Consider the following 87,439-nt stretch of genomic DNA (forward strand, 5'->3'; position numbering starts at 1 on the left):
GTAATGAATACACGCAATATAGTGTCATGGGCGGCATAGAGGCGCAGCAAGGTTTTTTTGGCGACAAGGTGTACCAGAACAAAGGCGGCGTATCAGACTCTATTCAGACAGACGACGAGATTCATAATTTTACAGCCAATGTATTCCTGCAAGGGGATGTAACCTTTACCCACGGCTGGAGTATCACCGCCGGGGCCAGCCTGAATTACGGGCATTTATTCATCACCCGCCATACGCCCGCGCCGGTGTTCAATTTTAAAAGCAGCTACCATGGCGTGTTAGCACCCCGTATTGCCATTGCCAAACAATGGCTAGGCGACAGGCTGGTGGTGTACGGCAATGTGTCCAAAGGCTTTTCGCCACCCGCCACCCAGGAAGTACTGCCCTCCACTTCCGTGATCAATACTAACCTGCAACCAGAAGAGGGGGTAGATTATGAACTGGGTACCCGTGGCCGTTGGTTACATGGAAAATTGTATTACGATGTGAATGCTTTTATCTTCAATCTATCGCAAAGTATTTCCCAGCGCCGCGATAGCAGTGGGGCGGATTATTACGTGAATGCTGGCGGTACACGCCAGCATGGCCTGGAAGCGTACCTGTCCTACGACATTTACGATAAACCCATGACGGCGTTTTCCTACGCCGGCGTATGGGGTAGTTTTACCGGCAGCCGTTTTTTCTATAGAGGTTATAAAGTAATTGGCAGCGATTTCACCGGCAACCGCCTGCCGGGCGTACCCAATGAAAGCTGGAGCGCCGGGCTGGACGCACGTTTGCGGGCAGGTGTACAATTACATCTTACCTACACCAGCAATAGCAAAATACCGGTGAACGATGCAAATAGTGAGTATGCGAAAGCCTACCACCTGCTGGGGCTTCGCCTGCAATACACTATTCCGGTGGGCCAGCATCTGCAATTTGCGGTGAATGCCGGCGCAGATAACCTGCTGGATGAGACGTATAGTTTGGGGAATGATATTAATGCCACGGGGGGCCGTTATTACAATGCGGCACCGGGTAGGAATTATTATGCGGGGCTGGTGGTGAAGGGGAGCGGGAAAAAGAAAGATCGATAGTAATTCCTCCATTACCGGGAGATAACGTTCCTTACCGGAAACGGGAATTTCCATGCGGCCACACGCGCTTTTGTAAAGGGTACGGTTTCTCCAGGAAGCCTTTCATGACGGTCGCTGCTTCCTGGTGGAAATTACCGGCGGCAGGCCGCAGGTGCCCGGTGTACACCATGGGGCCGGCGTTACGCATTTGCAATACCTGCGGCTGCGTAAGCGCGTCAGGAAACAGGTTTTTTAAGTAACAGGGCGATCATATCCTGTAGTAGGAGTTCTGCATCATGGTCCTGTATCATAAAATTCTTAAAAACAATACGGCCTTGCTGGTCTATCAGGTAGTTGGTAGGCGCGCCATTCACCGGAAGATTATGCCGGTTTGCCTCTTCATCTTTTAGTGGGGTGAAACTATATCCGCTCGATTTTATGAACGGTATCACATAGGCATCTTGTGTGGATTCTATGTTTATACCGACATAGGATACGGGCGCTCCCTTAAAATTACCCAGCACATTTTCGAAATGAGGAAATTCTCCTCTGCAGGGGCCACATCCCGGAAACCAAAAAGTGAGCAGCACCACTTTCCCCTGATAATCTTTCAGCGATACTTTCTCAGGGGATAAATAAGCGTTGAGTGTAAAGTTGGCTTCTTGTGAAGTGGCAGACAGTTGTTTTAGAATATCGTTATCTACTGCCCCTGCATTTTTGCCTGTTTGCGCTCCATAACTGATCAGGGCCGTTTTCATCCTGACGGCCGGCGTCTTTATATAATATGCCAGCAGGCTATCGTATGCGGGTGCCGGGCCGCCGGCACTGGCTATTACCCTGGTTTTTGCCAACGCCAGTATAGCTGGTTCTTTTCCCCATCTTGTTATTCTTGCGGTGCTGAGTAGGGCACCGGCCTCCGATGTTTTGTTAGCCGCCAGCAGTTCGTTTACTTTTATCAGTAGGTTAGCCAGGGCCGACTTGCGGTCAAACTCATGCTGGCTTTCCTTATCAACGCCTGGCATATGGAGGATATCCGTGGCCAGTTTCAAAGCGGCTTCCGCATTGTCTTCCAGCAACAGGTCGAAGTAATCGGACATGGCGTAACCCGACCACCTGAATTTTGTAAGTGGGTAATCATTGCGCAGCCGTTCGTACAGGGCTATTTTCTTTTGCAGGTCATTCTCCCTGGAAGCAGACCAATATAATGACTGGGCGCTCTGTTGGCTTTCCGGAAACTTTTGGATGAGTTCTTCATTTAATGCATGGTATTTTTCCGGGTCGCTGGTCTTGAATGCATTTGCATAAGAAAATAAAAATTCCGGGTTGTTGGGTGCTGCCGCCACGGCTTTGGCCATGTATTCCCTGCTTTCACGGAAGTTGCCCCAGCGCTCCGCATCTATGGCCAGTTCTGACCAGGCCATTGCCAGTTTGGGGTCCAGTTGTACCGCTTTCAGCAAAAAAGGTCTTGCGGCAGGGCTTTCCTGATAGGCATAAATGAGTGCGTAAGCATATGGCACAGCGGCGGTATTGGGAAATTGTTTCATCCACTGCTGATATTGTTTTACAAGGGTAGTGGTGTCTTTCATCATACCATCAATGTACATTTCATGGGCTGCTATGTTAGCCGGTTCTTTGGATATTACTGCCCGGAGACTGTCGGCGTTTATTTTTTTCTGTGCCTTCGGGCTGGCGGGTAATGCCAGGAGGGCTACTACCAGGAAAGCAGGGGAGATGAGTTGATGAAAATTTATCATAATGATTTAAGATTGATGAATAAATAAGTGCATGAAATAATTGGTTATTGCCAGCCGGGATTTTGTTCCAGCACTTTACCCGCTGGATATTTTTGTAATTCTGTCTGTGGAATGGGGAAGTAATATATTTTGGGATCGAAGTAGCGTTGTTCTAACGACACCCGGGTATAGGTCCTGGCCCCGTTATTTACCGCAATATTTATGGCAGTAATTTGGGCGCCGATCATGGTGGCCCCTGTGCCCCATCTGCGGATATCGTTCCATCGCTGTCCTTCAAATGCCAGTTCTACCGTACGTTCCCGTACATAGGTATCCCAGTCCATTTGTCCGGCGGGTACTTCCGGCATCTGTACCCTTTTGCGGAGCAGGTTAATATAAGTCCTGGCTTCTTCCGCATTGCCTAGTTTTAATTGGCACTCCGCATAGTTGAGATAAATTTCTGCCAGGCGCAACATAATGCAGTTCTGATAATTGGAATTGTTGCCGTAAAAGATATAATTCGGGTTCAAGAATTTACGCAGCATATAACCGGTAGGGGTATTGGAACTGGTAGAAGGGTTGATCGCAGAGCCTAATTTCATATCCATTGATATGTTCATCCAGGTGCAGCCGTCATACATTATGCTGGCCTGGAAACGTGGATCACGGTTTATATACGGATGGGCCGGGTCATATAGGGTGGAGTGGTCCCAGGGCTTGCCATCGGTCAAGAGGTACTGGTCTACCAGATTTTGGGTAGGGCATTCTATTACGCTGCCAAAACCGGTGAAGAAGCGGGAATTGTCATATACATCCAGGTTATGGATCTGGCCACTTTGATCGCCTGCAAATTCCTTGTTAAAAATAACTTCTACGTTATCATCATTTTCCGGGTAAAACATGGCCTCATAATCCGGGAACAGGTGGTACAGATCGCGATCTATAATAGTTTTGGCGGCGGCGGCGGCCCCGTTGTAGTCCTTATGATTAAGCAGCAGCCTGCATTTCATGCCTATCGCGGCATATTTGGTGGCACGGCCCAGCGAGGCGGCAGGGTAGGTTTCGGGCAGTAGGGCGGTAGCATCGTCCAGGTCTTTCTGCATAAAAGTAATGCAATCTTCATCCGAGCCACGGGCAATGGCCAATTCATCGTCCAGCGATAATACTTTGTCCACGATGGGAAAACGGCCAAAGATGTAATACAAGTCCAGGTAATGCAATGCCCGTAGAAACAACATTTCCCCTTTGATCTGCTGCTTACCGGCATCGCTCAGCGGCATTTCATCCAGGTGGGAGAGAACCGTATTACATCCTCTTACATTGACATAGGTATTCTGCCAGATGTTATTGTAAATGCCCGTAGAAGAGGTGTACTGGCCGGTATTGATCAAATTGGCGGCGTGGTAGGAGCGCCTATCTTTGGCCTCGTCTGTGATGTCGCAGGGCATCCAGTTACCGGCATCGTCGTAAATGCTGTGAATGCTGCTGTACGCCTGTAATACTACACGGCTTATCAGGGCGCTGTCTTTCCAGATGGTATTGTCGCTGTAAAGGTTCAGCGGGCCTTTGTTGAGCGCATCTTTATTACAGGCAATGGTGGTAGCCAGAAGTACGAATATTATATAACGGATCATTTTTTTCATGGGAAGCATATTTGAATACAATAATTCATTTTACGGATCAGAATTGCAGGCTGGCACCTGCGGTAAAGGATTTCATGAGGGGATCTCTCACCTGGCCCGCGCCCTCCGGATCGAATAGTTTAAAGTGGGTGAAGGTGAGGAGGTTATTGGTGCTAACCGCGAACCGCAGCCCTTTGGCGTGGATGTGTTGCAGTATGGCCGACGGTAAATTATAGGCCAGTTCCATATTTTTCAGCCGCATATAAGCGGTATTGCGTACCCAGTAATCACTGTATACCGTGTTATTCTGGTTATTATACCAGAGCCGTGGATAAGTGGCATTTGTATGGGTGGGGGTCCACCGATCCAGTAACTGCGTAGACGCAGGCAGGTCTACATACCCATATCCAACAACGTTACCCGTGCCTTGTAGCTGTATGTTCAGGTCCAGGCCGCTGTAACTGGCGCTTAGCCGGATGCCGTACTGGATCTGCGGGAAAAAATTGGCGTTGCTTACCGTGGCATCGTTGTGGGTGAGCACGCCATCGCCATCCAGGTCTTTATACCGGATGTCCCCGGCCGCTACGCTAGGATAGAGAGGAGTGGGACCTTTGGTTACGTCGTCCTGGGTTTGGTACAGCCCGCTCGATCTGTAAAGAGTAGGGGCATTTCCCACAGTATTATTCCAAAAACGAATGTTCTTGCCGCTTACTTTCTGCCATTCGGGAATACTTTTGGATTCCGGATAGTTTACAATCCTGTTCCGGCTAAAACTGATATTGGGAGCGATAGAATAAGTGAAGCGGCCCAGGTGGTTGGTATGACCCAGGGTAATTTCAAATCCACTTGTTTGTACAACACCATTGTTTTCATCCGACAAAGATATACCCAGTACGGAGGGCACCTGTGCCGTAGGCGGTGTCAGTATGTCTTTCGTTCTTTTTATGAAATAATCTGCTTCCACGGTCAGCAAGTCTTGCTTTACATGGGCTTCTATACCGACATTGGCAATCACGGCCCGTTCCCAGGTAAAGGAGGGGTTGGGTAATATATTGGGCGTAAGTGTCTGGTAAAAGGTGGGAGTAGGTCCCCCCAGTGAATACCCGCTGGACGTACCGAGGGCATAAGTGGTCAGGAACTGGTACGGGTTTACGCGATCGTTGCCCAACTGGCCCCAAGAGGCCCGCAGCTTCAGGAAATCCAGGACCCCGGATGCATGTTTCATAAAAGGCTCTTCGGATATCACCCAGCCGGCAGAGAAGGAGGGGAAAAAGCCATACCGGTGTCCGGGGGGGAAAATATCAGAACCATCATACCGGAAATTAAACTGGAACAGGTAGCGCTCATCATAATTATACTGAAAACGGCCTACAATGCCCCTGCGGGCACTTTGGCTGCCCGATCCATTGTTGGTGGCTCTGGTAGGATCTCCCAGGTTTAGTTGCGATAAGCTGGAGGATACAAAACCCTCCCGCCGCGTGGAGAAATTATCGCTTGAGCCATTGGTTTGCGTATATAGCAGCATTCCCGTTACATTGTGTTGCTTAAAGGCGCCATCATATTGCATGCCGCCTTCCAGTGTGAGCCTTTGGTCCTGGGTGAAATACTCTGTCAGGAATGGAGCAGTAGGGTAGGCGGGTACCTGAGTGTACTGATCATCATCATCCAGGGTGTACATGTCGAAAGGGGTGGCAAAACGTTTGGAAAAAGAATAGGACTTATCATAGGCGCCATTCCCTTTTATCGACAAACCCTTTATCCAGGGCAGGTCGTATTGCAAGGTTACAAGTGAATTAAAGATATTATTGTTCGTTCGCCAATAACCGGAATTACCGCGTGACTGCAAGTAGCTATTGCCCCGCTGTTCCGGCACGCTGGCATATAATCCGTTGGTAAATTGCAATACACGGGTAGGGGGCGTTTCGTATAGATTGTTGATAATATATTCAGAACCATACACGGCTTCCGAATTGTCTTTGCTGAAAGACCCACTGAGGTTCATGGAAACCTTTAGTCCTTTCGCGATCTGCGCGTCCACGTTGCTGCGCAGGTTATAGCGGGAATAATTTTCTACGGGTATCAGGCCTTCATTTTTGGTATAACCACCGGAAAGATAGAAGTGGGTGGTTTCGCTGCCACCGGCAGCGGCCAGGTTGTAACTCTTCTGCCAGATAGAAGGGGCCAGGACATCTTTTATCCAATTGGTATTTGGATAACGGTTAGGATCGGTACCATTTTTATACAACTGCACCTGTTCGTCGGTAAATCCTATCCCCTGGCCCGGCTGGTAGAGGCCTTCATTTTGCAGCGATTCATTGAATAACTGCGCGTACTGGTAGGAGTTCACCTGTTTGTAATATTGCGTAGGCCGCTGGTTGATCGCGTTGGCTGTGAAGGTAATGCTGGTTTTATTACTGCGTCCTTTTTTGGTAGTCACCAATATCACCCCATTTGCGGCGCGGGCACCATACACTGAAATCGCAGCGGCGTCTTTTAAGATGGAGATGGTTTCTACATCGTTCGCATTCAGGTCGTCGAGACTTCTGTCGGGAATACCGTCTATCACCACCAGGGGATCGCTATTGTTAAAGGTACTGAGGCCGCGGATGTAGAGGGTAGAACCTGCGCCCGGCGCGCCGCCTGATTTCAGCGCGTACAGGCCAGGTAGTTTACCCGACAACATATCGGAAACGGATATACTGGAATGATCTTCCAGTAGTTGTTTGGAGCTGATTGAGGCAATGGCTTCTGTTTTAGTACGCTGTGTAGTAACCCCGTAACCAATGACCACGGAGTCCAGCATTTTGACATCTGGTTTAAGGAAGATCTTTAGTTGCACCGCATCACTGCCCACCTTAATGCTCCTTTCTAATGCAACATATCCCACCGAGGATACCACGAGTATATAATCGCCTGGCGAAACGCCCCGAATGATAAATTCCCCTTTTTCGCTGGTAATGGTGCCTTTGTTGAAAGGGCGAAGAACGACTGTGGCGCCGGGTACAGGATGTTGCTGGTCGTCCAGCACTGTACCGGATACGCTGACTGTTGCTCCGGGTTCGTTAGTAAAAGATGCAGGTGGTTTTTTGCCGATCACCACCAGTTTATTTTCTTCATCCACATGCCATGAAAAAGGCTGCCCTGCCATACATTGTTGCAGGGCTTCCTGTAGCGAAACATTTTTTAATTGCACGGTTACCGGTGCGGCTTCCTTTAGCAGTTGCGCATCGTAGAAAAAATGATAATTGCTTTGTTGTTTAATAACAGTCAATGCTTTTTCCAGGGAGGCCGCTTTCAGAGTAAGGCTGATTTGCTGGGATATCCCTTTTGCGCTTACCTGCATGCAAAAAGCAAGGATCAGGAAAAAATTCATTTTCATAATACGGACTGCTTTTTCGGAAAGGGAAGGGACAAAAAAGCCCCTATAGCAATTGTTTAATTGCATACATTTGTAATGTTTGGGTGAATTGATAATACTTTCTTTAGTCGGATGGTTGTCGGTACGCCTGAATTAGCGAGAGGCTGTTTCATAAATAACTTTTTCTTGATTTTACTCAAGACTTGATGGAGAAAAAATCGTTTCAGCGATTCTTAATCCATCTAGATGGTTATTATGCAGCCTCTTTTTTGTTTCAACAAATGTTCTTTCGCATTGTAGGGGATTTTTTTGGTTGATAAGAAATAATATAAAATGGTTGGCTGATTAGTCGGTGATACGGACGGTCTTGCCTGTTACCGTGTAGCGTATATCGCTTAATTTGAGTATCTGCATTGCCTTTTCCAGGCTTACATTCCTCGGAATTTCTCCTATAAATGCCTGTTGGGTATTTTTCGTTTCAAAGATTACATTCACATCATACCAGCGGGCCAGTTGTCGCATTACGGTGGTGATATCGGCTCTGTCAAAAGAGAAGTATCCGTTCTTCCAGGCTATTACCTGGTCCAGGTCCGCTGCTTTTAGCAACTGCCAGTTACCGCCCTGTAGCCTGGCCTGCTCACCTGGTTGCAAGATGCCGGAAAATCCTGTCCCATCCACTTTAACTTTTCCGCTGATCAGGGTAGTTGTGGCCGCCGGTTCGTCTGCGTAGGTATTAATATTAAAATGGGTACCCAGGACCAGTACTTCCTGATCTTTTGATCTTACCCGGAATGGCCGCTTTGCATCTGGCGCCACTTCGAAATAGGCTTCACCCGTAAGCTCCACTACGCGGTCGTTCCCGATAAATGAAGACGGGTACCGAAGTGAACTGGCCGCATTCAGCCACACGGCAGAGCCATCGGGCAGCAATACTTTAAACTGCCCGCCACGGGGAGTGATTAGCGTATTGTAAACAACCACCGTCTCATTGCCGGCTGGCTCCTGCTGGTAGGCCAGTCGCCCGCTATCCAGCTTTATCACTTGCACATTGCCCTGCCGGCCTATAACACCGTTCTGCGCGTCCGAAAGGACAATACGGTTGCCGTTAGACAATTGCAGGATGGCCTTGTTCGTGCCGGGGGGCATATCTAACGCCGCTACCTGGTGATGGGTGCCGGGGCCCTTTATTTTTTGCCGGAGCAATAGGCCAGATACTACTATCAATATCAATACCGCTGCTGCCATCCGCCACCATACTGGCAGTATGAATATCCGTTTTGCGCCGCGTTTTTCGGCAGTTTTGTCTGCCGATAATATATCGACGAGCAATGGCTCCCATTCGGTCTGATCGATAGGGAGGACACTGCTGTTGGTCGTGGTGTGCAGCGCCGCCACCCGGTTAAATATTTCCCGGTTACGCTCTTCTGCAAAGAACAGGTCCAGTTCCGCTTCTTCTGCTGGCATTAATGCTCCTTCCCGGAGCTTGTTCAGCAGGTATGCAATTCTTTGTTCCATAATATTTTTTCAACAACTGGTACTACAGCTGCTTGCCATACATATACCCTATAATGAATGTTTAAAATGGAAATAGTACTCACCAGTACGCAAGTATTTTTATAAAAAATAAAAGGCAAACCGTAATCCGCTCGTTTTCAGTAAATTGGTAAGATAAGCAGTAACAGGGGAATTATTTTCCCGGCACGGATGAGATATCCCCGTATAAAATGGAGGGAGCTGCTGAGGGCATTTTTTACATAACTCGGAGAGCAATGAAGCTGGTCGGCTATTTCCTGTATTTTAAGGCCGTTTTCCCTGCTTAATTGATAGATCTTTTTCCGTTGGCGTGGTAGATTGTTTACGGCTTCCCCGATGAGCCGCTGTGTTTCTCTCGCCTGAAGCCGGTCTTCCGCCCCGTGGGAGGCAATGAAGGTATACTGCTCTGTTAGTGTTATTGTTTTTCGGAAGCGGGCCTGTTTATTAAAATAGGTAAAACATTCGTTGGTAGCCACTCGTGTTATCCAGGCGCGGGGTTCCAGTAAATCCGGTAGTTTATCGCGGCTTATCCAGATGCGGATAAAAGTTTCCTGGACAATTTCATGCGTGTCGTCTACAGACCGGGTAAGATTGTTTAAAAAGGCGGTAAGCCATGGTAGTTCGCTATAAAAAAGTGCTCTAAAGGCAATTTCATCTCCCATCGCTATCCTAGCCAGTAATGTTCTATCAATATTATGCAGGACGCCGTTCAAAGTCACTATGATTTGGTACAAGCAAGTTAATCATTCTATAGCACTCCAGGAACTTCCGCCACCTTTGATCGGAGTAGTCAGTCATCCTTTCTGAAAATGGGAAGCTACCCCTCCTCATTCTCCAAAAACACCTCTTGCGCCACTGCATCTCCCTTCCGCACATAAGGCCGGATAATAAGCCGGTTGGCCTTGTCGAAAGTGAAATAATTCCACATCCAGTTTACAAATACCAGTAATTTATTACGGAAGCTGATCAGGAATGAAATGTGTACAAAAAGCCAGATGTACCAGGCAATGCGCCCGCCAAAATGCAGCTTACCCGGAAGGTCTGCCACCGCCTTTCCCCGGCCTACAGTGGCCAGGGATCCCTTATCAAAATATTTAAACGGCTTCACGTTTTCTCCCAGGTGTAGTGCCTGCATGTTTTTGCCCAGGTAGGTTCCCATTTGCATGGCCGGCTGGGCCAGGCCTGGATGGCCTTTGGGATAGGCGGTGGTTTTCATCGCGGCAATATCGCCGATGGCAAATATGTTTTTACTGCCAATGATGCGGCAATTTTCATCGGTCAGCAACCGGCCTTTTTCGGCCCATTCGGGCGGAAGACCCTGGAGAATGTCGCCGGTTACGCCGGCAGACCAGATCACGGAATAACTTTGTATTTCTTCCCCCGATTTTAGTTTCACCACCGCTCCATCATAGGAATCCACCAGGGTATTGGTGCGGATTATAACGCCCATTTTTTCCAGGTAGCGGTGTGCTTTTTCACTGGCTTTCACAGACATGGGTGGTAATACACGGTCCAATCCGTCCAGCAGGTATATCTTCATCTGGCTGAAATCGATGGTAGGATAATCTTTGGGTAATACATATTTGCGTAATTCTGCCAGGGCACCGGCCGTTTCCACCCCGGTGGGACCGGCCCCCACCAGCACGATCGTAAGTATACGAGCGCGTTCTGCCAGGTCGCTGGTCAATACGGCCCGTTCAAATGCCTGGATAAGCTGGCTACGCAGGTTCAGCGCATCGGGGATAGACTTTAGCCCGAAGGCGTATTGCTGCATGGATTTATTGCCAAAATAATTAGACTTACTTCCATTGGCAATGATCAGGTAGTCATAAGATAGATCGCCGGCCTGGGTGTGGAGGGTGTTGGCCTGAACATCCACACTTTGTACTTTTAGCGGGCGGAAGTGGAAATCCTTCTTCTGGTTAAATTCTCTGCGCAGCGGGCCTGCAATTGCTTCTGCTTGCAAACCGGCGGTGGCCACCTGGTACAGCAGGGGCCAGAAGCTGTTATAATTATGTTTGTCGAACAATACCACTTGGAACAAACGACTGTCTAAATGCTTTACAGCGGCCACGCCGCCAAATCCACCACCGATCACAACTACACGTAGTTTCACCGTATCGGGGACGTTGAGGGAAAGTTGTTGCATGGAGTCCATTATGCAGAAATTTAAATAGGAAGATGCAGTATTTGTGCCAACAAGGAAGTAAACAGCTACCTGCCGGTCCATTTTTCCTTGATTTTTAAAATATAATCAAGTAACTTTACAAAGTAAATTTATAAACTTACTTAATCAAATGTCCTCCAAAGCAGAAGACCTGGCCCTGGCCACCGAGATCCGCATTGCGGTGTCGCGCATGCACCGGCAGTTCCGCAAGCAGATCACCCGTTTTGCGGTGTCTATGCCGGAACAATCCGTGATGGCTATCCTGGACCGTCGTGGTAAGATGCTGCCTTCCGAACTGGCGGGCATAGAAAAGGTATCGGCCCAGTCGATGTCGCAAACGCTGAACCACTTGCATGCGCTGGATTTTATTCATAAAAAATCCGATCCGGATGATAAGCGGAAGGTGGTGGTGTCGCTCAGTAAAAAGGGCAAAGACACCTTGGCCCAAATGCGCCATGTGCGGTCGGAATGGCTCAGCAACGTGATGGCAGGGCTTTCTGCCGAAGAAAAGAAACTATTACAGCAAAGCGCCGCTTTGTTGCAGCAGTTGGCCAATTGTGAATAGCGGTTTTTGTGCAGACGCTGGTGCTACGCAACGATCGCCCGCCTGAAATGGGTGAAAAGATGAAAGCCACCAGCATACGCATTTACCTTTATAACGATTTCCGAAACCATGAATCCTGCGCTACTTTTTCGCTCTTTGCGCGCCCGGAATTTCAGATTATACTTCACCGGACAATTTATTTCCCTCATCGGCACCTGGATGCAACGTGTGGCCATAGCCTGGCTGGTGTACCGCCTTACCAACAGTGAATTAATGCTGGGTATCGTTAGCTTTGCCAGTCTTATTCCTTCCCTTATTCTTTCGCCCTACGCTGGTGCACTGGCAGACCGGCATAACCGTTACAATATTCTTTTCATCAGCCAGGTGGCGTCTATGTTACAATCTGGCGCTATGGCCGCTATGGTATTGTGTGGCTGGTACAGCATGACGGGCATTATTATACTTAGCATTGCCCAGGGTGTAATTAATTCTTTTGATACTACTTCCCGCCAGTCTTTAATGGTATCGCTCATTGACCATAAAGAAGACTTGCCCAATGCCATTGCACTCAACTCTTCGATGGTAAACCTGGCCCGCCTGCTGGGTCCTGTGGTGGCCGGGGTGCTGCTCACGGCCTGGGGAGAGGGCGTGTGTTTTTTCGTAGACTTCCTGAGCTTTGTGGCGGTACTGATATCGCTGCTCATGATGCGCCTGCAATTACCGCCCCGCAAAGCTTCCAAAGGCAGTGTATGGGAAGGGCTGCGGTTGGGTTATCAATACCTGAATGAAGCACGCGACATCAAAGCGAGCATTTTATTACTCGCGGTGATCAGTATGTGTGTAACACCTTACAATACATTGATGCCGGTATTCGCCAAAGCTACCTTCCATGGCGGCAAGGCGGTATATAGTTCCCTGCAAACTTTTGTAGGTGCAGGCGCACTCATCATGGCGATCTATATGGCATCGCTAAAACCCGGGCGCGATGTACTGCGCATTGAGAACATCATGAGCGCAGTATTTGCCTGTGCAGTGCTGCTTTTTGCTTTCTGCCACTGGCTGCCGCTGGGCCTTGTGCTGATGATCTTTTCCGGCGCTGGCATGATGGGAACCATTTCCTGTACCAACACTTACGTACAGACGCACGTGGCGGAAAATATGCGCAGCCGCGTAATCAGTTATTATGTAATGGCTTTCCAAGGCACCATTCCCATCGGTGCGTTGTTAGTTGGTTGGTCGGCGGAGTATTTTGGAACGGCCATTACTTTGGGCATACAAGGCGCCATAGGTCTTACCGCCGCTGCCCTTTTTGCTTTACATGTCAAAAAATTAAAAGCAATGCCCGCTGCCACTGCGGCCTCCATCCGGGCCTGAACGAACGGCTATTATCCTTGTTTCCGGACACGGCTGCTTATTACTTAATGCAATTCTATTACTATCTTTAGCGTTTACATACAACCCCCCTTTTGCCGCCCGTGAAAGGCCTATCCGCGAACGCCCGTAAGCTGCCGCTTAAAACTATGTAAATGACGGATTTAGTATTTCTGAAAGCACTAAGAGACAAACTGAAAGGAGGGAACAGCCGGTCCATACACCTGAACGCACTGCCGGGAAAATTTGCCACCCGCCTGGACCTGGCCGATCTGAATGTTGTAAAACCCCACCTGGCCGACGCTTTTTTACAGCAGTTGTTTACCAATGCCAAATTTGAATTTCCAATAGATTTTCATGAGGATCCGGCCCATATCCGGCCGGCAGATGAACAGAAAAAACTTAATATCCTGGCCCGCCGCCTCAATGCCATTTGTATTGAGAACGATGATAACTTCAAAGAACACGGCATCCGCACCTTCGGATTTGGTTATCCTATCCTCGTGAAACGTACCCGGCAAGATCCGGATAAGGTGATCAAGGCCCCCCTGTTTATCTGGCCGCTGGAAATTTTAAAAGCCCACGATAAGGTGAATAGTTGGTCCATACTGCGCAACAAAACCCTTAACGAAAACAATCGCATTGTAGACGAGGAAATACATTCTGTATCTATTAATGAAGTGCTGCTTTCTTTCCTGCGCACCGATGAAAATATTGTGTTGCCACAGATCAATGAAGAACTGTTGGAAGACGCGGTGATAGACCAAGAGGAACTACTGTCACTGCTGCTCGGCGTACTAAAAGCCTTTCACGCGACAGATACCGTGAGCCAGGCTGTGCTGGCCGCCAAGCTGGCATCGCCGGTGGCGCTGATCCCAGATGCCGGCGAACTGGAAGCCAGCACCGGGGCTCAACCCTGGATTCAGTTCAGCGGCGTGTTTGGCCTGTTCCGTACCCAAAAGGAAAGCATCATTTCCGACATGGACAAACTGATCGACCACCACGACCTGTTTGGCAAACCGCCGGTTATACAGGTTACGCAGCCACTATCGCCCTACGCCATCGTAGACACAGATCCCAGCCAGCAGGAAATTCTGCATACCCTGCTAGATGCGCCCCACAAAATTATTCAAGGCCCTCCCGGTACCGGTAAAAGCCAGTCGCTCACAGCGCTGATCACCAATGCGCTCTCCAATGGGATGAAGTGCCTCGTAGTATGCGAAAAGAAAACGGCCATGGATGTGATCAAAAGCAACCTGGAAAGAACAGGGGAGGCGCTGGGCGCCCTGTCTGTTGTTGTGGAAGACATTATTAAAGACCGCGACAAGATCATTAACGCCGTGCGCGACCGCATTGCACAACAACATACAAATGGCCATGTGTCGAACGAGCATCCTTACCTGCAATCGAAGGCCGATATAGATAACACGATTAAAGAAATCAATACCCAGCATAGCGCCTTGTATGCGCCGCTGTACAATGGGAAGAACTGGACCACCCTGGTGGGCGAGTTCCTGACGATGAAGGCGCATACAGACTTAACGCCCCTAAAAGAAAAGTTGGATCACCGCAAATTTAAGTTTGAAGACGACCCGCAGGAACTGCATACTTTCCAGCAGCACCTGCAGGAAGCGCAGCGACTGTACGCGGAGGTAAATAGCCTGGAACACCCATTGGATTTATTACACAGTCGCTTGTTTACCGGCGAAAATCCACGCCTGGTACAGCAGGAATTAGAACTCTTCCTGCAAAAATATTTACTGGAAACCAATACCCTGAGCGATTCGTTGAAAGCCTTGAAAGCCGCGTATGAACAGGCTATGCAGGATTACTATACTACGCTTACCACGAATACCCAATCGCTGTACAACAAGCTTTCGGAAGAAGTTGTGCAATACGGGCAAGCATTAACGCAGCACTACACCGCCTACTACAACGCCGTGAAAACCGCTGCCGGCAACTATCTCCATGATGCAGACAACGCCTATCGCACGTATGGCGACTTGTTTTATAAGAACAGCGGGTTCGCTAGATTCCTGCTTAAATTCGGAAGCATTTTTTCCGGGAAATATAAACGGATGATCGCTGCGCGGGCGGAATTGCTTGCACAATACAGCCGTGTGCAGCAAGCCCACCAGCAGTTCGATTATTTTCCCCATGCTTATTTGCCATTGGACGTGATGCCCTCCCTACAGGTATTGCCGAATGATATCCGTAGCCTGGATGAGGAACTTGAACAGTGGAGTACCGGTATAGATGGCCTGAAAGATGGTTGGGTAGCTAATTATAGCCCTTCGCATTATCACCCGGTGTATTCGCCTCATGCTTTGCAGCAATGTTGGAAAGCGTATGTATCATTGCGTTCCCGCATCGCTATTGATCCTGTGCTGCAATCCCGTTATGGTGTGCAGGCTACCCATGCACAGGAATTGCTTACACTTTTGAAAGGATTGTTGGCAGATACCGGTGCGGCGGACAGCTTAATCGCCCATTACATAGACCACTGTACCAGTGCGTATCTGCATGGCACATTCAAGAACAGCCAGCCGCAGGTATTGCAATTAGAAAATGCTACTAGTGCTTTCTGGAACATGTTTCAACAGTCGCAGCTCTTCCAGCGCAATGTAGTGCCACCGGAACCTGTGACGCTGCCGGTAAGGATGTCCACCATCAGCCGTCTGTGGCTGGAAATGGACGTGGTGTGCCAGCAGTTGCCTAACTTTCGTACTTACTTTGCCTGGCGCCGCTTCTTTGAGCCGCTGCCTGCTATAGCGCAGGAAGTTATTTGTACCCTGGCGGTAAGTGGCTACCCAAATTGGGCGGAAGGTTTTTCGGCATGGTATTATAACTGGCTACTCTCTCACCTTGAAAATCTTTCCCTGCCCACCAACGACGCCGCTATTCAGCGACTGCGTTATTTGCAGGAAGGCCTTAAGCAACTACAACAAGAGCAACTTTTAGTCCAATGGCAGCAACGCCAAACGGAGGCCGTACAAGAGTTCACCAACCGGGGAATGAGTGTGGCGGGTCTTTATAACAAACGTGGCAACAAAGGCCAGCGACGCAACTCCCTGCGTAAAATAGTAGCCAGCGACGTAGCCCTTTTTACAAATTTCTTTCCCGTACTCATGGTAAGCCCCAGCGTGTGCAGTTCCATCCTGCCACTGGAGGAAGGCTTGTTCGATATTGTAATTTTCGATGAAGCCTCGCAATTGCGGCTGGAGGATACTTTTCCCTCACTGGTGCGTGGCCGCATCAAAATTATTTCCGGGGATAGCCAGCAAATGCCGCCCACGGCGTATTTCCAGGGAGGCAACGCTTTGCTGTATCCTGTGGAGGAGGAAGAAGAAGACGTAATGCCAGCATTGCCCCATACCGCCCAAAGCCTGGACCTGGCAGAAAGCGAATCGTTGCTGATGTATGCGGAAAACAGTCATTATAAACCCTCTTACCTGAAAGTACACTACCGATCACAACATCCTTACCTGATCGATTTTTCTAATCATGCCTTTTACGGTAAGCGCCTCATCCCTATGCCGGCACGTACGCCCTATAAGCCGCTACGTTATTTCGAAGTAGCTGGCGTGTATGATGAGCAGATGAACATAGCCGAGGCCAGGCAGGTGGTACAAATGCTACTTACCGAAATAGCGCCATTGGCCGATGGCCGTTTTCCTTCTGTGGGTATCGCCACTTTCAATATTTATCAGCGTAATCTCATCCTGGAGGAGATCATCAAGGCCCGCCAGGAAAGCCCGGCCTACGATCAACGCATCCGCGACCTGGGTCCAGACTTGTTTGTGAAAAACCTGGAAAACATACAAGGTGATGAGCGGGACATTCTCATTATTTCTACCACCTATGGGCCCCGCAAGGATGGCGTGTTTCGCCAGTCTTTTGGCCCTATACAACAGCAGAATGGGTATAAATTGCTAAACGTAATCATCACCCGCGCAAGGCAGGCGGTGTATGTAGTAAGCTCAATACCAGAGCGGGTAATACAGCAATACCCCTTGCTACTACAGCAAATGAAGAATAATGGCCGCGCGGTATTCTACGCCTACCTGGCCTACGCCAAAGCCGTGGAAACCGGCGATGAAAATACCCGCCAGCTTATTCTTGGCCTGCTGGCGGAGAATTGCGAAAATGTTTTTCAGCAGGGCAATAACCAACTACAGGAATCTTCTGCTGTATTTACCAAAGAAGTAGTGCGCCGCCTTAAAGAACGCATTTCACCAGCGCGCATTATCCAACATTATACGGTGGGTGGCTTTCGCATAGACATTACTATTCTTACCGCAGACGGTAAGCCTTTCATTGCCATTGAGTGCGATGGCAGTAAACATTCCCAGCGGCAGGAAGCCTACGCCTGGGACTTGTTCCGCCAGCAACAACTGGAGCAGCAGGGGCTTAGATTTCACCGTATCTGGTCTGCCAATTGGTGGTACGATCCGGCCTCAGCCCTGGAGCAACTGATCAACTATATTCAAACTGCGGAACAGCCCGTTAATACCATAATTTGATTGTTTTTATTAATACATAAATGCTTTACTGATAATGGCTGACGTGTTAATAAGCTCCGCCTATTTTTAATGCCCTGAATTATAGGTAATCCCAGTGTAATTGCTTAATTTAAGGTTACTTAATTCCACCACGTTATGGCTATTTCTATGCTTTCCACGGACAGCCAGCATGCTGATTTTCAGCAACTCACTTCCCTGATGGACAAAGAATTGAGCAGACGCTACCCCACTTTGCAGGGCAAATACAATACGCATAATCAAATCCCCGCAGGCACACCCGTATGGATTGCATACGACGATACGATGGCGGTGGCTTGTGGATGTTTTGTGCCCATGGATCTTGGAGTGGCGGAGATCAAAAGATTGTTTGTAATACCGGGCTACCGGGGCCTTGGCATTGTAGCCCAACTGCTGGATGTGATAGAATTGAAAGTATTAAATGCCGGATTTAATAGTGTAGTACTGGAAACAGGTGTAAAACAAATTGAAGGCATTAAAATGCTGCATGAACGCGGTTACCAGACGATTGAAAATTATGGTCCCTATGCAGGATGTGAGAACAGCGTGTGCTTAGGCAAGGAACTACAGGTGGAAACAATGAAAGCTTATAAATAGCTTATAAATAAGGTCTGCTTTATCGCAAATAACAAGGCACGCATGCTCATAAGCTGCGTGCCTCGTTGTAAGTAGTAAATTATTACAGTAATTCCTGCAGCTGTGAAACGATCTGTTTCTCCGCATCTAGTGCAGACACTTGTTGTTTCTCGAACTTGCGGCCAGTGATTTTTTCGAATAGCTCTATATAACGTTCACTTACACTGTGCACAAATTCGTCGGACATTTCCGGAACGGTTTGGCCTTCTTTGCCCTGGAAACCATTTTCCATCAGCCATTCGCGCACGAACTCCTTACTTAACTGCTTCTGTGGTTTGCCAGCCGCTTGGTTGGCCTCAAAGCCATCGGCGTAGAAGTAGCGGGAAGAATCGGGGGTATGAATTTCATCGATCACATAAATGGTGTCGCCCACTTTGCCGAATTCATATTTAGTGTCCACCAGGATCAGTCCTTGTTTGGCCGCTAATTCTTTGCCCCGGTTAAACAGCGCCAGGGTAAGCTTTTCCAGTTGCGCATATTCCTTTTCGCTCACCAGTCCGGTGGCAATGATCTGCTCACGGGAAATGTCTTCGTCGTGGCCTTCGTGTGCCTTGGTGGTAGGGGTGATGATAGGCGTGGGGAAGAAGTCGTTTTCTTTCAACCCTTCTGGCAAAGCTACGCCGCACAATTCACGTAAGCCGCTTTTGTACGTTCTCCAGGCATGGCCGGTAAGATTTCCGCGAACCACCATTTCCACAGGATAAGTTTCACATTTCAGGCCAATGGTGACATTCGGCAGCGGAACGCTTTTCACCCAGTTGGGCGCAATATCTTTCGTGGCATCCAGCATAATGGCCGCCACCTGGTTCAGCACCTGCCCTTTGTAGGGAATAGGCCGGGGCAGCACCACATCGAATGCGGAAATGCGGTCGCTTACTACCATCACCATCAATTTATCTTCGATGGTGTACACATCCCGCACCTTGCCTTTGTAAAAAGCGGTTTGCTTTGGAAAATGAAAATTAGACTCCAGCATTACTTATGATTAATTATGTTAATGTGTTGTAGATGATGAAGCAAAAGTAGGAAATAAATAAACAAATTGGGTTACACAAGGTGTAATGAATAGGGGTAAGTGCATGTAAAAATGATGTTGCCAGACAGCCTGCACACGTATTCAGCAGCGAATTACCGAACCCATATTATTTTCTGCATACTGTTTCACCAGGTTAATGATATATTCATTTTCTGGGTAGGGCGTCAGCAGATCCCGCAGGGCGGCGGGATCGCTAATACCTGCATCTATCGGCACATATCCCATACCATAAAAGCGGCCACTTTCCATGAGGATGGCGCTTTGTTCTGTTACATTGCGGCCACTGCCCAGGATAATAAAGGATGGTTGGGCGGCCCGGAGGCTTTGAATGGCTTTCAATACGCGATGATTATAGGTGAGGGCTGCTTCTTTTTTTTCGCAGGCCCCAAGGCAGGTTTCATCTTCCAGACCAGTGCAGGGGTCATGGTCGGTTTGCAAAAAACAAAGCTTGGGGCAAAGGTGAAATTCGCGGATGAGGCGGCGCAGCCACTGCTGGCCTTGCGCCAGCAAATCAAAAGATAGCAAGGGTTGCGTGTACTTGCGTTTTTTTTCGATGGCCAGGCGCAGGTAGCCCTGCTGGTCTTCGAAGGTGTAAAAACCATATCGCAATTCCGCCCTTTTCTGGGATTGGTTGTAAACAGGCCACAGCCGCTTAATCTCTACCGATTCTAGGATGCAGGCCATGAGCTCTGTGCCCGTGGTTTCATAACTCACGGAGTAAATATTACGCAAAAATTCCTGGCGTTTCTGGCTGCTGTTATTACCTGTAAAGTGGCTGTTCACCCGCTTTTTCAGGTCTTTGGCCTTGCCTACATATAACACCTTTCCCTTCTGGTCGTGGAAATAGTACACCCCCGGACGGCCGGGTAATTCGGTTACATATTCCGGGGCCAGGTTAGGTGGCAGGAAGTGTTCTTTACTGCCGCGTTTAAGCATGGCTGGAATATGTTGTTGGTTGTCGCTGGCCAGCAGGCGCTCAAAAAGGCGTACGGTGGCTTCCGCATCGCCAGCGGCGCGGTGGCGGTCGTGAAGGCTTATATTCAGCGAGCGGCACAGTTTACCTAGGCTATAGGAGGGCAACCCGGGAATTACTTTGCGGCTCATGCGTACGGTGCAAAGTTTTTTGCTATGCAAGTCGTACCCGCATCCCTGGAGATGATGATGTATAAAAGAATAATCGAAGTTTACATTGTGGGCAATAAAGATATTATTACGCAGCAGCTCATACACACGGGGAGCTACCTCTTCAAAGAAAGGCGCATCTTCCACCATTTCATTGGTAATGCCGGTAAGCGATTGTATGTAATAGGGAATAGGTTTGCCGGGATTTACCAATGTTTCATACCGCTCAATCACCTGGTGCCCGTCGTGAACGAAAATGGCTATTTCGGTAATGCCATTGGCCCTGGCATGACCGCCGGTGGTTTCTATATCTACAATTGCATACATGACATAAAGCTAACAAATTTAGCAATTATACCATAAATTTTAGTTAAAACCGGGTTTAATATTTATTCCAGTCTTATCTGTATACATATTCGCCCGGGATTTGGTAGATAGATCTGCATGCGGAGCTTTGGGCGGTGTTAAATTTATAAGTAAACCGTTGAGTAGGATGTTGTAATGCTAATAATACTTACATTTAAAACATTCATTCCAAAATAAAATTTTTATGGCCAAGTACAAATGGGCACTCGATCCCCTGCACAGTGAACTTCAATTTAAGGTAAAACACCTTGCTATTACCAGCATTACCGGTAGTTTTCATCACTATACCACGGAGGTGGAGACAGAGGAGGAAGATTTTAAAAATGCCTCCGTGCATTTCACTGCCCAAGTAGATTCTATCAGCACCAACAACGCGCAGCGCGATGAGCACCTGCGCAGCCCTGACTTTTTCGACGTTAATAAATTCCCGGAAATTAATTTCACCGCTACCAAAGTGGAATCTGTGGATAATGATGGTTCTTACGAACTGTATGGAGATCTAACCATTCACGGCGTTACCAAACCGGTGAAACTGGATGTTGAATTTGGCGGCGTTATCAAAGATCTTTATGGCCAAACCAAAGCAGGATTTACCATTCACGGTAAGATAAACCGTAAGGACTATGGCCTCACTTACAACGCTCTCACAGAAGCCGGTGGACTGGTGATCAGCGATGAGGTGAAACTGGCAGCAGAGGTACAACTGGTAAAACAACCGGCATAGGTGGAACAAAATAACCTGGGTATAATAAAAAGGGTCGCCAGCAATATTGCCGGCGACCCTTTTAAATAGTTTACATACTTACCCTTATTTATGCGTTTTAACATTCTTCAGGTAATCTTTAATCGCTTCTGCACTATCCAAGTGTGCCTTTAATGTAGGCAGGGTGTTAGTGGCAAAGGCTTTGATATCTGCATCTTCTAAATTCTTGGAGGCCTTGTCAAAATCATCGATGGCAGACTTGTGGCCATCAATCATATGATCTATGAAAGCCTTATCCCAGTCTAATCCTTTCTTATCATTCAATTTTTCCATAGCGCTTTGGTGTTCGGGGCTGAAGGCCGTAGGCAGGGTAATACCTTTACGATCTGCGATGGCTTTCAATTCATCACCAGCTTTGGTATGATCGGTTATCAACAGGTTGCCAAAGTCTTTTACGCGCTGCTGGGATGCTTTATCCTGGGCTAATTTACCCATGGCTACTTCTGTAAAACCAATATCAGCGGCCTTTACGGAAAAGTCTGCACTTTCTTTGTCAACTGGTTTGGTTTCCTTATTAGTTGAATCGGCTACGGCTTTGCTGTCAGTTACTTCTGTGCCGGTGCTATCTTTGGTGGTGGTGCTGTGTCCATCCCCGCAGGAACTTAAGGCCCAGGCGGATGACAGGATGAGCGCGAATAAACTAATTCTTTTCATAATTATGGTTTTTTAGTGAAATGATTTTTAGCATACAGTCATTTATAGGCTGTGTTATCACTACAGACCAAAAACGATACCATATGAGCTTATGGGCACATTTGCAGCCCAGATGACCAGGCTAAGGGTTAAATTGTTGATTGCCAGCAATACATATGTAGATGCTTTTCCCCGGAAGGGGTAGTAGTGAGATTCTATGATCAAAATGAACAAAGTGGTATGGTGGTTTAATTTTTCTTTTAAAACATTCTTCTTAAACCCATAATAATCATCTCTTCATAAATCCAATGTATACCATTGCAGCGTACATTTTCCTGGTTGCTGTTCCGGTCTTTTAGTGGCAACTACCTGTCATAAACTTTATTAAAGCTATCCCTAAAAGCTGTTAAAACAATGTCATTAATAGGCGGTATACTGAACATTGGTTTAACCGATCAGGAAACAGACGAAGCGTCCGCAGAGCGGATCAGGGTAGTTAATGCCATCAGTGCGCTTACGGCGGTACTTGTAATAGTCTATGGCATTGTATTTTACACGATTTCGGGTGCGCTGGGCATCCTCCTGCCTGCTATTTGCATGGGGGTAGGTTTTTGTGCCGTGTTGTATGCTAATTATCTGCATCATTACCGATGGGCTAAAGTAGGGTTACAATGCATCTTTGCCACGGTTATCCTGTACTATGGCATTTTCCTGGGCCGGTTGGCCAATGCCCAATTGCTGGCCGTTTTTATGATTAGTTTGTCATTGCTCATCTTCACCCGCCAGGAAAAAATAATACGGGCTGTATGTGTCATGCTACCACTCTTGGGGCTGGTAGTAGTAGAGCTCAATGATTTATTTCACTGGTATGCGCCGCTGCGCCTCACCGATATGCAGCAGTATATTTTCCGGTGGCTGATCATGGCGGTGGTGCTGACACTGAATTTTCTGGTGATTTACTTTTACCAGCGCCACTTTACGCGTTTACTCACTGCCATAAAATTGCAAACAGCCACCTTGTCTTACACGGTAGAGCAACGAACGGCCGAATTGCAGCAAACCGTAATCCAGTTGGATAAATCTAACGTATCAAAAACAATTTTTCTCCAGGAAACCAGTCATGAGATCCGCAATGCGCTGCATGCCATATCGGGTATTACGCAGTTGCTGCGCCACGAGCAGCAATTACGGCCGGCTGGCGGAGAAGCATACCAGCTAATTGAAAATTTGTCTTCTATTAGTAACGCTTTATCGGAAATTATTAATAATGTGTTGGAGCTGTCACGCATAGAGGCCGGGCATACCAGTGATTTGCATGAAGTGTGTTTTTCGCTGCACGAATGGCTGCATAGTATTATAAATATTTACCAATATACCACCCGGCTAAAAAAAATAACCCTGTTATTGAGCATAGCCCCCACGGTACCTCCTTATATTATTATAGATCGTATACGTCTCCGGCAAGTGGTGAACAATCTCCTTACCAATGCTATTAAATATACTGCTACTTACAAAAACATTACCCTGTTATGTTTTATAAATGAAGGCCGGCTCTGCCTGCAGGTAAAAGATGAAGGCATCGGCATCCCACGCGAAAAACTGGAGGCTATTTTCAACCCCTTTGAGCAGGCGCATACGCCCGTATATGGTAGTTCTGGCCTGGGCCTCACTATTGCAATGCGCATGAGTAAAATGTTAGGTGGTCACATCCAAATAAATAGCCAGTTGGGGGAGGGAACCACTATCACCGTAAGCCTGCCCCTGAAAGAAGGCACCGCTGCTATGGTGGAAGAGGCCAGTACCGATATGCTTTTCCAACCCGTGTTGCAGGATGCACGCATCTTGCTCATGGAAGACGATCCGCTGAACCAGGTCATTATGCAGCGCATGTTACAACAGATGGGTGTTAGCGACATTGTATTGGTAGATAATGGGGAAGAGGGTCTTTCACTGGCCCAGACCATGTTGCCCGATCTTATTATCATGGATATGCAAATGCCCCAATTATCTGGCTGGAAAGTAATATACCAAATCCGTCAAGACCCTTTCCTGAAGCACATTCCGGTACTGGCCACTTCTGCCAATGCTTTCAAGGAACAAAAAGATGAGGCGCTGGCCGCCGGCATCGACGAATACCTCACCAAGCCTATTGCCTACGATGTGCTGTACAAGTTGCTTAAAAAGCATTTGTTACAAACCGCATTTTTTTAGCGCCTGCGGCTCTTGGGGATTCCTATTCCTACCTTTGGAAACCTACACTTCTTCCAGCAGCGAGGCACTGAACTCCACTGCATAGCGTTTAGTATCATGGAAGCTCCAGTCGTAATTAGCTGTAATCCATGATTGCAGTACATCAATATAACGGTCTACTTCCCGTTGTAACGTTGGCTCATATACCGGTAACTTTTTTTTCAGGCTTTCGAACAATTCCACTTCCATATTATGCATACGGGCGGTTTCCTGCATGGCATCCATAAAACCGTAGTGATGTTCGTGTTTTAGTACCAGCACCAGGTTGTGTACATCGCCCTGCTGCAATTCCTTAAAGCAGGAAAACAGGTCGTTAGCCCAACACACAATATTGTTGCAGGCCAGCACCATACGGGTTATCACGGGGTGTTGCAATACTGCGTCAGGCAGATAAATCTTTTCAATGATCTCAATAGCTTCTACATCGGCAAACAGTGCTCCGGTATAGGGGCGCATTTTCACATAATCCTCCACCGTGGGGGTACGGTGTTGGGCGCGGTTATTAGCCTCCCATAAACAGGATTCAAAATATGCTTCAATGCTGCGGATGAAGCGGGGACGCCATTCCAGGCGGCTAATGCGCAGCATGCGCTGCCAGATGTCGCTGAGTGAGGCAGCCAGGTTACCATCGTTCTCCAGGGTGGCTACTTTATTTTCGTAGAGAATGGTCATGAGCTGGGCGGTAATGCTTTGCAAGTATTCGGCTTGCTGCCCTAAATCGGCTTCGTCACATTGGTCGTCCAGCATAAACAACCAGGTATTAAAGTCGGCGATCACGCACAGCTCAAACAGGTCGGCATGTGGAAAGGCGCGGGCTGCCAGCCAGGGAAAACGGGCGCGTTCAAAGCGGGCCGCCGCCTTTGGGGTGGAAAGCAGATCGAACTGCTGTACCCATGCAGTGGTGTGCGCATTGGCCTCGTGCACAAAATTATTGATCAGGGAAGGAAATGGATAAGAGATCTTTGGGAAATTGAGAACGTTCATGTTGTGTATTTTTAAAGGTTACATTAAAGGGAATAAACAAAATTGCAGCGTGCTAAGGGATACTTCGGGTTATTGATTTTAGTAATATGCAAGCAGGAAGAGACAACGACTTACGTTTAAGTTTAATGGTGTAGTGTAACAATTAATGGCATGCGAATGTGTTAATTATGATGGTGAAATAGAAAAAAGAACCTACTGGTTAGTCCTGCAGGAAAATAATGATGGTCGTGTAATATGCTGCAGACCGGCAGGGTAGGAGTATGGAGTTAAGCCACACGTTATTTTTATTGGTTGTGTGTTGTAAATGGTAAGTTTTTAATTTGATGGAACTTGCACTGGTATTTGAGTATTTAGGTAACTTTTTAACATGGGATAAGCCAGGTGAAACCAACTGGTAAATGTCTGTGGCATCGTATCCAGCAAATAATCTATCTCGGGCATGGATAAGAAGCGGCAATCGGCTACCTCACCGGCGTCGGGCTGCAAAGGGCCACTATAATGGCCCAGCAATACATGATCAAATTCATGCTCTGTAAGCCCATTATCGAAAACCGTGCGATATTGGAAAGAAAAAAGAGGCGTAAGGTAGCAGTCAATGCCCAATTCTTCCACCAGCCGGCGGTGTGCAGCAGCTTCTACGGCTTCGCCGGGTAGTGGATGGCTGCAACAGGCATTGGTCCACAAGCCACCAGAATGGTATTTATGCAGGGCGCGCTGTTGCAATAACATTTCATGATGCTCGTTTAGAATAAATATAGAAAATGCCCGGTGCAGCAATCCCCGCTGGTGCGCTTCCAATTTTTCCATGGTTCCAATCTGGCGGTCCTGCTCATCTACCAGGATGACGTGTGGCAGGTATATCATGTGTTAAGTGATTTAAGTCGGTGTTGCAAACGAGCCGCCATCTTTGCATGTTAGGCGTATCGGGCTACTGTAAATAGTTGAAAATAACAAAATTGTCTGGCATCGGATGTACAACGTTCCTTCGTTTTTCGTCTCTATATTCGGATAAAAGTGCTCCATACAATGCACCTAACCCTGGTTTAATAACAAACATTTGAATATTGCGGGCATGTTATGTGTCTCTTTAATAAATATACGAATTATGAAATTATTTTTTTTGCTAAAAAATGTTCTGTTCTAGCTGATTTATTTCATGAGAATTTTATCTTGAGCAGCAGCGCTGCAATTCCATTGCCGCAGCTATTTTGCGGTTATACCCATTTTAGTAAAGAATTGCTAAGGGGAATGAATGGGCTTAAAAAAAGCTTATTCAACTTGTAGGCATGTCAACAAAGCGGCATTTTCTAAATATAATTATGACGTTTTCACGGGAGGCTGGTTTTAGGGAAGCGTGCTACGTTGCTGTACTTTTCTATTCCTTTCACGCTCAACATCTTCTCAAATTAGATGTTATAACATTTGTTTGTTTATATCTTCCCTATCCTGTAATTTTGCTAACGGTGTTAGGTAAATTGACCCGCTATAAAAATGGGTATAACAGGTCGAAAAAAGCGACAAAAAACAGCCGTTCGTGCAGCCATCCTGCAATAGGCCTGGGAGCTGGTCCGGAAAGAGGGCTGGTAGTCTTTATCCATTCGTAAAATTGCCGTTGCCATTGAATACATTGTACCTGTCATTTACGATCACTTTAAAAATAAAAATGATATTCTGCTGGAATTTGTGAAAGAAGGTGTTCAGGGCTTGCTGGACGCGCTGTGTCATGTGCAGCAGCAACATGCCGACCCGAAGCGTAAATTGAAACCATGGTGTATGCTTATTGGGAGTATGCATTGGCCAATAAGGCGCATTATCAGTTAATGTTTAGTGTAGGCATGAATACTTGTGATGCCTTCCAGAAAGTATCACAGCTTTGCGAAACAGGCCAGCTCATAGAAAGCACTATCGAGGGCGTAGTGGCCCGGAGCAGTCACCCGGCAGACACGGTTATAAAGTTCCAAGTGTTTGGGTCTCTCCTGCACGGTATTGCCGCTGCCAGTATTATGGATCATTTGTTTGCGCCTTATGGCAAAAATGGCGATCAGGTTTTTGCAGACATTGTGCAGCATTTTATTCGGGGTTTCAAAGATTAGCTGTGACGCTTATAGCATATTTTTTGGGCGCACGCTATTCGTTGCACGTCATCATCTTAAATTGGATGCGAACGGTATTAGTTAGGATATCTAAACTATGTAATTGTATAAAAGGATCTAATTGTTAGCTGTAACCATGGTGAATGCTTTGGTTACGCAACACACAAACCAATATAAAACGTTTAAAAAAGTTAAATTAGCATGAGCATTATTAATTCCCTCCAGTGGCGTTACGCTGTGAAAAGAATGACCGGCCAGAAAGTAGAACAGGAAAAGGTGAACGTTGTACTGGAAGCTGCCCGTCAGGCGGCTAGCTCTATTGGGCTTCAGCCTTTCAGTGTGATCGTGGTTAAAAACGAAGAATTGCGTAAGCAGATTGCTCCCTTAGCTTACAATCAACCGCAGATTACCGAATGTTCTCACTTGCTGATTTTCGCAGCCTGGACCGATATGTCCGAAGCACAGGTAGAGGAATATATCCAGCAGATAGCTGTTGAGCGCGGCGTTCCCCGGGAAGCCCTGCAAGGTTTTAAAGACACCGCATGGGGTGCAGTAGCTGGTAAAACACCCGAGCAACGATTCGAGTGGTTTGCCCGCCAGGCCTACATTTCCTTTGGTACCGCTATTGCCGCCGCTGCTTACGAAAAAATAGACTCCTGCCCTATGGAAGGTTTTAATGGCCCCGCTCTGGATACCCTGCTGGGCCTGGATAAGAAAAATTTGCGCTCGGTAACATTACTGGCGCTCGGTCATCGCGACGAAGTGAACGACAAGCTGGCTGGTGCTGCAAAAGTGCGCCGTGCGAAGGAGAAATTTATCATTGAATTGTAGTAGGGAAGGAGTGGTTATTGCACAAGCATTTATTCGTCAAACAGGCAGCAGCCCGGACTAGCCATCACAAGAAAGCTAGATGTAGCATTAACGCAGTGGCATATACGAAACGTGAAATAGAAGTGCAAGACGGATACTCTTAACGGTTACTATAAAAACGAAAACGCCCGGAAAGAATTCCGGGCGTTTTTCATTTTCATTTACCAATTTCAACATAAAGCGTTTACTGGTTCAGTACAATACTTCTGCTTTAGTGGCTTTTGGAAAAGGAACACCTTGCAGGTGATACATGATGCTGAGGTATTTATGTGTAAGGTATTTCAAATTGTGTTGCTCAAAGGCGAATTGATAGGCTATGCGCACCTGTTCTTCGCTTATCCGGGGCTTGGTGAGTAAGGTATGGATGCCTGCGGCGAGTGCCTTGGGCGATTTAACAGGACATAAGATGCCGCGTCCTTCGCCCAGCAGGTCTGGTAGTCCACCAGCATTTGTGCCCACTACGGGAACTTTGTACAAGAAGGCATCAAGCACGCTGCTTCCCAGGCCTTCCTGTTCAGAGCTCATCACAAATACATCCAAAAGGGTAAACACATCTTCCACATTATCATGGAAGCCCATCAACTTGTAATGGTCCTGTAGGCCCAGTGCGGCAATGCGCTCCCGCACGGGAATTTCTAATGCGCCTTTACCAAAGTGAAGGAAAACAAAATCCTTTCGTTTAGCAGCTAATTCAGCAATGGCGTCCACCATGGTAAAAGGATCTTTATGATCTACCAGGGCTGCCGTGGTACCTAATATTTTAGTGGTGGGTGCCAGCGGAAGGTTTGCCAGCAGTTGAATAGCCCGGGAGGCATTCAATTCTTTTTTGACAATAGCGCTGGAAATAACGGTGACGTTTTCCACGCCAAAGTCTTCCAAAATGCGCTTTATGGCAGTGCTGATAGCAATCACCTTATCCGTAAGCCGGTACTTGAGACGTGTAAACCGGCCATGGGGTACAAAATCTACCCGCCGCGTGAACACGATCTTTGCCCGGTGAAAAGGTTTGGCCAATACAGCATAGGTTAGTATATGAGAAGTCTGCACATGCAGGATGTTGTAGTGACGTCCATAGCGCATTAAAAAGTACAAAATGCCAAAAATATTTGCAAACGCATAAGTAGTAAAACCGGCCTCCCTGGCCTTTTCTTCAAGGGCGCAATTTTTGCGGCAAAGAAGCGAAACGCCTATGCCGGCATCTGCAAAGCCGGTCATATTATAAAGTGTCTGACGTTCTCCTCCTCGCCATCCACGTTCGAAGTTCAGCTCAAGAATACGTAAAGGTTTAATTCGCATGTAACAATATTTTAGGCGCTCGACAGGTTGAAAGAATATAGATTAGACGCATAAATTATGCGAAGTTTAATAGGTTTTCTGCATGCTTAACAGTAAATAACATTAAATAACAGTACTACTGCAATTTACGGTATTAAAGTCTATTGCTTACCTTTATGTTCATAAATAGACCGGCATATTGAAACACCTGGCAGCACTTAATAAATATTTTATAACCTACAAATGGCGGTTCCTTCTGGGGCTCCTGTTCACGGCCATTTCCATCGTATTCAGCATATTTCAGCCCATCATGGTCCGGCAGATCTTTGACCTGCTGGAACAAAACCTTAACACCTATGGCCTGGTGAGTGATACCAAGCTGCGCGGCGCGTTCCGGAACGACTTTACCGCAGTGCTGGCTTTTTATGGGATTATCATCCTGGTCTTTGCCTTGCTCAGTGGCTTTTTTATGTTTCTGCAGCGGCAAACCCTGGTGGTGATGTCGCGCTTTATTGAATATGACCTCAAAAATGATGTTTATGAACATTACCAGCGTTTGGACCTTAACTTTTTCAAAATGCATCGCACGGGCGATCTGATGAGCCGCATTACAGAAGACGTATCACGGGTACGTATGTACGTGGGGCCAGCGGTAATGTATACCACGCGTACTTTAATTATGCTTGTGATCATCGTGTATCTCATGCTGGAAGTAAATCCCATGCTTACATTGTATACTTTGTTTCCTTTACCCATCCTGGCTATTACTATTTATTATGTAAACCATATCATTCACCAGAAAAGCGAGCGCATTCAAGCGCAGTTGTCCGGTATTACCAGCATCGCACAGGAATCCTATTCAGGTATCCGGGTAATTAAATCCTATGTACAGGAGGATAATACCGTCAATTTTTTTGATAAGGCAAGTGAAGATTATAAGCAAAGCTCCATTAGCCTGGCCAAAACCGATGCCATGTACCAGCCTGCCATGGCTTTAATGATTGGGTTGAGTGTTATCCTGACCATCTTTACCGGAGGCCTCCAGGTTATGAATGGTACTATTACGGTAGGCAATCTCGCCGAATTCGTGATATATGTGAACATGCTAACTTTCCCCATTTTCTCCATTGGTTGGGTGGCATCTATGGTGCAGCGTGCCGCAGCTTCACAACAACGGCTAAACGAATTTCTTCAAATACGACCGGATATTAAAGACAGTCCCGATGCACAAGCTGTAATAATAAAAGGAGGTATAAGGCTGGAAAATGTATCTTTTACCTACCCACATACTGGCATTACAGCCCTGAAGCACTTTAACCTATCGATTCAGCCCGGCCAGAAAGTGGCAGTGATAGGGCGTACCGGCGCTGGCAAATCTACCCTGGCCCAATTGCTGATACGCATGTACGACCCGCAGGAAGGACGTGTGGAAATAGATGGGCTAGATATCCGGGGTATTAAGCTGGAAAGCCTCCGGGAGCAAATCAGTTATGTGCCGCAGGATGTTTTCTTATTTTCCGATAGTATCACCAATAACATTCGCTTTGCCCGCCCCGATGCAGACATGGAAACGGTAAAACGTGCTGCCCGGCAAGCTTCCATTGAAAAAGACATTACCCAGTTCCGGGAAGGTTTTGATACGATGATCGGAGAACGGGGGGTAACGCTCAGCGGTGGGCAAAAACAGCGTATCTCAATTGCCCGAGGCTTATTGAAAGATCCGAATGTAATGGTTTTCGACGACTGCCTGTCTGCCGTAGACGCCAAAACCGAAAAAGAAATTATTAGCAATCTGTATGATTATCTCCAGCATAAAACGGCTATCATCATCACCCACCGCATCTTTACATTGTTTGAATTTGATAAGATCGTGGTGCTGGATGAAGGGGCCATTGTGGAGGAAGGTACACATGAAGAATTATTGTCATTAAACGGTTATTATGCGAACCTCTATGCCCGCCAGCAATCTGGCGAGGAAGACATAGTAATGGCTTCATAATGAGTAGCTTAATATAGCCATAGTCGTGAGTTTCAGCCCTGCCTAAATCATTTCCTGATACTATTGAAATTTATTTTGATATTTAGAAAACAATAGTATATTTGTTCCTTATAGAAAACAGGATTTGATTCGTTAACACTTAAATCATTCACACTGTGGCGTACGAAAACAACAATCAGCAGGAAAGAAACAATGATAGCATCTTTTCCAAGCGATTGAAGGCGGGTAAAAGAAGGACTTACTTCTTTGATGTAAAAACTACTCGGGGCAACGATTACTTTCTGACCATCACAGAGAGCAAAAAACGCTTCAACGACAATGGTTATGACAGGCACAAAGTGTTCTTGTATAAAGAAGACTTTAACAAGTTCCTGAATGCGCTGACAGAAACTATCAATTACGTTAAAACGGAGTTGATGCCTGATTTTGATTTTGACGCTTACAATCACGATTATTCCCGTGACGAAGACGGAGAAGAAGGGTCTGAAGTAGCGGATAACATAGAAGCCGATGTAGAAGTAGTTACTGCCGCCACAGCAGCACCTATAACAGCCGAAGTATCCAGCGCCGTTCCGGCATCTATAAGCACGGAAGACGTGGATAAATGGTAATGACTATGTACTAAAAATTTACTTTATTGAAAGGAAGCCTCCGGATTTTTTCCGGGGGCTTTTTTTGGCTTTTTATTTTTTGCTGAACGTGTAGTCGTGAGGGTCATATTATATTAAGTGGGAATGATTATGTTTTATTTACCCGTTAATTGCGTATAGTCATGCACGTTGTAATAGTTTATAGAGAAATGCCATTGTGCAGCCGCTACAATATTAGTAATAAAAAAGCCGCAGACATTCTTGTATTGTTTGCGGCTTTTAAATGAAGAAATGAGCATACACTATTTACGCAATTGCTTGAACGCATTGATCAGCCCATTGGTAGAAGAATCGTGATTGGTAACCGGTGTGTTGTTCTGAAGCTCTGGTAGGATACGGCCAGCCAATTGTTTGCCCAGTTCCACACCCCATTGGTCAAAAGTATAGATGTTCCAGATAACGCCCTGCACAAAAATTTTGTGTTCGTATAATGCTATGAGTGAACCCAGGCTTCTGGGGGTAATCTCTTTTACCAGAAAAGAGTTGGTAGGACGGTTGCCGGTAAATACCTTGTAAGGAAGCAGTTCCTTAATTTCTGCTTCACTCTTGCCGGATTTTACCAGTTCTGCGCGCACTTCATCTTCCGTTTTGCCATTCATCAAGGCTTCAGTTTGGGCGAAGAAGTTAGACATCAGTTTTATATGATGATCGCCAACTGGGTTGTGGCTGATGGCGGGCGCAATGAAATCGGCCGGTACAATACGGGTACCCTGGTGAATGAGTTGATAAAAAGCATGCTGGCCGTTTGTACCAGGTTCTCCCCACACGATAGGTCCCGTTTCGTAAGTAACGGAATGCCCGTTACGATCTACGTATTTGCCATTACTTTCCATATTGCCCTGCTGAAAGTAGGCGGCAAAACGATGCATATACTGGTCGTAAGGCAGGATGGCTTCTGTGCCGGTGCCGAAGAAGTTGCCGTACCACAAACCTACAAGGGCCATGATCACGGGGATATTTTTTTCGAAGGGCGTGGTTTTAAAATAATTGTCTACCGCTTCGGCACCTTTTAGTAGCGCTTCAAAGTTGTCGTATCCTACGGTGAGTGCAATGCTCAGGCCAATGGCAGACCATAGGGAGTAACGGCCACCTACCCAATCCCAGAACTCAAACATATTGGCCGGGTCAATGCCAAAGGCGGTTACATCCTTTTCATTGGTAGAGAGGGCGGCAAAGTGTTTGGCAATATGAGCGGGATCTTTAGCAGATTGCAGGAACCATTCGCGGGCTGTATTGGCGTTGGTCATGGTTTCCTGGGTGGTGAAGGTTTTGGAGGCTACCAGGAAAAGAGTCTCTTCAGGTGTTACCTTCTTCAATGTTTCTACAATGTGGGTACCATCTACATTAGATACGAAGAAAGGTGTAATACCCTTGTTAGCATAGGCTTTCAACGCTTCGGTAACCATTACCGGGCCAAGGTCGGAACCACCGATACCAATGTTTACTACATATTTAATAGGCTTTCCGGTATAGCCCAGCCATTTGTGGCTATGAATGTTTTCGCAGAATTTTTTCATTTTCCCGAGTACAGCATGTACATCCTGGAGAACGTCTTTGCCGTCCAGCAGTACGGGTTTGCCGGAGAAGTTGCGGAGGGCCGTGTGCAGCACGGCGCGGTTTTCGGTAGCATTGATCTTCTCTGCCCCGAACATAGCGTCTATGGCGGCTTTCACATTGCTCTCAACAGCCAGCGCCAGTAAGGTATCCAATGTTTCCTGTGTGATCAGATTTTTGGAATAGTCGAACAGGATGTCTTCGAATTGCAGCGAGAACTTGGCAAAACGTTGCGGGTCTTCGGCAAAGAGGGTGCGCAGGCTGGCCTGTTTCATCGTCGCTGCTTGCTGTTGTAGCTTGGGCCAGGCTTTGGTCGTCGTTGGATTAATGCTTGGAAACATATAATGCTGTTTTTATTGTTCGAGTCTAAAAGTACGGCGTTTCGCGATTGGAAACCTATAAAAAATTTCGATCTGCCAAGCCATGTGCTGTCAGGGTTTTCCAATGGCGTTGGCGGAAAAGCTGCCAGATAATAGCTACTGCCACCAAACCAGCCAGGATAAAGCAGGTTTGAATGATGGGTACGCCCCATTGTAATCCTTCGTTCTGCCTTTTGGCAATGATGCCAATAAAAGCCCAGATGGTGACCAGTGCATACGGCACATTGTTGTGCAATAGGAGGAAGTAGGCCGTGAGTGCGGTACCCAGCAGTAATCCTGCGATTGCGAACAACATTGGACCGGTGCCGGCCACGGGAATATCAAAATATGCCACCAGTTCCAGCAGATTGGCGATAAAGGCAATGCTGATCCAGCCAAAATATAAACCAAAAGGAATGAATACAAATAATTTTATAGGAAGGGGTGCATCTGGGGAAGCAACCTGGAAACGTTGCTGGATGTTCCAGATGGAATACCATAAAAAGCCCATGACCACAATGCTGAGCGGTAACCAGTTGTAATGCCAGGCAATAAGCCAGCCAGCATTGGCCATACAACTCCACAACCACCAGGTTTGTAGCCGCGTGGCCATGTGATTACGGGCGGCATCCCGGCCAGACTGAAAGGCTAGCCAGCACTGATAAATGCAGAAGCTTAATAACCCCAGATAAATTACACTCCAGATGGCAAAGGTGAAAGCCGCTGGTGTAAACAAGCTGGGATACTGCTGGGAAATCATGGCAGGCGTACGCCCATTAATTCGCCCGGAAGCCGCCATGGTATTCAGGACAAGTACAATAACAAAAGCCAATAGGTTAAAAACAGACAGATTTTTCTGGTGATAGGAAGATTGTGCCGGAGACATCATATTAGGACTGTTTTTATAGGATGCGACGGCAATGCATGCAACAAATTTCAGGCCCATTTTTTCACGTCCACCCTTCTGTGGAGTGTGTGTAAATAACCTTGATGGGGGGCGCCTTTTGCGCCCAGTAAGGCTGGTAAGTGCATGCCCGGCGCCGCCAGCCGGGGCTTGGTAAATATACCTGCATAATCGGGAAATATCCCTGCCTGACAACTGATAAACGGCATAACGGTATACCTATTTTTTGCCTACCTTTGCGCACTATGACAATTGAGCAACTTAAAGCTATAAGGGACCGTTTATATGTCCTGGGAGGTTTTCTTTAACGTCCCTGACCGAATAGCCAAAATTGAAAATGATAAGCAGATGACCCTGGCCCCCGGATTCTGGGATAATAATGAACGCGCCACTGGTATTCTGAAAGAAATTAAAGTCAATAAATTTTGGGTAGATCTTTACGAGTCGGTACAAACCGCCGTGGAAGACGCTGCCGTGCTGTACGATTTCCAAAAAGAAGGAGAGGCAACGGAAGAAGAAGTGAACGCCGCTTATGAGAAGGCCATCGCAGCGGTAGACGAGTTGGAGTTTAAATCCACCCTGAATCAGCCGGAAGATGAGATGCCAGGTATGCTCACGATCAACTCCGGGGCCGGTGGCACTGAGAGCCAGGACTGGGCAGAAATGTTGTTGCGCATGTATCGTATGTATGGCGAAAAGCAGGGCTGGAAAGTATCGGAAGTGGATGTGCAGTATGGAGAAGGGGCCGGCATTAAATCCGCTACCCTGGAGTTCGACGGCGCATTTGCTTACGGCCTGCTCAAAGCAGAAAGCGGGGTACACCGGCTAGTGCGTATTTCACCCTTCGACGCCAATGCCCGCCGACACACATCATTCGCCTCTGTTTTCGTATACCCCCTGGTAGACGATACCATTCAGATTGCCGTAAACCCGGCAGACCTGGTGTGGGAGTTTTATCGCTCGGGTGGTAAAGGCGGGCAGAACGTGAACAAGGTGGAAACCGCTGTACGATTGAAACATATTCCTTCCGGGATCATCATCGAATGCCAGCAGGCCCGTACGCAGGGGGAGAACCGCGAGAAGGCGCTCACCATGTTGAAAAGCCGTTTGTATGAAGAGGAAATCCGCAGACGGGAAGAACTGAAAAACGCAGCGAATGCGAACAAACGCAAAATCGAGTGGGGGAGCCAAATCCGTTCTTATGTATTCCATCCCTACAAAATGATCAAGGACCACCGTACCGATTTTGAGGTGGGCAACGTGGGTCCTGTGATGGATGGAGATCTGGGCGGTTTTATTAAGGCCTACCTGATGTCTGCCAAAGAAGAAGAGAAACAATAAACCGCAGATTTTTTTCCAACCAACCAATTACTACAACAAGATCTATCATGCATAACGCTTACTTCGACTTTCCAGCACCGGCCAATGAACCTGTGTATGCATACGCGCCGGGCAGCCCGGAAAAAGCTGCATTGAAAAAACAACTGGCCGCCTTTAAAGCCTCCCAGGCAGACATCCCGATGTACATTAACGGGCAGGAAGTACGTACCGGCAAAACAGTGGACCTACATCCGCCGCATGAGCATCAGCATAAACTGGGTCACTTTCATTTTGGGGATGCCAGTCATGTAAACAACGCGATCAAAGCAGCGTTGGATGCCCGTGCACAATGGGCTGCCACGCCTTGGGAACAGCGGGCTTCCATCTTCCTGAAAGCCGCCGAACTCGCAGCCGGCAAGTACCGGTATCACCTGAATGCTGCCACCATGCTGGGGCAGGGAAAAAATGCCTATCAAGCAGAAATTGACAGTGCTTGTGAATTGATTGATTTTCTCCGCTTCAACGTTCATTACGTAAGTGAAATATACCGCCAGCAACCCGTCAGCTCCGCCGGCGTGCAGAACCGCGTAGAGTACCGTGGCCTGGAAGGTTTTGTATTGGCTATTACGCCGTTCAACTTTACTGCCATTGCCGGCAACCTGCCCGCATCTGCTGCCTTGTGCGGCAATGTAGTGGTGTGGAAACCCGCCGAAACGCAGGTTTTCGCTGCCTACACCTTTATGCAGATTTTATTAGAGGCCGGTTTGCCTGCAGGGGTTATTAATCTCATCTATGTAGATGGCCCTGTGCTGGGCGACGTGGTGTTTAAACATCCTGACTTTGCCGGCATTCACTTCACCGGATCTACCGGCGTGTTTCAACAATTGTGGAAAACCATCGGCGAAAACATTCACCGTTATAAAACCTACCCGCGTATCGTTGGAGAAACAGGTGGGAAGGATTTTGTGGTAGCCCACAAATCTGCTGATCCCGCTGTGGTGGCCACCGCACTGGCCCGTGGCGCATTTGAGTACCAGGGGCAAAAATGTTCCGCCGCCTCCCGCGCTTATTTGCCAAGCAATATTGCCCCGGTGGTAAAAGAATTATTGGTAGCTCAGTTAAAGACCATGAAAATGGGTTCACCGGAAGATTTTACTAATTACATTAACGCGGTAATAGATGAGCGTTCTTTCAATAAGATCACCCGATACATTGACCAGGCCAAACAGGCGGAAGGCGTGCAGATTATTGCCGGAGGTAATTACAATAAATCTGTAGGTTATTTTATTGAGCCTACCGTAATAGAAACCAAAGACCCTAAGTATGTAACGATGTGCGAAGAGATCTTTGGTCCTGTACTTACCATTCACGTGTACGATGAAAATAAATTTGAGGAGATATTGGAAGTAGTAGATAGCACCTCGCCTTATGCCCTTACCGGGTCTATCATAGCTCAGGACCGTTACGCCATTAACCTGGCCACGGATCGCCTGAGCAATGCGGCAGGCAATTTCTACATTAATGACAAGCCTACCGGTGCTGTAGTGGGCCAGCAACCTTTTGGCGGCGCCCGTGCATCTGGCACCAACGACAAGGCTGGTTCTGCCTTGAACCTGCACCGCTGGATGAGCGCCCGTGCCATTAAGGAAACACTGGTGCCGCCTACAGATTACAAATATCCCTTTATAACAGAGGCGTAACCTGATTTTTAAAATACAGCGGGAAGTGGTTATAACAACTGCTTTCCGCTTTGTGTCACCATTATGGAACAAAGCTCCCCGGCATCATCCACGGCTGCCGCTGTGATTAAAGAATATTTTCTTTATACCCGCCGCACTAATCTGGCGGAACTGGAACAGCGCCTGCTGCAAAAAGGCGTACCCGCCACCGAGGCCGCACCTATGGCCTTGGATGCGTACCGGCAATTCTTGCAAAGATTGTTGCGCGTGAATATCGTGACCTTCGTGCTAATTATTTTGGTGCTGCTAGTAGATATACTGCTGCTGCCCAAAATATTTTCACAAACCGCCCCCATGTCTACCCGGATTATGGTGTATGGCATCATTTTATTTTCGAGTGTGATATTGGTAAGAGGGTTAACCAAGGCACTGAAACTTTTTTCGCTAAAAGAAGAGATCACCGCGTTCCGCGAGTTACGCAACTTGTAAGTAGCTGTATAAAGAAAGGGCTTTATGATCCATGCACCAGCATTGACCTTAAAGCCCTTTTCCCGTAATGATTAGGGTAGTTGTATGCGTGTTATTGCATTTTTTTCAATGCAGCCAATGATTCCTCCACATGCTGGTCGGCTTTGGTCATTGAATTGAATGTATGCACCACAACGCCATTTTTATCCACGATATAAGTTACCCGCCCAGGTATCATCATCGTCTTAGGCACGCCAAACAACTTGCGTACTTTATTGCCAGGATCGGACAAGAGCGTAAAGTTTAGTTGGTGATGGCTGGCAAATTGTTGGTGGCTCTTCACATTGTCGCCGCTAATGCCAATGACCTTTGCCCCATACTGATTAAAAGATTCATAGGCATCGCGAAAAGAACAAGCCTCTTTGGTACAGCCGGAGGTTTCATCTTTAGGATAAAAGTAAATCACCAGCGGATACTTACCAATCACCGTATCAATGCTAAAAGATTTGCCCTCCTGATCTTGTAAGGTAAAGTTTGGCACTTTATCGCCCACCTTAATTTCCTGTGAATAGCTCCTGCTACCAAATAGCTGCAATATTGCCATGATCATCCCTATTTTAAGTAAACTTTTCATATAATAATTATGAATTATGAATTATGAATTAGGTTGTAGAGAATGCTTAAGTGTATGTACTAAAATTGTTTTGCTTACAATCATCATAATCTCTCTCCATATTTATCTCAGTATAAGCCTAAAGTAGCAAATAAAAGCTACAAACACATCTTAAAAAATTCATAATTCATAATTCATAATTCATAATTCATAATTCATAATTAATTAATCTTTCTGCCGGAGAGGAGGTAGAGTGCTGCCATGCGGATGGCTACGCCGTTTTCAACTTGTTGTAGAATGATGGATTCGTTGCCGTCTGCTACGTTGGAGTCTAGTTCTACGCCGCGGTTGATGGGACCGGGGTGCATGATGATCACCTCTTTTTTGAGGCTGTTCAGCAGTTGGCGGGTTACGCCGTAGGCCAGGGAGTACTCGCGCAGGGAGGAAAACAATGGCATATTCTGGCGTTCCAGTTGTATGCGCAACACATTAGCCACGTCGGCCCATTCCAGGGCTTCGCGTATGCTGTAGGTCACGTTTACGCCCAGGGCGTCTGCCAAATGTTTGGGAATAAGGGTAGGAGGGCCTACCACTGTTACTTCGGCTCCCAGTTTCTTAAGGGCGTAGATATTGGAGAGGGCCACACGGCTGTGCATAATATCGCCGCAAATGGCTATTTTCTTACCCTCCACGCTGCCCAGTTTTTCCCGGATGGAGAAGGCATCCAGCAGGGCTTGGGTAGGGTGTTCATTAATGCCGTCGCCGGCATTCACGATAGGTACGTCGATGTGGCGGGACAAGAAATGGGGTGCGCCGCTGGCTGAGTGTCGCATCACCACCATATCTACCTTCATGGAGAGGATATTGTGTACCGTATCGATCAGGGTTTCGCCTTTAGACACAGAGGATCCAGAGGCGGAAAAATTGATCACATCGGCGCCCAGCCTTTTTTCGGCCAGCTCAAAGGAAATACGGGTGCGGGTAGAATTTTCGTAAAATACATTGACGATCGTCGTGTCGCGCAGGGTCGGCACCTTTTTAATGGGCCGTTGCAACACTTCTTTAAACTGGTCTGCTGTTTGAAAAATCAGTTCAATATCCTGACGCGTCAGATCGCGTATACCGAGTAAGTGTTTAACAGAGAGTGACATTAAGCTGCAAATATAGGATGAAATTGCAAATCACAAGTTTTCAAATCCGGAAATACTGGCCGGGAGGACTACTTGAAGGTTTGCCTTATTCCAGCACCACCTCATCCCGCCCATCGCGCTCGGTCCAGAGCACCCGTACATTTTCGGTGATGATGGCATCTACCGTGCGGCCCACATAATCTGCTTGTATGGGCAGTTCCCGGCTAAACCTGCGGTCTATCAAGGCCAGGAGTTCTACGGAAGAGGGTCGGCCAAAGTCCATCATAGCATCCAGCGCGGCACGGGTACTGCGTCCGGTATAAAGCACATCGTCGATCAGTACCACTCTTTTATTTTCTATGGTAAAGTTAATGGCAGTTTCGTTGGGCACCAGGATGCTCTTACCTTTTTTATTAAAGTCGTCGCGGTAAAAAGTGATATCGATCTTGCCGTACTGAATATTGGTCCCGGGCAGCAGGGTTTTAAGTTTGGTATAAATATGATTGCCCAGCCACACCCCCCTGGGCTGCAGACCTAGCAACACCGTGTTTTCAAAGTTCAGGTGATTTTCTATCAATTGATGACAAAGCCGGTCTACGGTGATCGATAATTGCTTTGCTGTCAGAATGGTCTTCAAAATAATTGATTTAGGCCCCAAAAATAAGGCTAAATGCTTGGATTGTTAAGCGGGGAAAGCATAGAATTATAGGCAATGGTTATCCTGGCGGCCACCATTTAACCATTTAAGTGTTTCTCCATATAATTAATTCCTATTTTTGAAGCATTGTAAAATCAGCGCATGTTTAGAAAGATCATCGTTTGGGCATTGGCAGGGTTCATAAGTGGGAGCGTATGGGCGCAGCAGCCCACCATATATAATGCAGCAGATATCCGGCTGCAACTACATAAATTAGATACCCTGGGCAGTGTACTCTATTTTGCCGCTCACCCGGATGATGAAAATACCCGGCTGCTGGCCTTTTTGGCCAAAGGAAACCTGTATCGCACGGGTTACATGGCCCTGACACGGGGCGATGGGGGGCAAAACCTGATAGGCAATGAACAGGCAGCACTGCTGGGCCTCATCCGTACCCAGGAATTGCTGGCTGCCCGCCGTACCGATGGCGCCGAGCAGTTTTTTAGCCGGGCCAATGATTTTGGTTTTTCAAAAAATCCTGCCGAAACATTTACTTTCTGGGACCGTGAAAAATTATTGGGTGATGCCGTGTGGGTGATCCGCAACTTCCAGCCCGACGTGATCATCTGCCGTTTCCCACCCGATAGCCGTGCGGGGCATGGGCACCATACCGCATCGGCCATGATCGCTGCCGAAGCCTATACCGCTGCTGCCGATCCGGCCCGTTTTCCTGAACAACTGCTATACGTAAAACCCTGGCAGGCCAAACGCCTGCTGTGGAACAGCTATAACTTTGGCAATCGTGACAAGGTCCATGATGGCCAATTTACCTTAAACGTAGGCGTGTTTAACCCTTTGTTGGGCAAAGATTTTGGAGAAATAGCCGCCCAAAGCCGTTCCATGCACAAAAGCCAGGGCTTTGGAGTGTCTGCCAGCCGGGGCGATGCGTACGAATATTTTCAAACGGTACAGGGCACTGCGCCACAAGGTAGCTTGCTGGACGGCGTGAATACCACGTGGACCCGCATAGCCGGAGGCGAGTCCGTAGGCAGGCTGGTAGACCAAGCCATTGCCAATTTTAAGGACGAAGACCCTGCTGCCACTGTGCCTATCCTCATGGCTATACGAAAAACATTGCAGGCAATGCCTGGCGGTTATTGGCAACAGCAAAAATTAAAAGAAACGGAGCAGCTTATCCTGGCCTGCACTGGCACCTGGCTGGAAGCCACCAGCGAAGATGCTACAGTAGTACCGGGGCGCGATATGGTGGTGCAGGTGCAGGCCATGAACCGTAGTACGGTACCCATGGAACTGGAAAGTATAACGCTCACCGGAAAGGCCATGGTCAAAAAAGAATCCATGGAACGAAACAAGCTAATATCGCTGCCATTTAATCCCCTCATACCGGTTAATACGGCCACTACACAACCTTACTGGCTGGCCTTGCCGCATCCCCTGGGTATGTACGATATTGCCGATCAGCAAATGGTGGGACGCCCGGAGAATGTGGCCCCGCTACAAGCCGTTTTCCAACTAAAGATCGCCGGCGAGTCATTTACCGTGAGCAAGCCCATTCAATATAAATTTACCGACCCAGTGAAAGGGGAGATCTACCAGCCCCTGGTGGTGGCGCCTCCTATTACCGGCAACCTGGATAACCAGGTGATCATCTTCGCCAACGGTGGTACCCAGCCCGTTACAGTGAAGCTCAATGCCCATACCGATGGCGTAAAAGGCTCAGTGGCCCTGCGTTTGCCAAAGGGTTTTAAAGCAGTACCCGCGTCTATTCCCTTTGACCTGAAAGCAGGGGATGAAAGCCAGGTATTATTTAATGTAACGGCTACGGATATACGTAGCAAAAACCAGGCGGATACCCTTACCGTTGTGATGAGTACCAACGGTCAGGAATATACGCAGGGCATTACCCAAATACATTACGACCATATCCCGGACATTACATTGTTTCCGGCTGCTACGGCCAAACTTGTATCTGTAAACCTGAAGCATAACGGCCAGCACCTGGGTTACATTCCAGGCGCCGGCGATATGGTGGCTGCTTCGCTGAAAGCGGTAGGATATGACGTAACCATCCTGGATGAAAAGGATATATTAGGCGGCCACCTACAGCAGTATGACGCCATCATCACCGGTGTGCGCCTTTACAACATGCAGCCCCGTATGAAGTACTGGCAGCCGGCGCTGATGGATTATGTGCAGCAGGGTGGTACCTTGCTGGTGCAGTATAATGTGAACAGCGAACTGACTACTCCCAATATGGGCCCTTATCCTTTCAGCCTGAGTGGGGGCCGGGTGACAGATGAAACCGCCCCGGTGCAATTCCTACATCCGTCAGACGATGCCCTGCATTATCCCAATGAGATTAGCCCCGCTGATTTCGATGGCTGGGTACAGGAGCGGGGCCTGTACTTTACCACCAATGTAGATGGGCAATACACCAAAGAATTTGCACTACACGACAAAGGGGAGGGCAGCCTGGACGGATCTACACTGGTGGCCCACTACGGTAAAGGCAAGTATGTATACACCAGTCTTGCATTCTTCCGGCAGTTGCCGGCTGGCGTGCCGGGCGCTTACCGCTTGTTTGTAAATCTAATTTCTACGAAAAAATAAATCCTGCATTTGCATATGGCAAGGCAAAAACCTAAGGAAAAAGAAGTAGACCGGTCGCGCCTGTCGATCACCGCCGTGTTTTGTATCATTCTCGGCGTATTGCTGGGCGTGGTCATTGAGCGGGTACACATCGGTTTGATGATTGGCATCGGTATTGGGTTGCTTACGGGCAGCATGTGGGCAAAGAGCCGGGATTAATAGATAGGAAGGTAGCCTGCTTGCCTGAGTACAAGCAGCGACAACGTAAATTTTACCTGTATTTTTTTGAATGCCCCGGATTTCCGCTTCCGGGGCTTAATACCACGATATGCCTGCAAATGATTTACCTCCGGGAGAAAAACCTCCATTGTTTCCGCGCTGGTCTTACTGGTATGTGTTGCTGGTGCTTAGTCTGGTTGCCATCATTCTATTATGTAACGTTTTCACCAAAGCATTTTCATGAGTGGGTTAGATTGGGTGGTATTGGGTATTACGCTAACGGTCATCATATTGTACGGCCTGTATAAAAGCCGCGGACAGCGCAATATGAACAGTTATTTTCTGGCCAACCAGGATCTACCCTGGTATATTGTGCTGCTGAGCATTATTGGTACCCAGGCCAGTGCGGTAACTTTCCTTTCAGCGCCTGGCCAGGCTTATACAGACGGGATGCGTTTTGTACAATATTATTTTGGCCTGCCGCTGGCCATGGTGGTACTCTGCGTTACGTTTGTCCCCATTTTTCATAAGCTGAAAGTATATACAGCCTACGAATTTCTTGAGCAACGGTTCGATCTTAAAACACGCACGCTCACTTCCGCGCTGTTCCTACTGCAAAGGGGGCTGTCTACCGGCATTAGTATCTGTGCGCCATCCATTATTTTATCGGCGTTGCTGGGTTGGAATATTTACTACACAAACCTAATTATGGGTGGACTGCTCATTATTTATACGGTGAGTGGCGGCACCAAAGCGGTGTCTTACACTCAAACGGCCCAGTTGGTCATCATCTTCGCAGCCATGTTCCTGGCGGGATGGATGGTGGTGCATTTGCTACCGACTGGCATTGGTTTTAAGGATGCACTGCGGGTATCCGGCAAAATGGGCAAGCTCAATGTAGTGACTACCCATTTCGACTGGAAAGACAAATACAATATCTGGAGTGGTTTGATCGGTGGATTTTTCCTGGCCCTGTCTTATTTCGGCACCGATCAGTCGCAGGTAGGGCGTTACCTCACTGCCAGGTCTGTAAAGGAAAGCCGAATGGGTTTGCTGATGAATGGGTTGGTAAAGGTGCCAATGCAGTTTTTAATACTACTCATTGGCGCAGTAGTATTTGTATTTTACCTGTACTTCCGCGCGCCCTTGTTTTTCAATGATGCCCAGCTAGCCAAGGCCCGGAAAACAGAACAGGGGCCGGCCTTGGCGCAGATCGAAAAAGATTATGCCATTGTGGCCCGGCAGAAACAGGTACAAGTAAAAGCTTTATCGCAGGCGTTGGAAAACGGTCAGGCTGGTGATATTACCCTTACGCAACAGGCCTTACAGCAAAGTGACCGGCAGTCGGAACTGCTGCGCAACAAGGCCACCATACTACTGCAAGCCGCCGATCCTCATGCAGATACCAATGATACGAATTATATCTTCCTGTATTTCGTGGTAAACAACCAGCCCAAAGGCCTGGTAGGCTTGCTGGTGGCAATCATTTTCCTGGCCGCCTGGGGTAGCATCGCAGCAGCATTGAATTCGCTGGCATCTACCACGGTGGTAGATATCTATAGAAGGATGATACATAAACATGCGTCGGACCGGCACTACTTAAAGGCTTCGCAATGGTGTACGTTGGGATGGGGTTTTTTCTGTGTGGCGGTGGCGCAATTTGCGAGTAGTCTTGGTAGTCTTATAGAGGCAGTGAATGTGCTGGGGTCTTTGTTTTATGGTGTGATGCTGGGCATTTTTCTAATCGCGTTCTATTGCCCCCGGATAGGTGGCCGTGCTACATTTTGGAGCGCCATAGTGTCGGAGGTGCTGGTGATTACGGTCTTTAAACTGGAAATCGTATCCTTTCTTTGGCTGAATGTGATCGGGTGTGGACTGGTGATGGCGCTGGGCTTTGGTTTGCAGGTAGCCTTGGGGAGGCCGAAAGAGCGGGTAAGCAGGGGCGTGAAGTAACAGTTGGTTATGCAAAACGGATAACCGTCCACATTTGCATTTACGGGCAAACTATTTTAGTTTGTGCATATTAAAACAGATCATGAAAAAAATTATTTCATTTTTATCACTTGTCTTCTTTTCCTTTTCCCTTGCAAACGCCCAGGTACCGGCTGCTGCCGCCAATCTCAAGGCCCAGGCCGCAAAAATGGGTACGGCTTTACTGACGAAGGATTATAAAACTTTTGCTGCTTACACCCATCCCAAAGTGCTGGAGCTTATGGGTGGGGCAGATAAAATGACGGCCATTCTCGATAAAGGTAGCGAAGCCATGAAGGCCAAGGGCATTAGTTTTGAAAAGATCACCCTGGAGCAACCACTGAAAATAGTAAAGGTGGGAAGTGAGCTGCAATCTTCTATCGTGCAGCACCTGCTGATAAAAATGCCCAATGGCAATACCCAGACCAGCTCCACGTTGTTGGGATTTTCAGAAGATAATGGCGTACACTGGAAATTTTTAGATGCCGGTAATAAAGACTTTGCTACCATTCGTAAGCTAATACCTAACCTGAGCGCAGACGTGGTAATCCCAGCACAGCAGGCACCGGTGAAGGTGCCATAGGCTACTTAATCCTTTTTATTAAATTTGAGCGCTAACTTTTGCGAGGATATGTTCACTAAATAGATGAGCTACTTATCTGCAAGGAAATAACATGCTGCTGCCTCCTGCATAATGCAGGCCTTCTATGGAAGGAGGGCATGTTACTCAATGATCCCGTTCCGGAATGCATACAACACCAGCCCCACCGAATTTTTTACTTTTAGTTTTTCCAGTAATTTTTGGCGAATGCCTTCTATAGTGCGTGGGGAAAGGAAGATTTGTTCAGAAATTTCCTGTGTAGTTAGTTCTGCGCAGATCAGTTTCAGCACCTCCAGTTCCCGATCATTGAGTTGTATATCGTTTTTGAGCGTGGGCTTGAAATGCTGTTTGTTCTTGTGCAATACTTTTTTCAGCAGGGCCAGGTTCACGTTTTCATTGAAATAAAAACCCTTCTCATAGGTTGTGCAGATGGCCTCATAAATCTCTTCCGGCTCTGCATTTTTGAGCAGGTAGGCATTGGCGCCATTTTCTACCATGTGTACGATAAAATTGTCGTCTTCATACATGGTGAGAATAATCACTTTTACGTCGGGGTATTTTTCTCTTACTTTCACGGTGGCCTGTATACCGTCCATGCGGGGCATTTTCAGGTCCATGAGAATTACGTCGGGCACTTTTTTCTGCATAATCTCCAGCAGGTGTTCCCCATCGTCTGCTTCCAGCACTATTTCAATGTTGCTATAGGGAATGAGCGTGTTGATCACACCACTACGGAATATTTTGTGATCGTCTGCGATAGCTACTTTAATGGATCGGCCCATATCTGCTGCGTATTTACAGGCCGGGGTTATAGTCTGATACACTGATGCGCGCAATGGTTCCCCCGGCTGTTCCTGGTACAAAGTTGATGTTTCCGTTGATAATTGTCAAACGGCTTTCAATATTTTTTAATCCCAGGCTGCCTGGCTGTTGCCGGGCTGCCTCCAGGGAAGTAAGCAGCAATCCGTTGCCATCGTCCGTAATTTCTATGAGTAGTTGCGTGGAACAGGTTTGATAATGAATGATTACCTGCGATGCCTGGGCGTGTTTCAAGATATTGTTAATCAGTTCCTGTACCACGCGATAAATGTTCAATGCAACGGTGCGGTCTACCGGTTGGGTATTTTCCGGGCATTGGAATTGAATTTTAGTTTTCCGGTTCTTGTTCATCAGGCTACAGAACGAGTCCAGCGCATTGGCCAGCCCCAGATTGTCCAGCGACTGGGGGTGCAGGCGTTGGCTGATGAAACGTAATTCCTGGATGATGGTATCGGCAAAGTCGCGGATTTCTTTGAGTCTTTCTCCATCGTTATGGCCATTTTTTGCCTGTTGCTGCAGGCTGCCAAGATTTAGTTTCAGTACGCTCAATTGCGCGCCTACCTCGTCGTGGAGATCTTCGGCAATGCGCTTACGTTCTTGTTCCTGGCCTTGCAGTACTGCTACCAATCGCTCTTGCTGTAGGTCCAGGTCTTTGTCACGCAGGGTTAGTTTATGCTGGATAACTTGTTTTTGCTGAGCCATCACCAGGATCACGACCAGTACGCCCAAAATGAGCATAATGGCGGTGCCGATCACAATAATCTCAACTATATCCATTCGTTGTTGTTTTAACTTTCAACAGTCCAATAAAAATAAGGATTAATTGGATGATGCCCGCTACGAACGAAAGGGAAAGAATATACCCGGTGGTGCTAATGGAGTGAATAGAAAAATAATTGTAAGACAAGTTTTTCAGCATGGTACTGCATAAATAAATAAAGAAGCCGGCGTTAAACCAGAAATCAGGGAGGGTATTAATAAAAATGGATTGTTTTATAAGTGTTTCATCGCGCAGTAATTGAAGGAAAAATATTACACCATATACAATCAATACGAAGTTACGGGCAGATGCGAAGATAGAATTATAATGTAAAATTCCTTCCAGTCGGAACAAGTCTAATAAAAAAATGATAAATACTGGCAGCATCATCCACCATATTGCAGTGCGCATGATCTTACTTTTGATAACGGTGGCGTAGAAAACAGATAAGATAACAAACTGTACCATGTACATCAGGGCGAAAAACCACATGTTATTTCCCCATATCATGCTAATCTGCGTAGTGCCACTGGCAAACACAATGCTGGATACCAGGTAAGCAAACACCCATCTTCCTGCTTCTTCCAGTTTTTTAAATTTTAAAATGAAGGGTACCAAAAGCAAGCATTCGATCCCCAACATGATGTAAAAAATGATACTGTAAGTTGCCACTAAGATTAAATTAAGAAATAACGAGGGTGTATAAATCAGGACGCTACAAAACAGTGGTAGGCGGTTTGGAAGGTGGGCAATGATCCGGGCAGGGAACACCATCGTCCAGGAAGGCAGCACTGATTGTTTTAGCTACCGCTGCCTTGGGGTCTGGGGCATCCATGGGATTTCCATGAATATCGTACCCTTCTTTATCGACTGCTGTTAATACCAATCTTTTAGTGTAAGGCTGAGCGAGGTCAGGATTAGCCTGCAAACCATAATATACGCGGATACCCACCGCGCCTGAAATGTTTAACAATTCCTGTACCTTTTCGGCGCCAAAAAAGAAAGCGCGTGTTAATGTTTGTTTTTGTGATGCATTTTGTTTAGTATAATTATTTACTAAATCATGTGCGGTTGCATGGCTAATAAAGCTACCGGCATCCGGCTTAAATGGATTGTTACTAGTAGAGCTCATAGGAATAATAATGTTTTTAAAGTAAAAGTATCATAAAAATTCACTGATAAAACGCCTGGTCAACGGGATGTTATGCCGCATTTAATTTTATATGGCTTGAAACCCGCTGCGATGCTGTATTTTAGCTGTTTAAGTTATCTGTTGAGCAGGAGGTGATTCCGTATTTCTCCTACAAAAATGCGTAGAAGTACGCTTTCCTTTTTTCAGGTGCTGCAACGCTTTTATTGCTGCCCATTGTTATGCATCTTTGTAACGTTGGTTATCTGGCCATTTTACCCCGGTATAACTTGCATGGTTTGTTTCCCCGCACTGCGTATTGAAAACAGGTTGGCTGCCCTCCTTAAAAACAGCCCGTTAATTGTACAATTTAAACATTAGGCCCCAAAAAGTTTATAACATGAGCTATCAGCTAATTGGCAATCTATCTGCCCTGATTTGTGATGATGGCATAGCACCATTAGCCAATGCCACCCTTCGTATTTACCTGCCTGAACTTAGTATCAACAATGAGGTGGATTGGCTGGGCATTGTCCGGGATCCTATTCCTTTATCTGCCGAAGCAGTAGCTCAAAAAGCAGACCGGCTACTAGCGGAGGTGGTCCTGGATGCAGCTGGTAATTTCCGGGTTGCCTGGCAGGAAATCCATCTTTTCACAGAACCCCTGGAGTTAAACATCTGCATCACCAACATAGCTGGGTTAGGTAATCCAATGGCCAGTCCGCAACACTTTAGCTTGGGCATGTTTGTGCCGGACTGGAAACGGCATAAAGAAATATACATGGCTGCATTCGCTTATATAGTGCCATCGGAGTGCTGGGCTCAAATTCACCACCAGCTTCATGTTTGGGCCATTACAGGCATTGTTCGTCACTATCGCAACCACCTACCTGTGTCCAGGGTAATTGTACAGGCCTTTCAGGAAGGTAGTGGTAAAAAGCTGGGAGAAGCTTTTGTGAATGAGCAAGGTCGCTTTCGCTTGCAGTTTGCCTATAAGCCGCCCCGCCGGCGTTTACCACCCGAAGGTAATCCTACAATGCAGAAAGGTCCCCATGTATTTTTTAAGGTACTAACAATGGAGGGGGCCACCATCTGGTCGGAAAACCGCGCGATGGACTTGCAGCCGGAGTGCCAGGGCTTAGCTACCTGCACGAAGCAAGAAATTTATGTGAAGCCTTTGACAGTGCTGAAAAGTACACAGCTGTTTTCGGGATGGCGGCAGTTGTTGCAACGGGTAAGGCTGCGCAGGAAATATGTAGAACATTACAGCTTGGTATAAAATAAACTGACCAGCCAGCAACGTGCACTGTTATTGCATGGCAGCTTATTGGGTCACGTGGTTTTGGTTGCTTGCTTTCATAAATAATTGGCATTCTATATTTGAAATTCATCTGTTTTGCAGATGACCTTTTTTTTGCGCCCGTTTTTTTCAAGGGTACTCAGAACCTGGGATGAAAACGGGATAATGTATCGCGGAGGAATTCGCGGTCCAGGTGTGTGTAGATTTCCGTGGTGGTAATACTTTCATGGCCCAGCATTTCCTGCACGGCACGCAAGTTGGCACCGCCTTCTACCAGATGGGTGGCAAAGGAATGCCGGAAGGTATGGGGCGACACCTGTTTTTTGATACCTGCCTGCTGCACCAGTTTTTTGATCACCAGGAAAATCATAACCCGCGTAAGCCCGCTGCCACGGCGGTTCAGGAACACAATATCTTCCTGGCCTCTTTTAATATTTAACTGGCGGCGGTCTGTCTCCAGGTAAAGATTTACGTATTGAATGGCCTGGCGGCCTATGGGTACTAGCCTTTCCTTATCGCCCTTACCGATCACCCGGATAAAGCCATCATCAAAATACAATTGCGATATTTTCAGGTTTACCACCTCGCTTACGCGTAGGCCACAACTGTACATAATTTCCAGGATGGCTTTGTTGCGATGGCCTTCTGCAGTGCTAAGGTCTATTTGTGCAATGATCTCCTCAATCTCTGTAAAGGTGAGTACGTCTGGCAGTTTGCGCCTTGTTTTGGGAGCTTCCAGGAGTTGGGTAGGATCTTCCGTAATGATGTTTTCCAGTAAAAGGAATTTGTAAAACGACTTAATGCCTGAAATAATACGGGCCTGGGAAGGAGCCGTCATTCCCAAGCCGGCTATCCAATGTATGCAGCCCTGCAACTGGGTAAGGGTAACCTGTTGCGGGGAAAGCGCGAGGCCGTTACTTTGCAGGTATTGCTCCAACAAGGCTACATCATGGAGATAAGCCGCAATAGAATGTACCGAGAGCGAGCGCTCCAGTTGCAGGTAAGCTTTAAAACTGTTCAGGTAAGACAACCACATAAGGCAAAGGTACAATGTACAAGATAGCAAGCGGGTAGGGGGCTAAAAAAAGAGGCTCACTATTGAAGCGAGCCTCTGAACGATCATTATTAAAACGGATTAAAACTTTTCCAGTCCGCTGAAAAAGAAATCGCCTTCGATCTGTGCGTTTTCATCGGAGTCGGAACCATGTACTGCGTTATGGCCAATGGATTCGGCATATTTCTTACGGATGGTACCTTCTGCTGCGTTAGCGGGGTTGGTAGCACCAATCAGGTTGCGGAAGTCTTCCACAGCATTGTCTTTTTCCAAGATGGCAGCCACCAAGTGACCGCTGCTCATAAATTCCACCAGTTCACCATAAAAAGGGCGTTCTTTATGCACAGCATAAAATTCACCTGCTTTTTCAGCGGAGAGGCGGGTCTGCTTTAATGCCACGATGCGGAAACCGGCTTTACAGATCATGTCGAGAATGCCGCCGATATGACCGTTCTGAACGGCATCCGGCTTAATCATGGTAAATGTTTTATTGCTCATTGTTGTTGAATTGCGGGATTTATATATTACTATATCGTTATGTGTTTTCGGGTAATCCGCTCACATAGAGCGTTATCGGCCGCAAATGTAACCACAATTTCGGATGGTATAAAAAATTTTGAAATACTGGCTTTAATAAAGAACTTCGCACTTCCTTTGCCATAAAAAGCGAAGGCATTACATAGCTTGTAAATAAACAATATTTCAGTTCTGAATGAAGCCAATCGAGGATATTAGACCCTTACTGGACAGCCCTAAAAAAGTGATCATCACCATGCATCAGAAGCCCGACGCCGACGCGATGGGTTCTTCGCTGGCCTTGTTTCACTACCTGCGGCGGCTGGGTCACACAGTATCGGTGATCTCTCCCACGAATTTCCCGGATTTCCTGAAATGGATGCCAGGTTGCGATGAGGTGATTGATTTTGAATCCATGCAGGATAAAGCGGTGACGGCTTTAGAAAAGGTAGATTTATTGTTTTGCCTCGACTTTAACACCATCTCGCGCACCAAACACCTGGCACCTTATCTGGAAGCACTGCAATGCATTAAAATCTTGGTAGATCATCACCTGGAGCCACAACCCAACTTCGATTATGGAGTAAGTGATACCTCGGCCAGTGCTACTGCCTTGCTTATTTACGAAATGATTGTAAAACTGGGAGATGAACAGTATATTGATGACGCCATTGCACAATGTCTGTATGCCGGCACTGTAACCGATACGGGATCGTTCCGTTTTGCTTCTACCAGCAGCCGCGTACACCGCATGGTGGCCGATTTGATGGACCGGGGATTGAAACATGAACCCATTCATCAGGCGATCTATGATAATTTCCTGGAAAACCGGCTGCGCTTTTTAGGCCACAGCCTGTTATACCGCATGGAAGTTTTCTACGAATACAACACGGTGATGATGGCGATTCCTTATGCAGACCTGAAGAAATTTGACCTGCAGACTGGCGATACAGAAGGATTGGTAAACTTTCCCCTGCAAATTCAGGGTATAAAAATGGCAGCCCTTATTATAGATCGCCATCAGGAAGTGAAACTTTCTTTCCGCTCTAAAGGCGGCTTCGACGTGAACACCTTCGGTCGTAAATATTTTGACGGAGGTGGTCACTTTAACGCAGCGGGCGGTCGTAGTACCGATTCGCTGGAAAGAACAGTGGAGCGTTTTATCCAGGCACTGGAAGAGAATGAAGAAAAATTGAGATGAACATTAAAACCTGTTAATACTAATATAATCAAATGAAAAAGAACACTCTGTTGCTTGTTGCGGCTGCCGGCTTAATGATTGCAGGCTGCGGTAAAAGCGTTAAAAAGACACCAGGCGGTATTGAATATACCGTGTATAAATCCGGTAGCGGCCCACAGTTGAAAATTGGCGATACCGCGATGATGAACATCGTACAGCGCATCAACGACTCCACCCTGGCGGATTCCCGCAAGATTATTGGTGCTCCCGTACCGGTGCTGGTGCAGAAATCCAATGAAAAGTACGACCTGATGGAAGGCATCGCCTTGCTGAAAGTAGGCGACAGCGCTACCTTCATTATTCCTTGGGATTCTTTGCCAGAATTTCAGCGTCCTCCTTTCGGCAAAAAAGGTGATAAAATCAAGATCACTTTTGCGGTAGCAGGTCTCTACAACGCTAGCGCACAGCGCGAAAAAGATGAAAAAGCCATCCAGGAATATATCACTAGTAACAAATTACAAACTACCAAAACTCCGGAAGGCGTTTATGTAGCAGTTACCGAACACGGTACCGGCGAACAGCCCAAAGCAGGTGATACCGTGTACGTACACTACACCGGCAAATTGCTGAATGGCAAAGTATTCGATTCCAGCCTGGATACCACGCTGCGCCCAGGTTCCAAGGTGCAACCCATTAAGTTCCCGCTGGGTCAGGGCTTCGTGATCAAAGGTTGGGACGCTGGTTTGTCTACCCTGAAAAAAGGAGACAAAGCTACCCTGGTGATCCCGTCTTCACTGGCTTATGGTCTGCAAGGCAGTCCTCCAGCCATCCCGAGCAACTCTGTACTGGTATTTACCGTAGAATTGGTAGACGTGGTAGCAGGTAAAGCTCCCGCTGCACCTACTACTCCGGCTGCTCCGGCTACTCCTGTAAAGAAATAAGAAATAAGCTTTACCATAAAAAGAAAGCCGCACGATTCACTCGTGCGGCTTTCTTTTTATGCTTTCTTTTATCACGCATACCCATCTATCAGCAGCGTGTACAATTTAACCTTCAGATCCTCTGGCGACACATCCATCGACAGCTCGCCGTCTTCGGCATAGGAAATGGTACCCCTTTCTTCTGAAACCACGATAGCCAGGTTATCGCTATGCTCTGTAATTCCCACAGCAGAACGATGCCGCAACCCTATCCGCGAGGGCAGGTCAGGATTGTCGGATACGGGCAAAATTACCTTAGCAGCCAATATGCGGTTGCCCACTATGATCAGTGCACCATCATGCAGGGGGCTGCTTTTTTCAAAAATACATTCTATCAGCCGCGCTGATACATTCCCGTCTATAGTGGTGCTGGACGCACTGTCAAATTTTAGCCGGTAAGTGGTGGCAATGATGATGAGCGCCCCGGTTTTGCGGGAAGCCATATGGCTTGCTGCCATTACGATTTCGTTGATAATATTTTCTTCCTCGCGGTAGCTCTTAAACTTATCGGGCAGGAATAATTTAGTCAGAAAGCTGTCTTTACTGAGTGGCGTTTTCTTGCCCAGCACCAGCAAAAATTTGCGGATTTCCGGCTGGAAAATAATAATGATGGCGATAATGCCTACGTTGATAAAGTTCTGAAGAATGTTGCTAAGGATAGGCATTCCCAGGAATCTTACCAGGAAATATACTGCGTACACCACCAGCAGTCCCAAAAAAATATTGAATGCCAGGCTGCCTTTTAGCAGGCGGTATAACTGGATCACCAGGAATACCACGATGAGCAGGTCCAACACATTGAGCCAGCGAAAATTAAATCCATAAAAGTGAATCACATCCTTCATGCCGTAAAAATAACGTTTAGCGATGAGTTATAAATTTTCCTGGTGTTTCCATAATTCCCGGAAAACAAGACCATGCGCACGGAGGTGGGCGAAACTGCCTTCTTCTACAATACGGCCCTGGCGCAGCACGTAAACGTAATCGAACAAGCGCAGCAAGTGCAGCCGGTGCAGGGAGGAGATTACTGCTTTATCGGCAAAAGCCAGGAACAGGTCTTCGTAGAGCTGCATTTCCGTTTTGGGATCTACGCTGCTGGTGGGTTCGTCCAGTAGTACCAGCTGGCTATCCCTGGCCGCCAGTATGCCGCGGGCTAGCGCCAGTCTTTGTTTCTGGCCACCGCTAAGGTTCACGCCCTTTTCGCGGATGTCGGATTGCAGGCCTTGTGGCAGTTGTTGTATCACTTCGGCGAAATGGGCGCGCCGGCTTACTTCCATCACCGCTTCTTCTGGAAAAGGAAGACCCAAAGTTATGTTGTACGCAATGGTGTTTTCAAATATCTCCGGCTCCTGCGGAAACAGGGTTACCGATTCATTAATGGTATTCAGCGAGTAGGGCTTGCCATCTACGTATATGCGTGCTTGTTGAGGTGAATAAAGTCCACGCAGCAGCGCGAGCAGGGTACTTTTACCACTACCGCTTTCGCCAATAAAGGCTATGCGGGTACCTTTGCGGATGTCCAGGTGAATGTTTTGCAGGCTTTGTGGGCGTTCCATTGCTGGCAGGTGGTAAGAAAATTGTAACCCTTCTATGCGGATATGCTGCCAGGTGGCCGGCAGGTCGCTAGGCTGGTCGGCACGATGCTGTTCCGTATAGGCGTGGCTGATAGCCGAGGCAGTTTCAATGGCGGTGTTAAATTGCACGATCTCTGTATACTGCCAGGCCACGTCCTGGAATACGCTGGTAAAATTGGTTACAAATCCTAAAAGGGTTACCAGACCGGCCACATTGAACAAGGTGCCGGGTGTCCAGTGCTGGAAGATATAGCCGAAGGTAATGACGCAATAAATCAGGGCGATAAGTGAATCTGCGGTAAACCATTTCCATTCATTGATCAGCGCACTGCGGGAAAATGGTCGCAGGATGGCATGTACCCGGTGCAGCAATCCCTTTTCCACGCTCTCCTCCAGCCGCAGGGTGATAACCGTCATGATGTTAGACAATGTATCGAATAACGTGGCCGAAACTATATGCTCTTTTTCGTTCACTTCCGCTTCGGCCTCAATGAAAGGACGGTCAAAACGGATAATGACCACAATCACCAAGCCGCCCATCAGCACGCCTATGCCGCCATACAGCGGAGAGAAATATAACATGGCAGCTACGCTGAAAAAAAACTTTGCTATGGCATGTAGGTACATAAAGCCCCTGTCAAAAAACTGCCGCAACGATTCGTAGGCCTTGCGCACCCGGTTGATCGTAGCGCCACTATGATGATCCTGGTGCCACTTTACCGGCAGGTGTAGCACCTGGTGGTAGCGTTCCTGTAAGAAATTGCGGCTCAGGTTAAAAGCCAGCCGCCGCTCCATGATGCGCGCCGGACCGTGAAAGGCCCATTGCAGCAATTTAAAGAACACATACAGCCCAACATACATCAGCGCATACCGCAGGATGTGCTGCGTATCATGCTGCAACTTTCCCACGAACCAACCAAGTAAAACCGGGTTGGCCGCATCGCAGGCATTAGCGAAAATGAACAGAATATAGGTGAGCACATACTGCTTCCGCTCCCTGCGCGCATATTTCCAGGCTGTTTGTAATAAGTTGATATATGGGTTGCTCATATGGAAGGTGTTAAGTGCCCCGTAACGCGCAGGCGGTAAGGCTTTTCCTATTTTATGGTTCTAACATGTTAGGCGGTAGCAAGGGTATGGTATAATGTAACTGCTTCCATGGCGGCCTTTACATCGTGTACGCGCAGCAAGCGGGCGCCGCGTTCCAGTGCCATGGAGTGAATCACGGTGGTACCATTCAATGCATCGGAGGCGGTATTGCCCAACACTTTATAGATCATCGATTTCCTGGACACGCCTGCCAGTAGCGGGGCTTCCAGGATGCGGAAAGCAGCCAGGTGGCGCAGCAGGGTGTAATTATGGGCAATGGTTTTGCCGAAGCCAAAGCCGGGGTCTACGATCACGTCCTCCATGCCGGCCTGTTTGCACACTGCCAGTTTTTGAATGAAATAATCCAGCACTTCCTGCACCACATTTTCGTAGTGGGGGTGCTGCTGCATGGTATCGGGGCTACCCTGCATGTGCATGGCTATGTAGGGTACACGCAGTGCGCCCACGGTGGGGATCATCGCTTCATCCAAATCGCCGGCACTGATATCGTTGATGATGGCGGCACCGGCTTTAACGCAGCAGGCTGCCACGCTGGCATAAAAAGTATCTATGGAAATTATAGCCTCTGGATGTGCTTTCAGGATGGCGGTGATGGCGGGCAGCAACCGTTCCATTTCCTGATCGGCCCCTACCTTGGTAGCGCCGGGACGGGTACTTTGCGCGCCAATGTCGAGGATGGCGGCACCTTCCAACAGGTGGCGGCTGGCCTTGCTCACCACATCGGCCAGGGCGCGGCTACGGCTATCTGCAAAAAAGGAATCTTCGGTCACATTAATTATACCCATCACCCGGGGTTGGGAAAGGTCCAGCAATTTTCCCCCGCAGCGGATAGTGAAATCATCCCGTAATAATGTATTTTTGAAACTGCTATTGGCCAAGGCAATATGTTTTTGGTCGTCACAAAGGTAGGCATTCACCGCTTGCTTTTAAGTTGAACAAATCAAGATAGAAAGCCGTCGCTGGTTAGCATAGCGCCGGGGACTTACCCATATGGAACAAACACTGCTGCAATACACCCAGGCCCTCAACGCCTGTAAAGATATTTTTATTAAGAAAGCCGCTGATTACGGAACTTCCTGGCGCGTGCTGCGCCCCATTTCGGTGGTGGACCAGCTTTTTATCAAGGCACAACGCATCCGCAATATCCAGGAAATGGGCGTACAAAAGGTGGAAGACCGCATTGATAGCGAGTTCCAAGCTATTGTGAATTATGGGATCATAGCCCTCATACAGTTAGATAAGCCCATAAGCAATCCCTACCAGGACATGCCCCTGACCGAAGTACAGCAGCGCTATGAAGCAAAAGCCCACGTTGTGCAAGAGGTAATGGAGGCTAAGAACCACGACTATGGCGAGGCCTGGCGCGATATGAGCCAGGAATCATTCACCGACCTCATTCTTACTAAATTGCTGCGCATTAAGCAAATACTGCGCAATGACGGCAAAACCCTGGTGTCTGAAGGCATAGACGCTAATTTCGTGGACATCGTTAACTATGCTTTGTTTGCGCTGATCCTGATCAAAGAAAAACAGTAATCTGATATATACCATTCAACGCTTCAACTTTCACCAACTAACCATTACCTGCAATGAAACTACTGCTGAATATTTTACGTGTGATTGTCGGGGTACTGTTCATTTTTTCTGGCTTGGTAAAAGCCAACGATCCGCTGGGCCTTGCTTATAAAATGGACGAATTTTTTGACGCCCTGCACCTGGTGTTCCTCTCACCTTACTCCCTGTACTTTTCCGTGGTGATGAACGTGTTGGAAATTCTTTGCGGCGTGGCCCTGTTATTTGGATATGCCATGCGCTTTTTTGCTACACTGCTGTTGCTGCTCATCAGCTTCTTTACCTTCCTTACCGCCTATGCCCTGTTTTCTGGCAAAATCCGCGAGTGCGGCTGCTTTGGCGATTGTATTCCCCTGTCGCCGGTGGCCACTTTCTGGAAAGACGTAGCCCTGCTGGTGATGATTGTGGTGATCTATTTTTACCGCGACCGCCTGCAACCACTGCTGGGCCGTATGGGTTCTATTCTTTCCCTGCTGGCGGCTTTCCTGTTTTCCATCGGCATACAGTTGTACGCCCTGCAGCACCTGCCTTACGTAGATTGCCTGGCTTATAAAGTGGGAAATAATATCTCCGAGAAAATGAAACTGCCGCCTGGTGCCCAGCCCGATGTGTATGAAACAGTGCTGATCTACGAAAAAGCCGGCGAACGCAAAGAATTTAGCGCCGATAATTATCCCTGGCAGGATAGTACCTGGAAGTATGTAGACCGCCGCGATAAACTGGTAAAGGAAGGCAATGCCATTCCTGCCATTAAGGATTTCTCCCTGAAAGACTTCGACGGGGGAGATCATACCCAGGAGCTGCTATCGGAAACCAAACCTACCTACCTGCTCATGGTACAGGATGTATCGGAGGCCGGGGAGGAATGGGACGAAAGTATACATGCCCTGCAACAAAAATTGCAAGCCGGCACCATTCAACTGGTGGGCGTTTCCGCCTCCCCGAGAGAAGCGGTCGATACGTTTACCGCCAAACATGGGCTGCTGTTTCCCTTCCTCACCATGGACGCCACCGCTATCAAAACCGCTGCCCGTAATAATCCCACCCTCATCCTGCTGGACAAGGGTACTATCAAAGCCAAATGGGCTTACCGGGATTTTCCGTCGTTTAAAAACTAAGGACGTATGTTCCTGCTGCGCAAATTATTATACGGCCTGCTAGTGCTGCTAGGTGTAGTGGTGCTGGTTTTCCTGCTGTTCAATGTATTGCCGGGCGATCCTGCCCGGCTTACCCTGGGCCAGCGGGCAGATGTGGCGTCGCTGGAAAACGTGCGCAGAGAGCTGCACCTGGATAAACCCCTCCCGGTACAATTTGCCTGGTACCTGAACGATCTTTCCCCACTGGCTTATTTTAATCCCGCAACTGCCGATCCGGATGTAAAAGTGCTGCCCCTCATCCCGCTGGGGCAGGGTAGGGCTGTAGTGTTGAAAACACCCTATCTGCGCCGCTCTTACCAGGGCAAAAAAGCGGTATGGGAAATACTTACCGAAGCCATGCCGGGAACCCTGGTGCTGGCTCTTTGCGCGATGCTGTTTGCCACTATTACCGGTATAACACTGGGCATATTATCAGCCGTGAAAAAAAATACCTGGATGGACTCCAGCGCCATTTTCGCCAGTGTAGCGGGTATTTCCATGCCTTCTTTTTTCGCAGGTATCGTGCTGGCTTATGTGCTGGGTTTTGTTTTTAGTGGATATACCGGCCTGCACATGACTGGTAGCCTCTACGATGTAGATCCCTTTGAAGGCCGTATCCTGAACCTGCGCAACCTGGTGTTGCCCGCACTCACCCTGGGCATACGCCCCCTGGCCATTATCACCCAACTTACCCGCAGCGCCATGCTGGACGTGCTGGGGCAGGACTACATCCGCACTGCCTACGCCAAAGGACTGCCTCCCCGCCGTGTTATCTTCCAACACGCCCTGCCCAATGCCTTGAACCCCGTTATCACTGCCATTACCGGCTGGCTGGCCGAACTGCTGGCAGGCGCCTTCTTCGTAGAATACATCTTCGGCTGGAAAGGTATCGGCAAAATCACCGTAGACGCCCTCAGTAAATTCGACTTCCCCGTAGTCATGGGCGCCGTCCTCTTCACTGCCGCCCTCTTCATCCTCATCAACCTCCTCGCCGACTACCTCTACCACGTCATAGACCCTAGAGTTAATTATGAATTATGAATTATGAATTATGAATTATTTGGGGAGTGATATGCTTCTCTAGTATATTGATATTTGGGGTGTTTTATATTGAAAATTTTTTCGTTTCACTAGTTCATTACATATTAAAATGTATTTTAATATTTCTTTTCCCCCTATCTATCTGGTCACCTCTATCTTAATAAATTAAGAAAAACGTATTAAAAATAATTTATAATTCATAATTCATAATTCATAATTCATAATTCATAATTCATAATTAAGTAAGTTTTTTTGTAACAAAGGGATTTTACAGTCGTCTTCTTTATGTAACGCTGCTGAAATGGTGGGGTTATCGGAGGGAGGAACAATAAAACGCAATTGATATTCAGTATGTCTTTAGAAATATTTCTTACGCAGGTAATGCCCGTTCAGCAAAAGCTTTTTCGCTTTGCGTTCAGGCTGCTGGGTAATGAGGATGATGCTAAGGATATTACACAGGATGCGTTGATGAAGGTGTGGCGTCAGCAGGGGAAAATGAACGAATTGGAAAATGTGGAGGCCTGGTGTATGCGCATTACGCGCAACCTGTCCCTGGATAAAATTAAAGCTAGAAAGTATCGCGTAGCAGACGACCTGGAAAAGGCCTTGGAACTGCCCGCTGTGGATACCCAAAATCCGCATGTTGCCACCGAGCAGCAGGACATGATGAAGCGTGTACATGCTGCCATCCATGCCCTGCCAGAGAAATTCAGATTGGTGATACAACTGCGGGACATGGACGGATTTTCTTACCAGGAAATCGCCGACATGTTAGACATTACCATAAATGAAGTAAAAGTGAACCTGCACCGCGCGCGCCAAAAGGTGCGGGAACAACTTAAAAATGTGTATGCATATGGACTACAGTAACATCAGATCACTATTAGACAAGTATTGGGAAGGCGAGACGTCGCTGGAAGAGGAAGCGCAGTTAAAGCAATTTTATAATGCTGCCCCGGCAGACTTACCGAAAGACTTGCAGGAAGCTGCGCCTTTGTTTCATTACTTTGAAATAGCTACTCCCACCACCAATTTGCCTGGCTTTGAGGCGCTGCAAACCGCCTTCGAAACACCGGCCACTACACCCGTGATTAAAATAGGCTTTCTGCGCAACTGGATGCAGTATGCCGCCATGCTGGCCATTGCGCTGGGTATTGGCTACGGCATTCAGCAGCACATCGAAGCCGATCGCCCTCCGCAGCATCCGGAACTTTCCTTCCGCCAGGACACGTTCAACGATCCTAAAGAGGCTTTCGCTGAAACACAAAAAGCCTTGCAACTGCTGGCCCGTAACCTAAATAAAGGCAAGCAGGAAATGGTGAAGCTCAATTACTTTAATGAAGCCACCGACAAGGTAAAAGAAAATTAAATCGCGCCATTCTATTACCTCCATAATCTGGAATTTTTAAATGTATTCATCATGAAAAAGTTATTCTTGGTGGCCATGCTGGCACTATTCGCCATGCAAACCACCTTCGCTCAACAAAGCGGAGGCAGCGTAATCGATAAATTCTTTCAAAAATATTCAAACGACGAAAGCTTTACCCTGGTGAGCATTTCCCCGAAAATGTTCAGCATGTTCAGTAAACTGGATGCTAATGATCCTGATGCCAAACAAGTGTTGCAAATTGCCCAGAAGCTCCGCTCCATGCGCATCCTGGCCAAAGAAGATACCAAAGACGGGGCTAAGCTGTATAAAGAAGCCGCCGCTTACCTGACCAACTCCTATGAAGAGCTGATGACGGTACGCAGCAAAGGCAATGATGTGAAGTTTTTGACCAAGGAAAATGCAAAAGGCAATATCGAAGAACTCATTATGCTGGTGGGAGGCGATGATACCTTTGTAGCCATCAGCATCGTGGGCGACATAGACCTGAACCAGATCTCCAAAATTGCCAATGGTATGAACATCACCGGCATGGAAGACCTGAAACAGGTAAACAAAAAAGCACATTAATGACCGTGAATACTCCCGCCATTGTGGGAGCATTCTTTCAATCGTTTTCATATGAAACGTACACTTCTCTACTGCAGCATAGCTGTGATCCTGGGCCTGCTCGCCGTGCTGCCGGCAATAGCACAGAAAAAAAGTCTCCGCGCCTTTTGCCAGGAATACCGTGGACAAGCCGAGATTCACACTTTTGGCGTAGGTCGCCCCCTATTAACATTGGCTAGCTGGATTATTCCGGCAAAGGATGAAGATACCCGCATGGCAAAACACCTGCTCCGTAAACTGCGTCATGTGAAATTATATACCATCACAGTAGATTCGAATGCCAATGTGAGCAACGGCTCCATGGAGCGCCTTAAATCCCGCCTGGAAGCCGAGCATTATGAGAGTCTTACCGATATTAGGTCCGACGGCTCTATCGTACATGTAATGAGCAATGGCCGCGCAGAAAACCTGGGCAATGTGGTGCTCTTGGTAAAAGATGATAAAGATATTGTATTCATAAGCCTGCGCACCCGCCTCACACTGAAAGACGTATCTGATGTGGTAAACCACTACGCCCTCACAGACCTGCACAAAAAACATATCGCAGAAAAGAGGACCCAGGACTCCAGTGCCCTGCCAGCAGCAACTACCTTTACTGCCGGTAGCATAGCGAAGGATAAATAAAAAAGAAATTACGAAACACGAACGCCCGGTTGTCGCAAGATAACCGGGCATTTTTTTGCTGGATAAAAACTACTTGATGATAACTTCATACACCGCCACTTCACCCAGCATTTCATTCACCAGTTGTATAATTTTGTCTTTGGAATAATTCAGCTCTTGTTTCAGGGGGGCTACGTTGGAAGTGATGATGAGTTTACCATCAATGAGCTGTATTTGTTGGGTATAGCGGGCAATGGTTTTTCCCATGAGTTGTTCCCAGTTTTGCTGGATGCGTACCTCGGTAAGCCGTGGTTTCATGCGGCTTTTGTTGATATAATCCCGGAGTGCGTCGCCTATGCTGATAGAACCGTATGCCATGTGGCAAATGTAAGGCATTTGATCGCAGCTTATTGCTGCCGGTGATGAAAAAAAATCAGGTCATTGCTATTAGCTGTAACAATTCAGGGTTTCCTGCAAACGCTGCCTGCAGCCGCGCGGCGTGGGTATCGGTAATGAACACCTGCCCGTACCCGGGGGAGCTTACCAGGGCAATGAGCCGCATCACGCGTTCCTGGTCCAGCTTTTCAAACACATCGTCCAGCAGCAGGAGGGGAGGATATTGCTTTTGCTGTTTCATTACTTCATATTGGGCCAGTTTCAGGGCAAACAAAAAACTCTTGCGCTGGCCTTGGGATGCGCTGCTTTTCATGGCGTGTTCGTCTAGCAGAAACAGCAGGTCGTCGCGATGTATGCCTTCAGAGGTGCGTTGCAATAATTTGTCCCGGTTACGGTTAGCCGCCAGTATACCGCCCAGCGATTGGTCATGCAGGCTGCATTGGTAGCGGATGTTTACCACCTCGTGCCGGCCAGCCAGGTAATCGTAACGGGCCTGCACCTGGGCAATGAAATCCGGCAGGAAAGCATTGCGCAGGGCAAATACCGGCTCTCCATGCTGTACCAACTGTGCATCGAAGATATCCAATAAAGCGTCCTGAGATTGCGGCTGGTTGGGCAGCGATTTAAGCAGGCTGTTTCGCTGCTGCAATACTTTCTGGTAGGCCATCAAGTGATCCAGGTAACCAGGGAATAGTTGAGATAATAGGCCATCCAACCATTTGCGGCGTTCCTCGCTGCCGCCCAGGATAATCTCGGCATCGTCCGGGGCAATCATTACAGCAGGTAGCTGACCAATGTGCCGGGAAAACCGGTCGTAAGTATCGTCATTCAGACTAATTTCTTTGCGACCATCTTTGAAGGTGCAAATAACTTTCGCTGCCGCCTGGTTTTTATCGAAACAGGCTTCCAGGCGGAAACCGTTGGTGTGGTAATGGGTATTCTGGCTTTCGCTATTGGTAAAGTAGCTTTTGGTGAAGCACACATAATAAATGGCGTCCAGCAGGTTGGTCTTCCCCGAGCCGTTGGGACCGGTAATGCCTACCACCCTCCGGTCGAAGCGGAAGTGCTGCTGCACGTAATTCTTAAATTGTACCAGCGTAATAGACTGTAGCGAGAGCATGAATTGGGCCCCTTGAAAAGTTTTTGCGCCGGACCATCCCCGGCCCGGGACCGGCAAATATACGCCAAAAGCCGCCATGAGCGGCCACGCTTGCCAGCCCCACCATAAAATTTAGTTTTTAGTATTTTCCTGTTATATTTGCGGACAAATTTAGAAAGCGTGCAAACTAAAACAGAAGGAAAGACGAAGTTCACCAAAGAAACATATCTTAACTGGTATGAGTCCATGCTTTTGCAGAGACGCTTTGAAGAAAAGGCCGGTCAGTTGTACGGAATGCAGAAGATCCGTGGTTTTTGCCATCTCTATATCGGCCAGGAAGCCATCTCCGCCGGTTGCGTATCTGCTACCAAACCAGGCGATAAATTTATCACTGCCTACCGCGACCACGCACTGGCCATTGCCAAAGGCATGACGCCCAACGAGTGTATGGCGGAACTGTTTGGTAAGGCCACCGGCTGTTCAAAGGGTAAAGGAGGCAGTATGCACTTCTTCTCCAAGGAAAAAGGTTTTTTTGGTGGGCATGGTATCGTAGGTGCTCAGATTGGCACCGGTGCCGGCCTGGCATTTGCCGAAAAGTACCTGGAAACTGGCAATGTAGTGCTGGCTTTCTTTGGCGATGGAGCCGCCCGTCAAGGTATTTTGCATGAAACCTTTAATATGGCCATGCTGTGGAAACTGCCTGTAATCTTCATTTGTGAGAACAACCATTACGCCATGGGTACTTCTGTAGAACGTACTTCCAACGTATTGGACATCTATAAATTTGGTGCTGCTTACGAAATGCCTGCCGATGATATCGACGGCATGAGCCCGGAAGCCGTTCACGAAGGCGTATCTAAAGCAGTAGCCCGCGCCCGCGCCGGCGAAGGCCCTACCTTGTTGGAAATTAAAACCTACCGCTACAAAGGGCATTCCATGAGCGATCCTGCAAAGTACCGCACCAAAGAAGAAGTGGAAGATTATAAAGAAAAGGACCCGATCAACGCTACCCTGAAAACCATTCTTTCCAAGAAATGGGCTTCAGAAGCAGAAATCGAAGCCATCAACGAGAAAGTGAAGAAAACCATTGAAGACTGTGTGCAGTTTGCCGAAGAGTCTCCCTGGCCTTCTGATGATGAACTGCTGAAAGACGTTTATACCCAGCAGGACTATCCTTTTATTGTGGACTAAATAAAACTTTTAAAGGTTAACGGCCCCGTTCTGCGGATAAGCGGTTAACCTTTTTTATATTTGTACAGCGGTGCTGCTTTAGGGCGTACCGTTTTTTAGCATTAACTCAACACATTTACAAAACACCCAATGGCAGAAGTTACGAATAAAGCCAATCCATCCCACGATACCACCAAACCTGCAAAAAGTGAATTTGATTTACAGGAATCCATGGATCGTGCAGAGGATTTTTACAAGAAAAACCAAAACGTGATCCTGGGCGCTATTGCAGCAGTAGTGATCCTGGTAGGAGGATATTTTGCCTATGGCAATTTTGTATCCAAACCTAAAGAACAGAAGGCCCAGGCTATGATCTTCCACGCGCAGGAATACTTCGCCAAAGATTCTTTTAAACTGGCACTTAATGGCGACGGTAATAACTATGGTTTCCTCCAAGTCATTGAAAAATACGATGGTACCAAAGCCGGCAACCTGGCACACTACGGTGCCGGCGTTTCCTACATTCGCCTTGGTGATTACCAGAATGGTATCAACCAACTGAAAGACTTTTCTGCCAACGACGATGTACTGCAACCCCTTGCCCTGGGCATTACCGGCGATGCATACATGGAACTGAATAAAGTAGATGACGCTATTGCGGCTTACAAAAAAGCAGCCCACAGCAGCGACAACGCCCTTACATCTCCTATCTACCTGCTCCGCGCTGGCCTGGCGCTAGAAAAAGCTGGCAAAAACCAGGACGCCATTGAATTGTACAAAGAAATCAAAAGTAAATACCCACAAACCAACGAAGGCCGCGAAATGGATAAATACCTGGCCCGCATTGGCGAAGTAAAAGAATAAACGGAACCTATCGTTTCCATCCATACAATTTCCAAAGAACATTACCAGCAGGTGCCGGATGTTTTTTGGAAATTGTGCTTTTAGGCCAGCCGCATGGGGGCTGATCTGTAGGTTTATCCGCAACCGGTATAAGAGAAATTAATAGCAGCAGGGAATTGTTTTTTACTGTTTATTTGAAGTCTGTAAATTGTACATTTGAAACTGCAATTGCGATTACATCAGAAATAAGATATCAATGTCCACAAATAATCAAAGCTTATTAAAGCATACTGGCATTCTCAACCTGGAGGATGCCAGTGTTGTGATGGTATCTACCGAATGGAACGACGCCGTGACCAACGAACTGGTAGCAGGATGCGAAAGGACGCTCCGCGAAAATAAAGTCACTAAATTGTGCAAGGTAGTAGTACCCGGCGCTTTTGAACTGCCATTTGCGGTAAAGCAATACTGGGAAAGCACCAAGGGCACCGGCAAGCAGCCCAGCGCTATCATTGCCTTTGGTTGCGTGATCCGGGGCGGTACGCCTCACTTCGAATACGTATGCCAGGCCGTAACAGACGGGATTCTGCAATTAAACCTGCAACTACCCATTCCCGTTATCTTCGGGGTACTTACGGTCGACAATCAGCAGCAGGCCGATGAGCGTATTGGCGGCATCCATGGTCATAAAGGAGAAGAAGCCGCCCTCACCGCTTTAAAGATGGTGTCTTTTTTGCGTAAGCTTGCCAAATAGGCAATGGTTATTTATCATCCACATTAATATTTTTCTCAGATGAACGTCCAGCTTTTTATTCCATGCTTTGTAGACCAGTTGTTTCCGGAAACCGCATTCAATATGGTAAAGGTGTTGGAAAAGCTGGGGTGTACCGTCAGTTACAATACCGAACAGACCTGCTGCGGCCAGCCCGCTTTTAACGCAGGCTACCAGGATGAGTGCCGCTCTGTGGCCACTAAGTTTGTAAAAGACTTTACCCCTTATGATTATATAGTAGCCCCCAGTGGCTCTTGCACCGGCTTCGTACGCAACTTTTACGGCAAGTTGTTCGACAACTCTGCTACCCACAACGAGGTGAAACAACTGCGTAAAAATTTATATGAATTCACCGAATTCCTGGTAGATATTTTAGGCGTTACAGACCTGGGTGCTACGCTCAATGGCGTAGGCACCTACCACGATGCCTGCGGCGCGCTGCGCGAATGCGGTATTAAGGAAGGCCCCCGCAAACTGCTGGAAAAGGTGAAAGGGCTGGAACTGCACGAAATGACCGATTGCGAAACCTGCTGTGGCTTTGGAGGAACGTTTGCCGTGAAGTTTGAACCCATCTCCATTGGCATGGGCGAGCAAAAAGTACATAATGCAGTAAATAGCGGAGCCGATTACCTCATCTCTACAGACCTGTCCTGCCTCATGCACCTGGATGGTTACATCCGCAAGCATGGCAACAATATTAAGATCATGCACATTGCCGACGTACTGGCAAGTGGATGGTAACCTAATTAAGCAGCAAACAATGAACTACTGGCTGGTAAAATCAGAACCATTTAAATATTCCTGGGAACAATTTGTAAAAGATAAAAAGACATTTTGGGACGGCGTACGCAATTATGAAGCCCGTAACAACCTCCGCGCCATGCAGAAAGGCGACTTGCTTTTCTGGTATCATAGCAATGAGGGCAAAGAGATTGTAGGCATAGCCGAAGTGGTGAAAACAGCCTACCAAGACCCCACCACGCCCGATCCTAACTGGGTAGTGGTAGACCTGAAGCCGGTAAAGCCATTCAAAAAGTTTGTAACCCTCGCCCAGATAAAAGCAGAGAAACGCCTGGAAAATATGGCCCTGGTGCGCCGTGGCCGTATTTCTGTAGTACCCGTTACCCCCCAGGAGTGGGCGGTAGTAATGGAAATGGGAGATATGCAGACGCCCTAATAATAACACCCTTAGCCCTTTATTAATATAGCCTATACATTTATTATGAAATTAAAACTGGTAGTACTCACCGGAGCCGGCATCAGTGCAGAAAGTGGCTTGCGCACCTTTCGGGATATGGACGGACTTTGGGAAGGGTACGATGTGTACGAAGTAGCCTCGCAGGAAGGATGGAACAAAAACCCGCAACAGGTACTGGACTTTTACAACGCGCGCCGTCATGATGTACGGAAAGCCTTGCCCAATGCCGCCCATACCGGGCTGGCCAAGCTGGAAGAAAAATATGATGTGCGCATCATTACCCAAAATATAGACGATCTCCATGAGCGGGGCGGCTCCTCCAACGTGCTGCACCTGCACGGGGAAATTACCAAAACCCGCAGCGTGCGCAATGAACACCAAACCTATCCCTATGTGGCAGACATCCACCTGGGCAACCTGGCGGCAGATGGTGGGCAGCTGCGTCCTTTCATCGTATGGTTTGGCGAAGAAGTGCCACTCATAGAAAAGGCCGTGGAAGAAGTGATGCAGGCAGATATCTTCGTGATTATCGGTACTTCCCTGGCCGTATACCCTGCGGCGGGCCTGCTGGATGTAACGCGCGGCAACATTCCCAAATACCTTATCGACAAAAACATTTCTGCGATAACTGGTTTTCACCAGATCAAAACCATTGCACTACCGGCTACTTTGGGCGTGCAGCAGTTGATCAAAGAATTGATGTAATGCTTGGCTTGCACAAAAAAAAGCCGCCTTCTCTCAGAAAGCGGCTGCTTAAAATGACTTCATTTTTTTCTATTCAAAACTCTCCACAAATTTAATGTCAAAATCCTCCAGTTCCCGCAGCACCGGGTTGTAGATTTCCGGCAGAATGGGGATGTGCAGGCCTTTAAGCCCTACTTTGTCCGACAGCAGCAGCTTAGCCATGATGCCCAATGGCAGGCCCACCGTCTTGGCCATAGCGGTATGCGTGGCATTTTCACCCTGTACAATCAGAAAGCTGTTAATTCGGGTGGGCAGGTTACGGCGCTCAAATTCTATCTCGTGTAGCATCACAATCAGGTCGCGGTCGGTACTCTCCATCTTTAACTTGGTATCCAGGAGGTGTTGCAGGATGTCGGCGTTCGAGCGTTCGCCCAGGTTTATTTCCTCCCCATTCAGAATACCCAGGAATTTTAACTGCCGGATCACTTTGGATTTGCTGCTTACGCCCAGGTATTGGGCAATGGTTTCTTCGTGCGAGAGGCCTGGTGTGCGCTCGGTTACCTGTTGGCTGGCCCATTGAAAGTAGGGTAATTGGTCGGTAGCTTGCTTATCGCCATCGCGGGTAAGGCCTAGTTTCACCAAGGCATTCCACCCTTCGCAGAAATCGGGGAAACGCAGGGTGGCACGCTGGAAGGTATGGATGTTTTCCAGGTTATAGGATTGCATATATCCCAGCGAATCGCGATTGGGGTAGTAGGCCAGTTTGCCGATGCTAGGCACCTGCACCGTCTTGTTATGGTCGAAAAGCTGTTCGTAGCTTACTTCCTTCACCTTGCCTTTCTCTTTGTACACGGCGCCGGCGCTGCCTGCCAGCACTACGTTACGTGAGTTCCACGAAATTTTATAGTGCCAGGGATTATCATTGCTTTCGGGCGATATAAGACCACCGCAGTAGGATTTGAATGAAAATATCTGCCCACCCTTTTTCTCAATGCTATGAATAAGTTTCATCGCCGACATGTGATCCAGTCCCGGGTCCAGGCCCATTTCATACAGGAAGAGCAGGCCAGCAGCGTCGATATCCGGCTGTAATTTTTTCACTTCATCATCCAGGTAGGAAGCAGTAAGCAGATTTTTTTTAAACCGCAGGCAGTCCCTGGCCACGAGAATGTGGAGGGCGGGCGGCAGTAGGGAAATTACCAGGTCGGCTTCCGCCAGGAGTGGTTCCCGGGCAGTAGCGTCGGTAACGTCCAGTGCTACGGGTGTAGCGTAGTAGGATTTACCTGTTTTTGACTTTACCAGTTGTAGGTCATGATCGGCAACGGTTACATGCCATTTCTGTCGGGCTGCATTTTGTAGCAAGTAGTCGATCAGAACGGTGGCAGATCTTCCGGCGCCAAACAATAGAATGTTTTTCATAGTAATTGTACAATCGTTTAATTGATGTGTGGGCCATTACAAACAAGCACTTGTGTTAATGTTCGAGATTAAAAGTAGTATTGGTTTGCGACCGCATTACATATTTTAATTGTCCCCTTAAAATGTATTGGTAGCCAGTTATATACATTTTAGTTGCAGGTAAATTGAGGAGGAAAATGTATGCTGATTATTCTGCATATAAGATATTCTCCTAAATCGATTACAAAATTAATCACCCTAGGGTTAAGGCAGCGTTAATGTTCAGCTAAATATTCCTTAGAAATCCATGAGTGGTAATGTGTTATTGCGGATAATCTTCATGCATGCAGTGGCAAGGCAGGGATAGCTGCTGCTTATCTATCATATCCTGGATATGTTTAAAAGTAAGGAATGAAGCTGCCTTTACAACGCGGTGCATAGGCCCAGGTTAAAGCGTACCGGGGCTATATTTACGCCCGGTATCCTATCACGTTGGGCCTATTCAACGCGTTGGTTACAGGATATAGCGTACCAGGGGAAAGAGCGCTTCCTCATTGGCGTTGGAAACGGAATTGCGGGCAGTAAAATGCATGCGTTGGGATGTATGAAAAGCTTTAAGATTTCTTTAACAAAAAGATTTTCCTGCTAACAATCATGTGCAAGATAAATTGAACCGTTCCAAAGTATTGAAAATTAGAACACTAGCAGCGTGCAAAAGTCTATCTGCCATAGATGGGCTGTAGCAGGCCTAAAATGAAGAGGGAAATGCCTTTCTGGATTGCCCACACCTTATCCACAAGCGCGGAAATGTGGCACGAATGGGCTATATTTGCGCTGCATTGAAGATTACAGAAAAACCTGTAAACCAATAAACTAATGATAGAAAACCAGGATAATTTAGAAAATCCCGAGAACCAGGACGGTGGCGACGATAGTCGTATTGTCCGGATCAACATCGAAGAGCAAATGAAGACGGCTTATATCGACTATTCCATGTCGGTGATTGTGGGTCGTGCCTTGCCGGATGTAAGGGACGGTTTGAAGCCGGTGCATCGCCGTGTACTGTTTGGAATGAAAGAGTTGGGCAATGGCAGCAACAAACCTTACAAAAAATCCGCCCGTATCGTAGGGGAAGTAATGGGTAAATACCATCCCCACGGCGATGCATCCATTTATGACACCATTGTACGCCTGGCCCAACACTGGTCTATGCGTTACCCCATGGTAGACGGACAAGGTAACTTCGGATCGGTAGATGGTGATATGCCGGCAGCCATGCGTTATACGGAAATCCGTTTGCAGAAGATCGCAGAAGCCTTGTTGGAAGATCTTGATAAAGATACGGTAGACTTTACCCTTAACTTCGATGATACCCTAGAAGAGCCCACGGTATTGCCTACCCGTATTCCCAACTTGCTGGTAAACGGCGCGGCGGGCATTGCGGTAGGGATGGCTACGAATATTATGCCCCACAACCTTTCGGAAGTGGTGGACGCATGCGTGGCTGTTATCGATAACCGGGATTTGTCCATAGACGATATTATAAAGCATGTTAAAGCGCCCGATTTCCCAACAGGTGGTGTCATCTATGGGTATGAAGGGGTGAAACAAGGCTTTGAAACCGGCCGTGGCCGCGTAGTGGTAAGAGGCCGCATCAACGTAGAAACTTCCAAGGCTGGCCGCGAAAGATTAGTCATCTACGAACTGCCCTACCAGATCAATAAAGCCGTGCTCCACCAGAAAATTGCACAACTGGTCAACGATAAGATCATCGAAGGAATCTCCGATGTGCGGGATGAGTCGGACCGCGATGGTATGCGCCTGGTGATAGATCTGAAACGGGAAGCAATTGCCAATGTGGTCATTAACCAACTGTTCAAATACTCTGAATTACAAACCTCTTACGGTATCAATAACGTGGCACTGGTAAAAGGCCGTCCGCGTATCCTTAATATCAAAGAACTACTCACCGAGTTTATAGATTTCCGTCATGAAGTGGTGGTGCGCCGTACCAACTTCGAACTGCGGGAAGCCGAAAAACGCGCCCATATCCTGGCGGGATACCTCATCGCCCTGGATCACCTGGATGAAGTGATCTCCCTGATCCGCAACTCCAGAAGCCCGGACGAAGCAAAGGAAGGATTGATCACCAACTTCCAGCTGAGTGAAATACAGGCCAAGGCTATCCTGGAACTGCGTTTACAGCGCCTTACTGGTATGGAACGCGACAAGATCCGCGAGGAATACGAAAGCATCATGAAACTCATTGCACACCTGAAAGATATTTTAAGCAATGAAAGCCTGCGTTTCCAAATTATCAAGGAGGAACTGGAAGATGTAAAGAAGCGTTTTGGCGACGAGCGCAAAACCGAAATTCAGTACCTGGCCAGTGAAATGCGGATTGAAGATATTATTGCCGAGGAAGATGTAGTGATCACCATTTCCCACCTGGGTTATATTAAACGTACTTCCGCCTACGATTTCCGCCAGCAGAAACGCGGTGGCCGTGGAGCCATTGGGGGCAAAACCCGTGACGAGGATTACATTGAACATCTCTTCGTGGCCTCTACCCACCATACCATGCTGTTCTTTACCGAAAAAGGACGCTGCTTCTGGCTAAAGGTATATGAGATACCGGAAGGGGAGAAGCAAGGCAAGGGTCGCGCCATTCAAAACCTGATTAACCTCCCACCCGAAGATAAGATCCGCGCGATCATTGACATTAAAGACCTGAGCGATAGTGAATTTATCAATAACCACTACATCCTGCTGTGTACCCAGCGGGGTATCATCAAAAAAACCTTGCTGGAAGAATTTTCCCGTCCGCGTCAGAACGGTGTAAATGCGATCACCATCAACGATGGAGACCGATTGCTGGATGTGAAACTGACCGACGGCAGCAGTGAGGTAATGATGGCATTACGCTCCGGCCGGGCCATTCGCTTCCCGGAAGATGCCGTACGTGATACAGGCCGTGGTGCCATTGGTGTACGAGGTATTGAGGTAGATAATGAGCATGATGAAGTAGTTGGTATGATTTGTGCGAAAAAGGACGACGATGCACACACCGTCCTGGTAGTTTCTGAAAGAGGGTTCGGCAAACGGACCGGTATAGAAGAGTACCGGGTCACTAACCGGGGTGGAAAGGGCGTGAAAACGATCAATATCACCGAGAAAACCGGCAGGCTGATCGCCATCATGAATGTTACAGAAAAAGACGATCTGATGATCACCTGTAAATCCGGCATTACCATCCGGATGGCGGTTCGGGATGTGCGTGAAGCTGGCAGAGCTACCCAGGGCGTAAGACTGATACGCCTGGATGATAACGATTCCATTGCCGCTATTGCCCGCCTTGACGAACAGGAAGAACAGGTGGATCTGGTAGAAGAAGGCATGGTGCAGGAAGCCGTGATCATTGATCCGGAAACTCTTTCCGCAGATGACCTGGCCGGAGAAACGCCCGCCGATGAGGAAGGGGAAGCCGAAAAAGACGAACCAACAACAGAATAAGGTTAATTTACAACAGTGAAATAATAATGGCTGTCATCCGCTACCTATGCGGATGACAGCCATGCAGGAAGCCTGTAGCACCGCAACGGATATGTAGCAGCTTCAAAAGTGTGTGCTGGAACCACAGCGAGAACGTTATGTACAGGAACTGATCTTATTTCGCTTGCCCAAATTTTTTATATAGATAAAAAACGCTGTGCAAAGTTTGCATTTTGTACAGACGCCCCATATTTTTACTGGAACCTTTAAAAATTATAACTGCGCAGGCCATGCCCGCCACCTTTAAATTTAGAGCACATGAAAAAATTAATGGTATCCCTTCTCTTTTGCTCAGCCACGATGGCTGCTATGGCGCAGAGAGCGAAAGTGAACAGTGCGGAAGATTACCTAAAAAGTAACGAGCCAGAGAAAGCCCAGGCAGACATTAATGCCGCTTTGCAAAATGACAAAACTAAGAATGATGCAAAAACCTGGTACGTAAAAGGAAAAGTGGAAGAAGCATTATCTACTAAGAACAAAAGTGTTCCCCTGGCAGATTCTGCTTATGAGGCTTATAAAAAAGCCCTGGATATTAATCCAAAATTGCCGGACGCCGTATTGGAAATGCATCAACGCATGTATAACTTGTACGCCATCATTGGCAACGCTGGTTATGAAGCCTTGAACAACCAGAAATGGGATAGCGCCGCTGGTTATTTTAACCGCGCCCAGGACTTGGCCAATTATTACAATGGTAAGAATATGGCTGGCACCATTCCTACAGATACCTCTATGATCTTCTACAGTGGCTACGCTTTGCAACAGGCCGGCCAGAAAGATAGCGCCCTGGTGCGTTTACAAAAGGCTGCCGACCTGCAATTTTCCAAGGAGGCTGCACTGTATGTAGTACTGGGTCAGGATTACGAAGAAAAAGGCGACAGTGCTAATTGGCTGAAAGCCATAGAAGAAGGGAAGAAACTTTTCCCCAAAGACAAACGCTTTAACGACATGGAGCTGGTGTACTACGCCAAAACCGGTAAAACTTCCGAGCTTACTTCCATGCTGGACAAAAAGCTGGCAGAAAACCCGAATGATTTTAATACCGTACTGGATTATGCCATCCGCATGGATAACCTGGCTAACCCCCATACTGAAAAAGGGGAAGACGCTCCCAAACCTGCTAACTACGATGAGTTGATGGGCAAAGCCGAAACCGGGTATAAGAAAGCGGTAGAACTGAATGGTAGCGACGCAGTAGCTAATTTCCAACTGGGCGCCCTCTATTTTAACCGCGCGGTGGGTTTCAATAAAGACCTGAACGCGATGGACAGCAAAGGCCAGGGTTCACCCAAAGGCAAGGAACTGCAAACCAAAGTTGAAGGTTTGATGAACCAGGCATTGCCTTTCTTTGAAAAAGCAGAAGACGGTTTCGCCGCCAAAGGAACCAGCATAGAGCCGAGCGATAAACAAACCTACCAAAGCTGCCTGTATGCCCTGCAAAAGATCTACGCGATCAAGAACCAGACAGACAAGGTAGAAGCTGTGAAAAAGAAACTGGAATCGCTGTAAGCGAATTCCTGAAAATAACTTACAAAGCGCACCCGTTGGCAATGTCCGGCGGGTGCGCTTTGTTTTATCTCCGCTTTCCATTTCCATCCGTATTCGGGCATTGTCATATAAATAAAATACATATATTTACGGTAGACTATCCATACCTATGAAAGCTACCCAAGCCATGAAAGCCGCCTGCTGCCTGCTATTGGCATGCTTTGCCTTCTGCCGCCCCACCTGGGCGCAAACCACCGATGCACAAGTGATTTTCAGCGCGCCGATTGAAGAACCTGCCTCTGGCTGGTGTAAACTGCTGTTACTTAAAAACGGGCATACCTTCTTCCTGCGCTTTACACCGCATGATGGCATACTGGTGAATATTTACGATACTGCACATACCTTGCAGAGAACAGACACCATTGGTAGTATTGGTTGGGATGCCCATTCCATGGCGGATGCCGAAATAGATGGCCTGTATGAAATAAACGGACAGGTGGTACTATTTCTCCAACAGCAATTGAAGTACAAGCCCACCTTGTTTCGCCTGGTATTGGATGGTAACGATGGTCACCTGCTGCGGGAAGATAAATTGGGCGAACTGGCCAGCATTCAGCAGCACCAGGCCGCTGCGTTGAACAATGAGGCCTCTCACGACTGTTTCGTGGAAAAAGACCCTCGCTCCGGCTACTACGCTGTGGCCCTGTTTAACGGCACCGAACTGGCCCACGACAGTACCGATGCCGGACACGTGGAGGTGATTCACTTTGCGCCAGACCATCACGAAATTCACCGGGTACAGTATTACCTGCCCGATAGCAGCTATGAATATTTCAATTACCTGAACATGCAGGTGCAGGGTGGGGAAGCCGTGTACCTGGCCAGTATGGCCTTTAACACACACACCAATAAACACCACGAAGACAGTCGCCTCCTGATAGCCCGCCTGGGTGCCACAGACACCGTATTCACCTTTCAACCGGCAGACCAACAACATGGTGCTGGCAATGCCTGGGGCATGCTGCAATGCATGCCTGGGCAGCCATTGCGCCTGCTTGTTACCGCCCAGCCTGCGGATATAAACCGCAAAAAAAACACCAGCCTCATGCCGGTATATTTTCTCAGCTTCGATGCCCGCACACTGCAACCGGTAGCGCAAGAACAGCTACCTATGGCGGCCGCCAGCGATTATGCGAAAGCTCACCTGCAATACCAGGATAAATATACCGGCATGTTGCAAGCATGGCTACCCTTGGCAGACGGCTCTTCGCTGCTACTTCAGGAATCTATCCGCCAATTCATCCAGGGTGGTGCTACTTTTAAAAAAACTATCACCGGCCTGGGAGATGCAGGCATTACCCACTTGGATGCTAACGGTAAGGAGGAAGGCGCTGTAGTATTGAATAAAATACAATCTGCTGCGGGCACTTACCAACCTTTTTACCAATACCGCCGCAATAAAAGTGAATGGTCTTTCCGTAACCGGAACACCATGGCTGGTGTAAATGGTTATTTATCCTATGCGATGGTGCAAAATAAAAAGGGTAATTATTTCCTGTATAACCAACTGGTGTCTACCACTCCGGGCGACTATTCCGTAGCTACCCGTCCGCTTCGCACTATTTCCGAAGCGGGATTGGTGTGTTATCATTATGTAGACGGGCAGTTGCTGCAATTAAAATTATTTCCACCACCGCCCACCTTACTGGAAGCGCCTACATTTTACGCCTGCATGCTGGACGCAGCTGCCGAAGATGCCGTGAAGAATTGCTATGCTACCGTGATGATAGCACACAACGATACGGTGCGGAAGGCCTACCTTGCCTGGATAGTGTTTTGAGGAATGTGGGCTACTTAACAGGCCTTTTAAAATATTTACAGGCTGGGGGCTGGTTGCATTATTTTTATGGTAGTATGGTTAACAATAATTCATCCAGCTTTAGCAAAGTGGCAGCCATGCTTTGTTCTATGCACATTTGAATAACTTGTTCCAGGTCTACGCAAAACAGATCCTTACGGGGTGATGTTATCTACTGGCTAGACCGGCAGCATAACGTTGTACATGAAAGTGCTTTCTTTGATGTAATGGATGCTTTTGTGTTATACCTTGACCAGTCTTGTTATACCGGCATCAACGGGTATGAGTTTCAATATACCCGGTAGAAAGCCGGCAGTTTTTATAAGAACACCTGAACCAGTTTTGCAACAATGATAGCCGTCAGTATTCCATGATCATCTACCTGAATACCGGCTGGGTAAGCGGTGATGGGGGAGAACTTTTTATACACCATGCACCTGGCAATACCCAACAGATTGATCCTGCCGCTGGTAAAACTATTTTTTTCAAAAGCAGCGAGTTGGAACACGAAGTTTTATGGACCCATAAGCCGCGCATGAGTATTAAAAGCTGGCTGAAACGTTAAGAGTGGGCAATTGCGCTACCGATGGCTTTTGTTCTTCCACGTGTGTTCATCCCAATGTTGCCGGCAGTGGGTACTTACCTTTCCGTTTAAAGCCAGTGCCGGCAACGTTACTGCTTCCGCTTTTTTTTATCTGGAAAATATGAGTAATTTAAAAGCATGAGAAAACATTTATTCATGGCCTGCCTATTGGCGGCTTTGCCATGTAGGTTGATGGCGCAGAGCGCGCCGCCGTTTTGGAAAGAGATCCTTGCATTTAAAGCAGCAGATGCCCAGGTAACACCTATTGCCAAACCGATTGTTTTTGTGGGTAGTTCCTCCTTTAGAAAGTGGGTAGATGTGAATGCCTACTTCCCGGGTTACCCAATTATTAACCGTGGTTTTGGTGGTTCCACCCTACAGGATGTGATCCGTTATGCCTACGATGTGATCCTGCCGTACAAACCCAAACAGGTGGTAGTGTATTGCGGGGAAAACGACCTGGCTGCGAATGTGACGCCGGCAGAAGTAGTGATGCAATTTAGAACGCTCTTTGTCATGATCCGGGAAAACCTGCCCCATACAACGATCGATTTTGTATCCATTAAAAAAAGCCCCAGCCGCGAAAAGTTTTTCCCGCAGGTGGACGAAGTGAATAAAGCAATCCTGGCATTCCTGCAGCAGCAGCATAATGCAGCCTACATAGACATTAACCCCATCATGCTGGACGCCAGCGGGCAGCCACGTCCCGAGCTATTTCTTAGCGACCACCTGCACATGCAACCGGAGGGCTATGCGCTATGGAAAAAAGTAATAGGGCCTTACTTGTTAAAATAAAATAAGGAGCTATGCCACTACAGCTTTACGTGGTAGGGTATTTAAGATGGTAGAAAACACCTGGTGGTCAATACATGGTACATCATTTAGCATTATGAAAATCTTCAAGATACTTTACATCCAGGTGTTAATAGGCATTGGGCTGGGGGGGGTGTGTGGGTGGTTGTTTCCAGGTTTTGCGCCGGCGGCGAAGCTGATCAATGAGACCTTTATCAACATGATCCGGATGGTGATTGCGCCGGTTATTTTTTTCACCATCGTATTGGGCGTGGCGGGGGCTGGCAATATGCGGCAGGTGGGCCGCGTGGGCGGTAAGGCCCTACTGTATTTTGAGCTAATGACCACTTGTGCACTCCTGATTGGGGTGGTAGTGGCTAATGTAGTAAAACCCGGTGCCGGCGTGGTTTTTAAGCCTTCGGCAAATGAACAGGTGGCAGCATACGCGGAGAAGGCGAAGGAAATGAACTGGGGCGAATTTTTAAGCCACCTTGTGCCGGCCAATGTGGTAGACGCCTTTGCCACAGGAGATATATTGCAGGTATTATTTTTTAGTATCCTCTTCGCCTTTGGCCTTCGCATGCTGGGAGCGGCTGGCAAAAGCCTGCTGGGTGTTTTTGATCAGCTCAACAAAGTACTTTTTAACGTGTTAAAGATAGTGATGCGGGTAAGCCCCATCGGCGCTTTTGGCGGTATGGCCTTTACCATCGGCAAATTTGGGTTTGCAACCCTGGCCGTGCTAGGCAAGCTGCTTCTCACGTTTTATCTCACCGGCATACTTTTTATTTTCGTGGTATTGTGGGCCGTTTGTAAAGCTTACGGTGTTCAGTTATGGAAATTACTAAGCTATATTAAAACTGAAATTTTGATCGTGATTGGTGCCAGTAGCAGCGAATCGGTACTGCCCACCATCATGCAGAAACTCACGGATGCCGGCTGCGATAAAGAAGTAGTAGGCCTGGTGATACCGGCTGGTTACAGCTTTAATTTAGACGGTACTACCATTTACCTAAGCCTTAGTATTTTGTTCCTGGCCCAGGTGTTTCAGGTAGATTTGTCCATGGGGCAGCAACTCACCGTGGTGGGTATTCTCATGCTTACCAGCAAAGGGGCTGCGGGGATTGCCGGTAGTGGATTTATTGTACTGGCCTCCACGCTCACCGCCCTGAAAGTAATACCGCTGGAGGGTTTGGGCCTGCTCTTCGGGGTAGACCGGTTTATGAGCGAGGGCCGCGCGGTGATCAATGTAATTGGCAATACGGTGGCCACGGTGGTCATTTCCAAAAGCGAGCATGCCTTAGATGAAAATTGCTTTCACAACGTGGTACACCTTCAACAAACCTCCAAACCCGATATCGTATGAAGCCAGTTGTTTACATTACCTATTGCCCTAAATGCGGATGGTTGCTGCGTGCTACCTGGATGGCGCAGGAGCTGCTTACAACTTTTACCGAAGAACTGCAGGGCGTACAGCTACAGCCCAGCGAAATTAATGGCGCTTATAAAATTTACGTAAATGATACCCTCATTTGGGATCGTAAGCGGGAACAAGGTTTTCCCGACATTAAAGTGTTAAAACGTTTGGTGCGCGATATCGCTGCCCCCGGCAAACCGCTCGGGCACAGTGAGGGGTAAAAATTTGTACCGGGTATATTTTAATACAGGAAAGGGTAGCATAAGATGGCTCCTTTTTTGTGTATTATGCCATCATCATCTACCGGTGGGGTATTGTACTAAATGGGGAAATTTATATGGTTTTAATAGAAAACATATGGCCGTTCGCCGCAGTGCTGCATTAATTTTTATTGTATTTACGGTACTCATTTATTTTTTAAGCATAGGACTGATCGCGCCGGTTATTCCTGATAGTGAGATATTCCCTGGCTTTTGCAGGGCTAATGACCCTCCTGGTGCAGGGAGCTTATCCGCGTGATCATTCTGAAGGTGGGCCACAAAACCGCCGCATATGCAGTATTGCTGTTTTACCTGGTGGGCATGGCACTTTTCAACATTGCTTACCAGGGTTGGATGATGTTTGATATCCTGGTATTATACTGCCTGGGTGGCCTTGCCGGGCCAGCACTGCAGGGCATTATTTCCACACAAGTGCCGCCATCCGAGCAAGGTGAACTACAATGTACCCTCACTGGCATCATGAATATTACCGCCATTATGGGGCCTCCGCTCATGACAAATTTATTCAAATGGTTTACCCAGCCACAGTTCTCTATATTCTTTCCTGGCGCGCATTTCCTGTCAGCGGCGGGCTTTTGTTTTATAAGTTTGTTACTGGCTTTCCGGTCGCTGCGCCATTATGTGGCACCAAAATAGTTATGTTCACTAAAAAAATACGTCATGCTTAAACGTCCATGGTTCCGCTACACTCTCTACACCTTGGGAGGCTTTTTGGCCTTACTGGTTTTGTTGTGGCTGGGCTTTGCATGGTATATTCATCATAACAAGGCCCGGTTGCTTGCTGATATTTCCAGGCAGCTGGAAGGCTCACTCAATGGTAAGCTTACCATTGCAGATATGGAACCGGCCCTCATTGAAAGTTTTCCCAATATATCGGTACAGTTGCAAGGCGTAGCCCTGAGCGATAGCCTGGGCCCTGTGCTACATAAACCCCTGATCCAGGCGGAAGCCATTTACGTGCGCGTGAACATTTTTGCCCTGCTCCACAAGCAGGTAGACATTCGCCAGGTAACGATTACCAATGGCCAGGTATATTTATTCCAGGACAGTACCGGGTATTCAAACCTGTACCTTATAAAGCCTAAACACCCTGGCCGTCCAGGCGTGAGCAAAGGCAATAGCCCCACTATTGCCAAAGTGGAATTGCGTAACATAAATTTCACCTTCGATAACCAGGAGGCTCATAAGTTATTTGATATAGACATTCAATCTTTCTTTGGCAGTATGCGTTACGACAAGGGTAGCTGGACTTTCAGTACCTCGCTGCATACTTTATTTCATTCCTTTGCCTTCAATACCCGCAATGGTAGTTTCCTGAAAGACCAAACGCTGGAAGGTACTTTAAATCTGCATTACGACACAGCTGGTCATGTGCTGGATATCCCCGAACAGCGCCTAAAAATAGGCGGGCAGCGGGTATCATTAGGCCTCCATTTCTGGTTGAAGGAACCAGCCCCGCATTTCGACCTGCAATTAAATGCAGACGACCTCCCTTTCAGCAAAGCCGCATCTTGGGTGTCGCACAATATTTCCCGGCATTTCGATACTATTTACCTGCAGCAGCCAGTAAATGTGCAGGCGCATATTCAAGGCAGCCTGCTGCCTAATTCCCAGCCTAAAATCCAGGTGAAATGGCAGACCCAAAAGAATACGTTGACCGTTTATGGGAAAGACCTCACCGAATGCTCGTTTAATGGCATATTCGATAATGAGCGCATGAAGGATTCGGGATTCACTGACCTCAATTCTAGCATCAGTGCCTTCAACCTGAAAGCACGTTACATGAACATTCCGTTCAGCGCCGATACGCTACAGGTTATTAACCTTATACATCCCAGCATTCGTGCGCACTTTAAATCCGATTTTCCGCTCTCCGACCTGAATGATGCCACCAGCGGCCTTTTCCAGTTTAACAACGGTACTGCTAAAGCCGATATGTTTTATGAAGGCGGTTTCCTGCCCAACGATACTACCCCGCCCAATATGCAAGGCGTGGTGCTGATCAACAATGCGGCCTTTCAATATATTCCACGCCAGTTGTCGTTGCACAATAGCCAGGTGAAACTTTATTTTAACGGAGCCGACCTGGAGTTGCATGACATGCGCCTGCAAAGTGAAAAAAGCATATTGCTCATGGATGGCAATGCGCCTAATTTCCTGACCCTGTATTTTGTAAATCCTTCGAAAATATCGATAGACTTCAACATTCGCAGTTCCATGCTTAATGCCAACGAATTTCGCGGCTTCCTGGGTAAGCGCAAGCGCACCGCTTCCAAAGTTGTTTCGCAAAAGGCCCGCCTGAAAACCGTTGCCCGCCTGGACGCTGTGCTGGAAGCCTGTAGCGTACACCTTAAAGCCAGCGTAGACAAGTTTATGTACCGCCGTTTTAATGCCAGCAATGTGAAGGCAGACCTTACCCTGGCAAACGATGGTATTATTCTTTCCCAGGGCTACATGGAGCATGCCGGTGGCACTGTGAGCCTGAAAGGCCGCACTTTTAATAAAGGCGATACCGATCCATTTACTATAGATGCACAAGTGAACAAAGTGAAAGTAGACCAATTCATGGACGCGTTGAACAACTTTGGCCTGGAAGACTTTACTTATAAGAACGTACAAGGAACTTTTTCCGCCAAAGCCCACTTAACAGGCCTGCTCCGCGACGATGGCGAACTGGTATCGAGTGCATTGAATGGCTCTCTTAGCTTTAGTCTTATCAATGGTGCGCTGATAAATGTGCCGATGTTTAAAGGCATCTCTAAATTTTTCCCCCGCCGTAACCTGGACAACATCACGTTCGAAGATCTGCAAAATAACTTCACCATCCATAATGGGCTGGTAACCATTCCTCCCATGCACATTGCCACCAGCGCCATTGTACTGGATGTAAAAGGCCAGTACGCGCTGGGTAAAGTAAAAGGCACCAACGTTCAGCTAGACGTACCTATCCGCAATCCCAAAAAAGACCGCGATGTTGCGGACGATACTGAACGGCGCAAACGAAGCCGTAAAGGCATTGTCCTCCATTTTAACGCAGTAGATGGGGCAGATGGTAAAGTGAAACTAAAATTAGGCAAGAACGATGAAGCCGGCAATAATATCATTGACGACGAAAATTGATGCGCGTGGATTGGGATTTCTCCTTTACTTTTGTCGCTTAACTACAAACCGCACTATCGTCTCTTCGGGGAAGGAAAGTCCGGACAGCGCAGAGCAACGCACCACCTAACGGGTGGGGCACCGGTGCAAGCCGGTGTACAGACAGTGCCACAGAAAATAACCGCCTGGCGGCAACGCCCGGTAAGGGTGAAAATGTAGGGTAAGGGCCTACAGGCAGTGGTGGTAACACCATTGTGGGGTAAACCTTGCGTGCTGAAATGCCATGTAAACGGTCGCTTAGGGCTGCTCGCTCAAGACCGAGGGTAGGCAGATACAGGTAACGTGTGAACGTTATCGCAGATAAATGATAGTGGATTCCGTGCAAACGGAATTACAGAATCCGGCTTATAGGTTTGTAGTTTTTTTATTATCTTGGATAAGGCGTTGGCTAACAAGATAATTATGTAAAAACCCCTGATTTGATTGTTCCGCGCTATATTTTCCTACACAAACTAAATACTCTTTATGACTTCAAAAGACGAAAAGACCTGGGGCATGCTTGTGCATCTCGGTGGACTGATCGGCATGTGTGTTATTTCCCTGGCAGGCAATATTATTGGTGCGCTGGTCTTCTGGCTCATCAAAAGAAATGAATCTGCTTTCGTGGATGACCAGGGACGCGAGGCGGTGAACTTTCAAATTACAATCAGCATATTATCTTTAGTGTTAAGTGCTGTGAGCTGGATATTTTTCACCCTTTTGCGCGCGGCCACCTGGAGCTGGATGTGGGGATACAGCGACTTTGGTCCGGTTTTCTTTCACCCCCGCTTCTTTCACTTTGGCTGGGCGGGCCTGTCCGGACTTGCCTGGGTGTTAAACATTATCTTCTCCATAATTGCCGCAGTACGTGCCAATAATGGTATTGCTTACCGCTATCCCATTTCCCTGCGGCTGGTAAAATAACGTGTACACGTAACCGTTAGTCCATGTAAATCATTTATTTTTTCTGGAAAATACGATAAAAAAAGAGGCCATCTTTTTGAAAGACAGCCTCTCTTTTTATTGCAGGGGATACCTGTTATTAACCTTTTTTACCTCTTTTCAGTTTTATGCGCTGGTCTTTTGGGCGATCGCCTTTCAGGGTACTGGCCAGTTTCACAGCTTCATAAGCATTTACAATGCCGCCAGATACGCTCAGGTCTGCAAAAGCTACCTGGTCGTTTTGGGTGCCGGGTTTGGTTACCATGGTGGTACCATCGGGCAGGGGTGTGCTGGATTTTACGATCACGTATTTCAACTGTTCTGCACTCAGATCCGGGAAATAGGAAAGGATCAGGGCGGCAAGACCGGTTACTACCGGGCTGGCCATACTGGTGCCGCTGGCGTTGCCGTATTTATTGCCTTCCGGTATGGAGGAATATATCTGCACCCCAGGGGCGAATACATCTACTTCCTTCTTCCCATAGTTAGAAAATCCTGCCACCTGGCCGCTTACACCGTTATTGCTGGCGCCTACGGTGATGAAGTTATTGGCGCGGGTATGGTCTGCAAAGTCCGGGTTTGGATAGTCAGGTACGGAGTCGTTATTCGAACCTTCGTTGCCAGCGGCATGGATGAGTAACACACCTTTGGACTGCGCATAGCGGATGGCATCGTCTACCCAATCTTTATGTGGGGAAAAGAATTTACCAAAGCTCATATTGATAATGCGGGCGCCATTGTCTACCGCATAGCGGATGCCTAAGGCCACATCTTTATCGCGTTCGTCGCCGTCTGGCACTACTTTTACAGCCATGATACGCACGTTGGCAGCAACGCCGTCTATACCAATACCATTGCCCCGTACAGCACCAATAATGCCGGATACGTGGGTGCCATGAAAGGCGAAAGTGCCCATGACGTCATTATTGCCGTAATGATTATCTCGGATGTCGTTAAAATTATCACCTACAATGGCCTTGCGATTTTCGTTAGGCTGAACGTCAGTGGCTTCCGCCTTGCGTTTAATGTCTAACAGGTATTCTTCAAATTCGTTTTTAAATTCCTGGAATGTCATGTCCTTATCGCCGGTGCTTTGCAGCAGGCGCTGTACAAAGTTGCGCGAAATCATCACGTCGTTGTCCGGAGAGGAGAGGCTGTCCAGTTCTGCCTGGGTGAAATCGTCTTTTTTCAAGGCGCCTTTCAGCACAGACTCACATTTGTTCAGGTTTTCCTGCAGTTTAGACATCGTTTTATACGTCATCTTATTCTGCGTAACCGGTTTTTCGATGCGGTCCTGAAGCTTTTTCCAATAGGCATAATCCGGGGAGCTAGGGGTGAGGGCCGAGTCTGGATTTATATATTGCTGTTTGAGGCGGAAGTATTCCCGCGTGGCTTCGTCAGAGTCTTCCTTCAGGCTTTTACCATCTTTGCTACCCAAAAAATTCCAGCCATGTACGTCGTCGATGAAGCCGTTGTGGTCGTCATCTATGCCATTGCCAGGAATTTCGCCGGGGTTGCTCCACAGAATGCTTTTTAAGTCTTCGTGCGTAGTATCTATGCCGGAATCTATTACGGCAACCAGCACAGGGGTGCTGGTTTTATTTTTTAAAAGCTGCTGGTAGGCTTTTTCTGCGCCAATACCATACACGCTATCCGTATCATAACTAAGCAATTGCCAGTTGCGGGGTACGGCACGTTGGGCGTAAATAGGGCTGGCGAGGGCGGCCATGAAAAACATGCTGCCTGCCAGCAACCATGGCTCCTTTCTTAATAATGTCATGCGATGCAAATTTTTTCCAGGTAGTTTTAACAATTAAAATACCACAATCGGTTAAAGATATGCCAAATGGCTGCTGGGCGGCGCAAAATAATGATGAGCTGCGCCTGGAACGGATTGACCAACCAAATGATTATTTCTACGGTGAACCGGCCCGCCACTTGATAAATTAGAAACGAAAATAGCTGTAAAAACGATTCTGAGAGAAGGTTAAAAAAAAGGTAAAAAAATTTCCGGCAACATGGGGGGGAATGGATTATAGCTGCGTCTATTATCTTAAAGTGCGGCTCCGCTGGCTATATGTAACAAGGGGTGTCACCTAATTTCAATAAGCGAACAAAAAAAACATCATTTTTATAATTATGAGAAAATATATTAGCGAGTAGGTCGCACCAAGTATTTTCACATAAGCATGGTTTCCGTTTAACGTACAGCGAGGTTATCTAACCTCGCTATTTTTTTGGGGTGTACATGTGCGTAACTTATTTTATTTCAATTATTTAGGATCAAGACGAAAAGTTGGGGGATTAATGTTAAAGCTGTTTTTTTGCGGATTAAATCAACATTTTGGAAGAGAGTTACCGTCAGTTAATAGAATTGCTTTTGCCCGCCGGG

Annotated in this window: 74 protein-coding genes and 1 other RNA gene (1 of these 75 running past the window's edge); 45 read left to right on the forward strand and 30 right to left on the reverse strand. The window is 47.5% G+C overall.

Going from position 1 to position 87,439, the window contains the following annotated elements; all coding sequences use genetic code 11:
- Nucleotides 1–1,079 carry the 3' portion of a TonB-dependent receptor family protein gene (locus tag GA0116948_RS16175; protein ID WP_123891853.1) on the forward strand. It extends 994 nt beyond the left edge of the window, so 1,079 of the gene's 2,073 nt are visible here — the last part of the coding sequence; the start codon falls outside the window, past its left edge; the stop codon is at nt 1,077–1,079.
- A gap of 215 nt (nt 1,080–1,294) precedes the next feature.
- Here the strand turns inward: GA0116948_RS16175 and GA0116948_RS16180 are convergent, their stop codons facing one another.
- The 6 genes from GA0116948_RS16180 to GA0116948_RS16205 form a co-directional block, all read right to left on the reverse strand.
- Complete coding sequence (locus GA0116948_RS16180; RefSeq protein ID WP_089714102.1) at nt 1,295–2,812, reverse strand: TlpA disulfide reductase family protein; 1,518 nt, start codon at nt 2,810–2,812, stop codon at nt 1,295–1,297.
- Between the two features lie 44 nt (nt 2,813–2,856).
- Complete coding sequence (locus tag GA0116948_RS16185) at nt 2,857–4,434, reverse strand: RagB/SusD family nutrient uptake outer membrane protein (RefSeq protein WP_165798519.1); 1,578 nt, start codon at nt 4,432–4,434, stop codon at nt 2,857–2,859.
- A 37-nt stretch (nt 4,435–4,471) separates the two neighbouring features.
- Entirely contained in the window at nt 4,472–7,792 is a 3,321-nt protein-coding gene (locus GA0116948_RS16190; protein ID WP_165798518.1) for a TonB-dependent receptor, read from the reverse strand.
- Nucleotides 7,793–8,116: 324 nt separating this feature from the next.
- Nucleotides 8,117–9,286, reverse strand: a complete 1,170-nt coding sequence (locus GA0116948_RS16195) for a FecR family protein (RefSeq protein ID WP_089714106.1) — start codon at nt 9,284–9,286, stop codon at nt 8,117–8,119.
- A gap of 137 nt (nt 9,287–9,423) precedes the next feature.
- Nucleotides 9,424–10,017, reverse strand: a complete 594-nt coding sequence (locus GA0116948_RS16200; RefSeq protein WP_123891852.1) for an RNA polymerase sigma factor — start codon at nt 10,015–10,017, stop codon at nt 9,424–9,426.
- 104 nt (nt 10,018–10,121) lie between these two features.
- The gene (locus GA0116948_RS16205; protein ID WP_240619244.1) at nt 10,122–11,453 is read right to left on the reverse strand and encodes an NAD(P)/FAD-dependent oxidoreductase; all 1,332 of its coding nucleotides are present in this window, start codon (nt 11,451–11,453) and stop codon (nt 10,122–10,124) included.
- Nucleotides 11,454–11,601: 148 nt separating this feature from the next.
- Here GA0116948_RS16205 and GA0116948_RS16210 point away from each other — a divergent pair, with 148 nt between their 5' ends.
- From GA0116948_RS16210 to GA0116948_RS16225, 4 genes are all read left to right on the forward strand, one after another.
- The gene (locus GA0116948_RS16210; protein WP_089714109.1) at nt 11,602–12,036 is read left to right on the forward strand and encodes a MarR family winged helix-turn-helix transcriptional regulator; all 435 of its coding nucleotides are present in this window, start codon (nt 11,602–11,604) and stop codon (nt 12,034–12,036) included.
- A gap of 108 nt (nt 12,037–12,144) precedes the next feature.
- Complete coding sequence (locus GA0116948_RS16215; protein ID WP_089714111.1) at nt 12,145–13,389, forward strand: MFS transporter; 1,245 nt, start codon at nt 12,145–12,147, stop codon at nt 13,387–13,389.
- Nucleotides 13,390–13,541: 152 nt separating this feature from the next.
- A complete protein-coding gene (locus tag GA0116948_RS16220) occupies nt 13,542–17,909 on the forward strand; it encodes an AAA domain-containing protein (protein WP_089714113.1) in 4,368 nt (1,455 codons plus the stop codon).
- Nucleotides 17,910–18,044: 135 nt separating this feature from the next.
- Nucleotides 18,045–18,524, forward strand: a complete 480-nt coding sequence (locus tag GA0116948_RS16225) for a GNAT family N-acetyltransferase (RefSeq protein ID WP_089714115.1) — start codon at nt 18,045–18,047, stop codon at nt 18,522–18,524.
- A gap of 82 nt (nt 18,525–18,606) precedes the next feature.
- Here GA0116948_RS16225 and GA0116948_RS16230 read toward each other — a convergent pair whose 3' ends face one another.
- Complete coding sequence (locus GA0116948_RS16230; protein WP_089714116.1) at nt 18,607–19,539, reverse strand: phosphoribosylaminoimidazolesuccinocarboxamide synthase; 933 nt, start codon at nt 19,537–19,539, stop codon at nt 18,607–18,609.
- Between the two features lie 141 nt (nt 19,540–19,680).
- On the reverse strand, nt 19,681–21,048 hold the full coding sequence (locus tag GA0116948_RS16235) for an exonuclease domain-containing protein (protein WP_089714118.1): 1,368 nt from the start codon (nt 21,046–21,048) through the stop codon (nt 19,681–19,683).
- 223 nt (nt 21,049–21,271) lie between these two features.
- Between GA0116948_RS16235 and GA0116948_RS16240 the strand changes: the two genes are divergently transcribed.
- Complete coding sequence (locus GA0116948_RS16240) at nt 21,272–21,811, forward strand: YceI family protein (protein WP_089714120.1); 540 nt, start codon at nt 21,272–21,274, stop codon at nt 21,809–21,811.
- Nucleotides 21,812–21,895: 84 nt separating this feature from the next.
- On the opposite strand, the gene GA0116948_RS16245 is transcribed toward GA0116948_RS16240, so the two are convergent.
- Nucleotides 21,896–22,504: a DUF4142 domain-containing protein gene (locus GA0116948_RS16245; RefSeq protein WP_089714122.1), complete on the reverse strand. Its 609-nt coding sequence runs from the start codon at nt 22,502–22,504 to the stop codon at nt 21,896–21,898.
- A gap of 393 nt (nt 22,505–22,897) precedes the next feature.
- Here GA0116948_RS16245 and GA0116948_RS16250 point away from each other — a divergent pair, with 393 nt between their 5' ends.
- Nucleotides 22,898–24,694, forward strand: coding sequence for an ATP-binding protein (locus GA0116948_RS16250; RefSeq protein WP_089714124.1), 1,797 nt, complete (start codon nt 22,898–22,900; stop codon nt 24,692–24,694).
- A gap of 42 nt (nt 24,695–24,736) precedes the next feature.
- On the opposite strand, the gene GA0116948_RS16255 is transcribed toward GA0116948_RS16250, so the two are convergent.
- Nucleotides 24,737–25,717 (reverse strand): terpene synthase family protein, encoded by a 981-nt coding sequence (locus GA0116948_RS16255; RefSeq protein WP_089714126.1) that lies wholly within the window; start codon nt 25,715–25,717, stop codon nt 24,737–24,739.
- A 315-nt stretch (nt 25,718–26,032) separates the two neighbouring features.
- Nucleotides 26,033–26,581: an isopentenyl-diphosphate Delta-isomerase gene (gene idi / locus GA0116948_RS16260; RefSeq protein ID WP_089714128.1), complete on the reverse strand. Its 549-nt coding sequence runs from the start codon at nt 26,579–26,581 to the stop codon at nt 26,033–26,035.
- Nucleotides 26,582–27,483: 902 nt separating this feature from the next.
- Between idi and GA0116948_RS16265 the strand changes: the two genes are divergently transcribed.
- The gene (locus GA0116948_RS16265; RefSeq protein WP_089714130.1) at nt 27,484–27,810 is read left to right on the forward strand and encodes a TetR-like C-terminal domain-containing protein; all 327 of its coding nucleotides are present in this window, start codon (nt 27,484–27,486) and stop codon (nt 27,808–27,810) included.
- A gap of 201 nt (nt 27,811–28,011) precedes the next feature.
- Entirely contained in the window at nt 28,012–28,641 is a 630-nt protein-coding gene (locus GA0116948_RS16270; RefSeq protein WP_089714132.1) for a nitroreductase family protein, read from the forward strand.
- A 231-nt stretch (nt 28,642–28,872) separates the two neighbouring features.
- Here the strand turns inward: GA0116948_RS16270 and GA0116948_RS16275 are convergent, their stop codons facing one another.
- The gene (locus GA0116948_RS16275; RefSeq protein ID WP_089714134.1) at nt 28,873–29,976 is read right to left on the reverse strand and encodes a glycosyltransferase; all 1,104 of its coding nucleotides are present in this window, start codon (nt 29,974–29,976) and stop codon (nt 28,873–28,875) included.
- Nucleotides 29,977–30,154: 178 nt separating this feature from the next.
- Here GA0116948_RS16275 and GA0116948_RS16280 point away from each other — a divergent pair, with 178 nt between their 5' ends.
- Entirely contained in the window at nt 30,155–31,954 is a 1,800-nt protein-coding gene (locus GA0116948_RS16280) for an ABC transporter ATP-binding protein (protein ID WP_089714136.1), read from the forward strand.
- A gap of 155 nt (nt 31,955–32,109) precedes the next feature.
- Nucleotides 32,110–32,565, forward strand: a complete 456-nt coding sequence (locus GA0116948_RS16285; RefSeq protein ID WP_089714138.1) for a DUF3276 family protein — start codon at nt 32,110–32,112, stop codon at nt 32,563–32,565.
- Nucleotides 32,566–32,846: 281 nt separating this feature from the next.
- On the opposite strand, the gene pgi is transcribed toward GA0116948_RS16285, so the two are convergent.
- Both pgi and GA0116948_RS16295 read right to left on the reverse strand, forming a co-directional pair.
- Nucleotides 32,847–34,499, reverse strand: a complete 1,653-nt coding sequence (gene pgi / locus GA0116948_RS16290) for a glucose-6-phosphate isomerase (RefSeq protein WP_089714140.1) — start codon at nt 34,497–34,499, stop codon at nt 32,847–32,849.
- A 55-nt stretch (nt 34,500–34,554) separates the two neighbouring features.
- The gene (locus GA0116948_RS16295; RefSeq protein WP_123891851.1) at nt 34,555–35,406 is read right to left on the reverse strand and encodes a hypothetical protein; all 852 of its coding nucleotides are present in this window, start codon (nt 35,404–35,406) and stop codon (nt 34,555–34,557) included.
- Between the two features lie 260 nt (nt 35,407–35,666).
- Here GA0116948_RS16295 and prfB point away from each other — a divergent pair.
- From prfB to GA0116948_RS16310, 3 genes are all read left to right on the forward strand, one after another.
- Nucleotides 35,667–36,762 (forward strand): peptide chain release factor 2 gene (prfB, locus tag GA0116948_RS16300; RefSeq protein WP_108675057.1). Its coding sequence is split into 2 segments (ribosomal slippage): nt 35,667–35,726 and nt 35,728–36,762, totalling 1,095 coding nucleotides; the frame shifts between segments, so codons are not numbered across the junction.
- A gap of 47 nt (nt 36,763–36,809) precedes the next feature.
- The gene (gene pruA / locus GA0116948_RS16305) at nt 36,810–38,441 is read left to right on the forward strand and encodes an L-glutamate gamma-semialdehyde dehydrogenase (protein ID WP_089714143.1); all 1,632 of its coding nucleotides are present in this window, start codon (nt 36,810–36,812) and stop codon (nt 38,439–38,441) included.
- Between the two features lie 63 nt (nt 38,442–38,504).
- Entirely contained in the window at nt 38,505–38,909 is a 405-nt protein-coding gene (locus tag GA0116948_RS16310) for a hypothetical protein (RefSeq protein ID WP_089714144.1), read from the forward strand.
- A gap of 91 nt (nt 38,910–39,000) precedes the next feature.
- Here the strand turns inward: GA0116948_RS16310 and GA0116948_RS16315 are convergent, their stop codons facing one another.
- From GA0116948_RS16315 to pyrR, 3 genes are all read right to left on the reverse strand, one after another.
- Nucleotides 39,001–39,522 (reverse strand): peroxiredoxin, encoded by a 522-nt coding sequence (locus GA0116948_RS16315; RefSeq protein ID WP_240619243.1) that lies wholly within the window; start codon nt 39,520–39,522, stop codon nt 39,001–39,003.
- A 200-nt stretch (nt 39,523–39,722) separates the two neighbouring features.
- Nucleotides 39,723–40,652 (reverse strand): aspartate carbamoyltransferase catalytic subunit, encoded by a 930-nt coding sequence (locus GA0116948_RS16320; RefSeq protein ID WP_089714146.1) that lies wholly within the window; start codon nt 40,650–40,652, stop codon nt 39,723–39,725.
- Between the two features lie 85 nt (nt 40,653–40,737).
- Complete coding sequence (gene pyrR, locus GA0116948_RS16325) at nt 40,738–41,268, reverse strand: bifunctional pyr operon transcriptional regulator/uracil phosphoribosyltransferase PyrR (protein WP_089714148.1); 531 nt, start codon at nt 41,266–41,268, stop codon at nt 40,738–40,740.
- A gap of 162 nt (nt 41,269–41,430) precedes the next feature.
- Here pyrR and GA0116948_RS16330 point away from each other — a divergent pair, with 162 nt between their 5' ends.
- From GA0116948_RS16330 to GA0116948_RS16345, 4 genes are all read left to right on the forward strand, one after another.
- Nucleotides 41,431–43,899: a PIG-L family deacetylase gene (locus tag GA0116948_RS16330; RefSeq protein ID WP_089714150.1), complete on the forward strand. Its 2,469-nt coding sequence runs from the start codon at nt 41,431–41,433 to the stop codon at nt 43,897–43,899.
- Nucleotides 43,900–43,914: 15 nt separating this feature from the next.
- Nucleotides 43,915–44,097, forward strand: a complete 183-nt coding sequence (locus GA0116948_RS16335) for a hypothetical protein (protein ID WP_089714152.1) — start codon at nt 43,915–43,917, stop codon at nt 44,095–44,097.
- A gap of 240 nt (nt 44,098–44,337) precedes the next feature.
- Nucleotides 44,338–46,050 (forward strand): sodium:solute symporter, encoded by a 1,713-nt coding sequence (locus tag GA0116948_RS16340; protein WP_089714154.1) that lies wholly within the window; start codon nt 44,338–44,340, stop codon nt 46,048–46,050.
- An 82-nt stretch (nt 46,051–46,132) separates the two neighbouring features.
- Nucleotides 46,133–46,651, forward strand: coding sequence for a hypothetical protein (locus GA0116948_RS16345; RefSeq protein WP_089714156.1), 519 nt, complete (start codon nt 46,133–46,135; stop codon nt 46,649–46,651).
- Between the two features lie 140 nt (nt 46,652–46,791).
- On the opposite strand, the gene GA0116948_RS16350 is transcribed toward GA0116948_RS16345, so the two are convergent.
- The 4 genes from GA0116948_RS16350 to GA0116948_RS16365 all read right to left on the reverse strand — a co-directional run bounded on the left by GA0116948_RS16350 (nt 46,792) and on the right by GA0116948_RS16365 (nt 49,380).
- Nucleotides 46,792–47,451 (reverse strand): response regulator transcription factor, encoded by a 660-nt coding sequence (locus GA0116948_RS16350; protein WP_089714158.1) that lies wholly within the window; start codon nt 47,449–47,451, stop codon nt 46,792–46,794.
- A 13-nt stretch (nt 47,452–47,464) separates the two neighbouring features.
- The gene (locus GA0116948_RS16355) at nt 47,465–48,265 is read right to left on the reverse strand and encodes a sensor histidine kinase (RefSeq protein WP_089714159.1); all 801 of its coding nucleotides are present in this window, start codon (nt 48,263–48,265) and stop codon (nt 47,465–47,467) included.
- The gene (locus tag GA0116948_RS16360; RefSeq protein WP_123891850.1) at nt 48,252–48,890 is read right to left on the reverse strand and encodes a hypothetical protein; all 639 of its coding nucleotides are present in this window, start codon (nt 48,888–48,890) and stop codon (nt 48,252–48,254) included. Before GA0116948_RS16360 ends, GA0116948_RS16355 begins: the two co-directional genes overlap by 14 nt.
- Before the next feature lie 73 nt (nt 48,891–48,963).
- Complete coding sequence (locus tag GA0116948_RS16365) at nt 48,964–49,380, reverse strand: hypothetical protein (RefSeq protein WP_089714162.1); 417 nt, start codon at nt 49,378–49,380, stop codon at nt 48,964–48,966.
- 397 nt (nt 49,381–49,777) lie between these two features.
- Between GA0116948_RS16365 and GA0116948_RS16370 the strand changes: the two genes are divergently transcribed.
- A complete protein-coding gene (locus GA0116948_RS16370) occupies nt 49,778–50,656 on the forward strand; it encodes a hypothetical protein (RefSeq protein WP_089714164.1) in 879 nt (292 codons plus the stop codon).
- 160 nt (nt 50,657–50,816) lie between these two features.
- On the opposite strand, the gene xerD is transcribed toward GA0116948_RS16370, so the two are convergent.
- A complete protein-coding gene (gene xerD, locus GA0116948_RS16375) occupies nt 50,817–51,713 on the reverse strand; it encodes a site-specific tyrosine recombinase XerD (protein ID WP_089714166.1) in 897 nt (298 codons plus the stop codon).
- A 99-nt stretch (nt 51,714–51,812) separates the two neighbouring features.
- On the reverse strand, nt 51,813–52,229 hold the full coding sequence (locus tag GA0116948_RS16380; RefSeq protein ID WP_089714168.1) for a nucleoside-diphosphate kinase: 417 nt from the start codon (nt 52,227–52,229) through the stop codon (nt 51,813–51,815).
- Nucleotides 52,230–52,443: 214 nt separating this feature from the next.
- On the opposite strand from GA0116948_RS16380, the gene GA0116948_RS16390 reads away from it, so the two are divergent.
- A complete protein-coding gene (locus tag GA0116948_RS16390) occupies nt 52,444–53,448 on the forward strand; it encodes a DHH family phosphoesterase (RefSeq protein ID WP_089714172.1) in 1,005 nt (334 codons plus the stop codon).
- Nucleotides 53,449–53,480: 32 nt separating this feature from the next.
- The gene (locus GA0116948_RS16395; RefSeq protein WP_089714174.1) at nt 53,481–54,368 is read left to right on the forward strand and encodes an FKBP-type peptidyl-prolyl cis-trans isomerase; all 888 of its coding nucleotides are present in this window, start codon (nt 53,481–53,483) and stop codon (nt 54,366–54,368) included.
- A 71-nt stretch (nt 54,369–54,439) separates the two neighbouring features.
- Here the strand turns inward: GA0116948_RS16395 and GA0116948_RS16400 are convergent, their stop codons facing one another.
- The 3 genes from GA0116948_RS16400 to folP all read right to left on the reverse strand — a co-directional run bounded on the left by GA0116948_RS16400 (nt 54,440) and on the right by folP (nt 58,008).
- Nucleotides 54,440–55,252 (reverse strand): diadenylate cyclase, encoded by an 813-nt coding sequence (locus GA0116948_RS16400; protein ID WP_089714176.1) that lies wholly within the window; start codon nt 55,250–55,252, stop codon nt 54,440–54,442.
- Nucleotides 55,253–55,279: 27 nt separating this feature from the next.
- A complete protein-coding gene (locus GA0116948_RS16405; RefSeq protein ID WP_089714178.1) occupies nt 55,280–57,031 on the reverse strand; it encodes an ABC transporter ATP-binding protein in 1,752 nt (583 codons plus the stop codon).
- Nucleotides 57,032–57,099: 68 nt separating this feature from the next.
- On the reverse strand, nt 57,100–58,008 hold the full coding sequence (folP, locus tag GA0116948_RS16410; protein ID WP_240619242.1) for a dihydropteroate synthase: 909 nt from the start codon (nt 58,006–58,008) through the stop codon (nt 57,100–57,102).
- A 73-nt stretch (nt 58,009–58,081) separates the two neighbouring features.
- Between folP and GA0116948_RS16415 the strand changes: the two genes are divergently transcribed.
- The 7 genes from GA0116948_RS16415 (at nt 58,082) to GA0116948_RS16445 (ending at nt 63,460) form a co-directional block, all read left to right on the forward strand.
- Nucleotides 58,082–58,627, forward strand: coding sequence for a DUF1599 domain-containing protein (locus GA0116948_RS16415; protein WP_089714180.1), 546 nt, complete (start codon nt 58,082–58,084; stop codon nt 58,625–58,627).
- 53 nt (nt 58,628–58,680) lie between these two features.
- On the forward strand, nt 58,681–59,781 hold the full coding sequence (locus GA0116948_RS16420) for a BT_3928 family protein (protein ID WP_089714182.1): 1,101 nt from the start codon (nt 58,681–58,683) through the stop codon (nt 59,779–59,781).
- A gap of 6 nt (nt 59,782–59,787) precedes the next feature.
- Complete coding sequence (locus GA0116948_RS16425; protein ID WP_089714184.1) at nt 59,788–60,840, forward strand: ABC transporter permease; 1,053 nt, start codon at nt 59,788–59,790, stop codon at nt 60,838–60,840.
- Between the two features lie 351 nt (nt 60,841–61,191).
- A complete protein-coding gene (locus tag GA0116948_RS16430) occupies nt 61,192–61,710 on the forward strand; it encodes an RNA polymerase sigma factor (RefSeq protein WP_089714186.1) in 519 nt (172 codons plus the stop codon).
- Nucleotides 61,697–62,209: a hypothetical protein gene (locus GA0116948_RS16435; protein WP_089714188.1), complete on the forward strand. Its 513-nt coding sequence runs from the start codon at nt 61,697–61,699 to the stop codon at nt 62,207–62,209. The genes GA0116948_RS16430 and GA0116948_RS16435 overlap by 14 nt, the downstream gene beginning before the upstream one ends.
- Before the next feature lie 51 nt (nt 62,210–62,260).
- Nucleotides 62,261–62,797, forward strand: a complete 537-nt coding sequence (locus tag GA0116948_RS16440; protein ID WP_089714190.1) for a DUF4252 domain-containing protein — start codon at nt 62,261–62,263, stop codon at nt 62,795–62,797.
- A gap of 51 nt (nt 62,798–62,848) precedes the next feature.
- On the forward strand, nt 62,849–63,460 hold the full coding sequence (locus tag GA0116948_RS16445; protein ID WP_089714191.1) for a DUF4252 domain-containing protein: 612 nt from the start codon (nt 62,849–62,851) through the stop codon (nt 63,458–63,460).
- Between the two features lie 69 nt (nt 63,461–63,529).
- Here the strand turns inward: GA0116948_RS16445 and GA0116948_RS16450 are convergent, their stop codons facing one another.
- Together GA0116948_RS16450 and recF are read right to left on the reverse strand one after the other, a co-directional pair.
- Complete coding sequence (locus tag GA0116948_RS16450; protein WP_089714236.1) at nt 63,530–63,817, reverse strand: DUF721 domain-containing protein; 288 nt, start codon at nt 63,815–63,817, stop codon at nt 63,530–63,532.
- A gap of 55 nt (nt 63,818–63,872) precedes the next feature.
- Entirely contained in the window at nt 63,873–64,955 is a 1,083-nt protein-coding gene (gene recF / locus GA0116948_RS16455; protein ID WP_089714238.1) for a DNA replication/repair protein RecF, read from the reverse strand.
- Nucleotides 64,956–65,180: 225 nt separating this feature from the next.
- Here recF and pdhA point away from each other — a divergent pair, with 225 nt between their 5' ends.
- The 6 genes from pdhA (at nt 65,181) to GA0116948_RS16485 (ending at nt 69,622) form a co-directional block, all read left to right on the forward strand.
- Nucleotides 65,181–66,125, forward strand: a complete 945-nt coding sequence (gene pdhA, locus GA0116948_RS16460) for a pyruvate dehydrogenase (acetyl-transferring) E1 component subunit alpha (RefSeq protein ID WP_240619241.1) — start codon at nt 65,181–65,183, stop codon at nt 66,123–66,125.
- Nucleotides 66,126–66,254: 129 nt separating this feature from the next.
- The gene (locus GA0116948_RS16465) at nt 66,255–66,968 is read left to right on the forward strand and encodes a tetratricopeptide repeat protein (RefSeq protein ID WP_089714195.1); all 714 of its coding nucleotides are present in this window, start codon (nt 66,255–66,257) and stop codon (nt 66,966–66,968) included.
- A gap of 235 nt (nt 66,969–67,203) precedes the next feature.
- Nucleotides 67,204–67,701, forward strand: coding sequence for a 6,7-dimethyl-8-ribityllumazine synthase (ribH, locus tag GA0116948_RS16470; RefSeq protein WP_089714197.1), 498 nt, complete (start codon nt 67,204–67,206; stop codon nt 67,699–67,701).
- A gap of 39 nt (nt 67,702–67,740) precedes the next feature.
- Nucleotides 67,741–68,460 (forward strand): (Fe-S)-binding protein, encoded by a 720-nt coding sequence (locus GA0116948_RS16475; RefSeq protein WP_089714199.1) that lies wholly within the window; start codon nt 67,741–67,743, stop codon nt 68,458–68,460.
- 19 nt (nt 68,461–68,479) lie between these two features.
- Nucleotides 68,480–68,896 carry an EVE domain-containing protein gene (locus GA0116948_RS16480; protein WP_089714240.1) on the forward strand — a complete coding sequence of 139 codons (417 nt, stop codon included), beginning with the start codon at nt 68,480–68,482 and terminating at the stop codon, nt 68,894–68,896.
- Between the two features lie 45 nt (nt 68,897–68,941).
- Nucleotides 68,942–69,622, forward strand: a complete 681-nt coding sequence (locus GA0116948_RS16485; protein ID WP_089714201.1) for a Sir2 family NAD-dependent protein deacetylase — start codon at nt 68,942–68,944, stop codon at nt 69,620–69,622.
- A 69-nt stretch (nt 69,623–69,691) separates the two neighbouring features.
- Here GA0116948_RS16485 and GA0116948_RS16490 read toward each other — a convergent pair whose 3' ends face one another.
- Nucleotides 69,692–71,020, reverse strand: a complete 1,329-nt coding sequence (locus GA0116948_RS16490) for a saccharopine dehydrogenase C-terminal domain-containing protein (RefSeq protein WP_089714203.1) — start codon at nt 71,018–71,020, stop codon at nt 69,692–69,694.
- 855 nt (nt 71,021–71,875) lie between these two features.
- Here GA0116948_RS16490 and gyrA point away from each other — a divergent pair.
- The 11 genes from gyrA to GA0116948_RS16545 all read left to right on the forward strand — a co-directional run bounded on the left by gyrA (nt 71,876) and on the right by GA0116948_RS16545 (nt 85,029).
- On the forward strand, nt 71,876–74,512 hold the full coding sequence (gyrA, locus tag GA0116948_RS16495) for a DNA gyrase subunit A (RefSeq protein WP_089714206.1): 2,637 nt from the start codon (nt 71,876–71,878) through the stop codon (nt 74,510–74,512).
- A 297-nt stretch (nt 74,513–74,809) separates the two neighbouring features.
- The gene (locus tag GA0116948_RS16500) at nt 74,810–76,060 is read left to right on the forward strand and encodes a tetratricopeptide repeat protein (RefSeq protein ID WP_123891849.1); all 1,251 of its coding nucleotides are present in this window, start codon (nt 74,810–74,812) and stop codon (nt 76,058–76,060) included.
- A gap of 148 nt (nt 76,061–76,208) precedes the next feature.
- A complete protein-coding gene (locus tag GA0116948_RS16505) occupies nt 76,209–77,879 on the forward strand; it encodes a hypothetical protein (RefSeq protein WP_089714210.1) in 1,671 nt (556 codons plus the stop codon).
- A gap of 349 nt (nt 77,880–78,228) precedes the next feature.
- Nucleotides 78,229–78,462 carry a 2OG-Fe(II) oxygenase gene (locus tag GA0116948_RS16510; protein ID WP_262487171.1) on the forward strand — a complete coding sequence of 78 codons (234 nt, stop codon included), beginning with the start codon at nt 78,229–78,231 and terminating at the stop codon, nt 78,460–78,462.
- 156 nt (nt 78,463–78,618) lie between these two features.
- A complete protein-coding gene (locus GA0116948_RS16515; protein ID WP_089714213.1) occupies nt 78,619–79,275 on the forward strand; it encodes a GDSL-type esterase/lipase family protein in 657 nt (218 codons plus the stop codon).
- Between the two features lie 94 nt (nt 79,276–79,369).
- On the forward strand, nt 79,370–80,635 hold the full coding sequence (gene dctA / locus GA0116948_RS16520) for a C4-dicarboxylate transporter DctA (RefSeq protein ID WP_089714242.1): 1,266 nt from the start codon (nt 79,370–79,372) through the stop codon (nt 80,633–80,635).
- Nucleotides 80,632–80,907, forward strand: a complete 276-nt coding sequence (locus GA0116948_RS16525) for a SelT/SelW/SelH family protein (RefSeq protein WP_089714215.1) — start codon at nt 80,632–80,634, stop codon at nt 80,905–80,907. The genes dctA and GA0116948_RS16525 overlap by 4 nt, the downstream gene beginning before the upstream one ends.
- Before the next feature lie 294 nt (nt 80,908–81,201).
- Nucleotides 81,202–81,603: an MFS transporter gene (locus tag GA0116948_RS16530; protein WP_089714216.1), complete on the forward strand. Its 402-nt coding sequence runs from the start codon at nt 81,202–81,204 to the stop codon at nt 81,601–81,603.
- A 24-nt stretch (nt 81,604–81,627) separates the two neighbouring features.
- Complete coding sequence (locus tag GA0116948_RS16535) at nt 81,628–84,087, forward strand: AsmA family protein (protein WP_089714218.1); 2,460 nt, start codon at nt 81,628–81,630, stop codon at nt 84,085–84,087.
- Between the two features lie 40 nt (nt 84,088–84,127).
- Nucleotides 84,128–84,490: RNase P RNA component class A (gene rnpB, locus GA0116948_RS16540), an RNA gene on the forward strand.
- 101 nt (nt 84,491–84,591) lie between these two features.
- A complete protein-coding gene (locus GA0116948_RS16545) occupies nt 84,592–85,029 on the forward strand; it encodes a DUF4870 domain-containing protein (protein WP_089714220.1) in 438 nt (145 codons plus the stop codon).
- Nucleotides 85,030–85,147: 118 nt separating this feature from the next.
- On the opposite strand, the gene GA0116948_RS16550 is transcribed toward GA0116948_RS16545, so the two are convergent.
- Nucleotides 85,148–86,827: a S8 family peptidase gene (locus tag GA0116948_RS16550; protein ID WP_205686168.1), complete on the reverse strand. Its 1,680-nt coding sequence runs from the start codon at nt 86,825–86,827 to the stop codon at nt 85,148–85,150.
- Nucleotides 86,828–87,439: the final 612 nt, after the last annotated feature.

Source organism: Chitinophaga costaii (assembly GCF_900094705.1).
Classification (GTDB): domain Bacteria; phylum Bacteroidota; class Bacteroidia; order Chitinophagales; family Chitinophagaceae; genus Chitinophaga; species Chitinophaga costaii.

What these genes read in the sequence shown, in the direction of transcription:
- GA0116948_RS16315 (WP_240619243.1), bottom strand. Translation starts at nt 39,522, where the DNA reads ATGAAAAGTTTACTTAAAATAGGGATGATCATGGCAATATTGCAGCTA.
- GA0116948_RS16480 (WP_089714240.1), top strand. Translation starts at nt 68,480, where the DNA reads ATGAACTACTGGCTGGTAAAATCAGAACCATTTAAATATTCCTGGGAA.
- GA0116948_RS16425 (WP_089714184.1), top strand. Translation starts at nt 59,788, where the DNA reads ATGTTCCTGCTGCGCAAATTATTATACGGCCTGCTAGTGCTGCTAGGT.
- GA0116948_RS16330 (WP_089714150.1), top strand. Translation starts at nt 41,431, where the DNA reads ATGTTTAGAAAGATCATCGTTTGGGCATTGGCAGGGTTCATAAGTGGG.
- GA0116948_RS16210 (WP_089714109.1), top strand. Translation starts at nt 11,602, where the DNA reads ATGTCCTCCAAAGCAGAAGACCTGGCCCTGGCCACCGAGATCCGCATT.
- GA0116948_RS16490 (WP_089714203.1), bottom strand. Translation starts at nt 71,020, where the DNA reads ATGAAAAACATTCTATTGTTTGGCGCCGGAAGATCTGCCACCGTTCTG.
- GA0116948_RS16420 (WP_089714182.1), top strand. Translation starts at nt 58,681, where the DNA reads ATGAAACTACTGCTGAATATTTTACGTGTGATTGTCGGGGTACTGTTC.
- GA0116948_RS16245 (WP_089714122.1), bottom strand. Translation starts at nt 22,504, where the DNA reads ATGAAAAGAATTAGTTTATTCGCGCTCATCCTGTCATCCGCCTGGGCC.
- pdhA (WP_240619241.1), top strand. Translation starts at nt 65,181, where the DNA reads ATGCTTTTGCAGAGACGCTTTGAAGAAAAGGCCGGTCAGTTGTACGGA.
- GA0116948_RS16345 (WP_089714156.1), top strand. Translation starts at nt 46,133, where the DNA reads ATGAAAAAAATTATTTCATTTTTATCACTTGTCTTCTTTTCCTTTTCC.
- GA0116948_RS16515 (WP_089714213.1), top strand. Translation starts at nt 78,619, where the DNA reads ATGAGAAAACATTTATTCATGGCCTGCCTATTGGCGGCTTTGCCATGT.
- GA0116948_RS16360 (WP_123891850.1), bottom strand. Translation starts at nt 48,890, where the DNA reads ATGTTGGGGATCGAATGCTTGCTTTTGGTACCCTTCATTTTAAAATTT.
- GA0116948_RS16185 (WP_165798519.1), bottom strand. Translation starts at nt 4,434, where the DNA reads ATGAAAAAAATGATCCGTTATATAATATTCGTACTTCTGGCTACCACC.
- GA0116948_RS16195 (WP_089714106.1), bottom strand. Translation starts at nt 9,286, where the DNA reads ATGGAACAAAGAATTGCATACCTGCTGAACAAGCTCCGGGAAGGAGCA.
- GA0116948_RS16370 (WP_089714164.1), top strand. Translation starts at nt 49,778, where the DNA reads ATGAGCTATCAGCTAATTGGCAATCTATCTGCCCTGATTTGTGATGAT.
- xerD (WP_089714166.1), bottom strand. Translation starts at nt 51,713, where the DNA reads ATGTGGTTGTCTTACCTGAACAGTTTTAAAGCTTACCTGCAACTGGAG.
- GA0116948_RS16220 (WP_089714113.1), top strand. Translation starts at nt 13,542, where the DNA reads ATGACGGATTTAGTATTTCTGAAAGCACTAAGAGACAAACTGAAAGGA.
- GA0116948_RS16475 (WP_089714199.1), top strand. Translation starts at nt 67,741, where the DNA reads ATGAACGTCCAGCTTTTTATTCCATGCTTTGTAGACCAGTTGTTTCCG.
- GA0116948_RS16235 (WP_089714118.1), bottom strand. Translation starts at nt 21,048, where the DNA reads ATGTATGCAATTGTAGATATAGAAACCACCGGCGGTCATGCCAGGGCC.
- GA0116948_RS16320 (WP_089714146.1), bottom strand. Translation starts at nt 40,652, where the DNA reads ATGTCACTCTCTGTTAAACACTTACTCGGTATACGCGATCTGACGCGT.
- GA0116948_RS16275 (WP_089714134.1), bottom strand. Translation starts at nt 29,976, where the DNA reads ATGCGAATTAAACCTTTACGTATTCTTGAGCTGAACTTCGAACGTGGA.
- GA0116948_RS16355 (WP_089714159.1), bottom strand. Translation starts at nt 48,265, where the DNA reads ATGGATATAGTTGAGATTATTGTGATCGGCACCGCCATTATGCTCATT.
- GA0116948_RS16350 (WP_089714158.1), bottom strand. Translation starts at nt 47,451, where the DNA reads ATGGGCCGATCCATTAAAGTAGCTATCGCAGACGATCACAAAATATTC.
- GA0116948_RS16440 (WP_089714190.1), top strand. Translation starts at nt 62,261, where the DNA reads ATGAAAAAGTTATTCTTGGTGGCCATGCTGGCACTATTCGCCATGCAA.
- pruA (WP_089714143.1), top strand. Translation starts at nt 36,810, where the DNA reads ATGCATAACGCTTACTTCGACTTTCCAGCACCGGCCAATGAACCTGTG.
- GA0116948_RS16505 (WP_089714210.1), top strand. Translation starts at nt 76,209, where the DNA reads ATGAAAGCTACCCAAGCCATGAAAGCCGCCTGCTGCCTGCTATTGGCA.
- dctA (WP_089714242.1), top strand. Translation starts at nt 79,370, where the DNA reads ATGAAAATCTTCAAGATACTTTACATCCAGGTGTTAATAGGCATTGGG.
- GA0116948_RS16415 (WP_089714180.1), top strand. Translation starts at nt 58,082, where the DNA reads ATGGAACAAACACTGCTGCAATACACCCAGGCCCTCAACGCCTGTAAA.
- GA0116948_RS16435 (WP_089714188.1), top strand. Translation starts at nt 61,697, where the DNA reads ATGGACTACAGTAACATCAGATCACTATTAGACAAGTATTGGGAAGGC.
- GA0116948_RS16400 (WP_089714176.1), bottom strand. Translation starts at nt 55,252, where the DNA reads ATGAAGGATGTGATTCACTTTTATGGATTTAATTTTCGCTGGCTCAAT.
- GA0116948_RS16255 (WP_089714126.1), bottom strand. Translation starts at nt 25,717, where the DNA reads ATGAACGTTCTCAATTTCCCAAAGATCTCTTATCCATTTCCTTCCCTG.
- GA0116948_RS16190 (WP_165798518.1), bottom strand. Translation starts at nt 7,792, where the DNA reads ATGAAAATGAATTTTTTCCTGATCCTTGCTTTTTGCATGCAGGTAAGC.
- GA0116948_RS16390 (WP_089714172.1), top strand. Translation starts at nt 52,444, where the DNA reads ATGAAGCCAATCGAGGATATTAGACCCTTACTGGACAGCCCTAAAAAA.
- GA0116948_RS16550 (WP_205686168.1), bottom strand. Translation starts at nt 86,827, where the DNA reads ATGACATTATTAAGAAAGGAGCCATGGTTGCTGGCAGGCAGCATGTTT.
- GA0116948_RS16430 (WP_089714186.1), top strand. Translation starts at nt 61,192, where the DNA reads ATGTCTTTAGAAATATTTCTTACGCAGGTAATGCCCGTTCAGCAAAAG.
- GA0116948_RS16250 (WP_089714124.1), top strand. Translation starts at nt 22,898, where the DNA reads ATGTCATTAATAGGCGGTATACTGAACATTGGTTTAACCGATCAGGAA.
- GA0116948_RS16205 (WP_240619244.1), bottom strand. Translation starts at nt 11,453, where the DNA reads ATGCAACAACTTTCCCTCAACGTCCCCGATACGGTGAAACTACGTGTA.
- GA0116948_RS16485 (WP_089714201.1), top strand. Translation starts at nt 68,942, where the DNA reads ATGAAATTAAAACTGGTAGTACTCACCGGAGCCGGCATCAGTGCAGAA.
- gyrA (WP_089714206.1), top strand. Translation starts at nt 71,876, where the DNA reads ATGATAGAAAACCAGGATAATTTAGAAAATCCCGAGAACCAGGACGGT.
- GA0116948_RS16225 (WP_089714115.1), top strand. Translation starts at nt 18,045, where the DNA reads ATGGCTATTTCTATGCTTTCCACGGACAGCCAGCATGCTGATTTTCAG.
- GA0116948_RS16535 (WP_089714218.1), top strand. Translation starts at nt 81,628, where the DNA reads ATGCTTAAACGTCCATGGTTCCGCTACACTCTCTACACCTTGGGAGGC.
- GA0116948_RS16270 (WP_089714132.1), top strand. Translation starts at nt 28,012, where the DNA reads ATGAGCATTATTAATTCCCTCCAGTGGCGTTACGCTGTGAAAAGAATG.
- idi (WP_089714128.1), bottom strand. Translation starts at nt 26,581, where the DNA reads ATGATATACCTGCCACACGTCATCCTGGTAGATGAGCAGGACCGCCAG.
- GA0116948_RS16380 (WP_089714168.1), bottom strand. Translation starts at nt 52,229, where the DNA reads ATGAGCAATAAAACATTTACCATGATTAAGCCGGATGCCGTTCAGAAC.
- GA0116948_RS16405 (WP_089714178.1), bottom strand. Translation starts at nt 57,031, where the DNA reads ATGAGCAACCCATATATCAACTTATTACAAACAGCCTGGAAATATGCG.
- GA0116948_RS16230 (WP_089714116.1), bottom strand. Translation starts at nt 19,539, where the DNA reads ATGCTGGAGTCTAATTTTCATTTTCCAAAGCAAACCGCTTTTTACAAA.
- GA0116948_RS16525 (WP_089714215.1), top strand. Translation starts at nt 80,632, where the DNA reads ATGAAGCCAGTTGTTTACATTACCTATTGCCCTAAATGCGGATGGTTG.
- GA0116948_RS16240 (WP_089714120.1), top strand. Translation starts at nt 21,272, where the DNA reads ATGGCCAAGTACAAATGGGCACTCGATCCCCTGCACAGTGAACTTCAA.
- GA0116948_RS16450 (WP_089714236.1), bottom strand. Translation starts at nt 63,817, where the DNA reads ATGGCATACGGTTCTATCAGCATAGGCGACGCACTCCGGGATTATATC.
- GA0116948_RS16465 (WP_089714195.1), top strand. Translation starts at nt 66,255, where the DNA reads ATGGCAGAAGTTACGAATAAAGCCAATCCATCCCACGATACCACCAAA.
- recF (WP_089714238.1), bottom strand. Translation starts at nt 64,955, where the DNA reads ATGCTCTCGCTACAGTCTATTACGCTGGTACAATTTAAGAATTACGTG.
- GA0116948_RS16445 (WP_089714191.1), top strand. Translation starts at nt 62,849, where the DNA reads ATGAAACGTACACTTCTCTACTGCAGCATAGCTGTGATCCTGGGCCTG.
- GA0116948_RS16215 (WP_089714111.1), top strand. Translation starts at nt 12,145, where the DNA reads ATGAATCCTGCGCTACTTTTTCGCTCTTTGCGCGCCCGGAATTTCAGA.
- GA0116948_RS16545 (WP_089714220.1), top strand. Translation starts at nt 84,592, where the DNA reads ATGACTTCAAAAGACGAAAAGACCTGGGGCATGCTTGTGCATCTCGGT.
- GA0116948_RS16395 (WP_089714174.1), top strand. Translation starts at nt 53,481, where the DNA reads ATGAAAAAGAACACTCTGTTGCTTGTTGCGGCTGCCGGCTTAATGATT.
- GA0116948_RS16365 (WP_089714162.1), bottom strand. Translation starts at nt 49,380, where the DNA reads ATGAGCTCTACTAGTAACAATCCATTTAAGCCGGATGCCGGTAGCTTT.
- GA0116948_RS16180 (WP_089714102.1), bottom strand. Translation starts at nt 2,812, where the DNA reads ATGATAAATTTTCATCAACTCATCTCCCCTGCTTTCCTGGTAGTAGCC.
- GA0116948_RS16340 (WP_089714154.1), top strand. Translation starts at nt 44,338, where the DNA reads ATGAGTGGGTTAGATTGGGTGGTATTGGGTATTACGCTAACGGTCATC.
- GA0116948_RS16500 (WP_123891849.1), top strand. Translation starts at nt 74,810, where the DNA reads ATGAAAAAATTAATGGTATCCCTTCTCTTTTGCTCAGCCACGATGGCT.
- GA0116948_RS16335 (WP_089714152.1), top strand. Translation starts at nt 43,915, where the DNA reads ATGGCAAGGCAAAAACCTAAGGAAAAAGAAGTAGACCGGTCGCGCCTG.
- ribH (WP_089714197.1), top strand. Translation starts at nt 67,204, where the DNA reads ATGTCCACAAATAATCAAAGCTTATTAAAGCATACTGGCATTCTCAAC.
- GA0116948_RS16310 (WP_089714144.1), top strand. Translation starts at nt 38,505, where the DNA reads ATGGAACAAAGCTCCCCGGCATCATCCACGGCTGCCGCTGTGATTAAA.
- pgi (WP_089714140.1), bottom strand. Translation starts at nt 34,499, where the DNA reads ATGTTTCCAAGCATTAATCCAACGACGACCAAAGCCTGGCCCAAGCTA.
- GA0116948_RS16295 (WP_123891851.1), bottom strand. Translation starts at nt 35,406, where the DNA reads ATGATGTCTCCGGCACAATCTTCCTATCACCAGAAAAATCTGTCTGTT.
- GA0116948_RS16265 (WP_089714130.1), top strand. Translation starts at nt 27,484, where the DNA reads ATGGTGTATGCTTATTGGGAGTATGCATTGGCCAATAAGGCGCATTAT.